This window comes from Streptomyces sp. NPDC007189 (assembly GCF_040703635.1).
In the GTDB taxonomy this organism is placed as follows: domain Bacteria; phylum Actinomycetota; class Actinomycetes; order Streptomycetales; family Streptomycetaceae; genus Streptomyces.
On the sequence record NZ_JBEYEY010000002.1, the window covers coordinates 367,480 to 480,480 of the forward strand.

Consider the following 113,001-nt stretch of genomic DNA (forward strand, 5'->3'; position numbering starts at 1 on the left):
GTGTCCTACGGCGTCGCAGGGCGCCGCGCCCGGAGCCGCGCTACGTGTTGCTGGTGCCCCAGTCGTCCTCGGGCGTGCCGTTCAGGTTCCGGTCCCGCAGGGACCTGACGCGCTGGGCCACGGTCTCGGGGACCCGGTCCCCGACCTTGTGGCTGACCGTGTGGAAGGCCTTGCCCGCGTACTGGCGGCCCTGCTGGGCGGCGGTCTCGGCGGTGTTGCGCACGGCGGGGTTCTGCGCGATCCGCTGAGCGGACTTCTTCAGCTGCTCGTACCGCTCGCGTCCGGCCCTCGTGCCGAGCACGTAACCGAGGGCCAGTCCGGCGACGAACGTGAGCCGGTAGCGCATGGCTGCCACCCTTTCCTTGCCTAGGACTGCGGTGCGACGTGGGCGCCGGGGGAACCGATTGGCGGAGCACCCCCCTGCTTGCGCTAATGTATGTGTCGCAGCGAGCGCCCGCCCCCTGGCGAATACCCAGGTAGCCACGTTCGATGCAGTCGAGGCGATCCTCCGTAGCTCAATTGGCAGAGCAGCCGGCTGTTAACCGGCAGGTTACTGGTTCGAGTCCAGTCGGGGGAGCTTCGGTCCTCCGTAGCTCAATTGGCAGAGCAGCCGGCTGTTAACCGGCAGGTTACTGGTTCGAGTCCAGTCGGGGGAGCGCGGTGAACGAGGACCCCTTGGGGGTCCTTTTTCATGCCCGCGGGAACCGCCGTGCCTGCGCTGTTGTCCTCAAGGTCATGAGCAGCGCGGAAGCCGGTCTTCCGAAGCAGGAGATCGTATGAGCGGCTATGCTGCGGCAGACGGCGCGCACACCTGTACGCGACACGCCGCTATGGGGCGGTAGCTCAGCCGGTTAGAGCAGCGGACTCATAATCCGTCGGCCGTGGGTTCGAGTCCCACCCGCCCCACCAGTAACGTGCCCTGACCTGCCGAAACGTCTCTTCTGGCGGGAGATCGCAAACTCTGGCTCAGCGGAGAGAATCCGCTGCTCAGAGGTTCTGTCCGAGTCGGGGAGTCACAGCGCGGTCGAGCGTGGCAAGGTCCTGAACTGCGGCTTTGCCAGCAGCTCAGGATGCTTCCGATGAGTCCTGTGCCGTGAAGTCGAGATCGAGTGGACGCGCAGTGGACTCGAGGGGCCGCGGCCGGGCGCGTCTCGAGGAGTCGTACGACGAGATGGCGTCGAGGTCTCTTCGCCGACTTCCCCAGGGGCAGGGCCTGTTAGCCCGGAGTGACTGCAATCACAGGCGAGTAGCTCGCCGGCTGCGTCGGTGAGCTACTCGCTTCAGCGTGAGTCTTTCGCCGCGTAGAGGGCCCCTTGTTCCCGGTAGCGGGCCTTCGTATCTGTCGCCGCGGAACGTCAACGTGGGAAGCGTGGTTCTGCGGTCAGGGGTACGCCGCTGGAGGGGATTGGGCCACGTAGGTGGGAGAGTCCTCGCTGCGCTCTGCTTCCAGAGGGATGAGGGCCGCGGCCACCGATCGCTTGGGCGGAGAGTATCCGAACAGGCGGGTGGCGCTGCCGGTAGCCGTCGTCACGCTCGGCGCACGGTTCGCCGCTCTGTGTGGTGGGCGCAGAACGCCGGTCCTGAAGGTCGAGGACGCCTGAGCCTCGGGCTGGTCATGACCCAGGGGGATCGTTCCTCTGAGTGGGACCCGATGCCGGTAGCCTGCGAGCCCCCCAGTCTGCAGAACGGGCGCGACCATCACGAGTGAAGGAATGGTCCGTTTTAACGTGGTATCCGGTAGTAGCCATCCGCGGGCAGGATCAGACGGTAAATGATGCCGTGTTGGTGTCGGATGGCAGTGACCGTGGCGTGAGACGGCTCGTACACCCGCCGGTACAGGCCGGGATTCTCTTCTGGCCCCGGCAGGGTACGGCTGGGGTTGTCCCAGTCGAGGACATGCCCTGCGCGGACCCTGTCTCCGGGCGGGCCGGGGATCAACTCGGTGCCGGTGCCATCGTGCTCATGGGTGAAGGGGATCGGGGACAGCGGCTGGTCGCCCGCGGTGAGAATCGCGTCGACAGTGTCGGAGACGGGCAGTGAGCTCGTGTAGTAGGCGGTCAGCCGCATCCAGCAGCGCACCTTGTAGGTGGGCCATCGTGGATTGAACAGGTCCCAGTCGAGTGTTCCCGGCACGCAGTGGTCGTCGATGGCCAGAAGACGCAGCGTGAGCGGTGTCTCCTCCTCGTACCTGCGGGCGATGGCGCGGAGCCGGGCCTCGGACGCATGGCGGGCCTTCCGCGCTGCTTCGCCGGAGGCGAGCCGATGTGCCTTCCTTCGGCTGGTCGAGAAGATGAGAGACAGTGCTTTCTCGAAAAGGATGTAGGCGAGCAGGAGCAGTGTGCCGACGCCACGCAGGAGGATGATCCTTGCTGGCCGGCGCGTCAAGGCAGTGGGGCTTTCGGCTGTGTGCTGGCGGGCATCAGCATCGCTTGCAGGAGGGAAGCGGCAGCTGTCAGCAGGACGTGGACCGTGAAGCGAAGAGCATTTCCAGTGGTGCTGATGTCCAGATGCTTCAGCATGATGATGAACCAGGTGAAGAAGCCGACGACGACCGCGAGGTGGTTTCCGCGGACCTTGACCAGCCTGAGGCCCGTCCACAAGGCGAGCGGGTAGACGACGATGACTGCTGCGTCGACGGCCCAGTAGTAGGGGACGCCGGCAAGCGGGTTGCGGTCGCTGTCCGCTGCGGTCAGGTGATCGAGCAGTGCATCCAGGGCATCGAGGAGCTTCCAGGATCCGAACGTGACGACCGCGACCACGATGGTGGTTTTCGTGGCACGTATCAGGTAGGCCATGCGTCAATCGTCCTCTGCTGGTGGAGTGGTCTGGTATCCGTACGCGTACTCAAATCCCCGGTTGGGGAGAACCACGTCGGTTCTCCCCCACCGGGCTGAGGCGTATGGGCTGCTTCAGCGGAGGGCGGCCTCGAACGCCTTGGCGTAGTTCGCCGTTCCGGAAATCTTCGGATGGAACGACTTCATCGAAACGGGTTTGGTGTCTGCTTTGGCGTGTCCGGTCAGGACGATGCCGTGGACGGTCTCCGGGTCACCACAGATCGCCTGCCCGGCGAACGCGGACCGGGGGTCAGCGAAGACCGCGTTGGCCTGATTTTGGGCGTCGGCGTCGTCGACCGCTCCCTTCATCTCGGTGGCGACGAGGTCACCCATGTCGTTCAGCCAGGGTGCTTCCTCGGTGCCGATGCCCGTGACGCACTGGCCGTTGTGTTCCAGGAGTCTCGGGTAGCCCATGAGGACGATCTTCGCGTGCGGGGCCTTCTCGTGGAGTGCGTTGAGGGTTTTGACCAGTCGCGGCCGGATCGTGTCGTGCGCCCACGACGGTAGCCAGTCCTTCAATGCCGGCGTGTCGCCTTCGGCCTTTTCCCCGGTGTCCGGGTTGCGGTTCTTGATCGATCCGTTCTGGCACACGTCCGTGATGGACGTGATGCACTTCTTGATGATGTCGGCGAAGGCCATGTCGTTGCCGCCGATGGAGAGAGCGACAAGGGTGGTGTTCTGGTCGAGGTAGCCCTGTTTGATCTGTGGGAGTTCCCCGGCCTGGGGGGTGTTGAGAATGTTGTAGTGGCGGGCGCCAGAGCAGGCGACGAGGTGGTAGTCCATGCGCGCGCTCCAGTTGTCGTCCAGCTCTCCGGTCGACAGCTGTTCGCCGGGCAGGACGGCTCGGCGGGTCCAGGCGTACTTGGAGCGGTGGCAGTCGTCCCGCACCTTGTCTCCGCCCGACTTGCTGACGTAGTCGGACTCCGGGTAATAGTCGTCGCCGCCTGGGTCGGAGGCGCCTTCGCCGGAGGAGTAGGAGTCGCCCATGCCGACGACCATGTGGTTCGGCTTGCCGGGAAGGGGTTGGAAGGCGACCGCGTCCCACGCTACGTCTTCGTCGGCGGTGCCGTCATCGGTGGCGTTGGTGAGGGTGACGGTGGGAGTGCCGGTGAAGTGGAATGCACCTAGGCTGACCCACCGGCTGGCACGCTGTTCCACGATTCGGCCCGGGCTGATGCTGTCCGACCCGCCGATCACATAAAGGGCCTGCCGGGTCTGGGCCCCTGTGTCAGGAAGGTGCACCATCACCCTGGCCCAGGAAACGCTCTTGTCGAGAGTCCAGGTGCCCTTGATGGTCATCAGCCCGCTGTCCCCGCCGAGATGGTGGATGTCGCGGGTGTGGGAGTACCAGTATTGGCCGCCGTGGCCGCCGCCGATCTGGTAAAGGTCCCCCTTGGCCTCGTACTGTCCGAGGCCGGGTCCGGTCGCGGCCGGGTCAGGGTTGAACGCGAACTGGAAGTGGCCGTTGTCGGCCGAGGGTTTGCAGTCGCTGTAGGACTGGGTGTTGTCGGGCGTGGATTCGACGATCAGTGCCCCAGCGGGGGCGGCGTTGCAGTCGGGGCTGCCGTACTGCAACCGGTAACCGCGCCCTGGTGGGGCAATCAGCGTCTCGTACTTGATGTTCTCGTGGCCGCAGTCGGTGTCGCAGAGCTTCTTCCATGTCGCGTTCTGTTCGTGCCACCAGTGGTGCCAGTCGCAGTCGGGGATGTGGTCGACCTCGCAGCGCGGCGGGTTGCTGACCTCGCAGTCGTTGGCGGTGGTGCAGAACTTGTCCAGCGGCGGCTTGACGTTGTTGCGCTCGGCCGGGGATGTCCACCAGGCGGGGCGGAAGCCGGCTGTGGCGTACCCGTCCTCGCCGGGCCAGTCCTGCCGGCCGGAGGTTGCGTAGGAGTAGCCGGTGTCGATGGACCAGGCGGCCCAGCCCATCACCTTCTCCTCATACGGCCAACGCTCGGGATGCGCCGCGTCCGTGGGCACGCTCATGAACGGGTCACGGTCCGGCGGATACAGCGGGTTGGCAGGGTTGTTGTACCAGCCGAGCCCCCATTGTCCGTGATTCTCCGACGCCTTGGACTTCGGGTTGAATCCGAGGTTGTAGTTCCACAGGGCAGCGAACCAGTTCTCTGGCTTGGACGGGTCGTCGTTGTTGACGGTGATGGTCTGCCCTGGCTCGTGGAGTTCGTTCCACTTGTCGGCGAGGATGTACATGGACGCGGCGATGTTGACCGTATGGTCCAGGGCAACAGCACGCTGCTTCTCCGGCGAGAGGGCGGTCTCGCCCTTCTTCTCGTGCCCCTTCATGCGCATGCCGTCGGTGACCTGGCCGACGCCGTAGCCGCAGTCGGAGTTCTCCCAGTGGATCTTCCAGTAGGCCTCCGAGGTATCTCCCTTGTGGCCGTAGAACCCGGCGGTCGCGGCGAGTGGGTTGCCCATCTGGCCGGGGATCGCGCCGGATTCGGCCTGCCACAGGTTCGACTCCTGCGCCAGCACCCCGAGCAACACCTGGGCGGGGATACGTGCGCCGGTCTTGCCGTTCAGCATCGGGGCCGGGAATAAGCCCTGCGGGTCGACGGTCCCCAGGCCCGACTGGTCACGCCAGCCGCCCTGCTTGATCCACTTGGCGCGCAGTTCGCCACGGACCGCCATGTCGACGGCCCACTCCACCTGGTTCGGGGTCGGCTGCAACGCCAAGGATTTGACGTCGTTGCGGGGGACGGAGCACCAGCGGTCGGTGTCGACCGGGTCATGTGCCCTGGGGTCGTCTGCCCGAGGCGTACGGATGGCCGGGCGAGCGGGCGTGGCCAGGGCGGGTGAGAAGAATTCCTTCCCCGTGGGGCTGGTCGTGTCCGTCAGGGATTGGGTGATCTTCTTGCCCGTCGCGGTGGCGGTGCTGGCGACTGTCACCGGGGCGCCGGTCCCGTCGTCTTCGATGGGGGACTGCACGGTGCGCGGCTGGGGTTCGGGCTTCGTGAAGCCCTTGCCGGCGTTGCGGATGTGGGCCAAGCCGGCGCGCATGCCGGGCATGAGGACCGGGTTTACGACGAGACGGCCGAGGGTGGAGATGTCCGCGCTGGCCGGCGCGTTGAGGCGGGTGATTCCGCTGCCGGCGAGGCGGTTGGTTCCGGCGGGGTGGCCGGTGAGGAACACCTGGCCGGAATCGCCTTGTGCGAGGGCGAGGTCGCCGAGCTTGCCCGACGCCACTTCGGTGAGCTGCCCGTCCCCGTGCCACAACCGGGCGCGGGCGGTGCCTCCGTCGTGGTCGAGGAACGCGACCTGGCCACTCCCGGTGGGCCGGATGTCGAACGGTGTGCTGTCAGCTGCGGCGCAAGGTCCTTGACGTTCCTGCCAGAGGAGTCGACATGCACGAGCTGGTGTCCGAGTGCGGCGACCAGACCGTCCTTGACCGGCACTGCGGAGGTCATCTGGCCTATGGTCGTGGCATCGGCGGTTAACTTGCCAGCGGTGGTGACGGTGACCAGATGGGTCTTGTCGTCACGGAACGCCGAGAACACCGCTGTGTGCGTGGCCGAGTTGCAGGACGGGTCGAAGTAGGCGAGTGAGGCGGTGAAGGGCAGTTTCTTCACCGTGCCGGTGGTGAGGTTGACGACCGCAGTGAACGCGCCGCCCTGCATCACATCGGGCTTGTTGACGAAAGTGCGCGGCGCGTAGACGGCGGCGGCGTGATCGTGGTCCATGAGGCAGGCATTGCCGATCCAAGCATCCGCCGGCATGCCGGGCTCTGCGAGGGAGGCGACGGTCCGCCACTGGTAGGCGTCCTTGCTGTCCGCGACGATGATTTTGAAGCCGGAGGTGTCCGGTGCCGTGGCCACAGCCCGGTCTCTGGCGGTCTTCCAGTCCTTTCCCAGCTGCTTCGCCGGATCCGGTACGCGCTCCGGGGGAGCCGACGGTTGTTCACTTCGACCCGGCTTGGGTGGTGGGGTTGGTGCTGCTGTGGCCGGGGCCGCTTGCAGCAGGCCGCCTGTCAGCGCGGCACACGCCACCACGGCGGCCAAGGATATGTGTCGTTTTCTGGATCTCAAGACAGGACTTCCCCCGCTCCTGAGTAATGGGATGTCCCGTGCCCCGGTCGCGGGGCACGGCTTGACCCGCCCCGTGCCCGCAGGGGGCGGGGCGGGAGCTCGAGGAAGAAATAGAAGAGACCGGTCAGTCCCGCTGGACTCCGAGGACCCGAACCCCGTCGAGGGCCTCCAGTTGGTCCCAGGGCATACTGACGCTGCCGGTGTAGCTGTCGTGGGCATCAACGCGTTTGACGACGGTCTTGGTGAAGGCCGCGGGATCGTCGCCGAAACCGAACGTCACGGTGTAGGTGACCGGTCCGGGAGCTGTGTCGTTGTGGATGACGTACTCGGCGACCGCCATCCGGCGTCCGTGGCTCTGGTCGACGCCGTACTGCGTCACCTCGACCTGCGTCCTCTCACGGACAGGCTTGGGGGAGGCGTTGACCTGGGTCTCGATGTACCAGGCTGCCGCGCCGAAGACGACCGCGAACATCGCCAGCAAGCCGATGATGGTTCTTCTGCTGGGCATGAAGGGTCCTCACTAACCGGCGCGCCCCGGGCCCGGGGGAGGTACGCGGGGTCACGCCGGTCGTCTACAGGGGCTGGAACCCCGTTACTGGTTGCCTGACGTGGCGAGAACGGCACGAGCGTTGTCTACCAGCTTGGTGTTGCGGGCCTTCTGCGCCTGGAGCTGTTCCTTGTGGGCGGCGATCTGCTTGGTCTGGTAGGCGACTTCCGCCTTGTACCAGACCGCCACGAGACGGCTGCTCTTCTTGCAGGTGACGTCCACTGTGGCGGTCTGCACCTCTGCCTGTGAGGGCTTGGAAACGGTATGGCCGGCGGCGGCAGCGGGCGGGAAGGCGGCGGGGGCGTCGAGGGGGGAACGCAGGCTGTGTCCCGCCCGGTTCATGCAGGACGACCATGCGGCGAGTGCCTTCGTCACCGGCGCCTGCGTCTTCGTCGCTTCGAACGACTGGGCGGACAGCTCACCGGCCGGGTCGGTGGGGTTGATGATGCCGATCTTCTTGTTCGCCTCGGGGATGCACACTTCGTCGAGGGTCTTGTCCCACGCGTCGGTGCGGTTTTCCGCTTTCTCCTCTGCGTCCGATTCGGCCTGCTCCTGGGAAGGGTCTGTCGCGTCGGGGAGTTGGTAGCCGTGTGTGCGGGCGACCGCGTCGTCGGCGAGGCCGTAGCGGCGTTCCATGTTGGCCTCGTCAAAGCCGACCGGGATGGTGTCGCGGGCGGATGGCGGGTTGAAGGTGAAACCGTGTTGCTGCATGCATGCGGACTCGACCGCTGCGCGGGCGTCCTCGATCTGGGCGGTGTCAGCGTTGGAGAGCATGTAGTCCTCGACCGGCAGCCTCATGCCCTTCACGAGTCCGTGCTGGGGCACCCGCTGTGGCTGTGCGAGACGTGGAGCTGCCTCGGCTCTTGGGCGGCTCGCCGCCGACTGGGCCGTGGTGCGGCCGTTTCCCTGGCCGTTGTGCGTGGCGGCGTAGGCGGCGGTGGCAATGGTGGCGCACGCGGCGGCAGCGGCCGCCACCCGCATGGACTTGGCAAGCACGTCAGTTCCTCCGCTGCGATTCGTTCTTGTTCTTCACGTTGGATGCGAGGTTGTGAGCGATGCCGTCCTTGCGGGGGAAGTATGTCGTGGACCCCGAGTAGTTGGTGCTGGAGTACACGTTGTACGAGTGCGACGGGTCGTCGTTGGAACCGGATGCCGCGTTGTGGTAAATGCCCTGCTTGTAGCCCTTGTCGTCGTCGTAGCAGGCGTTCGAGTGGTAGTCGAAGACGTAGCGGACCACGCTGGCCTGGTTCGGCGAGTAGCCCCACGCGTTCGGAACGGACACGTTGGCCAGGAAGCACGAACCGTGCGACACCCACGTTTGCGACGACCGCGAGTTGAAGTGAAGACGGAAGCAGTACTTGTTGCCGGACGACGAGCAGATGTCGCTTTCGTACGAGGTTCCGGCGTAAGCGGACGACGCCCCCGCGAGAAGCGCGGCGCAGGCAGCGCCGGCGGTCAGGGCGGCGGCGGAGGCTCGTATGCGCCCAAAGGAATTCCCCCTCGTGAAGGTTGAGCGGCACGGGGAGGCGCATGCTGAAGCTGTTGTGCTGTCTTGTCTCCCCCGTGCATGGTCATGTGTATCCGTGCAGCCTGGTCTGGACCTTCGGGATCACACGGGAGCACTGTAGACGCACAGTCACCATCAGCAGCAAGGGTCTGCTGCGAGGTAGACCGAAACCATGTGGCCCGCCTGGAATCCACGCGCATGCATGATGACTGTGTACTTCCTGTGAAACCGGAACGCCGAAGTCGCTCGTGTCGACGCGTCGACGTGACGAAAAACGTGCGCCCGTCGATCACGTGAATTTGGATAACACGTCGCACCGCCCCGCGGTTCCACCCATGGGCGAAGAAGGCGCGGCTGCTGCGCCGGTAAGGCAGTCCGCTGGGATGTAGTTCAACTCCCCTTCTGCCGAAGACCTCGACCTGCGAGAACGGCTTCCCACGCCGCCTGTAGCCGATGTGAGGACCGGCGCCGGTGGACTCCCAGTGGACACGCAGTGGACGGAAGGATTCGGAAGGATCAGGACGGCCGGCGCGGAGCAAGAACCACGAAGAGCCTCTTACCTGCGGTTATCGGAAAGTTGAGGCAAGAGCGAAGACTGATCGGAAGATCAGAAAAGGTCTCATAATCCGTCGGCCGTGGGTTCGAGTCCCACCCGCCCCACCAGGCGCCGCAGGTGCAGAAACGATGTCACCTGCGGGACTGCGAGACGGGGGCCGCCACGCCGAGGCGGCGTTCCTCGTTCACCCTCTCGGACCATGAGCCGGAGGCAGCCGGGCGTGTGCCGCCCGCGCGGCGCATCGACCGCCGTCCGGCGCAGGGGGTGACTCCTCTTCTCCGTCCCCTGTTCGACATGGCTTCAGGCTCCTGGCGGATGGGCGCTCCGGGACCCAACTGGTCGAAGTCGCGCGCGTCGCCGCCGACTTCGAGTGGGTGGAGAGCGCGCACGTCGGGCGTGCCCGGAGCGGTCTCCGTCTCGTGGTCGCTTCGGTCGGTACGCCCCCGGTCGCGGCCCGGCGGCCGTGTTCGCCGAGAGCGGGATGCGGGTGTCTGGTTGACCCGTACATGCTTGAACGGCCCGCGTCCTGGGCACGGACCTCCTACCGGCGTCGATCGCCGGGCCGTTTCGGCAGAGGGAGGGCGTCATGGACCGTCGCATCCGGGTACGCGTCAGCCGGCGCCCCGCCGCCCCGCGCGGGCAGGAGATCGACCGCAGGACTCCGTCCGGACGCATCCTGCCGTACTGAGCGCCCGGCGCGAACCCTCCGGATCCACTCCGTGCCGTCGGTGCGCAGCTCGTCCGGGAAGGCGGGGCCGCCCGGGGTCGCGCCCGTCGTGATCACCTCCGCCACCCGGCGGAGCCTGGTGTGGGAAATGAAGGTCAGACCCGTCAGATTCAGCTCGAGCCGGGTGACGTCCGCCGGGAGCGCGCCCGGGGTCCCGGCGAGGGTGTCCGTGCGTCCGTTCCGGTACGGCTGTGCTCGCCGCGCCCGGTTGCCGTACCGGAGAAGTGAGACGAGCGACATTCGGGGCACACCTTCCTTCGTGTTAGCGGGAGAACAGGGGAGAGGAGCCGGGACTGACGCACGGCCGCGGTGTACGGCCGAAGGTGCGTCCTCCCGGCCGCTCCGCCGCGCCTGCCGCAGCCGTTCCGGTGCGGACGTCCGGGGATCGGGGCGTCGGTGGCATGAGTGAGACGACCGGCGCGTTCGCCGGGGCGGCCGGGCCCTTCGTGCATCCGGCGCTGTTCTACGGCGACGTGGAGGAGTACCTGGCCGGGACCGTGCCCTTCGTGCGCGAGGCGCTGGCGGCCGGCGCGCCCGTCGCGGTCGCCGTGCCGGGGGAGAACCTGCGGCTGATCCGGGACGCGCTCGGGGCCGACGGCGAGGCCGTACGGTTCCTGGACATGCGGGAGGCCGGGCGCAATCCCGGCCGGATCATCCCCGGCGTGCTGCGCGCCTTCGCCGACGCCCAGCCGCCCGGCCGGCGCGTCCACATCATCGGCGAGCCCATCTGGGCCGGCCGCAGCCCCGCCGAGTACCCGGCCTGCGCCCAGCACGAGGCGCTGATCAACGCCGCCTTCCAGGGCCGCGAGGTCACCATCCTGTGCCCGTACGACACCTCCGGTCTGGACGAGCGCGCCCTCGCCGACGCCCACGCCACCCACCCGGTCGTCATCCCCGCGGGCCCCGGCCCGCAGCGGGGCAGCGAGGCCTACGACCCCGAGGACGTCGTCGCCCGGTACAACGCGCCGCTGCCGCCCGCCCCCGGCGCCGGACCGGGCGTGCTCACCGCCGCCTTCGACGAGGACGGCCTGCCCGTCGTACGGCACCTGGTCACCGGGCACGGGGAACGGCTGGGCCTGGCCGGGAGGGCTCTGGAGAACCTGTCATTGATCACCGCGGAGCTGACCACCAACAGCGTGGTCCACGGCGGCGGTTCCGGGGAGGTCACGGTGTGGGCCGAGGCCGGGCATGTGCTGTGCGAGGTCCGTGACCGGGGCAAGCTCGCCGACCCCCTGGCCGGCCGCTGCCCCGCCCCTCCGGACCAGGCGGGCGGGCGGGGACTGCTGCTGGTCAACCTGGTGGCGGACCTGGTCCGGATCCACGCCGGGGACGGCGGGACGACCATCCGGTGCTACGTGGCCCTGTGACCCCGGCTAGGCCGCCAGGGGGTTGAGGACCAGCGGCTCGATGCGGCCCTCCAGCATCGCGCCGAGGCCCTGGGCCGCGCAGACGTCGGGACGCTCGGCGATGTGCACCGGCATGCCGGTGGCCTCCCGCAGCATCTGGTCGAAGCCGGGCAGCAGCGCCGAACCGCCGACCATCATGATCCCCCGGTCGGCGAGGTCGGCGACCAGGTCGGGCGGGCACTCGCGCAGCACCTTGCCGATGCCGTCGAGGACCGCGGTCAGCGGGGTCTGGATCGCGTCGCGCACGGTGGCGGTGTCGACCTGCACGCTGCGCGCGAGCCCGGTGGCCACGTCCCGGCCGTGGATCTCGGTCATCTCCGGGCCCTGCGCGGTCAGCCCGTTGCCCGACAGGGCGACCTGCAGCGGCCGTACCGCCTGGCTGGGCAGCATCAGCTCGTGCTCGTGCCGCAGAAGCTGCACGATCGCGTGGTCGACGGCCTCGCCGCCCACCGGAATCCGCTCGGCGGTGACGATGGAGCCGAGGGAGAGGACGGCCACCTGGGTGGCGGCGGCCCCGCACACCATGATCATGGTGGCCTCGGGGCGCTCCACGGGCAGCCCGCAGCCGACGGCCGCCGCGATCAGCGTGTCCACCAGCTCCACCCGCTTGGCACCCAGCCCCACCAGCGTCTCTATGGTCGCCCGCTGGGCCAGCGGATCGGCGTCGTGCGGGGTGCAGGCCGCCGCGCGCAGCCGGAGATTGCGGCGCAGCTGACGGCGCGTCTTGTCGCCGATCAGCTGCCGCAGCATGCGCTGGGCCATCTCGATGTCCACCACCGTGCCGCCGGAGATGGGCCGTACGACCCGGATGTAGGACGGCGTCCGCCCCGTCATCTGCTCCGCGAACTCGCCCACCGCGATGAGCGCGCCGGTCCGGGTGTTCACGGCGGCGACGGAGGGCTGGTCGACGACGAGCCCGGCGCCCTTCACATACACCCGGGTACGGGCCGCGCCCAGGTCGACGGCGAAGTGGCAGCGGCGCAACTGCTCCAGACTGACGGTCACGGCGGATCCTCCCGAGTGCGCGGGGCGTGGGCGCCCGCCCGGTCGGCGGGTGTCCTCCTCTCCCTGCATCGTGCGCGGGGCCCGGGGGCGGGCGCCTTCTGGAGGGGGCCGGGCGGGGTGCCGCCGAACGGGGGTACTTCGCGGCCCCGGGCGTGTCACAGGCTCTGTGCGGCGCGCAGGAGAGGTAGAAGGCCGGGGCTCGTCAGCCGGTGGGAGCCGAGCGGGCGGAGGTCTTCGGCGACCACGTGCACGAACGGCATGCCGGCCGCCAGCGCCGCCGCCCGTTCGTTGTCGTCGGCGCCGATCATCAGGCACCGGTCCGGCCGGACCCCGAGCCGGCCGGCGGCCCGCTGGAGCCGGTGCGGATCGGGCATCAGCGGGCGGCCGAGGTCGCCGCGTCCGTGCACTCCGCCGATGAGGCAGTCCGTCAGCCGGCGCCGTTCCAGATACGTGGTCACCGCCTCCGTGGCGCAGTCGGTGACCAGGCCCAGGGGCAGTCCCTTGCCGGCCAGCGTGCGCACCAGCAGGTCGGCGTTGGGCACCGGCTCCGCCTCGCGGGCGGCGGCCGTCTCCACCGCCGTCAGCTCGCGGGCGAGTTCGGCGACGGAGTCCTCCCCGGCCCGCTCCCGGAGCAGGTCGAGCGGGGGACGACCGGCGCGTCCGTAGCGCAGGGCCAGGCGCCGGGTGGCCTGCTGCGCGGCCGTCGTCTCTCCCGTGCGCCGGTCGGCGTGGAGCCGGGTCAGCACGCCGTCGAAGCCCAGGAGCACGGCGGTGGCCGAGCGGAGGGCCTCGGCGAGTTCCCCGTCGACCCCCGCGAGGGGCGGGGGCGTCAGGGAGGCGAGGGTCGGGGCGAGGGAGCCCCGCCAGTGGACCGCGTAGCCGGACGGGGCATGCTCGCGCACCTCCGTCTCCAGCCGGCTGCCGGCCTCGGCGGCCAGGCTCGGCGGGTAGAGGGAGGACACCGTGCGCAGGCAGGTGCGCACATGCTCGGCGACGACGGTGGAGGGGAGGCGGCCGGCCAGGGCCGACAGGGCACGGACCGGGTCCTCGATCCGCCAGACCGCCTCTCCGGTGAGGGTGAAGACGGACGTGCCGTTGACCTCCGGACCCGGTTCGTTCAGGGCCAGCCGGCGCTCGGTGCGGTCCACCTCGTAGTAGTACACGTCACCGCTGGGGCGGTCGAGGGTGAACCCGCGGACGTGCGCCGCGAAGACGAGGGTTCTTGTCCGCCGGGTGCCCGGCAGCGTCACCCCGGCGGGCTGGCGGAACGGCCCCTGGACGGGTTCGACGGTGGCGGGGTCCGGTGCGTCCACCAGGACGTACCAGCCGTCGGTGGGCGCCCCGGGAGTCAGCGGCAGCAGCCGCGCGGGCTCGTGGCCGCGCTCGGCCAGTTCGGTGCGGAGCGGGTCGGACACCACGACGACGCCCTGGGCGCCGGACGACTCCAGCCCCCGCGCGCCTTCCCGGCCGTCGCCGTCCTCCTGCCGCCGGAACGTGACCCGCCAGCGCAGTCCGCCCGTCTCGGCCATGCGGTCCGGGAGATCCCGCAGGGCGACGGAGAGCATGCGCAGTCCCGGCTCCCCGTCGGGCAGCAGGACCGTGTACCCGCGCTCCCCGGCCCGCAGCCGGTAGTCGGCCGGGCCCAGTCCGGCGGCCAGCAGCAGCCGCACCACCGCGCGGCCCAGGGCCGGCCGGTCGTCCGGGTCCCCGGCGCCGTCCGCGAGCTCGAAGCGGGCCACGAGCGGGAAGGCCGGAGCCGACGACGTCCCGCGCCTCGCCGCGGGCACGTCCTCATACGGCGGCCCGTCCTCCGCCGCGAACAGGCTCTCCGGGGCGTCGTCCTGCGGCAGGGACCCGTCCTGCGGTGTCTCCTCGGGGCCGTACAGCAGTGAGGGCAGGTCGTCCTCGGTGGGAAAGGAGCCCAGGGGAAGGTCGTCGGGGCCCCGGGTGAAGGCGCCGGACGGGGGGTTCTCGGGGAGCTGTTCCGGGTCCGCCGACCGGGTGTCGTCGGCGTGGTCGCGGCGCAGTTCGTGGCCCAGCGCCAGCAGCACGGGATCGTCGCCGCCGGACTCCTCGTACTCCTCGAACACCTCCAGGGCCTCCTCGGTACGGCCGAGCCGTTGCAGCGCGAGCAGCAGCAGGCGGCGGTAGTCCGCACGGGCCGGGTACGCGTGCAGGAGTTCGCCGAGGTCTCTCGCCACGCGCTCGAACTCCCCCATCTCCAGGTCCAGTTCGGCCCGCTGCCGGTACAGGGCGAGCTCCAGCTGGAGGAGCCGGGTGCGGGCGGTACGGGCGGCCGGGCCCGGCACGCCGGCGACCAGGCCCGGACCGCGCCACAGCCGCAGCGCCTCGTCCAGCCGGTCCCGGGCGGGCTCCAGGCTGCCGCCCTCGGCCAGCTCGGTGGCCTGGCGCCGCAGCTCCTCGGAGCGCAGCAGGTCCACCTGGTCGGCGCTGGTGTGCAGGGCGTAGCCGTCGGGGAGCGTGGCCAGCGCGCCGGGACCCAGGGCCTCGCGCAGCGCCGAGGCCAGCCGGCCCAGCGCCGCCATCGCGTCCCTCGGTTCCTCCGCCGGGCTCCACAGGCCGGCCCGCAGCTCGTCGTGCGTCACCGTGCGGCCGTGCCGGAGCAGCAGCATGGCGAGCAGCGCGCGGGCCGGCGGCGCGAGGTCCGCCGGGCGATCCGGTACGTCGACGGTCACCGGCCCCAGCAGGACGTAGGAGCGCGGGGTGTACGTCACCCGGGCGTGGTGCACCAGTTGCTCGTCCAGAAGGGTGGGCACGCCTGCTTGCCGGAGCGACGTGGACATCAGGAGGGAGAGCGCCTCCGCGTACTGCCGGCGTACCGACTCGGGGAGATGGCGCAGCGGTGTCCGCGCATCGGCCCGCGCGCTGCCGGTGGCCAGGTGCAGCATCATCGCGCCCAGCGCCCGCAGGTCCTCGTCGCGCGGCACGTTCGCGGGCAACCCGGGCTCGAAGAGGGTGAGTTTGACCGTGCCGTCGGGCAGGAGCACCACCCGGGACATGCTGACCGCGCCGTGCCGGACCCAGCGGCGGTGCGCGGCCCGCAGACCGCGCATCAGCTGCGTGCCGACGGACATCGTCAGCGGGGCCGGCAGGTGGTAGCCGTTCGGCGCCGCCAGGGCGTTCAGCGGGATGCCGTCCAGGTGTTCCATCACGACGTACGGGATGTCGTCCGCGATGCCGAAGTCGTGGACGGTGACCACGTTCGGGTGGTCCAGGGCCTTGAGGGCCTCCGTCTCCCGCAGGAAGGCCGCCCGCCGTTCGGGGTCGGTGAGCGGCCGGTGCAGCCGCAGCACCACCCTCCGGCCGGCCTCCTCGTCCTGCGCCAGCCACAGGGAGCCGCTCGGGCTCATCCGCCGCAGCAGCCGGTACCGGCCGCCGAGCCCCGCGGGCATCGGCAGCGGGCCGCTCCCGGTCAGCCGGCGCAGGCTGTCCCGTCGTACCGTGGCGAACGGCTCCCCGTCCGGTGCGGCACCGCCATGGGCGCCCGGCGTGGGGGTCACCGCGCGGAACTCGCCGGGGGCCGCCCCGGCCCGCTCCTCGATCAGCCCGCCGGTGCGGGCGAGCAGGTCGGTCGTGCGGTTGCGGGACGAGCGGGGCAGGCCGCGCAGCAGCAGGTCCCGTACGCCGGGCCGGAAGGCGTAGCTGCCCGGCGGTCCGGGGGCGGTGGTGAGCAGGCCGCTGAGGATGACCTCGGCCAGGTGCTGCGGGCGCGGGTCGGGCTCGACCGCGCGCTGCACCAGCCGCATCACCGGCAGGTCGGGGCGGCCGACGGCCAGATGGCCGGCCAGCCGGACCGCCTCCGGGGAGGACGTGCCGCGGAACCGCAGGACCAGTTCCTCGGCGGAGAGCCGGCCGAGGTCGGTACGGCTGCCGGGGTCCGGGTGGTCGCCCAGCGGCGCCGCCGAGCCGGGGAATCCGCTGCCGCCGGCCGATGCCAGCAGGGCCGCCCAGTTCGCCAGCCAGCGCGGGGCGGCCTCCAGGACGGGCAGCGGGACCGCGCCCGGCCCCGCGAAGCGCGCCGGATCGCCGTCGTACGGCGTGAACGCGAGCGCCGCCGCCGGAGCCGCCGGGAACGGCGCGGTCAGCACGCCCGCCACGGCCGGCAGGGCGGTGTCCCGCCACAGATGCTCGGGCAGCGGCTGTACGACGGCGACGGGCATCCGGCGGCACCAGCGGCGCAGGGTCGCCTCCCACCGGTCGCCCGCCGGACCGGGCCGCCACTGCGGGCCCATGCAGTCGCTGATCACGAGGGTCACGGTGCGTCCGTCGGCCGGGGCGTGCGTGCCCGCCGGATGGACCGTGCCGTCGGGGGTGAGCCGGACCGGGGTCACGGTGCGGAAGACGCCGGACTGGGCGACGGCGGCGTGCAGTTCGCGGACCAGGGGCAGCCAGACGGGCATCGTCGGACCCGTGTCCCGCACCAGGTTCAGGCGCAGCCAGCGCTCCTTGGCGGGGCGCAGCACCGGCAGCCACCACTCGGGGGACGCGCCGAGGCGGGCGATGCGGTCGGCGGTGGCGTGCTCGTCGAGCCGGTGACCCGAGGGCGCGTCGGTGTGCCGTTTGAGCGGGCGCAGCGCGCGTTGCAGGCCCAGCGGGTGGCGCAGCATCGGTGGTGCGGGCGCGAGCAGCGCGGCGTACGGGCCGGGCGGGCCCGGCGCCGGTGCGGGCAGGTGCAGCGGGGTGCGCGGCTCGTCGGCGGGCCCGGCGCGGGCGGGCTCCGGCGGCGGGGGCCGGTGGGCCGCACGGGCCGGCGGCACGGACGGCTGCCGGTGCGGTGGTATTTCCGGCTCCGGCGGTGGCGGTGGGGCGGTCGACGCGGGTGTGGCCGGCTCCTCATCGGGCTCCGGCTCCTCGGCGGGCTGCGGCTCCATCTGCCGTGCCAGCCACAGCACTTCGGCCAGTTCCAGCGGGGTCGGACGCAGGCCGCCCGCCGCCTCGGCCAGGGCGGCGGCCAGGCGGGCGAGCGGGTCCCGGGGACGGTCAGTGGGCATCCGGCTGCCGGCCCTCGCCGAGGTAGGGCATCAGCCGCCGGGCCAGCCCGTCCAGGGAGCCGTCGGGCAGATCGGCGGAACGGGCCAGATAGATCGCGTTGAGCAGCTGGTCGGTGGCCAGGTCGCCGCCGTCCACCCGCGACAGGAAGCGGCTGATCAGCGTCTGCGCGTACGCGTCCGGTTCGCCGTCGAAGTGGGCGCGGACGATGTCCGCGAGCTGCTCCTCGTCCGGCTGCCGCAGCCGCAGCGTCACGCACCGGCGCAGGAACGCGGGCGGGAACTCCCGCTCGCCGTTGCTGGTCAGCACGACGAACGGGAAGGCGCGGCAGCGGACCCGGCCGCGTTCGACCGGGACCCGGTCGTGGGTGCCGTCGACCATCACCCGGGCCTTCGGCACGTGCCGGGCGGCGCGGACCAGTTCGGGGATCTCGTACTGGCCCTCCTCCAGCACGTTCAGCAGGTCGTTGGGCAGGTCCAGGTCGCTCTTGTCGATCTCGTCGACGAGCAGCGCCCGGGGGCGGGCGTAGGGCAGCAGGGCCGTGCCGAGCGGGCCGAGCCGCAGGTGGTCCTCCACGCCGGACTCCGGGGCCGGGCCGGGCGCGCTCTGCCGGGCCGCGTACAGGCGGGACAGGGGGTCGTACTGGTACAGGCCGTCGTGCAGCGTGCTGCGGCTGGTGATGTTCCAGCGCAGCACCGGGCCCAGCCTCAGCTCGCGGGCCACCGCGTAGGCCAGCGAGGACTTGCCGGTGCCGGGCGGGCCGGTGACGAGCAGCGGGCGGCGCAGGTACAGCGCCGCGTTGACCAGTTCGACGGTCTCCGGGGTGGCCCGGTAGGTCTGCGCGCGGTGCGTGCGGTCCGGTGAGGTGGCCGCGGAGTCGGCGGTGTCCTCCGGCGTGTCCAGCGGGGGTCCGCCGTCGAAGGCGCGCCAGGGCGGCGGCGGGGGCAGCTCGGCGATGCCGTCGTGCGGCTCCTTCGTGCCGGTGTACACGGGCCACAGGGGCATGGCAGGCGGTCCTTCTCTCGGTGGCTCAGGCCACGGGGGTGTGCAGGCTGGCGGGGGGCTCGGGGAAGCAGCGCGGGTCGTCCCACAGCAGCTGGACGTCGCGCGCCCAGTGCCGCTCGGCCTCCTCCTCGGCCGCGGCCTCCTCCCGCAACAGCTGGACGTGCCGGGGCAGTTCGGCCGGGGGGACGCCCTGCACGCGCGGGGCGAGGGCGTCCAGGAACGCCGTACCGGCGCACGGCGCGGTGTGCCCACCGGCGCCGGGGCAGCCCTCGCGCGGCCACAGCAGAACGGGCACGGGCATGTTCAGGCCCGCCTCGAAGTGCTCGGGTACGGCGCCGGGCGGGGCGGCGAACCCGGCCAGCCCCGCCTCCTGCTCGCGCAGCCGTTTGCGCAGGCCCAGGGACGGGGTGCCGCAGTCCACGCGGTGCAGGACCGGGGCGCCGCCCGCGGCGAGTTTCTGCCACTTCTTGCCGAGCTGGTGGCGCAGCCGGGCGCTGCGGTGCCGGGAGCGGTCGGTGACGACCACGGGGTGGGCGCAGCCCAGCGGGGTGGGGTCCTCGGCGCTGCACGCCCAGTGCGCCACCGGCAGGTTCAGCAGATCGCGGGGCAGTGTGAAGGTCAGCAACTCGTCCGCGCCGAAGGCGAGTTCCGCGAAGGCCCGGTCGATGCCCCGCTGGATGTACGCCTGCATCCCGGCGCGCGGCAGCCGGGCCGTGCCCACCGGCCGCCGCCGTCCGTCGCGGTACGCCGACACCGCGACCGTGATCTGGTCGGCTCCGGCGCCGCTGTGGTCGACCTCGATCAGGATCGGCGCCCACGCGGCCGGCGCGGACTCGGCGGAGGGCGCGGGCGCGGCCGGTGCGGGCCCGTCCAGCAGTTCCGTGAGCCGGTCCGCGAACCGGGTGAGCGCCTCGGCGGGTTCCGCGACCTCGCACTGCACATAGCCCGCCGCCGCCCGCAGGGAGGGGAAGCCGCCCGGCGGCAGGGGCGGCCCGAAGTCGCCGACGGCGTCCACGAACAGCTGGTCCGCCGAGCACACCAGACCCGTGTCCTCGGCCCTGTCCACCAGGGCGTGCAGCCGCCGTGCCGGATCCCCGGCGCCCGCGCCGTCCGGCAGCAGCTCGGCCAGCGCCGGCCAGTGCCGGGCCAGCACCCCGGTGGGCAGCATCCGCGCGACCAGCACCCCGGGTTCGCCCGCCATCTGGGCGACCATGCCGACCACCCGCCCGTCCGGCAGGGCCGCGGCGGCGCCGCTGAAGCCGTGCGTCAGCGGCTGCCCGTGCCCGGTCACGGCCTCCAGCTGCACCCACTCGCCGGCGATGCGCGTGGCGGACCGGGCGCGGTACCAGGCGAGCTGCCCCTCCTCGTACCCGTCCGGGAAGCCGTACGCCTCCAGCGCCACGCCGGGCAGGGCCCGTTCGGCGTCCACGGGGGCGAAGCGCGCCGGGCTCTGCGGCACCTGCCGGGACAGTTCCAGCACGGCGAGGTCGCCGGGGTCGGTGGCGCCGCCCGCCCAGCCGCCGTGCACGGCCAGGGTCGCGGGCACCGCGGTGACGTCCGGCCGGTTCGGGAACGACACCGTCAGTGTGCCCGGCTCGCTGTGGTGTACGACGTGCGCGCAGGTCAGCACCGTGCGGGGGCCCACCAGGAAACCCGCTCCCGCCACCATGCCCCGGCACTCGATCCGGGCATGCCAGGAAGCGGCCGTCATGAGCGGGTCGTCGGCTCCGGGATGCCGGCCGGTGCTGCGGGCGCGGCCGGCGGTGCGGTGGCCGGGTGCGGCGCCGACCAGGCCAGGCGCACCACCAGCTGGCCCTCGGCCGCGCCCTTGGCGATGACCGCGCCGGCCTCCGCGGTCAGCTTCACCCCGAACTCCAGCTCCACCGAGTCGGGTCGCAGGCTGCCGTCGCGGAACACCCGCAGCGCGGACTGGGCCGCCGAGCGCACCCCGTCCAGGGCGCCCTCGAAGGTGCGGGACGCCTGGGCCGCCGGGCCGCCGTCGCCACGGCCGACCAGGCGGGTCCCGGTCCCGGGCTCCGCGCTCTCCACGACGACCACGGCGCCGTCGTCCGTGGTGAACTCCAGCAGTCTGCCCATGGTGTTCATCGCCCCCGCGCGCTCGGTCCAACAGCAATTCCATTGTGAGGGACGGGCGCTGACGGTGTCTCCGGTATGCACGGCACGGATCACCGGCTCTGGCGGGAAGCCGCCACGGCGCGTTTCCGCCGTGGACGGTCAACACCCCTGCACCAGGCGGCACATGACACTCGTCCCAGCACGCGAGCCACTCGGACAGACACACCCGACGAGAAGAGGCGTGGATGACCAGAGCACCAGCCGGACGCAGCGGGCCGGTCAGACCCGGCTCGGGAGTCGCACGCCGAGCGGCCGGGGTGGTGGCGGTGGGGCTGGTGGGCGCCCTGCTCCCGATCGGACCGGCAGCGGCGGCGACCCCCGCACCGCACTCACCGGCCCCCGCCCCGGCCGCCAGGGCCACCACCGTCACCCTCGTCACCGGCGACAAGGTGACCGTCACCGACCTCGGGCACGGAAAGAAGACGGTCGGCGTGCGGCGGCCCGAGGGGGCCACCGGGGCCGTACGGACCCAGCAGAGCGACGGCCGGATCAGCGTCGTACCGGACGAGGCGCTGCCGTATCTGCGGGCCGGGACGCTGGACCGGCGGCTGTTCGACGTCAGCGGGCTGATCCGGCAGGGGCTCACCGACGCCGAGGCCGGCGCGACCCCGCTGATCGTGACCTACGGCAAGGGCGCGCGGGCCGCCGCCCCGGCCGGTGCTGAACGCACCAGGAGCCTGCCCAGCCTGCGCGGGGCCGCCGTCGAGGCCGGCAAGGGACGCACCTTCTGGCGGTCGTTCACCCACCACGACGGCGTCGCCAAGGTGTGGCTGGACGGCACGGTGAAGGCCGACATGGCCGAGAGCAACGCTCAGATCGGCACCCGGGCGGCCTGGGACGCGGGGCTCACCGGGAAGGGCGTCACGGTCGCCGTCCTCGACACCGGGGTCGACCTGAGCCACCCGGATCTCAAGGACAGGGTCACCACCACCAAGAGCTTCGTCGACGGCGAGGACGTCGCGGACCGCGACGGGCACGGCACCCACGTCACCTCCACCGTCGGCGGCAGCGGAGCCGCCTCCGGCGGCACGGAGAAGGGGGTCGCGCCCGAGGCCGCCCTCGCCGTCGGCAAGGTGCTCGACGACCAGGGCTCGGGCAGCGAGTCCCAGATCATCGCCGGGATGGAGTGGGCGGCACGCGAGGTGCACGCCCGGATCGTCTCGATGAGCCTCGGCTCCTCCGAGCCGAGCGACGGCACCGACCCGATGGCCGAGGCCGTGGACACCCTGTCCAAGGAGACCGGCGCGCTCTTCGTCGTCGCCGCCGGGAACACCGGCGCCCCCTCCTCCATCGGCTCGCCGGGCGCCGCCGACGCGGCCCTCACCGTCGGCGCCGTCGACTCAGCCGACCAGGCGGCCTACTTCACCAGCGCCGGACCCCGCTACGGCGACAACGCCCTCAAGCCCGACCTGTCCGCCCCCGGCGTCGACATCCTCGCCGCCCGCTCCCAGCTCACCGACGGCAGCGGCTATTACACCTCCATGAGCGGCACGTCCATGGCGACCCCGCACGTCGCCGGAGTCGCCGCCCTCCTCGCGCAGCAGCACCCCGACTGGACCGGCGCGCAGCTGAAGGACGCGCTGATGTCCACCTCGAAGCAAGTCGACGCCTCCGTGTACGAGCTGGGCGCGGGCCGGGTGAGCGTCCCGGACGCCGTGCACGCGTCCGTCACCGCCACCGGCTGCGCCGACCTCGGCTTCCACAGCTGGCCCTACGACGCCGACCAGCCCGTCACCCGCACCCTCACCTACACCAACTCCTCCGACACGCCGGTCGAGTTGAAGCTGTCCGTGCGGGGCGCACCGGACGGCGTCGCCACCCTCGCCGCGACCGCCCTCACCGTCCCGGCCCACGGCACCGCCTCCACCACGGTCACCGGCGACGGATCCAAGGCGCCGGTCGGCGAGACCAGCGGGCAGATCGTGGCCGTGGACGCGGCCGGGAACACCGTCGCGCACACCGCGTTCGGGCTGGTCAAGGAGGACGAGCGGTACACGCTCACCGTCCACGTCAAGGACCGCGCGGGCGCGCCGGCACCGGCCGATCTCACCGTGCAGCGGCTCGCGGCGGACGAGGACGCCCAGCAGGCCCACGTCGGCGACTCCGGGACGCTCCGGCTGCGCCTCAAGCCCGGCGCCTACGCCCTCGCCACCTTCCTCGACGTGCACGGCAGCCACGGCGCCGACTCCCTCGGCCTCGGCTTCCTCAGCGCGCCCGGGATCACCCTCGACCACGACCAGGACGTCACCCTCGACGGCCGTACCCTGCGCGAGGTCAGGACCGAGGTGGACCGGCGCACCGAGACCCACCAGCTCCTCATGGAGTACGACCGGCAGGCGAACGGCGCCGACCTCTTCGGCGCGGTCCAGGTGCCCCTCACCTACGACAGCGTCTTCGCCGCGCCCACCGCGCGGGTCACCCGGGGCTCCTTCGAGTACCGCACGGTGTGGCGGCTGGCCGAGCCGGAGCTGGCGGTCGAGGGGATCGGCGAGGCGACCGTGCAGCCGGGCGGCACGCTGATCGAGGGCCGCACCCGGCTGCCGCTGGCCGACGTCGGCGACGGTCCCTTCACCGGGGTCTCGGGCAAGGCGGTGCTCGCCCACCTCGCCGACGGAGCCGACCCGGCCGCGCTCGCCCGGGCCGCGCAGGACGCGGGCGCCCGGGCGCTGTTCGTCACGGACGACGCACCCGGCCGGCTGATGGCCTGGTGGGGCACCGACGACAACGCCGACCGGCCGCTGCAGATCGCCACGGTGAACACCGCCGACGCGGCCCGGCTGCGTGCGATGCGGACGGTCGACATGACCGGCACCGCCGACTCGCCGTACGTGTACGACCTGTCGGAGGGCCACCGGGGCGCGATCCCGGACCGGGACCTCACCTACGCCCCCGGGAAGCGTCAACTGGCCGCCCTGCACGTGAAGTTCCACGCCGGCCGCCCGGCGGACGGCGGCGAGTTCCGCTACTCCCTCACCGACGCCTTCCCGATCGGCCTCGGCTTCCAGGAACGCATCCACCTGCCCGCCGAACGCACCGACTACGTCTCCACCGGGCCCGGCCAGCTCTGGCACGAGTCCGTCGCCGTCGGCGACGGCACCCTGGAGGAACGCAGCGGCCTCGTCCGGTACGAGGGCGGTACGCATCCGGTGCTGAACTGGTTCGGGCCGGTGTGGCACCCCTGGCTCGGCACCGGGCTCGGCTGGGGGCAGCAACGCTCCGGCAACGAGATCCAGCTGAACACCCCCGGCTGGGGCGACTCCGGGCCGGACCACACCGGGTTCGGCGACGTGTGGAGCGCCGACAGCGGCATGACCCAGACCACCGCGGTCTACCTCGACGGCACACTCGTCGACCGGGGCGATGGCTCCGCCGCGTACGTGTGGGACGCGCCGGCCGACGCGCACACCTACAAGGCCGTCACCGATACCGCGCTCGACGCGACACGCTGGCCGCTGGCCACCCGGGGGCACAGCGAGTGGACGTTCCGCTCGGCCGCGACACCACAGGACCGCTGGACCTACCTGCCGCTGATCAACCTCGCGTACGCCCTCGACACCGACCTCTCCGGGGCGGTGCGCGGCGGCTCGCGGATCCCGGTCGGGCTCAGCGCGTCGTACGTGGCCGGGGCGCAGGACACGGGCACGCTGGGCGGGGGCCGGCTGGAGGTGTCGTACGACGACGGCGGCACTTGGACGTCCGTCCCGCTGACCGGCGCCCACGCCTCCTGGCACGGCACGCTGAGGGTGCCGCGCGGCGCGAGTTCGGTTTCGCTGCGGGCCTTCGCCCACGACGACATGGGGGGTTCGGTGACGCAGGAGATCATCCGGGGGGCGGCCGTGCGCTAGCCGGGTGACACCACGCCCCGGATCACTCCCAGCTCCAGCAGGTCCTGCGGCCGGATGCGCAGTTGTTCGGCGGTCGCCTCGACCTCGTCCGCAGGGCGTTTGAGTATGGCGGCCGCCAGTTCCGGGGCGATCACCGAGAAGTAACTGTCCGGCGTGGCCCAGGTGTTGCCCGGTGCGGACAGTGCGAGCGCTCCGCCGGAGCCGCCCTCGCCGATGACGAGCGTGGTGAGCGGGACCCGGGCCGAGGCCACCGCGCGGAACACCTCGGCGATCGCGGCCCCGGCCCCCTGCCGCTCCGCCTCGGCGTCGTTGGCGGCGCCGGGGGTGTCCACCAGCGTCAGCACCGGGATGTCGAGCCGGTCCGCGAGCCGGATCAGCCGGGCGGCCGTGCGGTACCCGGCGGGCCGGGTCGCCGTGCCGGTCTGGGCCGCGTAGGCCACCGTACGGCCGTCCCGCTCGCCGAACCCGCACAGCATGCCGTCGGGGTCCGCACCGCCGCACCGGTCACCGGTGAGCGAGACCGTCCGGCTGAAGTAGGCGTCCAAGTAGGCCTGGGCGCGGGGGCGTTCGGGGGAGCGGGCGCGGCGGACCGCCTCCCACCCGGTGGCGGGCAGGTCCGGGGTGCCGAGGGCGGCCGGTGCGGGGGCCTCCTGGGCCGGGGTGGTGAGCAGCCGCAGCCACCGGCCGAGGGTCTCGCGCAGCTCCCCGGGCGGTACCACCGCGTCCGCCGAGCCCGCCGCCACCTGCGCCTGAGCCGTGTACGCGGCCGGATCCGCGCCGGCCGGCCGGACCCGGGAGCCCGCGAAGCCGACCTGGGCGTCCGGCAGCGCGAGGATCACATCGGCTCCGGCGCCGAGGGTGGCCCAGCCGCCGCCGGTCGTGGGGTCGCGCAGCACCGCGATCTGCGGAAGGCCCGCCTCCCGGGTGAGCGCCGACTCGCGGGCCACCCGCTGGAGCTGGCTGAGGGCGAGCATGCCCTCCTGCATCCGGCTGCCGCCGGTGGCGACCAGCGGCACGACCGGGAGCCGGTGGGCGCGGGCGTGGTGGTACGCCGCCTGCAGCCGGTCGCCGGTGCGCTCGCCCAGGGAGCCGCCGAGGAAGCCGAACTCGAACGCGATCAGTACGGCGCGGGTGCCGTCGACGCGGGCGGTGCCGCAGACGACGGACTCCTCCTCGCCGGTGCGCTCGGCGGCGCGGGCCCGCGAGGCGTCGTAGCCCGGCCAGCCGAGGGGGCCGTCCGGCTTCGGTTCCCTTATGGGGGCGGGGAGTTCGGTGAAGGTCGACTCGTCCGCGACGAGGGCCAGGATCTCCCGGGCGGAGTGCCGCTCAGGCATCGGCGAGCGCCCGCTTCATGATCTTCCCCATGTCGTTGCGGGGCAGGGCGTCCAGGTAGCGGACGACGCGGGGGCGCTTGTGCGGGGCGAGCCGGCGGGCCACGTGGTCCGCCAACTCCTCCGCGGCGGGGGGCGTCTGCGGGTCGGCCGGGACGATCCAGGCCACGATCCGCTCGCCCAGGTCCGCGTCCGGCTCCCCGGTGACCGCCGCCTCCCGCACCCCGGGATGCTCCAGCAGCGCGTTCTCGATCTCACCGGCCCCGATCTTGTACCCGCCGCTCTTGATCAGGTCCGTGGCCTTGCGCCCGACGATCCGGACGTATCCGTCGGGTTCGCGCACGGCCATGTCGCCCGTGCGGAAGAACCCGTCGGCGGTGAAGGCGGCGGCCGTGGCCTCGGGCCGGTTCAGATACCCGGTGAACAGGTTCGGGCCGCGCACCTGGATCTCGCCGACGCTCTCCCCGTCGTACGCCGTGATCGGCGTGCCGTCCTCCTCCACGAGCCGCAGCTCCACACCGGGCAGCGGCACGCCCACGGTGCCCGCGCGGGGCTCGCCGTCGGCCCGCACGCTGGTGTTCATGAGGGTCTCCGTCATGCCGTACCGCTCGATCACCCGGCGCCCGGTCGCCGCCGCGATCCGCTCGTGGTCGTGGACGGGCAGCGCGGCCGAGCCGGAGACCAGCAGCCGGGCCCCCGCCAGCGCCTTGGCCAGCTCCGGGTCCTGCGGCAGCGCCTCGGCGATGCGGTGGTACATCGTCGGCACCCCGAACAGCATGGTCGCGCCCGCGTTCAGCTCCCGCGCCACGCCCTCGGTGGCGAACCGCCCCAGGTGCCGGACGCTGCCGCCGCGCCGCAGCGGCCCGAGCGTGCCCAGCACCAGCCCGTGCACATGGAACAGCGGCAGCCCGTGCACCAGCACGTCGTCCGCCGTCCACCGCCAGGCGTCGGCGAGCGCGTCCAGGGTGGCGGCGACGGCCCGCCGGGGCAGCACCGCGCCCTTGGGCGGGCCGGTGGTGCCGGAGGTGTAGACGACCAGCGCCGGGTCCTCGTCGGACGCGGTGTCCTCGGGTAGGGCGCCGGACGCGGACGCGTCGACGTCCAGCCGCTCCAACTCCCCGACGGCACCGGGGAGTTCGGCGCCCGATGCGGCCAGCACCAGCGCCGGTGCGCTGTCGGAGACGATGTGCGCGAGTTCCTTCCCGCCCGACTTCGGGTTCAGCGGCACCGCGGCCGCGCCGGCGAGCAGCACGCCCGTCACGGCGACGGCGGTCTCCAGCTCGTTCGCGGCCCACACGGCCACGCGGTCGGCGCCGCGCAGCCGGGCGGCGAGCGCAGCGGCGGCCCCGGCCAGCGCGCCGTACGTCAAGGACCGCTCACCGAACCGCAGGGCGATGCGGTCACCAGGACCGTCCGTCAGAGCGGGAAAGAGGGAGGACACGCGGCGCACTCCTAACTGTCGGCACTGTCGGCGGATCCCGGCCGGCACCGGCCCCGTGGACCACCGTAGGCACCGGCCGGCCCCAGGGACCACCGGCATCTTCCTACACCAGGTGTCTCCTCCCGACGACCGTGCTCAAGTCCGCCGCGAGCCGCAGTTCGGTGGCGCGCAGCGCGGGATGCTCCAGCCAGTGCAGCCGGGCCCGGTCCACCTCGCCCCCGTGCCGGGGCGGCCACTCGGCCGCCGGGGTGAAGTCGTCCACCACCACCGTCCCGCCGGGCACGAGCAGCCGCTCGACGTCGGCCGGCGGGTCCCCGGGCGCCTTGCCCTGCCCGCCCCCGTCGAGGACGAGCAGGTCGAAGGGGCCGTACTCCTCGATCCGCCGCCAGTCGCCGTCGAGCACGGTGACCTCGGGCCGCCCCGCGAACACCCGGGCCGCCGCCCGTGCCCGCCCCGGATCCCGCTCCACGCCGACCAGCCGCACTCCCGGCGCCGCGCCCGAGGCCAGCCAGGCGAGTCCCACCCCGAGCCCGGTCCCCGTCTCCCCGATCCGGGCCGTCGCCCCGCCGGCCAAGGCGTGCAGCAGGCGGCCCTGTTCGGGGCGGCAGGAGTGCGGGAAGCGGTGGGCGCGGGCGGCGGCGAGGGCGTCCGCGACGAGCGGCGGGAGCCCGTCGGCGCCGGTGTGGGCGTCCGTGCCGGTCAGTGCCATGGCATGGCATCCTGCCCTGTCTCAGGCGGCCGTCGCCACGACGTCGGCCACCACGCAGCTGACGTTGTCCGGGCCGCCCGCCTCGTTGGCCGCCGTGATGAGCGCCGCCACGGCCTCGCCCGGTGCCGGGGACGCGCCCAGGGCCTGCCGTATCCGCGCCTCCGGCACCGCCTCGGTCAGCCCGTCGGAGCACAGCAGATACCGGTCGCCCTCGCGGACCTCCTGCAACCGCACGTCCGGCACCGGATCCGCCCCGCCGGCCAGCGCCTTGAGCAGCAGCAGCGACTCCGGTTCCACCCGGTGGTCCTGGGTGATCCGGCACAGCTCCCCGTCCCGCAGCAGATACGCCCGGCAGTCCCCGATGTGCACGAGCGCCAGCTTCGCGCCCGTCCACAGCAGCGCGGTCAGCGTGGTGCCGGCCTCGTTGGTGCCCCCGGCCGCCTCGCACACCGCCGCGCCCGCGGAGCGCACCGCGTCCTCCAGCACGGTCAGCACACCGTCCGCGGGCAGTTCCTCCGCCTCGTCCAGGTACCGCAGGGCCCGCACCGCGGCGCTGCTCGCGGGCGCCCCCGCCGGGCCGAAGCCGTCGGCCACGGCGAGCAGCCTGCGGCCCGCGTACACGGTGTCCTGGTTGGCGGGGCGGACGAGCCCCCGGTCGGACTGGGCGCAATGACGCAGTTCCAGCATGATGGCGTGGTCCCTTCTCGACTGGTCGGTCAGCTGGTCGACGAGGAACGCGGCGAGATCCCGCCGGGCGGCCGTCTCCGCCTCGACGCGCGCCCAGTACGCCCGTATCTCCCGCGCGGCGCCGGCCGCGTCCAGGGCGCACACCGCGCGGATCCGGGCCAGCGGCATGCCGAGGCGCCGCAGCCAGGCCACGAGCCGGGCCTGCCCGAGCTGCTCGACGGCGTAGTACCGGTAGCCGGTGTCCGGGTCGACCCGTGCGGGCCGCAGCAACTCCAGCTCGTCGTACAGCCGCAGCGCCTTCGGCGAGAGCCGGCTCGCCCTGGCGAAGGCGCCGATCGTCAGCAGCTCCATGAGCACCTCGCGCTCCTCGTCGTCCGCCACCGATGCTGGGGCTTCACCGAAGGTGAAGGTCAACCGCGCTGTTCCGGTTCCCTCCGCTTGTTAGCCTCGGTGCCGATCGAACCGACGTACGCCAGGGAGGCCGCCGTGCCCCGCATCGCCCTCGCCACCTACGACCCCGGCGCCGAGCCCGGCAAGGACACCGACCTGCCGGAGCTGGTGCGGGCGCTCCGGGACGCCGGGGCCGGGGCGGAGGCCCGGTACTGGGACGACCCGGACGCCGACTGGGGCGCCTACGACCTCGTGGTCATCCGCTCCACCTGGGACTACAGCTGGCGCGCCGCCGAGTTCGCGGCCTGGGTGGACCGGGCCGGCGCGCTGACCCGGCTCGCCAACCCGGCGCCGGTGGTGCGCTGGAACACCGACAAGCGCTACCTCGGCGAACTGGCGGCGGCCGGCGTGCCCACGGTGCCCACGCGCTACATAGCCCCGGGCGAGCCGGCCGACCTGCCCGCCGACCACGAGTACGTCATCAAGCCGACCTCGGGCGCGGGCGCCCGCTTCGCCGCCCGCTACACCCCCGACCGGCACGAGACGGCGGTACGGCACCTCGCCCGCATGCACGCCGAGGGGTTCACGGCGATGGTCCAGCCGTACGTCCGTGGCATCGACGTCAGCGGGGAGCGGGCCCTGCAGTTCTTCGGCGGCCGACTGCTGCACGCCAGCCGCAAGGGAGCGGTCCTGGCGCCGGGGACGCCGTACGACGCGGACAAGGTGGCGCATCCGCATCTGGAGCGGTGGGAGCCGACGGATGCCGAACTCGCCGTCGCGCAGAAGGCGTTGGGTGCGGTGCCGGGTGGTTCCGGGGTGCTGTACGCGCGGGTGGACCTTGTGGACGGGGAGGATGGCCAACCCCGGCTGATGGAGCTGGAGCTGGTGGAGCCGAATCTGTTTCTGTGGCTGCATCCGGGGTCGCTGGAACGGGTGGTGGAGGGGATTCTGCGGGCTGCCGAGTAGCGCCTATCGGACCGTCTCCCGACACGCCTCCGCATACGCCCGCACCAGGGGTCGGTCCCCGTCCTCTCTCCTCCATGCCAGGGCATAGCGGCTGGGTTCGATCCCCCGGACCCGGCGGGTGGTGACCCCGCCCAGGGTGATCAGGGGGGCGTTGCCCTCGGCCACCAGGCAGACGCCGAGGCCTGCGACCAGGGCCTCGTACGTCTCCTCCGTGCCGGAGATCTCCGCGCCGATGCGGGGCGGGCGGCCGGCGCGGGCGTCGAGGGCGAGCCAGTGGTCGCGGAGGCGGCCCGCGCTCTCGGGGAGGGCAAGGAACGGCTCGTCCAGCAGGTCCGCGAAGTCGACCTCGGGGCGGGCGGCGAGGGGATGCGCGTCGGGCAGGGCGAGCAGCCGGGGTTCCTCGGTGATCACCGTCCAGGCGTAGCGCTCCTCGTCGGGCAGCGGGAGCCAGACGAAGGCGACGTCCGCGGTGCCGTCCGCCAGGCCCGCCGTCGGATCGTCCCAGCTCATCTGGCGCAGCCGGACCGTGACCTCGGGGTGGGCGGCGGTGAAGCGGGAGCGGACGGCCGGCAGCAGCCCGCCCCGGCCCGGACTGGTGCTCATGCCCACGACCAGCGTGCTGCGCTGGGCCGCCTTGGCCGCCTCCACGGCCGCCGCGCCCGCCTCCCACGCGGTCAGCACGGTGCGCGCGTGCGGGAGCAGCGCCTCACCCGCCGGCGTCAGCGCCACCCCGTGCTGGTCGCGCCGGAACAGCTCCGCCCCCAACTGCCGCTCCAGTGCCCGGATCTGCTTGCTCAGGGCGGGCTGGGAGACGTACAGCTTCTCGGCGGCGCGCGTGAAGTGCAGTTCCTCGGCGACCGCGACGAAGTAGCGCAGATCGCGGGCGTGGACGTCCTTGGTCATAGCCGATGGTTATCACCGCGGGTCTTGGACGGGCAACGGCATCCGGCGGCAGCCTTGGTCGTGTTGAACGCATCGAGAGGTCCGGGGAGTTGTGATGAACAAGGTGTGGCTGGTGACCGGGGCGGGCAGCGGTTTCGGGCGGGCGATCGCCGAGGCGGCCGTCGCCGCCGGTGATGTGGTGGTCGGCGCGGTCCGGCGGCCCGAGGCCCTGGACGACCTGGTGGCGGCGCATCCCGACCAGGTGGAGGCGCTGCGGCTGGACGTCACGGACGTGGGCGCGGCGCAGGCGGCGGTCCGGGATGTCGTGGACCGGCACGGGCGGATCGACGTGCTGGTCAACAACGCGGGCCGTACCCATGTCGGCGCCGTCGAGGAGACCACGGACGAGGAGCTGCGGGACCTGTTCGACCTGCACTTCTTCGGGCCGGCGGCGCTGGTGCGGGCGGTGCTGCCGCACATGAGGCAGCGGCGCTCGGGCGCGATCGTGCAGATGAGCAGTATGGGCGGCCAGATGTCCTTCGCGGGCTTCGGGGCGTACAGCGCGACGAAGTTCGCCCTGGAGGGCCTGTCGGAGGCGCTCGCCGACGAGGTGCGGGAGTACGGCGTCAAGGTGCTGATCGTGGAGCCGGGCGCGTTCCGGACCTCGCTGTTCGAGGCCGGCCGGGCCGGGGCCAGCTCCGACACCGGCGCGTACGGCAAGGTCGGCGAGACCCGCGGCTTCGTCACCGGCGGCCACGGGAGCCAGCCCGGCGACCCGGTCAAGGCGGCGGCCGTGATCCTGGCCGCGCTGGACGCCGAGGACACCCCGCTGCGGCTGCCGCTCGGCGACGACGGGGTGAGCGCCGTCCTGGGCCACCTCGACCAGGTCCGCGAGGACGTCGCCGCCTGGGAGAAGCGGACCCGGGCGACGGGGTTCGACGACTGAGCTAGGTCAGTACGGCCGTCCGCTGCAGCAGCCCCCAGGTGAACTCCGCGACCACCTCGTGCCGTACGCCGTCCCGGCCGGGCGCGGTGAAGGCGAGCCCCCACCGGGTCGGTGCGGTGCCCTCCAGGGGGCGGGCCGGGGCGAAGGCGCGGGCGGCCTCGTCCACCGTGCAGGACCAGGGGGTCAGATCGTCCAGGGTCCGAAGCGTGGGCGGCGGGGCGCCGGGGGCGCGCACCAGCCACTCGTTCCACACCGCCCCGTCCGGCCCGACCAGCACCTCGAAGCGCAGGTCGGGCCAGAGGGGCAGGGCCCAGCGCCGGGCCTCGCAGTCGACGTCGCCGAGCCGGCGCGGGTGGACGGACTCGGGCGCGCCGAGGACCGAGCGGTACCGGGACGCGGCGGACCGGGCCCTGGGCGAGCGGACCATCGCCTGCCAGCGCTTGTTGGTCTCCCGCATCTCGGCGATCGACACCCCGAGCCGCCGCCGGGCGTCCTCGACCAGCTCCGGGTTGTGGTCGGCCATACGGCGCAGCAGCACCAGCTGGAAGTCGAGATCCATGGCACCCATGGTGCCCGGCGCGACCCGGGTCTCCGGTCCGGCCCATTGCCCGCGCCACGCCGCATGACTAGCCTGTGTTCGTCATGCCGATCGCCTGTTGATATCTCGAACATCCGGGATGCCGGACGGGCGCTTAGACCCAAGGGAGGGGGCCGGACGTGGGACGCCTCGTGCCTGCCGTGACCCGAGCTCTCGACATTCTTGAGCTGTTCCTCGACGGGGACGGGACGCTCTCCGCACCCGACATCGTGCGCAGACTCCAGCTGCCGCGCACCACCGTGCACGAGCTGGTCACCACGCTCGCCGCGCGGTCGTACATCGTGCCCGTGCCCGGACAGCCCGGACGCTACCGGCTCGGGGTGCGCCCGTACCAGCTCGGCAGCCGCTACGCCGAGCAGCTCGACCTCGCCGCCGAGGGCCAGCAGGTGGCCCGCTCGGTTGCCGAGACCTGCGACGAGACCGTCCACGTGGCGATCCTCGAGGGCACCGACGTCATCTACATCGCCAAGGTCGACTCCACGCACGCGGTGCGCATGGTCTCGGCCGCCGGCCGCCGGCTCCCCGCCCACTGCACCTCGGTCGGCAAGATGCTGCTCGCCTCGCTGCCGGAGCAGGAACTCGCGGCCCGCATCCCGGACGACGCCGAGCTGACCGCGATGACCCCGAACAGCATCACCGAACCCGGCGCGCTGCGCGAGGCCCTGGCTCAGATCCGGCAGCGGGGCATCGCCGTGGAGAGCCGTGAGTCGAACCCGGACGTGAGCTGCGTGGCCGCGCCCGTGCGCGACCGCACCGGCCAGGTCGTCGCGGCCCTGTCCATCTCCGTGCCCATGATCCGCTGGAGCGACGAGCGCCGGGCCGAGCTGGAGCAGCTCGCGGCGAAGGGCGCGGCGCAGCTGTCCGAGCGGCTCGGCCACCGGAGCACGGTGTGAGCGCCGGGTACGAGGTCGCCGTACGCGCCGAGGCGGAGCTGGGCGAGGGCCCCACCTGGGACCCGGCGACGGGCCGGCTGATCTGGCTCGACATCCTGAGCATGCGCGTGCAGACGTACGACCCGGCGACGGGCCGGCGCACGCTGCGCACCACCGAGCAGCACGTGGGCGCGGTCAAGCCGCGCGCGGGCGGCGGGCTGGTCCTCAACCTGCGGGACGGCGTGGGCCTGCTGGACCCCGACGACGGCTTCCGCTGGCTGCACCACGAGCCGGTCGCGGGCCGCCGCGCGAACGACGCGGCGGTCGCCCCCGACGGCTCGCTGTGGGCGGGCACCATGCGGTACGACGAGGCGCCGGGCGGCGGCACGCTGACCCGGCTCACCGGCGACGGCACGGCGGAGACGGTGCTGTCCGACGTCACGGTCAGCAACGGCACGGGGTGGAGCCCCGACGGGCGTCTCATGTACTACACCGACACCCCGACCCGCCGGGTGGACGTCTTCGACTACGACGGCGAGCGCGTCCACGGCCGCCGGACGCTGGTGGAGATCGAGCAGGGCGCGGGCTTCCCGGACGGGCTGACGGTCGACGCGGACGGGTGCGTGTGGGTGGCGCTGTGGGACGGGGGAGCGGTGCGGCGCTACACCCCGCACGGTGTCCTGGACCGGGTCGTCAGCCTGCCTGCGCCGCGTACGACGGCCTGCGCGTTCGGCGGTGCGGACCTGACCGACCTGTACGTCACGACCGCGCGCGTGGGTCTGTCGTCACCGCATCCCCTGGCGGGGTCCCTGCTGGTGATCCCGGATGCGGGACAGGGCTTGCCCCAACCGGCGTTCCAGGGCTGACCCGGGGAGGGTGGCGCCCCGTAAGAGGGAACTGCGCGACCAGCCACGACGAACCCGCACCCGGCGACGGACTAGAGCACTCCCGCTGCCTTCCGCTCCTCCGTCGTCAACGGCGGCTCGGTCAGCGCAGGTTTCAGTGGCCCCGCCGCGGCAGCGACAAGCACGCTCGGGGTCAGCAGGACGTGGGCGCCGCGTTCCAGGGAGGTCACGTCCGTCACCCGGCGTGCGATGCGTCCGTTCCCGGTTGCCGTGTGCATCAGCCGCCCGACGTAGGCCGAGACGAGCCTGTCCCGCGTGGTCGGGCCGGAGGCCGTCGCGCCGGGGTAGAACACGTCCTGGCCCAGCGCCAGGTCCCACGCGGCGCGGACCGGGCGGGCGACCGCACGCTGCACCCGGCGCGCCAGTCCGGGCCTGCCCCAGCCGTGCCGTCGTAGCACCTCGCGGAGCAGCAGGGCGCTCTGTGCGGCGGCGGACAGACCGTGGCCGTAGACCGGGTTGAAGACGGCGAGCGCGTCGCCGAGGACGGTGAAGTTCTCGGGCCAGACCGGCATGCGCTCGTAGAAGTGCCGGCGGTTGAGCGTGGCGCGGGTGACCGCCACGTCCGACAGCGGCTCGGCGTGCTCCAGCAGCTCGCCCAGCAGGGGATGGCGCAGCCTGTCGCGGGCGAAGGGGAGGAACTCCTCGTTCACGGCGGAGGGTTCGCCGCCGCGCGTGCCGGCGAGGGTGACGATCCAGCGGCCGTTCTCGATGGGCAGCAGGAAGCCGGAGCGGCCCGGCCCGTCGGCCCGTGGATCGAGCTGCAGGTTGACCACCGGGAAGCCCTCCCGGGCCGCCTCGGGGGCGAGGAAGAGCCGGCTCGCGTAGACCAGGCCCGGGTCGGCCTCGCGGATCCGCGGCCCGGGCAGCCCCAGGTCCGCCAGCCAGCGCGGGGCCCGCGAGCCGCGCCCGGTGGCGTCGACCACCAGGGCGGCCGGCAGGGTGCGCTCGGCGCCGTCCCGGGACCGGATCCGTACGCCGGTCACCGCGGCGCCGGTGCCGGTGAGGCCGAGCGCCTCGGTGCCGTCGAGGAGTTCGATCCGCCGGTCGGCGAGGACCCGCGCGCGGACCGTGGCGTCCAGCAGGTCCCGGCCGGCCAGGATCACATGGTGGGACTCGGGCCAGCGCCGGAACCAGCCCTGCGCGGAGAGGGCGACCACGCCCGTGGTGACGGGGTGCCGGCGCCCGCCCGCCGCCTGAAGCGCCTCGGTGATCCCGGGCAGCAGCTCCTCCACGGCCCGTACGCCGCCCGACCACAGCATGTGGGCGTGCCGCGCCTGCGGCAGCCCTTTGCGGGGCTCGGGGCCCCGGGGCAGGGTGTCACGCTCGACGACGACGACCCGGTCGGCGGATCCGGCCAGCGCGCGCGCCGCGAGCATGCCGGTGTGGGATCCCCCCAGCACGACGGCGGTTCTGGCGGGGGAGGGGGCTTCACTCATGCGCGGGCACGCTCTCTGCCGGGGCGGCCGCGCGGGCGCGCACCGCCGTGATCTCGTCGGTGTGGCGGAGGGCTTGGGACACGGCCTGGATCTCCTGCAGGAGGTAGGCGGTGTCCGGACCGGAGGGGGAGCCGGCGGCCTCCGCGCGGGCCGGCCGCGCGCCGCCCGCCGCGTCCAGCAGGCTCACCGCGGCGGCCAGGGCCCTGGCCCGGCCGGGTGCGAAGCCGAGGGCGAGGGCGGCGTCGTACGCGCGCGTGCGCAGGTTCTCGTCCAGGTGCCGGGAGAGTTGCAGCAGGGCGTCGCGGATGAAGGTCTCGCGGCGGATCAGACGCAGTTCGGCGGGGGCGTGCGGGGCGAACGGCTCGCGCTCGCCGGTGACGGTGCGCATCAGCCGGTACAGGGGGCGGAGCGCGCGGTGGCGCAGCCGGACGTGCCAGCGCTCGTGCAGATACTGGCCGACGTGCGGGACGATGAAGCCCGCCGCGACCAGGCTCGCGGAGACGCAGGCGCCCGCCGGTGCCACATTGGTGCTCAGCCAGTCCAGGTCGTGTCCGGTCCACCGGGCCACGACGGCCGTGAGCTTGGCCGCGTCGAAGCACAGGTTCGTCGCGTAGCCGACGCCCAGCAGCCGGAGTCCCCAGCGCAGCCAGGCGTCCAGACCGTCGGTGCGGATCCAGTTCCAGATCAGCCGGGCCGTGATCGAGCAGGCCACGGTGTGGGCGACGAGGTAGAGCAGGATCTCCTCGCGCATGAACGGCGTGGTGGCGTAGTAGGTGTCCAGGTCCCGCAGCCGCTCCACGGGCACGTCCGCGAGCGCGAACAGCACCCACAGGGCGAGGACCACGCCCGCGTAGACGGACACCACCCAGCGGGTCGTCCGGCGGGTGCGGGCCGCGTCGGAGCGGCCGTTGCGCCAGGCGGTGATCAGCAGCAGCCAGGACGCGCAGAGCGCGGTGAGCAGCGAGTACACCCAGGGCGCCGAGATGTTCGGCACTCCGGTGACCCGGTTGGTCCAGGCGACGGTCCGGGGGGCGGCGAAGACGAACACCGCGCACGCGAACAGCAGCAGACCGCCGACAGCGCGCAGCAGGGGGTCCCGCCACATCCTGACGATGCTGGGCAGCTTGATGACCAGGGCGACGGCCAGGACGGCCGTCGGGATCCAGAAGGACACGGAGATCTCGCCGAGCGGCTCCGGCGGATCGAACGCGAGCATCACCGCGCGGCACCTCTCCTTTTCGACGCCCGGTTCGCCTCGGGGGCGCGCCCCTTCGGCTCACTCGTCTCTTCCGTACGCCCCCGATAGCCGAGGGTCCGCTGCACCGGGCTCAGGGACCGCGGCGCCGGGCCACCAGTGCCGTCGGAGCCGGCGCCGGCGAGGTGGCGCCGGAACCGGGCCGCCAGGCGGTGCCCGAAGTCGTCCGCCTCGGCCTCGTCGGCCTCCCGGGAGCCGTTGCGCGCGGCCACCGTGAGGGGCGTGTCCCGCCAGCCGGGCGCGTCGGCGAGCGCGCGGGCGGCCGCGTCACCGGCGACGCCGGGGTGCCGGTGCCCGGTGTGCACGTGCCACAACTCGTGGCCCAGGATCACCAGTTGCTGCACGGCCTCGGCCCGCTCCTCCACGATGACCAGGTCGAAGTCGGCGAACTCCAGCCACAGCCCGGTGACCTCGATCTCGTCCGGGAACCGCTCGAAGCGCAGGCGCACCGGCCGCCCGCCGCGCCGGGCGCTCATCTCCTCGCACAGCGCCCGGCACAACTCCTCCACCCCGCCGGGTGGTTCCGGCCGGGCGTGGACGGCGGCGGCGAGGCCGGCGGCCAGCGCGCGCATCGCCGAGCCGGGCCGGGAGCGCCGTAGCCGTGCGGTCAGGCGTGCCGTGCGCTCCCGCGCGCCCGCGATGCTCATCGGTCCCCCTTCCGCCGGTCCGAGGGTACGCGGCTGGGCGTGTCCCCGTCATGACATCGCGGCGAGGTTCGCCGGACGGCCGGGCCGAGGAGAAACCCGCCCATGAGCTTGTGTCCGACCCATTGACGCGGCAAGTGCTTCGAATCTACGGTCCCGTTCGAAGTTACGAGCGTCATTCGATATATCGAACGAGCGCTTTTTTGATCCTCGAACCTCGGGACGGTGGGGGCAAGGTATGGGACAACCTGGCCTGAATCGCAGGCAACTCCTGGGCGCCGCGGGAGGGCTGGCGGTGGCCGGCGCCTTCGGCTTCGCCGCACTCGGCACCGGAGCCGACGCGCTCGCCTCCACCGCGCGCACCCGCGTGCGCTACTGGAACCTCTTCAGCGGCGGCGACGGCTCCAACATGATCGCGATGCTGGACGCCTTCCGTGAGAGCCACCCCGGCATCGCGGTGAAGGACGCCACCCTCCAGTGGGGCAGCCCGTACTACACCAAACTCGCCATGGCGGCCGCCGGAAACCGCGCCCCCGACCTCGGCGTCATGCACCTCGGCCGGGTCACGGGCTTCTCCCCGGGCCGCCTGCTCGACCCCTGGGACATGGACCTGCTCGCCAAGTACGGCGTGCGCCAGGAGGACTGGAACCCCGAGCTGTGGCAGCGCGGCGTCATCGACGGCAAGCTCTACGCCCTGCCGCTCGACATCCACGTCCAGCTCTGCTACTACCGCCGGGACGTGCTGAAGAAGGCCGGCCTGCTCGGCGACGACGGCCTGATGATCCCCGTCACCTCCACCGCCGAGTGGTTCGACGTGCTGAAGAAGGCCAGGAAGGTCCAGAAGAAGGGCCTGCAGACCATCGGCCTGTGGACCAACGACCAGAACTTCCAGTGGTGGTTCTTCGTCGCCTTCTACACCCAGCTCGGCGGCAGGTGGTTCAACGACGACAACACCGAGGTCCTCTTCGACACCGACAAGGCCACCGAGGTCCTGGAGTTCTTCCGCCAGCACGTCACCGACGGCTATGTCATCCCCGGCGCCCCCACCGGTGAGCAGTTCGTCAACGGCGCCCCCTTCACCTGGGAGGGCAACTGGTCGGTGCCGGTCTTCTCCGGCGCCAAGCTGGACTACGGCGCCACCCCGCTGCCGCCCGTCTTCGGCAGGCAGGCCACCCACGCCGAGTCGCACTCGTTCGTCCTGCCGCACCAGGCCGGCCGCGGCGGCGCCGCCAACGAGGCCGCGCACCAGCTCGCGGCGTACGTCGTCAAGCACGCCCTGCAGTGGGCGGCCGGCGGCCACATCCCCGCGTACACGCCGACGCTGTCCACGGCCGCGTACCAGAAGCTCACCCCGCAGCACGAGTACGTCTCCGCCATGAACCACCAGGCCACCGAGCCGAAGGTGTGGTTCGCCGGCTCGACCGGCATCCTCGCCCAGGACCTCGGCCCCGTCGTCGTCTCCTCGACGATGGGCTCCGCCAAGCCCGCCGCCGCCGCGCAGCGGATGAAGAAGCAGCTCACCAAGCTCCTCGCGATGAAGAACCCGATGGACGGCAAGACCGCAGCGCAGGGAGGTGCCACCGCATGACGACCAGCGCCGAGACCGTCCTCGTACCGGCGAGGGCGAAGACCGCCACCGCGACCGCCACTGTGCGCCGCAGGCAGGGCCTCCAGCACGGGGGCTGGTTCGTCGCCCCGTTCCTCGCCCTGTTCACCCTGTTCGTGATCTGGCCGCTGCTGCGCGGCCTCTACCTCAGCGTCACCGACGCCAACATCTCCGGCGACCAGGCGCACTTCATCGGCCTCGACAACTACCGCGAGGCCTTGCACGACCCGGCGATGTGGGACGCGCTCGGACACAGCGTGTACTTCACCGTCCTCGTCGTGCCCTGCATCACCGTGCTCGCCTTCCTGCTCGCGATGCTGGCCCACCACATCGAGCGCGGCAAGTGGCTGTGGCGGCTGTGCTTCTTCGCGCCGTTCCTGCTGCCGTCCACCGTCGCGGGCAACCTCTTCCAGTGGCTGTTCACCCAGGGCATCGGCATGTTCAACCATGTCCTCGGCATCGACACGCCCTGGCTGACCGACAAGTCGTACGCGATGCTCGCCATCGTCATCGAGACCCTGTGGTGGACGGTCGGCTTCTCCTTCCTGCTCTACCTCGCCGCGCTCCAGGGCATCCCCGACCACCTCTACGAGGCGGCGAAGCTCGACGGGGCGAACGCCTGGCACCGCATGGTCCACATCACGCTGCCGATGCTGCGGCACATCACCGGACTGGTGATCGCGCTGCAGATCCTCGCCTCGCTCCAGCTCTTCGACCAGGCCGTCGTGATGATGGACTTCGGGCCCGGACCGGAGCTGAGCACCAGGGCGTTCGTGCAGTACACCCTCGAACAGGGCTTCACCAGCTACCGCGTGGGCTACGCCTCCGCGATGTCCATCATCTTCTTCGTGATCATCGCAGTCGTCGCCCTGGCGCGGATGTGGCTGCTGCGCAACCGTGAGGAGGGCGGCCGATGACCAGCACCGCCGCGACGACCGTACGCACCGAGTCCCGCCCGCGCACCAAGGCCAGGAAGCCGTGGACGCCGAGCCAGATCGTCCTCACGCTGATCGGCCTCGCCGTCTCCGCCGTCTTCGTCGCGCCGATCGCGGCGGCCCTGTTCACCTCGCTGAAGTCGGAGACCGAGGCGGCCGAGATCCCGCCGCACTGGCTGCCGAGGCACTGGACCGGCCAGGCCTGGAAGGCCCTGTTCGACACCGGCAACATCACCAACTGGTTCGTGAACTCCCTGGTCGTCTCGATCTGCGTGACCACCGTCGTGCTGCTGGTCAGCGCGCTCGCCGGATACGGCTTCGCCCGCACCGAGTTCCGCGGCAAGAGCGTCCTCATGGGCGTCGTCATGGCGGGCCTGATGGTCTCCCCGGCGGTCCTCGGCGTGCCCCTGTTCACCACGGTCCAGCAGATGGGCATGGTCGACACCTACTGGGGCATGATCCTGCCGCAGTGCGCGCCCGCCGCGATGGTCTACATCCTCTACAAGTTCTTCCAGGGCATCCCGCGGGAACTGGAGGAGGCCGCCTTCATCGACGGCGCGGGCCGCTGGCGGGTGTTCTTCACGATCGTCCTGCCGCTGTCGCGGCCCTCCCTCGCCGCGGTCGGCATCTTCACCTTCATCGCCTCCTGGAACAACTTCCTGTGGCCCTACATGGTCACCAACAACCCCGACCTGATGACCATGCCGAACGGCATCGCGACCGTCATGAACTCCTACGGCATCCAGTGGGCCCAGCTCATGGCGGGCGGCCTGATGGCGGGCCTGCCGCTGATCGTCGTCTTCGTCTTCTTCCAGCGCCAGATCGTGGCGGGCGTCGCCCACACGGGCCTGGCCGGCCAGTAACAGGAGACCGCCGCCTTGAAACCCAGACTCGCCGCACTGCTCGCGGCGGCCGCCCTCGCCCTGCTGCCCACCACCGCGTCGGCGGACGTCGCCTACCCCGACCCGCTGCCGCTCACCGGCCGGCAGATCATCCACGACCCCACCGTCCACCGGCTGAAGAACGGCCAGTACGTCGCCTACTCCACCGGCGGCGTCATCGGCGCCCGCCTGTCCAGCGACCTGCGCGACTGGACCGACGCGGGCAACGCGTTCACCACGCCGCCGAGCTGGTGGTACGACTACAACTCCACGGCCGACCCCTGGGCCCCCGACCTCACCTACCGCGACGGCCGCTACTGGCTGTACTACGCCGTCTCCTCCTGGGGCAGCAACCACTCCGCGATCGGCGTCGCCACGTCCCCCTCCGGCCTGCCCGGCACCTGGACCGACCACGGCAAGGCCTTCAGCTCGGACACGGCCGACACCTGGAACGCCATCGACCCGGCGGTCGTCCGCGCCGGCGGCAGGCTGTGGATGGCCTTCGGCTCCTACTGGACCGGCATCCGCATGGTCGAACTCGACCCGAGGACCGGCAAGGCGATCCCCGGCGCCGAGGTCCACCACCTGGCGACCCGCCCCGACGCCCCGTACGCGGTCGAGGGCGCGTCGATCGTCCACCACGGCCGCTACTACTACCTGTTCGCCTCGTACGACGCCTGCTGCCAGGGCGTGAACTCCACCTACAAGATCCGCGTGGGCCGCTCGACCTCCGTGACCGGCCCGTACACCGACAGCACGGGCAAGCCGATGCTGGAGGGCGGCGGAGACCTGGTCCTGGCGAGCCACGGCCGCTACATCGGCCCCGGCGGCGAGTCCACGTTCCGCACCCACGGCACGACCTGGCTGGCCTACCACTACTACGACGCGGACGACAACGGCACGCCGAAGCTGGGCCTGAACCGACTCGGCTGGCGTTCCGACTGGCCCGTTCCGAAGTGACTCGAGAGGAACCCATGAGCAAGAGCACCGCCCGCTTCACCCTCGACCCCGCTTTCACCATCGGCGAGGTCAACCCCCGCCTCTTCGGCTCCTTCGTCGAACACCTCGGCCGCTGCGTCTACACCGGCATCCACGAACCCGGCCACCCCGCGGCCGACGAAGCCGGACTGCGGACCGACGTCCTGGAGCTGGTCCGGGAACTCGGCGTCACCGCCATCCGCTACCCCGGCGGCAACTTCGTCTCCGGATACAAGTGGGAGGACTCGGTCGGCCCCGTCGAGGACCGCCCCCGCCGCCTCGACCTCGCCTGGCACTCCACCGAGACCAACCGGTTCGGCCTGTCCGAATACATCGCGTTCCTGAAGAAGCTCGGCCCCGAGGCCGAGCCCATGATGGCCGTGAACCTCGGCACCCGCGGCGTCGCCGAAGCCCTCGAACTCCAGGAGTACGCCAACCACCCCTCCGGCACCGCCCTGTCCGAGCTGCGCGGAGCCCACGGCGACAAGGAACCCTTCGGGATCCGGCTGTGGTGCCTCGGCAACGAGATGGACGGCCCCTGGCAGACCGGGCACAAGACGGCCGCCGAGTACGGCCGGCTCGCCGCCGAGACCGCCCGGGCCATGCGCCAGGCCGACCCCGGCGTCGAACTGGTCGCCTGCGGCTCCTCCAGCCAGGCCATGCCCACCTTCGCCGAGTGGGAGGCCACCGTCCTGCAGGAGGCGTACGACCTCGTCGACTACATCTCCCTGCACGCCTACTACGAGCCCGTCGACGGCGACGTGGACTCCTTCCTCGCCTCGGCCGTCGACATGGAGTCCTTCATCGAGAACGTGGTCGCCACGGCCGACCACGTCGGCGCCCGGCTGAAGTCGAAGAAGAAGATCAACCTCTCCTTCGACGAGTGGAACGTCTGGTACCTCTCCAAGTGGGAGGAGCACGCCAGGACCTTCGAGCAGACGGACTGGCCGGAGGCGCCCCGGCTGCTGGAGGACAACTACAGCGTCACCGACGCCGTCGTCCTCGGCTCGCTGCTGATCGCGCTGCTGAGGCACGCCGACCGCGTCACCGTCGCCTGCCTCGCCCAGCTGGTCAACGTCATCGCCCCGATCATGACCGAACCGGGCGGCCCGGCCTGGCGGCAGACCACGTTCTTCCCGTTCGCGCAGGCCTCGAAGTACGGCCGGGGCGAGGTCCTCGACGTGCGCGTGGACTCGCCGACGTACGAGACGAAGAAGTACGGCGAGACCGACCTGCTGCACGCCACGGCCGTCCGCGCGGCCGACGGCATCGTCACCGTGTTCGCGGTCAACCGCAGCCGCACCGACGCCCTGCCGCTCGAAGTCGCCCTCAACGGGCTGGAGCTGACGGCCGTCACCGAGCACAGCGCGCTCGCGGACGCCGACCCCGACGCCCGCAACACCCTGGACGACCCCGAGCGGGTCGTCCCGCACCGGGTCGAGGGCGCCGCCGTGGCGGACGGCACCCTCACCGCCGTACTGGAACCGCTGTCCTGGAACGTGATCAGGCTCGCGTGATCACACCGGGGTGACCGGCAGCCCGCCCGTCGCCCGGCCGAGCAGCGTCAGCCGTACCGACCCGGGGCCCGACAGCGTGGTGAACTCCGACAGGACCGCCAGCGCGAGGGTGTTGGCGCCCCGGGTGCGCAGGATGCCGTTCGGCAGCACGAAGGTGTGCTGCGGGCCCACGTGGTTGATGTACTGGCCCAGGTTCCAGCCGTTGAGGAAGATCTGCGCCCGGTAGGCGCGGTACGGGTCGTCCTGAAGGGTCAGGCCGATCGAGGCGTCGATGTCCGCCGGGACCGACAGGCGGAAGGTGGTCCGGTACCAGGTCACGCCCTGGTACCGGGCCGCGCGCGGGAAGCTCGCCTTCTCCCAGTCGTGGTCCGGGAAGCCCGGCAGGTGCCAGCCCTCCCGCTCGCCGTACAGGCCGCCGTTGTTCATCGGGCCGCGCACCGGATCCGGGGCCGCCGCGCCCTGGATCCGCCAGTTCACCTGCGGCGAGCCGCCCTTGAAGGACGTGGCCGTCAGACCGCGCGCCGCCTTGTGCGTGTCCAGCGCCTTGCCGTCCTCGTCGTGCTGCATGCGCCGCACCAGCACCGACAGCACATGCCGGCCGGGCGAGCGCAGCGCGGCCCGGATCGGGAAGACCGCCGTGTCCGCCCACGTCCCCTTGCGGATCGTGGTGGTCCTGTCCGGCACCGGCATCCGGTGGGTGCCCAGCGGCTCGCCGTCCAGCCAGGCCATCAGCAGGCCCTGCGTGCCGGTGCTGTAGGCGAGCGAGACCTCCTGAAGACCGGTCGCGTCCGTGAAGGAGCCGCGGTACCAGACGTCTCCGTAGTGGAAGCCGTAGTCGTCGGCGAAGAGGACCGGCCGGCCGTCCGGGACCGGCGTGGTGCTGAACGTCGTCGTCCTGTCCGCGACCGTCCAGTGCGAGTCGTCGAAGTCCGGGCCGGCCTCCGGGTTCTCCGTGCGCATCCGCCAGCCGCCCAGCTCGGGCAGCCTCACCTCGGGCACGGCCGGGAGCAGGCCGGTGGTCATCAGGCTGCCGGACAGGGTGACCCGGGTGGGCAGGGTGCGGCCGTTCCACACCAGGGTGTCGGTCCCGCGCGGCCCCCACACCTCGATGCTCGTCGTCTCGGTGACGTCACCCGTCAAGTGCACCTCGCTGCCGCGCACTTCGGCGTGGCGCAGCAGCGCCGGGCCGTACACCAGCAGGGTCCCGGACGGGGTGTCGTACGGGAAGAGGCGTACGGCGGTGGCGTCGTCGGCGAAGAGCAGTAGCAGCGGGGTGTCGGTCTCGCCCTTCTGCACCAGGACACGGGTCAGCCCGCCCTGGCCGAGCGGCACGTTCACGTGCAGCGAGTCGTCGTCGAGGACCCACGCGGCCTCCGGGTCCAGCCGCATGACGTTCGGCCCGACCGGGCACTTCAGCACCAGCTCGGCCATGTCGCCGTTCCGCCCCGAGAACACGGCGATGGCCTGCCGTCCCGCCGTCACGCACATGACCGGCTCGGCGGTGGCGTACTTCAGCGTCCGCCCGCCCAGCTTCAGCCCGGTGGTCAGCAGCCGGGCGTCCTTCGCGGGAACGGTGATCCGCAGCCGGCCGGCGTCGGTGGGCAGATCGGTGGTGACCGCGCCCGCGCCGTCGTTGCGGGCGACGTAGACGTGCGCACCGGTGTCCGGGTTGGCCAGGTGGTAGACCTTCAGGCCCTCGGCGTGCACGTCCGCCGCCCGGTCCAGCTTGGCGAAGTCGGGCACCCGCTGCAGCAGATGGCCGAGCTGGTGCATCGGCGCGATCTTGTCGGTGACGTTGCGCGCCTCGTCGATGGCGGCGCCGTAGTCGTACGACGTGTAGACGACCGGCGCGGGCAGCCAGCCCCAGGAGGTCCCGCCGAAGGTCATGTAGACGTTGTGCAGGGTGAGCCCGTTGGCGAGGTTGGTGAGGTAGAAGCGCCGCTCGTAGGCCGCGTCCCGGGTGCGCCGCGCCTCGGCGTACCCCTTGCCGTCGAACCAGGCCCCGCCCCACGGGTCGAACCAGCCGCCGCCGAACTCGGGCACGAACCCGGGCGTGGACGGCGAGGCACTGGCCCCGCCCCTCGCCCCGCCCGGCCCGAACGTCCCCCAGTCCGGCGGGGTCTGCGACGGCGACGGATACCCGTCGAAGCCGTACAGCCAGCCGCCCTTCTCACCGCCGGTGTCGAAGGAACCGGGCGTCCAGTACCCGTTCCGGCCCTTGTCGTTGTGGAACAGCGGGACGTCGATGCCGTCCGCCCGCACCTTCTTGTACAGGTGCGACATGTAGGCCCGGCCGGTGGCGTCGCCGGCGTGCGCGTCGTACTCGTTCTCGATCTGGTACAGCAGGACCGTGCCGGTGCCCTGGGTGAACTGGTGCCGGCGGGCGATCCGGTTCACCTGGGTCAGCCACTCGTCGACGTGTGCCAGATAGGCGGGGTCGTCGGTGCGGGCCGTGCCCTTCGTCGCCGTCAGCCAGCCGGGGAAGCCGCCGCCGTCCACCTCGGCGTTGATGTACGGGCCGGGCCGCAGGATGACGTACAGACCGGTCTCGGCCGCCGTCCGCAGGAACAGGTCCAGGTCGCGGACGCCGGTGAAGTCGTACGTCCCCGGCGCGGGGGAGTGGTAGTTCCAGGCCACGTAGATGCTCACCGCGTTGAACCCGTGCGCCCGCATCTTCTGCAGCACGTCCCGCCACAGGGAGGGGCTCGGCAGCCGGAAGGGGTGCATCTCGCCGGACCACACGACCAGCCGTCTGCCGTCCACCAGCAGCGAGTAGCGGTCGTAGCCGATGGTGTGCGGCCGGCCGTCGGCGCTCGGCGGGGCGGGCGCCGGGCCGGTGGGCACGCTGCGCGCCGCGTACGCCGAGGGCGCCCCGGGGCCGCCGCTGCCGCCCAGGGCGAGCCCGAGCGCGGCCGAGCCGGTCAGGGCACTGAAAGTACGTCTGCTGAAGCCCAAGGTGGATCCTCCCGGGCGATCTTACGGGGGGCGGGTGCGGCCATTCTCCACGCGGGGACGCCCCACAATGGACTCATGAGGATCTCGGCTCGGGCGGACTACGCGGTACGGGCGGTACTGGAGCTGGCCGTACGGCAGGGTAACGGCCCGGTGAAGGCGGAGGAAATCGCCGCCGCCCAGGGCATCCCGCACAAGTTCCTGGAGGGGATCCTCGGCGACCTCAGGCGGGCCGGGATCGTCGGCAGCCGGCGCGGCGGGGGCGGCGGCTACCGGCTCGCGCGGGACGCCGGCGAGGTCACGGTCGCCGATGTGATCCGCGCGGTGGACGGCCCGATCGTCTCGGTGCGCGGCGAACGCCCGACCGGCCTCGCCTACACCGGCACGGCCCGCCCGCTGCTCCCGCTGTGGATCGCGCTGCGCGCCAACGTCCGCCGGATCCTGGAGGGCGTCACGCTCGCCGACCTCGCGGCGGACGTGCTGCCGGAGCCCGTCCGGGCGCTCGCGGCGGAACCGGCGGCCTGGGAGAACCCGTAGGCGACCGGCGCGCGTGCCGGGGCTCACGGGCGGTGTGAACGGCCCGTTGTGAATGGCCGGAGTCGACCCTCCCGGTGGTGAGCGGGGGTTCCTACGATGCGGAACGCTTCACCGCTTCACAGGTCCCACACAGGCCCCCCACATCCGACCTCGGGAGAAAACATGGCTGGTGGACTGCTCCTGGGCGGCGCCGTCGCGGCGCTGCTCACCACCGCGCTACCCGCTCACGCGCCCTCCTCGGGCGTGTTCGACAACCCGCCCCCGGACAGAATCGTCATCGACGTGGCGACGGTGAACGGCTCCGGCTGCCCCGCGGGCACCGCGGCGGTCGCCGTCTCGCCGGACAACACCGCCTTCACGGTGACCTACAGCTCCTACCTCGCCCAGGCCGGCGGCGGCTCCGACCCGACGGCCTTCCGCAAGAACTGCCAGCTCAACCTGGTGGTCCACGTCCCCCAGGGCTTCACCTACGCGATCGCCGAGGCCGACTACCGCGGCTTCCTCTCGCTCCAGCCCGGCGCGAGCGCCACGCAGAAGGCCTCGTACTACTTCCAGGGCTCCTCGCAGACCGTCCCCAGAAGCCACCCCTTCTCCGGCGCCTACAACGACAACTGGGAGGCCACCGACACCACGGACTGGGCGCAACTGGTCTGGGCCCCCTGCGGGGTGCAGCGCAACTTCAACATCAACACCGAGCTGCGGGTCAGCGCGGGCACCACGTCCGCCGACAAGGTCAGCTTCATGACGATGGACTCGACGGACGGGGACATCAGCACGGTCTACCACCTGGCATGGAAGGACTGCCCGAGCACATAAGCGCGGCCGGCGTCCGACCGGGGACCGGCGTCGCAGCGGCGCCGGTCTCTCGGACCGACTCCTGCGGCGAGTAGGCGTCTAGGCCCCCGCCGCGTCGGGCCAGCTCTGCGCGTTGGGCCAGCCCGTCGCCGGTGCCGGGGTCAAGCCGGCCGCAGGCGCCGGCGCCGTCATGCCGCGTACCTGGGCCGCCGTGAGGCCGCCGCGGGCCGGGACGCCGGGCGGGGTGGGCGCCGCCACGGCCGCGGGCGCCATCGGCTGCGGGGCCGGAGCCGGCATCGGCTGCTGAGCCGCCGCGGGCACCGGCTGCGGCGCCGTCGGCAGGGGCGTGGGTACGGGCGTCGGCTGAGGCGGCGCGGGCGCGGGCGGTACGGCGGCCGGGAGCGGCATACCGGTGCCGGCCGCCGGGGCGGGAGCCGCCGGGGTGGGCGGCATGGACTGGGCCTGTGCGGCCAGGCCCCGTACGCCGGAGCCGTTGGTCTCGCTGACCAGGCGGTCCACCGCCGCCGTACCCGAGCTGTAGCTGGTCCCGGTGCCCAGCTCGGGTACGGCGGCTCCCCTCCTGGACCCGTAGAGCACCTGCTCCAGGCCGGACACCAGGCGACGCACGTCGACCTGGGGGCGCACCACGAGTCTCAGGAAGCGGCTGGAGGAACCGATCTTGTTGCCGCACTCGCGGACCAGGATCCGGTGCTCGGTGAGCATCCGGTCCCGGACCACCGTGCCCTCGGCGCCGACGGGCAGGCGGACGAACAGGAAGTTCCCCTGCGAGGGGTACACCGTCAGGCCGGGCAGTGCGGACAGGTGGCTGGCCATCTCCAGGCGGTCGCGGCGGATCTGCAGCAGGCTCTGCGCGTACTCGGCGCCGTGCTCCTTCAGCATGAACACCACGTGCTCGGCGAAGGAGTTGAGGTTCCACTTCGGGAGCATCGAGCGGATCCTGCCCGCCAGCGCCGGGTTGGCGACCAGGTAGCCGAAGCGGATGCCGTGCAGGCCGAAGTTCTTGCCGAGGCTGCGCAGGACGATGACGTTCGGGCGGAGCACGGCCTCCTGGACGACGCTCGGCTCGGCCTCCGCGTCGGCGAACTCCAGGAAGGACTCGTCCACCACCACCAGGTCCAGGTCGGCCATGGCGTCCAGGAACTGGACCACCTGCTGCTTGCGCAGATAGCCGCCGTCGGGGTTGTTGGGGTTGCAGATCACCGCCGCCCGGGTCCCGCGCTTGTGGATGAACGCGGCGTACTGCGCCAGGTCCAGGGCGAAGCCGCTCGCCTCCTGCAGCGGGAACATGTCGACCCGCTTGCCGGTCTCCATCGGCTGGTCGGTCCAGCGGCCGAAGGTGGGGACCGGTACCGCCAGCGACTCGCGGACCAGGAGGTGGTCGATCCAGGTGATGAGCTCCGTCGAGCCGTTGCCCATCGCCACGCAGCTCGGCGGCAGCTGCAGCAGGCTGCACAGTTCACTGGTGATGGTGTCGGCGCTGCTCGGGTAGTACGTGATGATCTCGCGGAGCCGGGCCGCCAGCTCCTCGTACATGGCCGGGGTGGGGAAGTACGGGTTGCACGGGATGCAGAAGTCGACCGGGCCGGTTCCGTCGCCGCCCTCGCGCGTCAGCGACGCCATCGAGGGGCTGTGCGCGGCGGTGCCGCGGAACAACGAGGTGACGTTGCCGGTCAAGGGGACCTCCGTTTCAGGGTGGCCCGTGCGGGGGAGCACGGGCCGCCCTTCAGTACGGAGACGGATGTGTCACCGTTCAACTGGGGTGACGTGAACGACGTTTCAGACGCCGAACCGGTGAATCGTGGTCGTGCGGTAGGTCTGGCCGGGCCTGAGCACCGTCGACGGGAACGACGGCTCGTTCGGCGAGTCCGGGAAGTGCTGGGTCTCCAGGGCCAGGCCGTCGCCCTGCCGGTAGGTGTGGCCGGACTGGCCGACGAGGGTGCCGTCGAGGAAGTTGCCCGAGTAGAACTGCACACCGGGCTGGTCGGTGTGGATCTTCAGGGTGCGGCCGGAGCCGGGGTCGCGCAGGGTCACCACGTGCTCGGGCTGCGCGGTCACGCCCTTGTCCAGCACGAAGTTGTGGTCGTAGCCCTTGGCGGTGACCAGCTGCGGGTGGCCGACGCGGATGTCCCGGCCGATCGGCTTGGCGTGCGTGAAGTCGAACGGGGTGCCCTTGACCTTAGCCAGCTCGCCGGTGGGGATCAGGCCCGTGTCGGTGGGGGTGTACCGGCTCGCGGCCAGCCAGAGTTCGTGGTCGTAGACGCCGCCGCTGCCCTCGCCCGCGAGGTTGTAGTACGTGTGGTTGGTGAGGTTGACGATCGTCGGCTTGTCGGTGGTCGCCTCGTAGTCGATCCGCCAGTCGCCGTGCCGGTCCAGTGTGAAGGTGACCTTGGTCTTCAGCGTGCCGGGGTAGCCCATCTCGCCGTCGACGCTCGTGTAGTACAGGTGCAGGCCGACGTCGGAGCCGGAGGCGAAGGGATCGATGTCCCAGATCCTGGTGTTGAAGCCCTTGGCGCCGCCGTGCAGGCTGTTGACCCCGTCGTTGACGGACAGCTGGTACTTCTTGCCGTCCAGGGTGAACTGGCCCTTGGCGATGCGGTTGCCGTAGCGGCCGATGGTGGCGCCGAAGTACGTCGTGCCCTTCACGTACGAGTCGAGGTCGTCGTAGCCGAGGGAGACGTTGGCGTACCGGCCGTGCCGGTCGGGGATCTCCAGGGACTGGACGATGCCGCCGTAGGAGAGGACCTTCAGCCGGGTGCCGCCGTTCTCCAGCGACCAGCGGTGGACCTTGGTGCCGTCGGCGAGCGTGCCGAACAGTTCCTTCACCGGCTTGCGGCCGCCCGGCGAGCCGGCGGCGGCCTGGGCGCTGCCCGGGCCGAGGGTGGTGGCGGCGATCCCGGCCGCCGCGGCGCCTGCGATGACCGTGCGTCTGTTCAGTTCCATGTGCGGCTCCCGAAAGAGGAGGGGCCCCGCCCGAAGAGGCGGGGCCCGAGCTGACTTACGAACCGGACTTGCGCTTGTTCCACACGTCGAACCCGACCGCCGCCAACAGGGCCAGGCCCTTGATGACCTGCTGCCAGTCGGTGCCGACGCTGAGGAGGTTCATGCCGTTGTTCAGCACGCCGAGGACGAGACCGCCGATGATGGCGCCGAGGACGGTACCGACTCCGCCGCTCATGGAGGCGCCGCCGATGAACGAGGAGGCGATCGCCTCCAGTTCGAAGCCGTCGCCCGCCTTCGGCGAGGCCGCGTTCAGACGGGCGGCGACCACCAGACCCGCCAGGGCCGCGAGCACGCCCATGTTCAGGAACACCTGGAAGGTGATGCGCTTGTCCTTGACGCCGGACAGCTTGGCCGCCGGCAGGTTGCCGCCGATGGCGTAGATGTGCCGGCCGAAGACCGAGTTGCGCATCACGTAGCCGTAGCCGCCCACCAGCGCGCCGAGGATGATCAGCACGATCGGCGCGCCGTCGTAGCTGGCGAGCAGCATCGTGAGGGCGACGATCGCCGCGACCAGCGCGACGAGCTTCAGCAGGAAGAGGTTCCTCGGCACCACGTCGAGGGCGAACTCCTGCTGGCGGCGCCGGTCGCGGGCCTCCTGCCACACGACGGTGGCGATCAGGACGATGCCGAGGAGCAGGGTGAGGTTGTGGTAGTTGGTGTTCGGGCCGACCTCGGGCAGGAAGCCGTTGCCGATCTTCTGCAGGCCGTTCGGGAACGGGCCGAGGGTCTGGCCCTTGAGGAAGATCTCGGTCAGGCCGCGGAAGAGCAGCATCCCGGCGAGGGTGACGATGAACGACGGTATGCCCAAGTAGGCGATCAGGAAGCCCTGCACGGACCCCGCCACCGCGCCCACCAGCAGGCACAGCACCAGGGCGACGGGCCAGGCCACATGGTGCTGCACGGTCAGCACGGCCGCGAAGGCGCCGACGAACGCCGTGATCGAGCCGACCGACAGGTCGATGTGCCCGGCGATGATCACCAGCATCATGCCGATCGCGAGGATCAGGATGTAGCTGTTCTGCAGCACCAGGTTGGAGACGTTGCGCGGCAGCAGCAGGTCGCCGCCGGTCCAGATCTGGAAGAGGACGACGATCAGGCCGAGCGCGATCAGCATGCCGTACTGGCGCATGTTGCGGCGCAGGCCGCCCAGTATCAGCTGCAGCAGACCCTCGCCGGCGCCCGGGCCGGACCTGCCCGGCGGCGCGGCGGCCGGGCTCTTGTCGGTGACGTCCGTGCTCATCGCGTTACCTCTTTGTCCTTCGTCATCTGGCGCATCAGCACTTCCTGCGTGGCCTCGGCCCGCGGCACCTCACCGGTCAGCCGCCCGGCGGCCATCGTGTAGATGCGGTCGCACATGCCGAGCAGTTCGGGCAGTTCGGAGGAGATGAAGACGACCGCCTTGCCCTGGGCGGCGAGCTGGTCGATGACCGTGTAGATCTCGTACTTGGCGCCCACGTCGATGCCGCGGGTCGGCTCGTCCAGGATCAGCACATCGGGACCGGCGAAGATCCACTTGCTGAGGACGACCTTCTGCTGGTTGCCGCCGGACAGCTTGCCCACCGGCTCGAACACCGTCGGCGCCTTGATGTTCATCGACGTGCGGAAGCCCTCGGAGACCTGCCGCTCGGCCTGCTCGTCCACCACGCCCCGCCTGGCGACCTTCCTCAGGGCGGTCAGCGAGATGTTCCGGTTGATGGTGTCGATGAGGTTCAGGCCGTAGTGCTTGCGGTCCTCGGTGACGTACGCGATGCCGTGCTCCACCGCCTCCGCGACGGTCTTGGTGCGGATCTCGGCGCCGTCCTTGAGGACCGTGCCGCCCGCGTAGCGGCCGTAGGTGCGGCCGAAGACGCTCATCGCGAGTTCGGTGCGGCCGGCGCCCATCAGGCCCGCGATGCCGACGATCTCGCCGCGCCGGACGTGGAGCGAGACATCGTCCACGACCCTGCGCTGCTGGTCGATCGGGTGCAGCACGGTCCAGTTGCGGATCTCCAGCGCGGGCGCCGCGCCCTCCTCCGGCCGGTGCGGGGTGCGCTCGGGGAACCGGTGGTCCAGGTCGCGGCCCACCATGCCGCTGATGATCCGGTCCTCGGTCGTCTCCGGCGCCTTCACGTCGAGGGTCTCGATCGACCGCCCGTCGCGGATGATCGTCACCGAGTCGGCGACCTTGCGGATCTCGTTCAGCTTGTGGGAGATGATGATCGAGGTGATGCCCTGGTTCTTCAGCTCCAGGATGAGGTCGAGGAGTTTGCCGCTGTCCTCGTCGTTCAGGGCCGCCGTCGGCTCGTCGAGGATGAGCAGCTTCACCTCCTTCGACAGCGCCTTGGCGATCTCCACGAGCTGCTGCTTGCCCACGCCGATGTCGGCGACGCGGGTCTCCGGGTGCTCGTCGAGGCCGACGCGGCGCAGCAGTTCGGTGGCGTGGCGCAGGGTCTCGCGCCAGTTGATGAGCCCGCGCGTGGCGTGTTCGTTGCCGAGGAAGATGTTCTCCGCGATGGAGAGGTACGGCACCAGCGCCAGCTCCTGGTGGATGATGACGATGCCGCGCTGCTCGCTCGCCCGGATGTCCTTGAAGCGGCAGACCTCCGACTCGAAGAGGATCTCGCCCTCGTAGGTACCGTGCGGATGGACGCCGGAGAGCACCTTCATCAGGGTCGACTTGCCGGCGCCGTTCTCCCCGCAGATGGCGTGGACCTCGCCCTGCCGGACGGTCAGGGTGACGTCCGACAGCGCCTTGACACCGGGAAAGGTCTTGACGATCGAGCGCATTTCCAGGACGGGTCCCGCCATGGTCGTGCCTTCCAATCCGTAGGGGGCGGGACTTACTTGAGCTCGGACTCGGTGTAGTAGCCGCCGTCGACCAGGACCTGCTGGTAGTTGGACTTGTCGACGCTGACCGGCTGCAGCAGGTAGGCGGGCACGACCTTGCTGCCGTTGTTGTACGTCTTGGTGTCGTTGACCTGCGGCTTCTCGCCCTTCAGGGCGTCGTCGACCATGGTCGAGGCGACCTTGGCGAGCTGCCGGGTGTCCTTGTAGACGGTCTGCGTCTGCTGCCCGGCGATGATCGACTTCACCGAGGCCAGCTCGGCGTCCTGGCCGGTGATGACCGGCAGCGGCTTGCTGCCCGAGCCGTAGCCGTCGGACTTCAGCGCGGACAGGATGCCGATGGAGATGCCGTCGTACGGCGAGAGCACCGCGTCGACCCGGCCGCTCTTGTAGGAGGAGGTGAGCAGGTCCTCCATGCGCTTCTGGGCGGTGGTGCCGTCCCAGCGCAGGGTGGTGACCTGGTTGAGCTTGGTCTGCCCGGACTTGACCACCAGCTGCTTCTTGTCGATGTACGGCTGGAGCACGCTCATCGCGCCGCTGAAGAAGTACTTGGTGTTGTTGTCGTCGTTGGAGCCCGCGAACAGCTCGATGTTGAACGGGCCCTTCTTGCCGGCGTCCAGGCCGAGCTTGTGCACGATGTAGGTGCCCTGCAGAACGCCGACCTTCTCGTTGTCGAAGGAGGCGTAGTAGTCGACGTTCGGGGTGCCGAGGATCAGCCGGTCGTAGGCGATCACCGGGATGTGCGCGGAGTGGGCCTCCTGGAGCACGTTGTTCAGCGACTTGTTGTCGATCGCCGCGACGATCAGGCCCTTCACGCCCTGCGTGATCAGGTTCTCGATCTGCGAGACCTGGGTGCTGGGGTCGTCCTCGCCGTAGACCAGCTTGGTCTTGTAGCCCTTGGCCTTGAGGTTCTTGACGACGTTGTTGCCGTCGGCGATCCAGCGCTCGGAGGACTTGGTCGGCATGGCGATGCCGATGGTGGCCCCCTTGACGTCACCCGTCTTCTCCTTGCTGCCGCCCGAGCCGCTCTGGCCGCAGGCGGTCAGGGTCAGGGCGAGCGAGGCGGCTCCGGCTATGGCGGTGAGTGCGGCTCTGCGGTTGCGCATGGTGTGTCCGTCCTTGGTCGTCTCGTCGTTGAGGGGTCACGCGTTGCTGGGGAAGCGGTTCAGCGGGCCGGGGAGGCGGGAGCCGAGCGGTGCCATGTCGCCGTCCGCGCCGTGCCGGGCGAGCAGGTCGAGGGCGAGCCGGCCGCGCCGCACCCGCTCCCGGGCGGTGTCCAGGGTCACGTCGCGCAGGTGGGTGCCCCACGGGTAGATGCCGGGCGCCTTGGACAGGCCGAACTTCAGGTAGAGCGGTGCGCCGCGCCGGATCAGCTCGGCGACCTCGTACATCCGCACATAGCCGCCGAGGTCGTCGGGTGCCTCGATGTACATGTCCATCGGGGCGCGGGACACCCGCCGGATCTCGGTGAGGTGGTCCAGCGTCAGATCGCTGGGCACGTTGACGGAGTCGGCGCCGAGCCGCTCGAAGACGGCGTACGAGGCCGGGTTGACGGGGCCGATGAGCGCCGAGACCTTCAGCGTGGTGTCGGCCGGGATGATGCCGTTCTCGCGCGCCCGGTGCAGCGTCCACAGCACGCCCTCGTCGGCGACCAGCAGGCACTTGACGCCCAGTTCGGTGGCCCGTACGGCGTCCTCGACGCAGCCGGCGACGGCGTCGTGGCCCCGTGCGCGCAGTCCGGCCCCCCGCGAGTCGGAGCGCACCGAGCCGCCGATGTCCCAGGTGCCGCGCGGGCCGGTGAACAGGCAGAGTTCGATGTCGCGCGCGGCGGTGGCCTCGACCATCTCGGTGATCTCGGCGTCGGTGAGCATCCACACCCCGCTGCCCTGGCTGATCCGGTGGATCGGCACGTCGAGGCGCGAGGACTCCTTCAGGACGACCGCCAGCGCTTCGGGACCCTCGCACGAGGGGATCTCGGTGCGCCAGCGGCCACCGCCGGGAAAGCTGTGGGCGGAGGCGTCGGCGGGGTCGAGGGCGGGCGCGCCCAGGCCGAGAGAGGTGAGCGCCTGCTCACCGGGTCGGCGGGCCGCCGGGGCGGAAGCGTCGGTCGTCACAAGCTGTCCTTCGTGGTGTTCGGTATGTCGGACGAGGTTCGCGGCTCTGGGTGTGAAAAAAGGCGCTGCCGCCTTGGTGGTACGCCGGTCAGGGCGCCGTCAGGTCACGCCCTGCCCGGCGTACGTCTCTAGGGGCGGAGCAGCACCTTGCCCACCTTCGGATCGCCGGCCCCGGCCAACTCGATGGCCTCCGGGAACTCGGTCAGCGGCAGCTCGTGCGTGACCAGCGGCAGCGGGTCGAGCAGTCCGGCGCCGAAGACCCGCACGGCGTGCGCCCAGGCGTCCGGCGGCGCCCCGAAGACGGTGTGCACCTCCAGCTGCCGTACGACGAGGTCCGTCGGGTCGAGCCCGTCCGCGCCCGGCGCCGGGATCCCGGTCAGGACCAGGCGCCCGCCGCGCCGGAGCAGCGAGGCGGCGGTGCGCGCGGCCGACGCGGACCCGGCGGTCTCGATCACGACGTCGAAGTCGTCGGGGAGCTGCTGGTCCTTGAGCCGGAAGTCGCCCGCCCCGAACTGCCGGGACAGCGCCTCCCGGGCGTTCGACGTTCCCACGACGAGCAGCTGAGCCGGGGAGACCGCCCGCAGGAACTGCACGGCGAACATCCCGAGCGTGCCGGTGCCGACCACCGCGACCCGTTCGCCCGGCCGGGCGTTCGCCTTCAGGGCCGCCGCGGCGACGCAGGCGGCCGGCTCCAGCAGGGCGGCGGCGGTGAGGTCGGCGTCGTCCGGCAGGACGTGCAGCAGCCGGGCCGGCAGGGTGAGCGTGGCGGCCATGGCGCCGGGCTGGGTGAACCCGGTCTCCTCGTACCCGGCCGTGCACAGCGTGGTCTCGCCCGCGTGGCAGCGGTCGCACACCTGGCAGTTGCGGAAGCCCTCACCGACCACCCTGCGGCCGACGAGTCCCTCCGGCACCCCGGGGCCCACCCGCGACACCGTCCCCGACCACTCGTGGCCGGGGGTCAGCGGGTAACGGACGTACCCCTCGGGCCGGTTGCCCTGGTACACCTCGCGGTCGCTGCCGCAGATGCCGACCGCGTGCACGGCCACCAGGGCCTCGCCCGGCCCGGGCTCGCGCGGCGTGTGCGGCTCGACCCGGTGCTCGCCGGGCGCCCGGACGACGACCTGCGAGCTCACTGGCCGTCCTTCGGGTTGCGCTTCTCCCAGCCCTCGGCCCACAGGTCGAAGTGGGCCCGCTGCTGCGGGAACTCGGCCGCCGCGTCGACGTCCAGCTCGACCCCGAGGCCCGGCGCGTCGGAGAGGTGGAAGCAGCCGTCCTCCGGGTTCACCTGCGGCGCGCCCTTGACCACCTTCTTGATCTCCGCGTCCGCGAAGTCGTTGAAGTGCTCGAGGATCTTGAAGTTCGGCGAGGTGAAGCCGACCTGGAGGGAGGCGGCGGTGAGCACCGAGCCGCCCACGTTGTGCGGCGCGACCAGCATGTAGTGGGTCTCTGCGGTGGCGGCGAGCTTGCGGGTCTCCCAGATGCCGCCGAGGTGGCCGACGTCGGGCTGGACGATGTCCACCGCCTGGCTGTCGAACAGCTCGCGGAACTCGATCCGGTCGTGGATCCGCTCACCGGTGGCGACCGGGATGTCCACCTTGTCGGCCACCTTCCGCAGCGCCTTGAGGTTCTCCGGCGGCACCGGCTCCTCCAGCCAGGCCGGCCGATACGGAGCCATCTCCTTGGCCAGCCGGACGGCGGTGGCGGGGGAGAAGCGGCCGTGCATCTCCAGCATCAGCTCGGCGTCCGGGCCGATCGCGTCCCGCACGGCCTCGATCAGCGACACGGCGTACAGGGTCTCCTGGTGGTCCAGCTCGAAGTGTCCGGTGCCGAACGGGTCGATCTTCAGCGCCCTGTACCCGCGCTCCATGACCCCCTGGGCGGCCTTGTGGTATGCCTCCGGCGTTCGCTCGGTCGTGTACCACCCGTTGGCGTACGCCTTGACCTTGTCGGTCACCTTGCCGCCGAGCAGCTGCCACACCGGCACGCCGAGCGCCTTGCCCTTGATGTCCCAGCACGCCATCTCGACGACCGCGATGCCGGACATGACGATCTCGCCCGCGCGGCCGTAGTCGCCGTACTTCATCCGGCGCACCAGGTCTTCGACCGCGAACGGATCGGAGCCGAGAATGTGATTGGCCTCGGCCTCGCGCAGATAGCCGATCAGCGCGTCGGTGTGACCGAGCATCCGGGTCTCGCCGACTCCCGTGATCCCCTCGTCGGTGTGCACCTGGACGTAGGTCAGGTTGCGCCATGGCGTGCCGACCACGTGTGTGCTGATTCCGGTGATGCGCACGGCAGTTGCCCCTCGGTTGTTCGAGATTTCGTCACACGTTCGAAATGCTGGCGTGACAGTAAGGACGGTGCGGTAGGGGTGTCAATGGGTCGAACAGGTAACGGTTTCGGCAAGCCTTTCGAGAATTGTTTCGCTACTCCACCAAACCTTCACAATCGTGCCTAGGAACCGGACCGATCGGGAATCTAGTCTTCCGGCGTCATGGACTACTGCCACCCGTGCCAACGGCACCTGAACGGCGCCCTGGCATGCCCCGGGTGCGGAACTCCCGTACGCGCCGCCGCGGACGCGGCGGCCGCGCACGCGCGCGCGGGCACGGGTGGAACACCGGGCTACGGCGGCCAGGGTCCCGCCGAGGCCGCCTACGGCCCCCCTGGCGGCCGGCCGCCCGCCGAGGCCGGCTACGGCACTCCTCCGCAGGGGTACGGCCCGTACGACGCGCACGTCCCCGCGCAGCGCCACGGCTCCCCCCAGGAGTGGTACGCGCCCTCCACGCCCGCCGCGCCCTCCGGCCCTTCTGAGGCCCACGCCGGCTCCGGGCCCGCGAGCGGCCTCGGCCATGCGGCCGGACCCGACTCCGAGCCGTATGCCGAGGCGGACCCCGGGCCGGAAGCGGAGCCCGATCCCGCTGCCGATCCGGACACCCCCGAGCCCGGTGGCCGCGCCGCCCGGCGCCGGGCACGCGGCGCCGCCGCGGTGAGCCCCGCCGACGCCGACTCCAGCCGCCGCGACCGCAAGGCCGCCGCACACCGGCGCCGGCGCCGCCGTGCCGTGCTGATCACCGCGGGATTCGTGCTGGCCGCGGGCAGCCTGGGCCTTGCCGAACTCGGCACGGACGCGCCCTTCTCGCCTTTCTCCAGCGGACAGTCCGACGGCGCCGAGGGCGCCGCCGCCGACGGCGGCACGTCCTCCGCGTCCCCCGGCGCCACGGCCGACCCGGCCGCGGATGTCTCCGGCACGTCCCCGGGCGCGGGCGGCTCCGCCTCCCCGGACGCCTCGGCCTCCGCGTCCGCCTCCAAGTCCCCCAAGGACAAAGCCTCCAAGACGCCCGGCGCCAAGGACACCGGCTCGCCGCGGCAGACCGCCGGGACGGGCTCCGGCGCCACCTCCGCGGCCCCGGCGCCCCCCGCGACGTCCGCTCCGGCCGCCACTCCGTCCAGCGCCCCCACGGCGTCCCACCCGGCCCCGGCACCCGCGCCGAGCAAGACCTGCACCCGTTTCCTGTGGTGGTGCACCTGAGCCGCACCGGCTTCCGGGGAGCGGCCGGGCCCGGCCGCGCAGCGGTGCGCCACCCCTCGCCATCCGCCATCCGGGGCAGCGATGACACCCCTGGGCGCGCTGGGCGGTTGAGTCGAACGGGCACATCGCGCCGTACCGGTCTCGGGAACGTCCGCAGCGGGAACGGGCGTTGTGCGAGGGGGAGCAGCGAGCAGCGGCTCAGTTGAGGAGAGCGGATGACGCAGCAGATCACCGTCCACGGCACGGTCGCCGAGGGCTTCGAGGCGGTGCGCGAGGAGTTCGCCGCCTTCGTCGCCGCCGAACGCGACGACTACGAGGGCCAGTTGTGCGCGTACGTGCACGGTCGGCGGGTCGTCGACCTGTGGGCGGGCGGCGAGGCGGACTCGCTGTACGGCGTGTTCTCGTCCACCAAGGGGGCCGCGCATCTGGTGGTGGCCCTCCTGGTGCAGGACGGCACGCTGGAGCTCGACCGCAAAGTGACCTACTACTGGCCCGAGTTCGGCGCCGAGGGCAAGGGCGCGGTGACCCTGCGGGAGCTGGTGACGCACCGGGCGGGCCTGGTCGGGATCGACGCCGGGTTCTCCGCCGAGGAACTGGCCGACGACCGGGCGATGGCCGAACGGCTCGCCGACCAGAAGCCGTTCTGGCGCCCGGGGACGGCCTTCGGCTACCACGCGCTCGTGATCGGCGCGCTCACCGGCGAGGTGGTCCGCCGGGCCACGGGCCACACGCTCCAGGAGGTCTACGAGGAGCGGGTGCGCGCGCCGTACGGCATGGACTTCTTCCTGGGGCTGCCCGAGTCCCAGGAGCCCCGCTTCCGCCCGGTTCGGCCGATGGCCCCGACCCCCGAGCAGCAGGCCCTGCTGGACGCCCAGCCGACCGGCCCGCACTCGCTGGCCTCGATCGCCTTCAACGCGCACGCGCCGGAGCCGGTCACCCTGGAGGAGTACGCCAACTCCCGTCTCGTCCGCGCCAAGGGACCGGCGTCGGCGGGCGGCGTCGCCTCCGCGCGCGGGCTCGCGACGATGTACGCGGCGGCGATCAGCGAACTGGACGACCGCCCGCCGCTGCTCAAGCCCGACACGGTCGCCGAGGTGGGCCAGATCCACTCCGTCGGCTACGACCTGGTGGCCCGCGCCCACAAGTCGTACGGCCTAGGCTTCCAGGCCACCGCCGACGTGTGGCACCCGGTCCTGGGCGCCGGCGCCTTCGGCCACAGCGGCGCGGGCGGCTCCCAGGCCTTCGCGGACCCCCGCAGCGGCCTCGCCTACGGCTACACGCGCAGGCGGATGGCGTTTCCGGGGGGTGCGGCACCGGAGAACGAACGCTTCGTGCGCGTGCTGCACCGGGCGGCGCTGACTCCCTAGGGGCGCGGGGAACTGCGCGACCAGCCACGAGGCACCCGCACCCGAAAACGCACAGCACCCGGCAGACGCCCCCCGCCGAAAAGAAGACCGCACCCCACGTCCAAGGGTGCGGTCTCCGCAGTACGCAACGACGGCCGTCAGACCAGCGTCACGCTGATGTTCCCTCGCGTCGCCTTCGAGTAGGGGCACACCTGGTGCGCCTTCTCGACCAGTTCCCGGGCCTTCGCGGCGTCGACGTTCGGAATGCTCGCCGAGATCTCCACGATGATCCCGAACCCGTCGTCGTTCTTGCCGATCCCGACCTTCGCGGTGACGGTCGAGCCGGAGACGTCGGCCCCCTCCTGCCGGGCGACGACGCCCAGCGCGCCCTGGAAGCAGGCGGAGTATCCCGCGGCGAACAGCTGCTCCGGGTTGGTCCCGGCGCCGCTGCCGCCCATCTCCTTCGGCGGGTTGACGACGACGTCGAGTCGGCCGTCGTCCGTGGCGACCCGGCCGTCCCGGCCGTTCTCGGCGGTGGCGACGGCGGTGTACAGGACGTCGGACTGCGTGATGGGCATGCGGTTGTCCTCCTCCTCGGTCCGCCGCGACTCGCGCCCACGATCGACGGCGGATTTCGGAAAGAAGTTACCGCATACCGGAAACTCCAGGGAAGCTTCCCGGGCCTTGGAGCGTGCCTCAGAGCTTGACGATCATCTTCCCGGTGTTGTCGCCGCGCAGGACGCCGAGGAAGGCCTCCAGGTTGTTCTCGATGCCCTGGACGACCGTCTCGCGGTACTTCAGCCGCCCCGAGGCGACCCACGGTCCGACCTCCCGCACGAACTGCGGCTGCAGGTCGTAGTGGTCGCCGACCAGGAAGCCCTCGATGCGGCCCCGGGTCTGGATCAGGCGGGCGAGGTTCCTGGGGCCCGGCGCGGGCTCGGTGTTGTTGTAGACCGAGATCATGCCGCAGACGGCGATCCGGCCGCGCTCGCGCAGGGAGCCGACGGCCGCCTCCAGGTGGTCCCCGCCGACGTTGTCGAAGTACACGTCGATGCCGTCCGGCGCGGCCTGCCGCAGCTGCTCGCTCACCGGCCCGTTCTTGTAGTTGAACGCGGCGTCGAAGCCGTACTCCTCCCGCAGCAGCCGGACCTTCTCGTCGGACCCGGCCGAGCCGATGACCCGCGAGGCCCCCTTGAGCTTGGCGATCTGCCCGACCTGGCTGCCCACGGCGCCCGCGGCGCCGGACACGAAGACGATGTCCCCCTCCGTGAAGGAGGCGGTGCGCAGCAGGCCCGCGTAGGCCGTCAGGCCGGTCATGCCGAGGACGCCGAGGTACGTCGACAGGGGGGCGGCCTCCGGGTCGACCTTCACGGCGTGCTTGCCGTCCATGACCGCGTACTCCCGCCAGCCGAAGAAGTGCAGGACGTGGTCGCCGGGCGTGATGCCCTCGGCGTCGGAGGCGATCACCTCGCCGACCGCGCCGCCCTGCATGGCCTTGCCCAGCTCGTACGGCGCGGCGTACGACTTCGCGGCACTCATTCGGCCCCGCATGTACGGGTCGACGGAGAGGTACTTGTTGCGCACCAGCACCTGGCCCTCACCCGGGGTCGGCACCGGGGTCTCGACGAGCGCGAAGTCCTCGGGCTTCGGCCAGCCCACGGGACGGCTGAGCAGATGCCACTCGCGGTTGATCATGAAGGGGCCTTTCTCACCTGGTGCAAATACTTCAGAACCTGAAACAACCATGCTCCTGAATATTTCACGATGTCAAGTAACCGGGTATCCTCGAGACCATGTCCACCCCATCGAAGACCCGCCGCCCCGACGCCCTCACCATGGAGGTCGTCGAACTGATCGGTGACGTCGTCGCCCGTTTCTACGCGGACTACGAGAAGGCGGCGGGCGAGCACGCGCTGACCGGACCCCAGGCCCGGCTGCTCAGCCTGCTCTCGCTGGAGCCGCTGCCCATGCGGAAGCTGGCGCAGAAGCTCAAGTGCGAGCCGTCCAACGTCACCGGGATCGTGGACCGCCTGGAGTCCCGGGGCCTGGTCGAGCGGCGCCCGGACCCCGCCGACCGCCGGGTGAAGCTGGCCGCCGCCACCGACGAGGGCGTCCGCCTCGCCACCGACCTGCGTGAGGGCCTGCGCTTCGCCCGCGAGCCGCTCGCCGGCCTGTCGGAGGAGGAGCGCCGCTCCCTGCGCGACCTGCTCCGCCGGATGCTGGACGCCTGAGCCCCGCCGGTAAAGTCTGCGGCATGCGTGATCTTGGGGTGGGATTCGGTCATCTTCTGAAGGGCCAGCGCTGGATGGCCCGGCACGGCCGCTCGTACGGCTTCGGGCTGCTGCCCGGCCTGATCACGCTGGTCCTCTACGCGGCGGCGCTGGTCGCGCTCGCCGTGTGGGGCGAGGACGCGGTCGGCTGGGTGACGCCGTTCGCGGACGACTGGTCCAGCCCCTGGCAGGGCCTGTTCCGCGGCTTTCTGACGGCCGTGCTCTTCACCCTCGGCCTGCTGCTCGCCGTGCTGACCTTCACCGCGGTCACCCTCCTGGTCGGCCAGCCCTTCTACGAGAACCTGTCGGAGAAGGTCGACGCCGATGTCTCGCCCGACGGCACCGCCCCGCGCTCGGAACTGCCGCTGTGGCGCGAGCTGTGGATATCGGCCCGGGACAGCGTGCGCGTCCTGGTGCGGGCCGCCCTGTGGGGCGTCCTGCTGTTCGCGCTCGGCTTCCTTCCCGTCGTCGGCCAGACGGTCGTCCCCGTGATCGGCTTCTTCGTCACCGGCTTCTTCCTCACCGAGGAACTCACCGCCGTCGCCCTCCAGCGCCGCGGCGTCGAACTGCGCGCCCGCCTCGCCCTGCTCCGCTCCCGCAGAACCCTGGTCTGGGGCTTCGGCACCCCCCTCGGCCTCGCCTTCCTGGTCCCGTTCGTCGCGGTGTTCCTGATGCCGGGCGCGGTCGCGGGCGCGACCCTGCTCGCCCGCGAACTGCTGGGGGAGGACGGCGAGGAGGCCGCCCCCGCCGACTCCGGCCCGGCCGCCCCCGCTCACCGGGCCGACTGAGAACCGGTGGCCGCCGTGCCGCCCGGCAGGTGATACTGCGCCGCATGCAGACAGCGAAGGCCGCGAACCTGGGCGTTCTCTTCCTCGTGGAGCTGGGCGTCCTGGCCGGCGCGGCCTACTGGGGACTGGCCCGGGACTCCTCGCTCGGCTGGGCGGCCGGCCTGGCGGCCCTCACCGTGATGACGGCCGCCTGGGCGCTCTTCGGTTCCCCGCGGGCCAGGTTCAAGGCGCGGGGCGCGGGCCGGGCCGGCTTCGAGGTGCTCTGGTTCGGAGCGGGGGTCGCGGCCCTGTACGCGGCCGGTGCCGTCGGGTGGGCGCTGGCCCTGGCCGTCGCCTGCGCGGTGAGCAAGAGCCTCGCCGCCGTCTGGGGTCAGTAGCCCCTCAGCCGGCCGGCTCCCCCAGCAGCCGCAGGAAGTCCCGGAACGCGCCCGGCATGTCCACCGACTCCGGGTCCAGGAGCCACTGGTACTGCAGGCCGTCCATCACGGCGATCAGGAGCGGGGCGGTCCGTTCGGGGGTGAGGCCGTTCGGGAGCCGGTCGCCGTACTCCGCGCGCAGCACCGCCGCCATGGACTGCCGCACGCGCGTGTACCGCTCGGTGAAGTACGACCGCGCCGGATGCCCCTCCGTCACGCTCTCGCCCAGCAGCGCCGAGAAGGTCTGGACGATCGCCGGCCGCATCGCGTTGTACTCCACCAGCGAGGCCAGCAGGTCCACCCGCCACTGGCTGTCGGGTACCGCGTCCCACCGGTCCCGCTCCTGGAGCACGGCCACCAGGAGGGCCTCCTTGGTGGGGAAGTGGTGCAGCAGGCCCTGCTGGGTGAGGCCCACGCGCTCGGCCACCGCCGCCAGGCTCGCCCCCCGGTAACCGCGCTCGGCGATCACCTCCAGGGCCGCCCCCACGATCTCCGCGCGCCGCTCCTCGCTCCTGACCCTCGCGTTCATGACGTCACGGTACGGCATCTAGATTACTCGAAAATAACGGCAAGGTAACGAAACCTACCATGTTACAGGCTGCCGGTGCACGATGGAGGCGCCCTGCACGGACGCACCCCATTCAGGAGGCACCGCGATGGCGGGATCCCAGCGCACACCGGCCGACACGGCCCGCGAGGCGGTCGTCGAGGCCGCTCTCGGCAAACTCGGCCTGGACGCCAAGACGCGGCTGCTGGCCGGGCAGGACATGTGGACGCTGCCGGCCCTGCCGGAGATCGGCCTGAAGTCCCTCGTCATGTCCGACGGCCCGATCGGCGTCCGGGGAGTGCGCTGGAGCGCCGACGACCCCTCCGTCGCGCTGCCCTCCCCGACCGCGCTGGCCGCGACCTGGGACCCCGCACTCGCCCGCCGCGCCGGCCTGCTGCTCGCCCAGGAGGCCCGCCGCAAGGGCGTCCACGTGCTGCTCGCCCCCACCGTCAACCTGCACCGCTCCCCGCTCGGCGGCCGGCACTTCGAGTGCTACAGCGAGGACCCGTACCTCACCGGCGTCATCGGCAGCGGCTATGTGACCGGCGTCCAGTCCGGCGGAGTCGGCACCACCGTCAAGCACTTCGTCGCCAACGACGCCGAGACCGACCGCCTCACCGTGAACAACCTGGTCCCCGCACGCGCCCTGCGCGAGCTGTACCTGGCCCCCTTCGAGGCCATCGTCGAAAACGCCCGCCCCTGGGGCGTCATGACCGCCTACAACTCGGTCAATGGCACGACGATGACCGAGCACCACCACCTGGTCCAGGAAGTCCTGCGCGGCGAGTGGGGCTTCGACGGCGTCAACGTCTCCGACTGGACGGCCGCCCGGGACACGGCCGGCGCGGTCAACGGCGGGCTGGACGTGGCCATGCCCGGCCCGCAGACCGTCTACGGCGAGGCCCTCGCGCAGGCCGTGCGGGACGGCAGGGTCGCCGAGGCCGCCGTCGACGCCGCCGTACGGCGGGTGCTCCTCCTCGCCGCCCGCGTCGGCATCCTTCAGAGCGCCGAACCCGTCGTCGCCGAGCCGCCCGAAGCCGTCGACGGCATCGAGCTCGCCCGCGAGATCGCCCGCCGCTCCTTCGTCCTCGTGCGCAACGAACGGGACGTGCTCCCGCTGAAGGGCGGCACCGTCGCGCTGATCGGCGCCGCCGCCCGCGACGCCCGCGTCCTCGGCGGCGGCTCCGCCACCGTCTTCCCGGCCCGGATCGTCTCGCCGCTCGACGGCCTCGCCGCCGCCCTCCCCGAGGGCGCCCTGAGCTACGCCGTCGGCGCCGACCCGGCCACCGAACTCGCCGCCGCCGACCAGGGATTCCGCCTCACCGCCCTGTGCCGCGACGCCGACGGCACCCTCATCGGCACCCGCTCGGCCCCGGGCGGCCTGATCCAGTGGATGGGTTCCGACCTCCCCGACGGCGTCACCCACGACACGCTGCACACCGTCGAGCTGACCGGCACCTTCATCCCGCGCACCACCGGACCGCACACCTTCGGCATCAAGGGCATGGGCGCCTTCACCCTCACCATCGACGGCACGACGTACTACGACGACGTCCAGCGCCCCGGCAAGGACGACCCCTTCGAGGCCTTCTTCGGCGCCCCCGTCCCCCGCGCCCAGGTCGAACTCACCGCCGGCGAACCGGTCGACGTCTCCCTCACCCACGTCGTCCAGCTCCCCGATGACATCCCGATGAAGGTCGTCACCTTCACCCTCGCCCACTGTGAGCCGCAGCGCGAACCCGACGAGCTGATCGCCGAGGCCGTCGAGGCGGCCCGGAACGCCGATACGGCCGTCGTCATGGTCGCCACCACCGACCGTGTCGAGTCCGAGGGCTTCGACCGCACGGACCTCAGGCTCCCCGGCCGCCAGGACGAACTGGTCCGCGCGGTCGCCGCCGCCAACCCGAACACCGTGGTCGTGGTCAACTCCGGCTCCCCGGTGGAACTGCCCTGGCGCGAGGACGTCGCCGCCGTGCTGCTCGGCTGGTTCCCCGGCCAGGAAGGCGGCGCCGCCCTCGCGGACGTCCTCACCGGCGCCCACGAACCCGGCGGCCGGCTCCCCACCACCTGGGGCTCCCTCACCGACGCCCCGGTCACCCAGGTCACCCCGACCGACGGCGAACTGCCGTACACCGAGGGCGTGTTCATCGGCTACCGGGCCTGGGAGCGGGCCGGCCGCACCCCGGCGTACCCCTTCGGGCACGGCCTCGGCTACACCGACTGGACCTACGAGTCCCTGGAGGTCTTCCCGGGCGCCGACGGCCCCGCCGCCCGCGTCCGCCTCCGCAACACCGGCGAGCGGCCCGGCCGCGAGGTCGTCCAGGTCTACCTCGCCCCGGCCGAGCCCGACCCCGGGCGCCCGTCCCGCTGGCTCGCCGGCTTCGCCTCCGCCGAGGCCGGTCCCGGCGAGAGCGCCGAGGTGACCGTCGCCCTGCCGCGCCGCGCCTTCGAGATCTGGGACGAGGCGTCGAACGCGTGGTCGTTTGTGAAGGGTTCGTACGAGATCGCCGCCGGACGCTCGATCGCGGACCGCAGGCTCACCGCGCCGATTAACGTCTGATCCGGGACAAGTCCCCCACGAGCAGCCCCGGTCCGGGACCTGACCCCTGGACCGGGGCGAGGTGCTCGCGCCGTTCCCCGCGCCCCTTCTGGGCGCCGCAGCGGGGCGGAACGTCAGCGGACCCCGAAGCCGTACACCGTCTCCGACCGGAACACCTCGCCCGGCCTGAGCACCGTGCTCGGGAAGCCGGGCTGGTTCGGGGAGTCCGGGAAGTGCTGGGTCTCCAGGGCGATGCCGTCGCACGGGGCGAACGGCTCGCCCAGGTGGTCGGCGGTGTAGAGCTGGAGGCCCGGTTCGGTCGTCGACACGGTCAGGGTGCGGCCGGAGGCCGGGTCGTGCAGCTCGGCGACCTGCTCCGGGGCGGCGGTCACGCCCTTGTCCAGCACGAAGTTGTGGTCGTAGCCGGAGCCGACCTTGCGGGCCGTACGGAAGTCGAACCGGGAGCCGGTCACGTCCTCCAGGGCGCCCGTCGGGATCAGGCCCGCGCCGGCCGGGGTGATGCGGGACGCGGCGAGCCGCAGCTCGTGCCCGCCCGCGTGGCCCGCGCCGGCCAGGTTGAAGTAGCTGTGATTGGTCAGGTTGACCACGGTCGGCGCGTCCGTGACCGCCTCGTACGCGAGATGCAGCGCGCCCGACGCGTCCAGGGTGTACGTCGCCGACACCTCGAGCCGGCCCGGGAAGCCCTGCTCGCCGTGCGGACTCACCCGGGACAGCCGCACCCCGTGCTCGACGGGCTCGGCGTCCCACACCCGCTTGTCGAAGCCGCGCGCGCCGCCGTGCAGGCAGTTCGCGCCCTCGTTCGGCTCCAGGGCGTAGACCGCGCCGTCCAGAGGGAAGCGTGCGTGCGCGATCCGGTTGGCGTACCGGCCGATCAGGGCGCCGAGGAACGGCTCCGGATGGGCGAGATAGCCGTCCAGGCCGGGGAAGCCCAGCACCACGTTCGCCGTCCGGCCCTCCCGGTCCGGCACCTCGACCGACCGCACGATCCCGCCGTACGTCAGGACCTCCACCCGTGTCCCGGCGCGCTCCAGGGTCCAGCGGTGGACCGGCGTGCCGTCGGAAACCGTGCCGAAAAGTTCGCTCATGTGGAAAACAGTAGGCGATAGGTGTCCTAGCCAACCGGATCGGCCGCGGTGACCGTCCGGTACGCGATCGCCGCGAGCCGCGCCTGGCCGTCCCTGCTGGGGTGGAACCAGTCCCAGCGGCTGAGCTGGCCGGTGCCGAACCGGTAGTCGTAGACCGCGTTGTCGTCGAAGCGGCAGCGGCGGTCCTGGGCGCAGACCTCCTTCAGCACCTCGTTGTACTCCACCACCCGCTGCTGCACCCGGTCCCGGCGCAGCATGGCCGCGCTGGTCAGGTCGTCCGCGTCCGACAGCATCGACGGGCAGATGCCGAGCTTCCACACCTCCTTGCCCAGCGGACTGGTCCGGCCCTCCGACCACAGCCGCTTCAGGTTCGGCACGCTCGCCACGTACACCTGCGACTTCGGCGACGCGGCGCGCAGGGTGTGCAGGGCCTCCTCGAGGTCGGCGCGGAAGTCGGCCACCGGGGTCATGGCCCGCGCCGAGGACCGGCAGGCGTCGTTGGCGCCCACCATCACCGTCACCAGCCCGGGGCTGTGCTCCGCCGCCTGCGCCATCTGCTCGGGCAGGTCCGCCATCCGGGCGCCGGTCACCGCGTAGTTCCAGCTGCGCCGGGCCGCCCCCGCGGGGCCGAGCAGCCGCACCGCCAGGCTGTCCACCTCGGTGTCGCTGCCCGTCGCCCAGGACACCTCGGGGCAGTCCGACAGCACCGTGCACGCGTCGAAGCCGCGGGTGATGGAGTCGCCGACCGCGGCGACCGAGTCCGGGCTGCGGTTCCACACCGGCCCCGCCGCGCGCGCCCTGGTGCCCTGCGGCGCGGGCGAACTCCCGCCCGCGCTGTCGCATCCGGCGAGGCCCAGCACCGCGGCCGCCACGACGGCGAGAGCGGCTCGCGTACGGCTGCTCGGCTTGCGCATCCTGCTGGTCCCCTCGTCGCCGGACCCGGTCCTCCGGGTGAACGTGTGTGCTTCCCCCCATAACAACGTGCGAGGGTTCCCGAACCGGCGCCCTGGAACGGAGCACCCCCGTACAAGCGTCCCCCTGGGTGAATGGCGGAGGTTTCCTGGCACCGGGACCGACGGTACGTCACACTCCTTGCACCGCCGCAGGGTAGCCTCGCCATCAACGCGGCCGTCGTGCCACTGCCGCCAGCCAGTCCGCAAGATGTCCCGCTCTGCCCGGAGGTTCCGGTGACGACACGTGGAGTTCTGTACGTGCACTCCGCGCCGCGCGCGCTGTGCCCGCACGTCGAGTGGGCCGTCGCCGGGGTGCTCGGCACGCGCGTCAGCCTCGACTGGATCCGGCAGCCCGCCGCCCCCGGAACCTGGCGCTCGGAGTTCTCCTGGCAGGGCGAGGCCGGTACGGCCTCCAAGCTGGCCTCCGCGCTGCGCGGCTGGCACCTGCTGCGCTTCGAGGTCACCGCCGAGCCCTGCCCGACGGCCGAGGGCGAGCGCTACAGCTGCACCCCCGACCTCGGCATCTTCCACGCCGTCACCGGCATCCACGGCGACATCCTCATCCCCGAGGACCGCCTCCGCGCGGCGCTGATCCGCTCCCAGCGCGGCGAGACCGACCTGGAGGCCGAGATCGCCAAGCTGCTGGGCAAGCCGTGGGACGACGAACTGGAGCCCTTCCGGTACGCCGGCGAGGGCGCACCGGTGCGCTGGCTGCACCAGGTGGTCTGAGGTTCCGTTCCGCCTGACCGGGCCCCTGTGATCGGGCACCCGTGACCGGGCAAGAGAAGCAAGCGAAAGGGCCCCTGCCGCTCGGCAGGGGCCCTCACGCACGTTCTCAGAGCGTCCGGAACGCCAGCACCACGTTGTGCCCGCCGAAGCCGAACGAGTCGTTCAGCGCGGCGATGCGGCCCTCGGGCAGCTGACGCGCCTCGCCGCGCACGATGTCCGCGTTGACGTCGGGGTCGAGGTCGTCGACGTTGATCGTCGGCGGAGCCGTGCGGTTGACCAGCGCCAGGATCGACGCGACGGTCTCGATGCCGCCGGCGCCGCCCAGCAGGTGACCGGTCATCGACTTGGTCGCGGAGATCGCCATGTGGTCGACGTCGTCGCCGAACACCTTGCGCAGCGCCTTGATCTCGGCGACGTCGCCCTGCGGCGTCGACGTGGCGTGCGCGTTCACGTGCACGACCTCGGCCGGCTTCAGGTCCGTGCTGTCCAGCAGGTTCTGCAGCGCGTGCGCGATGCCGTTGCCGGACGGCTCCGGCTGCGTGATGTGGTGGGCGTCGGCGGAGATGCCCTGGCCGACCGCCTCGGCGTAGATCCGGGCGCCGCGGGCCTTCGCGTGCTCCTCGGACTCCAGGACGATCACGCCGGCGCCCTCGCCGAGCACGAAGCCGTCACGGCCGGCGTCGAAGGGACGGGAGGCGCCCTGCGGGTCGTCGTTGTTCTTGGACATCGCCATCATGTTGCCGAACGCGGCGATCGGCAGCGGGTGGATGGCGGCCTCGGTACCACCGGCCACGACCACGTCCGCACGCCCGGTGCGGATCATCTCGATCGCGTACCCGATGGCCTCCGCGCCCGAGGCGCAGGCCGAGACGGGGGTGTGCACACCGGCGCGGGCGCCCAGCTCGATGCCGACGTTGGCCGCCGGGGAGTTGGGCATCAGCATCGGCACGGTGTGCGGGGAGACGCGGCGCACGCCCCGCTCCTTGAGGATGTCGTACTGGTCCAGGAGCGTCGTCACGCCGCCGATGCCGGAGGCGATGACCGCACCGAGGCGGTCGGGGTTCACGGACGCGTCCTCACCGGCCCTGGCGGCGAACCCGGCGTCCTTCCAGGCCTCCTGAGCGGCGATCAGCGCGAACTGCGCCGAGCGGTCCAGCTTGCGGGCCTGGGGCCGGGGGATGATCTCGCCGGGATCCACGGCGATCTGCGCGGCGATGCGGACCGGCAGGTCGGCAGCCCACTCCTGCTCCAGAAGGCTGACGCCGGACGTGCCGGCGACCAGGGCCTCCCAGAACGAAGCTACGTCGCCACCCAGCGGTGTGGTTGCGCCGATACCGGTGACGACCACGGTGCGATTGGTCGGGCTCACGGGAATTCTTTCTCCAACGGATGCGGGAATCAACGGCGCCACCGCCGGGTGGCGGGGCCTTGGGCCCTGGGCCTAAGAGGTGTCCTTAGGCCTGGTGCTTGAGGATGTAGTCGGTCGCGTCGCCGACGGTCTTGAGGTTCTTGACGTCCTCGTCCGGGATCTTCACGTCGAAGCGCTCCTCGGCGGCGACGACGACCTCGACCATGGACAGCGAGTCGACGTCCAGGTCGTCGGTGAAGGACTTGTCCAGCTGGACGTCCTCAACGGGGATCCCGGCGATCTCGTTCACGATCTCGGCGAGACCGGCGACGATCTCTTCCTGAGTGGCGGCCATGTCAGGCGCTCCTTCTTCGATGTTCCAGACGGTTTGTGGCGATTTCTGCCGTGTCCCGATCACATGATCGGGCACGCAGTGCCTAGGGGAGGGTAACGACCGTGGCGGCGTAGACGAGACCCGCCCCGAATCCGATGACGAGCGCGGTGTCGCCGCTCTTCGCCTCCCCGGTCGCCAGGAGCCGCTCCATCGCGAGCGGAATCGAGGCGGCCGAGGTGTTGCCGGTGGTGCGGATGTCACGGGCGACCGTGACGTGCTCCGGCAGTTTGAGGGTCTTCACCATCGAGTCGATGATCCGCACGTTGGCCTGGTGCGGGATGAAGACGTCCAGCTCCTCCGAGCTGATCCCGGCCGCGTCCAGCGCCTGCTGGGCGACCTTCGCCATCTCGAACACGGCCCAGCGGAACACCGCCTGGCCCTCCTGCGTGATGGCGGGGAACTTGATGTTGCCCTCGCTGTCCAGGGGCAGCTGCGACACGTCGCCGATCCGGAAGCGGTCCCAGGGGACGGTCTGCTTGATCGTCTCGGCCTTGTCGCCCTCGGAGCCCCACACGGTCGGGCCGATGGCCGGCTCCTGGGAGGGGCCGACGACGACCGCGCCGGCGCCGTCGCCGAACAGGAAGGCGGTGGCCCGGTCCTCCAGGTCGGTCAGGTCGCTGAGCCGCTCCACGCCGATGACGAGCACGTACTCGGCGGAACCTTCCACCACCATGCCCTTGGCGAGGGTCAGGCCGTAGCCGAAGCCCGCGCAGCCCGCCGAGATGTCGAAGGCGGCGGCCTTGTCCGTGCCCAGCTTGTCGGCGATCTCGGTGGCGACGGCCGGGGTCTGGCTGAAGTGCGAGACCGTCGAGACGACCACGGCGCCGATCTGCTCGGCGGCGATGCCGGCGTTGGCGATCGCCTTGCCGGCGGCCTCGACGGACATCGCGGCCACGGTCTCCTCGGGACCGGCCCAGTGCCGGGTCTCGATGCCGGAGCGGGACCGGATCCACTCGTCGGAGGAGTCGATCCGCTCCAGGATCACCTCGTTGGGCACCACCCGGGTCGGCCGGTAGCCGCCGACACCGAGGATGCGCGCATACGGGGCACCCTTGCTGGGCTTGATCTTCGCCATGTACGGCTCCTTAGGCGCCGGCGTGCTCGGCGAGGAGCGCGCGGGCCGCGTCGAGGTCGTCGGGGGTCTTCAGGGCCAGCGTCGTGACGCCGGGCAGCGCGCGCTTGGCCAGTCCGGTCAGCGTGCCGCCCGGGCACACCTCGATGAGCGCGGTGACGCCCAGCTCCTTGAAGGTCTCCATGCACAGATCCCAGCGCACGGGGCTGGCGACCTGGCCGACCAGCCGCTCGAGCACCTCGGCGCCGCTCGCGACCGCCTTGCCGTCCCTGTTGGAGACGTAGGTCACCTTGGGGTCGGCCGGGTCGAGCTCCGCGGCGGCCTTGGCCAGCGTCTCGACGGCGGGAGCCATGTGGTGGGTGTGGAAGGCGCCGGCGACCTTCAGCGGGATCACCTTGCGGACGCCCTCGGGCTTGTCCTCGTTCAGCGCGGCCAGCTGCTCCAGCGTGCCCGCGGCGACGATCTGGCCCGCCCCGTTGATGTTCGCCGGGGTCAGGCCCAGCTTCTCCAGGTGCGCCACGGAGGTCTCGGGGTCGCCGCCGAGCAGCGCCGACATGCCCGTCTCGGTGACCGCGGCGGCGTCGGCCATCGCCAGACCCCGCTTGCGGACCAGGCCCAGCGCGGCGGTGTCGTCCAGCACGCCCGCGAAGGCGGCGGCGGTGATCTCACCGACGCTGTGCCCGGCGACCGCGCCAGGGGCGGTCTCGGAGATGGCACCGAGTGCCGCGGCGGACAGGATCCCGGCGGCGACCAGCAGCGGCTGGGCCACCGCGGTGTCGCGGATGGCGTCGGCGTCGGCCTGGGTGCCGTAGTGCACCAGGTCCAGGCCGAGGGCGTCCGACCAGGCGGCGACGCGGTCGGCGGCACCGGGCAGTTCGAGCCAGGGAGTCAGGAAGCCGGGCGTCTGGGCGCCCTGGCCGGGAGCGACGAGTACGAGCACTCTCACACTCTCTCTTGGGGACGGCCGGGGCCGCCCGTGGGGACTAGGACGAAGAACACGAAGGGCTTTTGTGGACCTCCCACAAAACCTTATGCCGGGGGTTCGCCGTCGGCCAGACGCCCCAGGATGAGCGCAATCCGCAGTGTGAACGCGGATCGTACATCCGACGGCGACCAACCGGTGACGTCTGTCACACGTCTGAGCCGGTAGCGGACGGTATTCGGGTGAACGAAGAGCATCCGGGCCGCGCCTTCCAGGCTGCTCGCCTGCTCCAGATAGACACTCAAGGTTTCCAGCAGCGCCGAACCGGCCTCTTCCAGAGGTCTGTAGATCTCCTCCACCAACTGCTCGCGGGCGCTCGGATCGCCCGCGATCGCGCGCTCCGGGAGGAGATCGTCCGCCAGCACCGGCCGCGGCGCGTCCTGCCAGGCCGAACACGCCTTCAGCCCCGCGGCGGCGGCCTGCGCGGACCGCGTGGCGGCCAGCAGATCGGGCACCACGGGCCCCGCGACGACCGGGCCCGCGGCGAAGGGCCCGATCAGCGACTTGGCGACGGCGAGCGGGTTGTTGCTGCCGCCGGCGATGACGACGAGCCGGTCGCCCAGCACCCCGGTGAGCACCTGCAGTTTGGCGTGCCGGGCGGCCCGCCGGATGGCTTCGACGGTCAGCTCGCTGTCCCCGTCCGGCGCCGTGCCCAGCACCACGCACACGTGCTCCGGCGAGTTCCACCCGAGCGCGGCGGCCCGGCTGACGGCCCCCTCGTCGGCCTCCCCGCTCAGCACGGCGTTGACCACCAGCGACTCCAGCCGCGCGTCCCAGGCACCGCGTGCCTCCGCGGCCTGGGCGTACACCTGCGCGGTGGCGAAGGCGATCTCGCGGGCGTACACGAGCAGCGCCTCGCGCAGCACGCTCTCGTCCCCGGGCGCCGCGACCTCGTCGATCGCGCTCTCCATGACCTCGATGGTGGTGCGCACCATCTCCACGGTCTGCCGCAGCGTGATGGCCCGGGTCAGCTCGCGCGGCGCAGTGCCGAACACGTCCGTGGAGATCGCCTGGGGCGCGTCCGGGTGCCGGAACCACTCGGTGAAGGCCGCGATGCCCGCCTGGGCGACCAGCCCGATCCACGAGCGGTTCTCCGGGGGCATGGCCCGATACCACGGCAGGGTCTCGTCCATGCGCGCGATGGCCTGAGCGGCGAGCGACCCTGAGGACTTCTCCAGCCGCTTGAGGGTCGCGGCGTGCGGGTGGACGTCGTGCATGTGGGGATCGGCGTGCGGATCGCTGCTGCGGGATTCGGGTTCGGGCACGGGACAAGACTGCCTTATCGGGCCGGGCCGGTGTGCCGCCGGGGTTGGGCTGGACCGGCGTCGGCCGGTCCGAGCCCGGCTACCGTGGTGCGCGTGATGGACGTACGGCGCTCCGGCGAGCGCTACCCCGGGGGCGATCCCGAGGCCGGGATCGAGTCGTGGCACGCCTTCTCCTTCGGCCCGCACTACGACCCCGGCAACCTCCGGTTCGGCGCGGTCATCGCCTGCAACGAGGAACGGCTCGCGCCCGGTGCCGGGTTCGACGAACACCCGCACAGCCACACCGAGATCGTCACCTGGGTCGCCGAGGGCGAGCTGACCCACCGCGACTCCACCGGCCACGAGACGAAGGTCCGCCCCGGCGACGTCCAGCGGCTCAGCGCGGCGGCGGGCGTCCGCCACGTCGAGCGCAACGACGGCCCGGCGCCCCTCACCTTCATCCAGATGTGGCTGGCCCCCCGGCAACCGGGCGGCGAGCCCTCGTACGAGATCGTGCCGGGCATCGCCGACGCCACCCCGTACGCCGTCCCCGAGGCCGGCGCGATGCTCCACGTGCGCCGTCTGGCACCGGCCGAGCGCACGGCCGTCCCCGACGCGGCGCACGTCTACGTCCACGTGGTCCGCGGCGCCGTCCGGCTGGGGGAGGAGCACCTCGACGCCGGCGACTCGGCGCGGATCACGGGGGCGGCCGGGGTGGAGGCGGTGGCCGTCACGCCGGCCGAGGTGCTGATGTGGGAGATGTCATAGCGGCGGCGGTCGCAGCCGGTGTCAGCCCCGCAGCTCCGTCAGTACGGCGTCCGTGAACACCGGCCACGCCTCGATCGCCCAGGGGCCGAACGCCCGGTCCGTCAGCGCCACCCCGGCGACCTGCGCGTCCGGGTCGATCCACAGGAACGTACCCGACTGCCCGAAATGCCCGAAGGTGCGCGGTGACGAGGAACTCCCGGTCCAGTGCGGGGACTTGGAGTCGCGGATCTCGAAGCCCAGCCCCCAGTCGTTGGGGTTCTGGTGCCCGTACCCCGGCAGCACCCCCTTCGTCCCCGGGTACTGCACGCTCATCGCCTCCGCGACCGTCCGCGGGTCCAGCAGCCGCGGCGCCTGCACCTCCGCCGCGAACCGCAGCAGGTCCGAGACCGTGGACACGCCGTCCTTCGCCGGGGAGCCAGCCAGCGACGTCGACGTCATGCCCAGCGGCTCCAGCACCGCCTGCCGCAGATAGTCGGCGAACGGGATCTCCGTCGCCTTGGCGATGTGGTCGCCGAGCTGCTCGAACCCGGCGTTGGAGTACAGCCGCCGCTCGCCGGGGGGCGCCGTCACCCGGTGCTCGTCGAAGGCCAGCCCGGAGGTGTGTGCGAGAAGGTGGCGGACGGTCGCCCCGGGCGGTCCGGCCGGCTCGTCCAGCTCGATCGCGCCCTCCTCGTACGCGACGAGCGCGGCGTACGCGGCCAGCGGCTTGGTGACCGAGGCCAGCGCAAACCGGTGTCCGACGGGACCGTGCGTCCCGACGACGGTCCCGTCGGCTCGTACGACGCCCGCCGCGGCGGTGGGGACGGGCCAGTTCTCGATCAGCGCCAGGCTCTGCAACGACATGCCGGCGAGCCTATGCGGCTCACAGGGCCAGCCGCATCGAGGGGTCGGGCTTGCGCACGAAACCGAGGGACGCGTACAGCGGTTCGGCCTGCGCGGACGCGTTCAGGTCGACCTGCCCGGCGCCCCGCTCCCGGAACCACTGCAGCAGCTCCTCCATGCACGCGCGCGCGTACCCGCGCCGCCGGGCGTCCGGGTCGGTGGCGACGCTGAAGACGTGCCCGACCCGCCCGTGCGGGTTCCCGGCGCGGCCGATGCGGTACTCCAGCGCCCCGCACACCAGCGCGGCCAGCGCCCCCGGCCGGTCCGGGTGGTCGACGACGAACGCCGCGAAGTCCCCGTCCGCGTCGGCCAGCCTCTCCCGCAGCACCGGCAGGGACTCCGCGTGCCAGTCGGTCGGACCGCCCCCGGCCTCGAACATGGAATCGATCATGACCTGGCGCAGTCGCAGCACTTCCGCGGCATCCTCGGGCACGGCCCGGCGTACAAGACTCATGAGCCGCACGCTAGCGACGCGTCCCGGCCCGCGTCCTGGGGATTTCTTACCGGATCCGCTTGCTTGGAGTGCACTCCAACCCCATAGCGTGGAGGCCATGACGGTGATGCAGACGACGCCAGCGGACACCGCACGAACGGCCCCCGCCGACATCTGCTCCGCCCCGCCCAGACGCCATCCGCGCCCCGACGGCCAGGACCGCTACACGATCAGCGAGGTCGTGGCGTTCACCGGCCTGACCGCGCACACCCTGCGCTGGTACGAGCGGATCGGCCTGATGCCGAACGTCGACCGCTCGCACACCGGCCAGCGGCGCTACAGCAACCGCGACCTGGACTGGCTGGACTTCGTGACCAAGCTGCGGCTGACCGGCATGCCGGTCGCGGACATGGTCCGGTACGCGGAGCTGGTCCGGGAGGGCGAGAGCACCTACGCCGAACGGCGGGAACTGCTGGAGTCGACCCGCAGGGACGTGCTGAACCGGATCGCCGAGCTGCGCGACACGCTCGCCGTACTCGACCGCAAGATCAGTTTCTACGCGATGGAGGGGACCACGCGATGACCGACGCCAGGATTCCGACGGTGAGGCTCGGCGAGGGCGGACCCGAGGTGGGCGTCCAGGGCCTCGGCTGCATGGGCATGAGCTTCGCGTACGGCCCCACGGACGCCGGCCAGGCGCGCGCCGCGCTGGAGCGGGCGCTGGAGCTGGGCGTGACGCTGTACGACACGGCCGACGCCTACGGCGCGGGGGAGAACGAGCGCTTCCTCGCGCCCTTCTTCGCGGCGCACCGGGACGAGGTGGTGATCGCCACCAAGTTCGCGCTGTCGATCCCCGAGGACGACCCGACCAAGCGGATCATCCGCAACGACGCCCCGTACATCCGCCAGGCCGTCGAGGCCAGCCTCAAGCGGCTCGGCGTCGACGTGATCGACCTCTACTACATGCACCGGCGCGATGTGAACGTCCCCATCGAGGAGACCGTCGGCACGATGGCGGACCTGGTCCGCGAGGGCAAGGTCAAGCACCTCGGGCTGAGCGAGGTCACCGCCGACGAGCTGCGCGCCGCACACGCCGTGCACCCGATCGCGGCCGTGCAGTCGGAGTGGTCGCTGTTCAGCCGGGACATCGAGGCGAAGGTCGTGCCGGCCGCGCGGGACCTGGGCGTCGCCCTCGTGCCGTACTCGCCGCTCGGCCGCGGCTTCCTCACCGGCTCCTTCACCGACGCCGAACAGGAGCTGACCGCCGACGACTTCCGCCGTCAGCAGCCCCGCTTCACCGGCGCCAACGCGACCGCCAACGCCGCCCTGCTGGAGCCGGTCCGCGCCGTCGCCGAGGCCCACGGCGCCACCCTCGGCCAGGTCGCCCTGGCCTGGGTGCAGCAGCGGGCGGCGGTCGACGCCCTCCCGGTGGTGCCCATCCCGGGCACCCGCAAGCCGCAGCGGGTGGAGGAGAACGTGGCGGCGACGGCCCTCACCCTGACCGACGAGGAACTGGCCCGGCTCGAGCCGATCGCCGGCAAGGTGGCGGGTGAGCGCTACGCGGACATGACGTTCGCGTCCGCGGGCCGCGAATAGCTCACAGCTCCGCCAGCAACTCCGCCTTCTTGGAGGAGAATTCCTCGTCGGTGACCAGCCCGGCCTGATGCAGCTCGCCGAGGTGCCGGATCCGCTCGGCGATGTCGGCGGGGTCGCGCCGTGACGGGGCCGGTGCCACGGGCACCGGCCCCCGCGTGCGTACGGCGGCGAGGACGGCCGCCGCGAACGGCAGCGACTCGTGCACCGGCCCGTATCCCAGCCCGAACACCACCGCGGCCGGATCCTGGTCGGCCGGCACGGGCGCCGCCGCGTCGGCCGCCCTGCGCAGCAGGCGCAGATGACCCTCGAACACCTCCGGCGAGCGCCACTCCACCCCGTTCAGCTCCGTGACCGGAAAACTCTGGTCGCCCGCCTTCCACTTCGCCGACGACGCGCCCGTCCACGACCAGCGGAACTGCACCGCCGTCCCGTCGAAGCTCGCCTTCCCGTCGTACGCCTTGAAGGACAGCGGCACGTCGGGCGCGGCCACCAGGTGGTGCTCCACGGGGCCGGACTCGGTCAACAGCCCCTTCAGCTCGTCCGCGTAGTACTCGGCGAGCGTCTCCCGCTCGGCCGGCAGCACCAGCCGGTACGGATCGGAGCCCTCCTTCAGCTGCCCGGCCGCCGCCTCCATCAGCGGATCGGCGCCGGCCCGCGGCAGCAGCCGCAGGACGACCGTGCCGCGCTTGCCCGGGCTGATCGTCACGCCCTCGACCGCGGACAGCGGAACGCGCCGCTCCCCGAGCGCCTGGAACAGCTTCGGTGTCCGAATCCCCCGTTCGTAGCGGATGAGCACGGAGTCGGACTCGAACTCCCAGACGGCATGAAATCCCGCCAGTACGTCACCCATGCGGCTCATCGTATGCGGCACGTCCTCCTCCGTCGCCACCCGCGCAGACCGCACTTCCTGCTGTTTCTACGCGCGTCCGGCGGGAGACGCGCCGGACAGACCGGCTCGGCACGCGTCGTTGTCGTGGGCGCACGTGACCTCGTCGTACGCCCCGACCGCCACGGCGGCCAGGTTGCGCAGACTGTCGGTGCCCGGCTGGAAATAGCCGGCGTGACCTCGCGCGTCCCGCGCCGACAGCACCCGCGCGCCGAACGCGGACGACACCGGATCGGCGCCGTGCCCGAGCCCGCCGAGCTCCAGATACGGCACGTCCTGGATCCAGTCGCTCGCGTCGCGCATCGCCCACACCCGCGCCCCGGTGCCCAGGTGCGAGGCGCTGGAGACACGCATGCCGGGGCTCGCCGCCACCGCTATGTCGGTGACCCGGCGGGGCATCCCGTGCGCCGCGACCCCGCAGACCACCGAGCCGTAGCTGTGGCACACCATCGCCACCGGGGCCCGTCCGGGCAGGGCGTCCAGCAGGGCGTCCAGCCGTACGGCGCCCTCCGCGGCGCGCCCTCCGGTGGCCGCGTCCATGCCGAGCCCGTCGGGGGCGGTGTAGTCGGCCCAGGCGATCACGGCCGTACGGACCGCGGGGCTCTGGGCGCGCTCCGCCGCGTACAGCGCCTTGGCCATGCCGACCGGGGCCGTGTACGGCCGGCCCGTCTTCTGGAAGGTGAGCAGATCGGTGTCGACGCCGGGGACGACGACGGAGATCCGCTCGGCCTTGTCGAGGCTTCCGAACACCTCCGCGATCCGGCCCGAGCCCTCGGGGTCGAAGGCCAGGATGTGCCGGCCGTGGGTCAGCAGCGACTCGTAGCGGTGCATGCGAAGGCCCGCGTCCTGCTGGCCGGCCGCACTGAGCCGGGTGTCGTGCATGCGTTTGCGCTCGACCGTGCGCTGCTGTTCCAGCGCGAGGTGGTTGGCGCGGTAGCGCAGGGTCACGGGCGCGCCGTTCATGTTGCCGACCGCGAGCGGGTAGCGGCGGGCGAGACGGCGCTGGTCCTCCGGCGCGAGGGAGGCGAAGAAGCGGCTGAGCACGGCCGGTGCGGCATGCGGGTCCGGCAGATGGAGGCCGTGGATGCTGCCCTGCTCCCACTCGGCGAGCGAGGCCTGCAGTGCGGTCGACTCCCGGTGGCTGCGCAGGGCGGTCCAGCCGGTGGTCGCGAGCATCACGAACACCACGGCCAGCGCCAGCAGCGCGCGCCAGACGTTCAGTTGCGGGGAGGTGTCGAAGGAAGTCACTGGGAGGACACACTAGGAGAACGAGAGGGTCTCGGGGTAACCGAGTGACCGGTATCACGTTTCGCCAGGCATCGAACGGGTCGTCAACGATCTTCTGACGTGCGCCAGTTCCCGGTGAGCGCCGAGGCCACCTGATCGAGGTAGGACGCGGTGAGTTGACGCATGGCGTCCGGGCCGGAGTCGTCGCCCGTGGACCACTGCCGTTCCGTGACCCTTATCACCCCGCCGAACACGGCCACGGCCAGCCTCGGCCGCGGGTCGGCGTCCACGTCCACGCCCTCCCGCTCGGCCAGCAGCCGGGCGATCGTCTCCTCGGTCGCCGCCGAGCGGCGCAGGTGCGCGGCGAGCAGCGCGGGCGTCGACTCGATCGTGCGGTACATGCGCAGATACAGCTCGACCGGGACGCACGTCTCCACCGTCTCCCGGATCGAGTCCCACCCTTCCAGGACCGCCTGCCGCAGCGCCTGAAGCGGCGCCTCGTGCGGCGGACGCGCGCGTACGGCGTCGACGAAGCGCGCCTCCGTCATCTCCTGGACCGCGAACGCCACGTCCTCCTTGCCGGCGAAGTAGCGGAAGAAGGTGCGCTGCGAGACGTCGACGGCCTCGGCGATCTCGTCGACGGTCGTGTGCTCGTACCCCTGGGTCGTGAACAGTTCGAGGGCGGCCCGCAGCAGCGCTTCCCGGGTGCGCTGTTTCTTGCGTTCGCGCAGTGTTTCCATATCTGTCAGTTACTGACGGATGAAATCGTTTGTCAATTGTCAGAGGCTGTCACTAGCCTCGGCGGTATGACTAGTCAGACCACCATCGATGCGACGGGGCCGGAGGGCGCGGCGCCGAAGGCCCCGCTCGAGTCGCCTCCGGCCGCGGGGCTGCGCGGCCATCCCTGGCTCACCCTGATCACCGTCGCCGTCGGCGTCATGATGGTGGCCCTCGACGGCACCATCGTGGCCATCGCCAACCCGGCGATCCAGAAGGACCTGGGGGCCACGTTCGCCCAGGTGCAGTGGATCACCAACGGCTACTTCCTCGCCCTCGCGGTCTCCCTGATCACCGCGGGCAAGCTCGGCGACCGCTTCGGCCACCGGCAGACCTTCCTCATCGGCGTCACCGGCTTCGCCGCCGCCTCCGGCGCCATCGGCCTGTCCCACAGCATCGCCGCGGTCGTCACGTTCCGCGTCTTCCAGGGCCTGTTCGGCGCCCTGCTGATGCCGGCGGCGCTCGGCCTGCTGCGGGCCACCTTCCCGGCCGAGAAGCTCAACATGGCCATCGGCATCTGGGGCATGGTGATCGGCGCGTCCACCGCGGGCGGCCCGATCCTCGGCGGCGTCCTCGTCGAGCACGTCAACTGGCAGTCGGTGTTCTTCATCAACGTGCCGGTGGGAGCGCTCGCCCTGGTCCTGGGCGTGCTGATCCTGCTCGACCACCGCGCGCAGAACGCCCCGCGCTCCTTCGACCTGCTCGGCATCGCGCTGCTCTCCGGCGCGATGTTCTGCCTGGTCTGGGCCCTGATCAAGGCCCCGACCTGGGGCTGGGGCGACGGCAAGACGTGGCTGTTCATCGGCGTGTCCGCGGTGCTCTTCGCCGTGTTCTCCTTCTGGGAGACCAAGGTCAAGGAGCCGCTGATCCCGCTGGGCCTCTTCCGCTCGGTCCCGCTCTCGGCCGGTGTCGTCCTCATGGTCCTGATGGCCATCGCGTTCATGGGCGGCCTGTTCTTCGTCACCTTCTACCTGCAGAACGTGCACGGCATGAGCCCCATCGACGCGGGCCTGCACCTGCTGCCGCTCACCGGCATGATGATCGTCGGCTCGCCGCTCGCCGGCGCCGCGATCACCAAGCTCGGCCCGCGCATCCCGCTGGCCGGCGGCATGGCCGCGACCGCCGTCGCCATGTACGGCATGTCGACGCTCGAGGCCGACACCGGCAGCGGTGTGATGTCCGTCTGGTTCGCGCTCCTCGGCCTCGGCCTCGCGCCGGTCATGGTCGGTGCGACGGAGGTCATCGTCGGCAACGCGCCCATGGAACTGTCCGGTGTCGCCGGCGGCCTCCAGCAGGCGGCCATGCAGATCGGCGGCAGCCTCGGTACGGCCGTGCTGGGCGCCGTGATGGCCTCCAAGGTGGACAGCGACCTGCCGGGCAACTGGACGGGCGCGGGCCTGCCGAAGCTGACACCGGACCAGCTGGACAAGGCCTCCGAGGCCGTCCAGGTCGGTGTCGCCCCGGTGCCGAAGGGCGTGCCGGAGCAGATCGCCGCGAAGATCACCGAGGTCGCCCACCACACCTTCATCTCCGGCATGAGCCTCGCCTCCCTGGTCGCGGCGGGCGTGGCGGCGGTCGCCGTTCTGGTCGCGCTGCTCACCAAGCGGGGCGCGAACGCGGACGCCGGCGCGGGCGTGGGCCACATCTGAGCCTGCTTCATCTCCGGATCCCCGCGCGGAGTTCGCCTATCAGGGTGACTCCGCTCAAGATCGCTCGCACCGGCGCGCGCCGCGGGTCACAGTGGGTCAAGTCCTCCGCAGGGCATGGGAGGACGCCGGGCCGTGGCGCGCGCTGCTGGGAGGGGGGCAGCGCGCGCAGGTCTGCGCAGGTCTGCCGACGGCGAACCGGGGTACCCGCACATCGAAGCCGAACTGTCCATACGGCCTCAGGGAGTTGATGATGGCAGGCTTCGGGCACGGAACGCGCGGGTACCCCCGGTCACGTGGCCGCACGTGGCACCGGACCGGGCCGGACCGTGCGACGCTCGGCATCATCGGCACGATCTGTGCCGTGGCCGGTTTCTTCGCCCTGGGCATCGTCCTCGGTCCGGTGGCGGTGTTCTGCGGCTGGCAGTCCATGGGCCGCACCTGGTCCAACGACCGCAACATCCCGGCCCTGGTGGCGCTGGTCCTGGGCGCGATCGACACGCTCCTGGCCATCGTCGCCCTGGCAGGCGCGGCGACTTGGGGCCACGGGCTGCTTTAGGCGGCGGTTCCTGGTTGCGGGGGTGAGGGTCGCTTGCCGAGAGCGCCGGCACCTTGCCGGCGCCAGTAAGCGACTCACCCTCCGCCCAGCCGCAGCCCCGGGCCACCAGTCAACTCCGTTGCTGCTCCCGCTCCTCCACCAACCGAGCCACTTCCGCCCGCAGCAACCGCACCTCTTCCGCCAGTTCGCCGATGGCACGCGTCTGCCGCCGCTCCTCCGCGTCGTCCTTCTCGAAGCGCGAGATGAACCACGCCGCGATGTTCGCGGTGACCACACCCAGCAGCGCGATCCCGGACAGCATCAGCCCGACGGCGATCATCCGCCCGAGCCCGGTCGTCGGCGCGTGATCCCCGTACCCCACGGTCGTCATCGTCGTGAACGACCACCACACCGCGTCACCCAGCGTCCGGATGTTCCCGTGCGGCGCGTCCCGCTCCACGGACAGCACGGCGAGCGACCCGAACATCAGCAGCCCGATCACCGCCCCGCCGACGTACGTCGTCAGCCGGATCTGCGAGGCCATCCGCGCCCGCCGCCCCACCAGCAGCAGCGTCGACACCATCCGCAGCAACCGCAGCGGCTGCAGCAGCGGCAGCACCACCGCGCACAGGTCCATCCAGTGCGTGCGGACGAACTCCCTCCGCCGCGGGGTGAGCGCCAGACGCATCAGGTAGTCCACCGCGAACGCGGCCCACACCACCCACTCCGTGGCGGTGCACACGACCGTCACGGAGCGGCGCGCGGGGCTGTCCACGATCGGCACGGCATAGGCGACGGCGAACGCCACCGCCAGCGCGAGCAACGGCCGCTGAGTACGCCGCTCCCAACGCGCCTGCGCCGAATGACCGTTCATAAACGCATAGTAAAAGGCGCGCCCCCTAAGGGGCGCGGGGAACTGCGCGACCAGCCCCCACGCGCCCGCACCCGGCAACGAACCAGCAGGCCCTCCCCGGTCGCCACCCGGCTAAGGCCGAGCGCAGCGGCTACGCGTCTCCGCCCGCCGCCCCCGGATCCGCCGCCGACACGTCCAGCAGCTGGTACCGGTCGATGGCCTGCTTCAGCACCGAGCGGTCCACCTTGCCCTCACGGGCCAGCTCGGTCAGCACCGCGACCACGATCGACTGGGCGTCGATGTGGAAGAAGCGGCGCGCCGCACCGCGCGTGTCGGCGAAGCCGAAGCCGTCCGCGCCGAGCGACTGGTAGGTGCCCGGCACCCAGCGCGCGATCTGGTCCGGAACCGAGCGCATCCAGTCGGACACGGCCACGAACGGACCCTCGGCGCCGCTGAGCTTGCGCGTCACGTACGGCACCCGCTGCTCCTCCTCCGGGTGCAGCAGATTGTGCTCCTCGCACGCCACCGCCTCGCGGCGCAGCTCGTTCCAGGAGGTGGCCGACCAGACGTCGGCGCGCACGTTCCAGTCCGCGGCGAGGATCCGCTGCGCCTCCAGCGCCCACGGCACCGCCACGCCCGAGGCCATGATCTGCGCCGGGACGGAGCCGCTGGTGCCGTCGCTCAGCTTGTGGACGCCCTTGAGGATGCCCTCGACGTCCACGTTCGCCGGCTCGGCCGGGTGCTGGATGGGCTCGTTGTAGACGGTCAGGTAGTAGAAGACGTCCTCGCCGTGCGGGTGCTCGGCGTCGCCGCCGTACATGCGGCGCAGGCCGTCCTTGACGATGTGCGCGATCTCGTACGCGTACGCCGGGTCGTACGCCACGCACGCCGGGTTGGTGGAGGCCAGCAGCTGGGAGTGGCCGTCTGCGTGCTGCAGACCCTCGCCGGTCAGGGTCGTACGGCCGGCGGTCGCGCCCAGGACGAAACCGCGCGCCAGCTGGTCGGCCATCTGCCAGAACTGGTCGCCGGTGCGCTGGAAACCGAACATCGAGTAGAAGACGTAGACCGGGATCAGCGGCTCGCCGTGCGTGGCGTAGGCCGAGCCGGCCGCGATCAGGGAGGCCGTGCAGCCTGCCTCGGAGATGCCGTCGTGCAGCATCTGGCCGGTCGGCGACTCCTTGTAGGCGAGCAGCAGATCCCGGTCGACCGCCTCGTACTGCTGGCCGAGCGGGTTGTAGATCTTCGCGCTCGGGAAGAAGGAGTCCATGCCGAACGTGCGGTACTCGTCCGGCGCGATCAGCACGAACCGCTTGCCGATCTCCTTGTCCCGCATCAGGTCCTTCAGGAGCCGGACGAACGCCATCGTCGTGGCGATGGACTGCTGGCCCGTGCCCTTCTTCACCGTCGCGTACGCCTTGTCGTCCGGCAGCGCGAGCGGCTGGGAGCGCACGACGCGCGTGGGGACGTACCCGCCGCACGCCTTGCGCATGTCGTGCATGTACTGGATCTCTTCGGTGCCGCGGCCCGGGTGGTAGTACGGCGGCGCGCCGGACTCCAGCTCCTTGTCGGAGATCGGCAGGTGCAGCCGGTCCCGGAAGCGCTTCAGGTCGTCGACCGTGAGCTTCTTCATCTGGTGCGTGGCGTTGCGGCCCTCGAAGTTCGGGCCCAGCGTCCAGCCCTTGACCGTCTTGGCCAGGATGACCGTCGGCTGGCCCTTGTGCTCCAGGGCCGCCTTGTACGCGGCGTAGATCTTCCGGTGGTCGTGACCGCCGCGGCCCAGCATCAGGATCTGGTGGTCGGTCATGTTCTCGACCATCGCGCGCAGCCGTACGTCGTCGCCGAAGAAGTGCTCGCGGATGTACGCGCCGGACTCGGTGGCGTACGTCTGGAACTGGCCGTCCGGCGTGGTGTTCATCTTGTTGACCAGCACGCCGTCGCGGTCCTGCGCGAGCAGCGGGTCCCAGGTGCGGTCCCAGATCAGCTTGATCACGTTCCAGCCGGCGCCGCGGAAGATCGACTCCAGCTCCTGGATGATCTTGCCGTTGCCGCGCACCGGGCCGTCGAGCCGCTGCAGGTTGCAGTTGACCACGAAGGTCAGGTTGTCCAGGCCCTCGCGGGCGGCGATGGACAGCTGGCCGAGCGACTCCGGCTCGTCCATCTCGCCGTCGCCGAGGAAGGCCCACACATGGGACTTGGAGGTGTCGGCGATCCCGCGCGCGTGCATGTAGCGGTTCATCCGCGCCTGGAAGATCGCGCCGAGCGGGCCGAGGCCCATGGAGACCGTCGGGAACTCCCAGAAGTCCGGCATGGAGCGCGGGTGCGGGTAGCTGGACAGGCCGTTGGGGTACTTGGACTTCTCCTGGCGGAAGCCGTCCAGCTGGTTCTCGGTGAGCCGGTCGAGCAGGTACGCGCGCGCGTAGATGCCGGGGGAGGCGTGGCCCTGGAAGAAGACCTGGTCGCCGCCGTCGCCCTCGTCCTTGCCGCGGAAGAAGTGGTTGAACCCGACGTCGTACAGCGAGGCGGAGGAGGCGAAGGTGGCGATGTGGCCGCCGACGCCGATGCCGGGGCGCTGGGCGCGCGAGACCATCACCGCGGCGTTCCAGCGGGTGGCGTTGAGGATCTTGCGCTCGATCTCCTCGTTGCCCGGGAAGAACGGCTCGTCCTTGGTGGCGATGGTGTTGACGTAGTCCGTGCTGCGCATCTCGGGCACGGCGACGCGTCGCTCGCGGGCGCGCTCGATCAGCCGCAGCATGAGGTAGCGGGCCCGCTCCCGGCCGCGCTCGTCGACGGCGGCGTCCAGGGAGTCGAGCCACTCCTGGGTTTCCTCGGGATCGAAGTCAGGAACCTGACTCGGAAGGCCGCCAATGATGATCGGATTGCGATCGGGTCCGGAAGCCACGCTGTTCCTTACCTGTCAGAGGGCCGATTTTTTACTCGTGCCTGCACCGTTCCCCATCGTGTACCTCGGGACGGCGTACGTCATCTCCTCGGTGTCCCGGCGCTGTCTCCAGCAGTCAAAACGCAACGATACGCCCGGGGTGTGACGTGTTTGGCAAAGTTGTTCGAGGGGCGTATCACCGGATGATTCCGAGAGGATTCCGAACAGGACAAAGCGGGCACATCGGTGTGATGTGGGTCGCTGATAATCGGGATACGGTGCCAGGAGTTGCGTCGACACGGCCGGGATCGTCACCGTTTCGGCGGTCCGGAGGGCCGGGTACTTGCGCGATCCGCCCCGCCCGTGTGGACTACGGCCAATGCTTCGCGCACGCGCGTGGCTGAGATACTCACCAAGACATGATCAGGAGGCAACCCGTGAGCGCGACCGCGGACCACGCGGAGGAGCGGACGAACCCTGCCGCCAGGCTGGGGTTCCAGCCCGGGCAGGTGGTCCAGGAGATCGGCTACGACGACGACGTCGATCAGGAGCTCCGCGAGGCCATTGAGGAAGCCATCGAGGGCGACCTCATGGACGAGGACTTCGACGACGTGGCCGACGCCGTTGTGCTGTGGTTCCGTGACGACGACGGCGACCTGACGGATGCGCTGGTGGATGCCACCACGTACATCGAAGAGGGCGGCGCGATCCTGCTTCTCACGCCGAAGACCGGCCGTGCGGGGTATGTGGAGCCGAGCGACATCCAGGACGCCGCCACGACGGCCGGCCTGACGGCGTCGAAGAGCGTCAGCGTGGGCAAGGACTGGAGCGGAAGCCGCCTGGCCACGCCGAAGGCCGCCAAGTCCAAGAGGTGATCTTCGCTGTGTGAGCGGACGGGCCGGTTTTCGCCCCGGCCCGTCCCCGGCTCCCCGGTGATCGCTGCGTAGGGTGGACCCGAGCGTTTGCTGTGCGCTCACCCCAACAGCCCACCGAAGGGATGCACGACGATGGCGATCCAGGTCGGCGACAAGGCGCCCGACTTCGAGCTCAAGGACAACCACGGCCGCACCGTGAAGCTCTCGGACTTCCGCGGCGAGAAGAACGTGGTCCTGCTCTTCTACCCCTTCGCCTTCACCGGTGTGTGCACCGGTGAGCTGTGCGAGCTGCGCGACAACCTGCCGAAGTTCTCCGACCGCGGGACGCAGGTGCTCGCCGTCTCCAACGACTCCATCCACACCCTGCGCGTCTTCGCCGAGCAGGAGGGCCTGGAGTACCCGCTGCTCAGCGACTTCTGGCCGCACGGCAACGTCTCGCGCGCGTACGGCGTCTTCGACGAGGACAAGGGATGCGCCGTCCGGGGCACCTTCATCATCGACAAGGAGGGCGTCGTGCGGTGGACCGTGGTCAACGGCCTGCCGGACGCGCGCGACCTGAACGACTACGTGAAGGCGCTCGACACCCTGTAGGCCGACCGTGGCCGACATCCGCGCTGCCGCGGGTCCAGGGCCTGCGGGGGGCGGGAACCCGTCACTAGGATCGGTTCGTTGATCCCCTATCCGAAGCACGACGGGGCTCCCCGCCCCTGGACACCACATGGAGGACCCGTGGGAGTCAGCCTCAGCAAGGGCGGCAACGTATCGCTGACGAAGGAGGCCCCGGGCCTGACCGCCGTCATCGTCGGTCTGGGCTGGGACGTGCGCACCACGACCGGCACGGACTTCGACCTCGACGCCAGCGCGCTGCTGCTGAACAACTCCGGCAAGGTCGCCAGCGACCAGCACTTCGTCTTCTTCAACAACCTCAAGAGCCCCGACGGCTCCGTCGAGCACACCGGCGACAACATCACCGGTGAGGGCGAGGGCGACGACGAACAGATCAAGATCAATCTGGCCGGCGTCCCGGCCGACATCGAGAAGATCGTCTTCCCGGTGTCGATCTACGACGCGGAGAACCGCCAGCAGTCCTTCGGCCAGGTCCGCAACGCCTTCATCCGCGTCGTGAACCAGGCCAACCAGCAGGAGATCGCCCGCTACGACCTGAGCGAGGACGCCTCCACCGAGACCGCCATGGTCTTCGGCGAGCTGTACCGCAACGGCGCGGAGTGGAAGTTCCGCGCCATCGGCCAGGGGTACGCCTCGGGCCTGCGCGGCATCGCCCAGGACTTCGGCGTCAACGTCTGATCCCGGCAGGGATCCGGCACCTGTACCGTCCGGCGCCGCACCGTTTACGGGCGGCGCCGGACGCGCAGGACAACCAGGGAAGCACCACTAGGGGAGGACCAGCATCATGGGCGTCACGCTCGCCAAGGGAGGCAACGTCTCCCTCTCCAAAGCCGCACCGAACCTCACCAACGTCATGATCGGGCTCGGCTGGGACGCGCGTTCCACCACCGGCGCCCCCTTCGACCTGGACGCGAGCGCGCTGCTGTGCGGCGTGAACAACCGGGTGCTGGGCGACGAGTGGTTCGTCTTCTACAACCAGCTCAAGAGCCCCGAGGGTTCGGTGGAGCACACCGGTGACAACCTCACCGGTGAGGGCGAGGGCGACGACGAGTCGATCCTGGTCGACCTCGCCAAGGTGCCCCCGCAGTGCGAGAAGATCGTCTTCCCGGTCTCCATCCACATGGCCGACGAGCGCGGCCAGACCTTCGGCCAGGTCTCCAACGCCTTCATCCGGGTCGTCAACCAGGCCGACGGCCAGGAGCTGGCCCGCTACGACCTGAGCGAGGACGCCTCCACCGAGACCGCCATGATCTTCGGCGAGCTCTACCGCTACCAGGGCGAATGGAAGTTCCGCGCCGTCGGCCAGGGCTATGCGTCGGGCCTGCGCGGCATCGCCCTGGACTTCGGGGTGAACGTTTCGTAGCCGCCGGTACCGCCGGTAGGGTGCACGTCTAGACTCGGGGTCAACGTTTCGCAAAGCCGAGTGCGGCGTGGGGGAGACCCTTCCTCGGATTTCCGCGGGGGAGGTACGCCCCCATCACACGATTGGGTAGCCAGTGCTTCTGAAAACCTTCGGCTGGTCGTTCGCGGTCACCGCGCTCGGCCTGGTCGCCGCGGTCTTCTACGGGGGGTGGGAGGCCTTCGGCGTCGTCGCCATCCTGGCCGTCCTCGAGATCTCCCTGTCGTTCGACAACGCCGTGGTCAACGCCGGCATCCTGAAGAAGATGAGCGCCTTCTGGCAGAAGATCTTCCTCACGGTCGGCGTTCTGATCGCGGTCTTCGGCATGCGGCTGGTCTTCCCCGTCGTCATCGTCGCCCTCACCGCCAAGCTCAACCCGTACGACGCGGTCCACCTCGCCCTCACCGACAAGGACCGCTACCAGCAGCTGGTCACGGACGCCCACCCGGCCATCGCCGCCTTCGGCGGCATGTTCCTGCTGATGATCTTCCTGGACTTCATCTTCGAGGACCGGGACATCCAGTGGCTGCGCTGGATCGAGCGGCCCCTGGCCAAGCTCGGCAAGGTCGACATGCTGTCGGTCTGCATCTCGCTGATCGTCCTGCTGATCACCTCCTTCACCTTCGCCACCCACGCCCACCAGCACGGCGGCGCGCATGCGGACAAGGCCCAGACGGTCCTGATCGCCGGCATCGCCGGCCTGATCACCTACATGGTCGTCGGCGGTCTCTCGGGCTACTTCGAGGACCGGCTGGAGGAAGAGGAGGAGCGCGAGCACGAGCAGGAGGAAGAGGCCGCCCGCACCGGCAAGAAGCGCTCGCCGGTCGTCCTGGCCGGCCAGGCCGCGTTCTTCATGTTCCTCTACCTGGAGGTACTGGACGCGTCCTTCTCCTTCGACGGTGTGATCGGCGCCTTCGCCATCACCAACGACATCGTGATGATGGCCCTCGGCCTCGGCATCGGCGCCATGTACGTCAGGTCCCTCACCGTCTACCTGGTCCGCCAGGGCACCCTCGACGACTACGTCTACCTGGAGCACGGCGCCCACTACGCCATCGGCGCCCTGGCCGTGATCCTCATGGTCACCATCCAGTACGAGATCAACGAGGTCATCACCGGTCTCGTCGGCGTCGTCCTGATCGCCTGGTCCTTCTGGTCCTCCGTCCGCCGCAACCGCGCCCTGGCGGCCGCCGGCGACGGCAGCGGCGAGAAGGCCGAGGTCTCCTCAGGGGTGTGATGCCCCGTCCCTTACGGGACAGATCCGGGCGGTGACGGGGTGTGGCACCGCGCCCGGTGAGGGAACGCTCTGAATCGGGGCGGCCGACGCGGTCGGCCGCCCCGAGCGTCATGGACGACGAGCACACGAACACCTGGGGCGGGAATGGGTCTCTTCGACGGGCTGCGCGGCGCCGGCGCCGCCGACTTCGACGCGGGCAACTCGGCGAACGGCATCGAACTCACCAAGCGGCACCAGACGGTGTCCCTCACCAAGCAGGGCGCGGCCACCGGCCATCTGCGCGTCAACCTCACCTGGCGGATGCGCACCTCCGACTTCGACGCGGGCCGGCGCCCCAGCCTGCTGCGGCACCCCTTCAAGGCCCTCAGGCCGCCGGAGGTCCTCGGTCACGGCCAGAGCATGGTCAACGTCGACCTCGACCTGGGCTGCCTGTACGAACTGTCCGACGGCACGAAGGGCGTCGTCCAGCCGCTGGGCGGCTACCTCGGCGACGTCAACGCCCCGCCGTACATCAAACTCAGCGGCGACGACCGGTTCGGCTCGGCGTCCGGCGAGACGATGTACGTCAACCTCGACCACCGCGACGCCATCAAGCGCCTGCTGGTCTTCGTCTACATCTACGACCAGACCCCGGCCTTCGACCGCACCCACGCCATCGTCACCCTCTACCCGAGCAACGGCCCCCACATCGAGATAGGCCTCGACGAACGCCACCCCCAGGCCCGCTCCTGCGCCGTCGTGATGATCGAGAACGTCAAGGGCGAACTGGTCGTCCGCCGCGAGGTGAAGTTCGTCTACGGCTTCCAGGGCGAACTGGACCGGCTGTACGGGTGGGGGTTGCAGTGGGGCAGGGGCTACAAGACGAAGGTGGAGCGGTGACCTAGGCGCCCTCACCGCCCGATGAACTGCGGCCCCTGCGGAGGCAGCCGGAAGCTGGGGTCCACCGGCCCCGCAGCCGGCACCGGCGCCGGCTGCGGGTAGCCGTACGCCGGCGGAGCCGAGACCGGCTGCGGATAGCCGTACGCGGGCGGCTGCTGCGGCACGGCCGACGTCGGCTGCTCGGGCGCGACCGCTGGGCCCTCGCCCTCGGACTCGTCCACCGAGATGCCGAAGTCCGTGGCCAGCCCCTTCAGCCCGTTCGAATACCCCTCGCCCAGCGCGCGGAACTTCCAGCCCTCCCCGCGCCGGTACAGCTCACCGCAGATCAGCGCCGTCTCCGCGCCCGTCTCCGGCTTGATCTCGAACACGGCCAGCGGTTCGGCGTCGGCGACCGCCGCGTCGTACAGCAGGATGCACAGCGACGGCACCCGGTCGAAGGTGACACCGTCCGCGGACGCGACCAGCAGGATCCGGCCGACGTCCGGCTCGACACCGGGCAGATCGGCCTGGACCGTGTCGGTCAGGCCCTCGGCGACCCGCTTCTTGCCCAGCCGCCACACCTTCCCGGAAGGGTGCCGGGGCTGGTTGTAGAAGACGAAGTCCTCGTCGGAGCGCACACGGCCGTCGGGGCCCAGCAGCAGCGCCGACGCGTCCACGTCCGGGACCGACTGCCCCGGCGTCCAGCGCAGCACGGCACGGACCGTGTCGGCTTCCAGAGGGACGTTCGACCCCTTCAGCATCGCGTGCGTCATGCGGTCATCCTGCCTTCTCGGTCCTGGCCACGACAATGCGGGGGGTAGTGTCCACAGCGGCGCGGACACGGGCGAGTTACCGGAAATTCATGCCCGCGGGGAACCTCCGACATGGGTCCCTACGTACTATTACCGGCCACCCTTTACCGAACACAGAGATTCGGGCTCATCGCCCTGGGGGAGTTCTATGCGTCATTTCGGGCACATCGCCCCCGAGGTGCGGCGGCGCCTCTTCCACCGGGAGCCGTGCGCGTTCACCGCGGACGCCCCGGCCCGGCTGCTCGCCGCCGCCCTCGGCGCCACCCTGTACAGCCCGGCCACCCGGCCGCGGCTCGCCGACGACATCGTCAAGCAGGCCGGGAACGGCGTGGTCTCGATGGTGCTGTGCCTGGAGGACTCGATCGACGACGCGGACGTGGTGGCCGGCGAGGAGAACCTCGTCCGGCAGTTCGCCGACCTGGCCGCCCGGCCCGGCTTCGAGCCGCCGCTGCTCTTCATCCGCGTGCGCACCCCCGGGCAGATCCCCGACCTGGCACGCCGGCTCGGCGCGTCCGTGCGGCTGCTGTCCGGGTTCGTGCTGCCCAAGTTCACCGAGGAGCGCGGCATTCCCTTCCTGGAGGCCCTGACCGTCGCCGAGGCGGAGTGCGGGCGCCGGCTGTTCGCCATGCCCGTCCTGGAGTCCCCCGAGCTGCTGTACCGCGAGTCCCGCGTGGACACCCTGGAGGGCATCTTCCGCGCGGTCGACAAGTACCGGGACCGGGTGCTCGCACTGCGCCTCGGCGTGACCGACTTCTGCTCCTCCTACGGCCTGCGCCGCGCCCCCGACATGACCGCCTACGACGTGCAGATCGTCGCCTCGGTGATCGCCGACGTCGTGAACATGCTGGGCCGGGCCGACGGCACCGGATTCACCGTCACCGGGCCCGTCTGGGAGTACTTCCGGCTCTCCGAGCGCATGTTCAAACCGCAGCTGAGGCAGAGCCCCTTCCTGGAGGTGCAGGCCGTCGAGCTGCGCGAGAAGCTGATCGAGCACGCCCTGGACGGGCTGCTGCGGGAGATCTCCCTCGACCAGGCCAACGGCCTGCTGGGCAAGACCTGCATCCATCCCGCCCATGTGCTGCCGGTGCACGCGCTGTCCGTGGTCAGCCACGAGGAGTACAGCGACGCCCAGGACATCCTGCGGCCGGAACGCGGCGGCGGGGGTGTACTCCGGTCGGCCTACACGAACAAGATGAACGAGGTGAAGCCGCACCGCGCCTGGGCCGAACGGACCCTGCTGCGCGCCGAGGTCTTCGGGGTCGCCCACGAGGACGTCGGCTTCGTGGAGCTGCTCGCCGCGGGAATGAACGCATGAGGAACGCAGTGCACGACGCCGTCTGGTCCGGCAGCTGGGTCGCCGAGCGGCTCGGGGTCGAACTCGTGGGGGACGACGCCCTGCGGTCCCTGCTGGGGCTCGCCCTGCGCCGCAACCCCAAGCGCGCCCACCTCCTGGTGTCGAACGTCCTCGGCAAGCATGTGCCGCAGTCGCCTTCGGTGGTCTACGGCCACGGATTCCGGCTCGGCCGCAAGGTCGCCGGGCTGCTCTCCCCGGCCGAGGCGCGCGCCGCGGTGGTCCTGGGCTACGCGGAGACCGCGACCGGCCTGGGCCACGCGGTCGCCGACGGGCTCGGCACGGCGCCGTACCTGCACTCCACGCGCCGGCCGGTGGACGGCGTCGCCCCCGCGGGCGGCTTCGAGGAGTCGCACTCGCACGCCACGTCGCATCTGCTGCTGCCCGAAGACCCCGCTCTGCTGGCCGGCGACGGTCCGCTGGTGCTCGTCGACGACGAGTTCTCCACCGGCAACACCGTGCTGAACACCATCCGCGACCTGCACGGACGGTATCCGCGCGCCCGGTATGTGGTGGTCGCCCTGGTCGACATGCGCTCGGCCGAGGACGTCGCGCGGATGGAGCGGTTCGCCGAGGAGACCGGGGCCCGGCTGGATCTGGTCGCCGCCGCCTCCGGGGCCGTACGGCTGCCGGAGGACGTGCTGATCAAGGGGCAGCAACTGGTGGCCGCCCACGAGACACAGCCCGGCGCTTCTGAAGGGCCGCATCGGCCGGCGCCCGTCGTCCGCGTCGACCTGCGCTGGCCCCACCGCCTCCCCGACGGCGGCCGCCACGGCTTCACCCCCGCCCACCGGGCCCGCCTGGAGGCCGCGCTGCCCGAGATGGCGGCCCGAATAAACGACGCCCTGCCCGCCGGCGCCCGCCGCGTCCTCGTGCTCGGCTTCGAGGAGCTGATGTACGCCCCGCTGCGCCTCGCCCGTGAGCTGGAGCAGGTCGCGGACGCGGAGGTGCGCTTCTCGACCACCACCCGCTCGCCCGTCCTCGCCGTGGACCACCCGGGGTACGCCATCCGCACCCGGCTGGTCTTCCCCGCGCACGACGACCCGGCCGACGGCCCCGGCGAGCGCTACGCCTACAACGTCGCGGGCGGAGGCTTCGACGCCGTCGTCGCCGTGGTGGACTCCGTCGCCGACACCCCCGCCCTGCACGCGCCCGACGGCCTGCTGGCCCGGCTCGGCGCGCACACCCCGCACGTCCTGCTCGCGGTCGTCCCGTCGTACGCACCGCACGCTCCCGAAAGGCCGGCCATGCTGCCCGAGCCCCTCCGCGGCCCCGCATTCTCCAGTTACCCGCCCGAGGAGGTCGGCTGGCTGCTCCAGGACCTCTCCGACGTCACGCTGGAGGCGCCGACCGAGGAGCGGGAGGAGGCCATCCAGAGCGGCGGCGCGCACTACGCCGAGTCGCTGCCGGTGGAGTACCAGCCCAGCGAGCAGTACCAGGAGCTGTTCCACGCGGCCCTCGCCACTTCCGCCGCCCGGATCGCGCAGGCCGTCGGCGTGGTGACCGAGACGGTCGTCGCCGAGCGGTCGCCGCGCCCGGTGCTGGTCTCGCTGGCCCGCGCGGGCACACCGGTCGGCATCCTGATGCGCCGCTGGGCCCGGTTCCGGCACGGCCTCGACCTGCCGCACTACGCGGTGTCGATCGTGCGCGGCCGGGGCATCGACGCCAACGCGCTGCGCTGGCTCGCCGCCCACCACGACCCGCGCGACGTCGTGTTCGTCGACGGCTGGACCGGCAAGGGCGCCATCACCCGCGAACTCGCCCAGGCCGTCGAGGAGTTCGAGGAGAAGGAGGGCATCACCGGCTTCGACCCGGAGATCGCCGTGCTCGCCGACCCGGGCTCCTGCGTGCGCACCTACGGCACCCGCGAGGACTTCCTCATACCCTCCGCGTGCCTCAACTCCACCGTCTCCGGTCTGATCTCGCGCACCGTGCTGCGCGCCGACCTGGTCGGCCCGGACGACTTCCACGGCGCGAAGTTCTACCGCGAACTCGCCGGCGCCGACGTCTCCGTCGCCTTCCTGGACGCCGTCGCCGCCCGCTTCCCCGAGGTCGCCGACGCCGTCGGCACCGCGGTGAAGGAGCTGATGGCCGAGGACCGCACCCCGACCTGGGCCGGCTGGCGGGCGGTGGAGCGCATCAGCGAGGAGTACGGCATCCACGACGTGAACCTCGTCAAGCCCGGCGTCGGCGAGACCACCCGGGTGCTGCTGCGCCGCGTGCCGTGGAAGATCCTCGCGCGCGCCGGAGCCGGCGCCGACCTCGACCACGTCCGGCTGCTCGCCGAGCAGCGCGGAGTCCCCGTCGAGGAGGTCGGCGAACTGCCGTACAGCTGCGTCGGGTTGATCCACCCCAAGTACACGCGCGGCGCCACCGGCGCCGACGGCAGGGCGGTGAGCGTCTGATGCCGGTGCTGGTGGCGAGCGACCTCGACCGCACGCTGATCTACTCCTCGGCGGCCCTCGCCCTGACCATGCCGGACGCCCGGGCGCCGCGGCTGCTGTGCGTGGAGGTGCACGAGAGCAAGCCGCTGTCGTACATGACGGAGACGGCGGCCCAGCTGCTGACCGATCTCGGCGACGCGGCCGTCTTCGTGCCGACGACGACCCGGACGCGCAAGCAGTACCAGCGGATCAACCTGCCGGGGCCGCCGCCGAAGTACGCGATCTGCGCCAACGGCGGCCATCTGCTCGTCGACGGGGTCACCGACGCCGACTGGCACGCGGGCGTGCAGGCCCGCCTCGCCGCCGAGTGCGCGCCGCTGGCCGAGGTCGGCGAGCACCTGATGCGTTCGGCCGACCCCGCCTGGGTGCGCAAGCACCGGGTCGCCGAGGACCTGTTCGCCTATCTCGTCGTCGAGCGCGAGCTGCTGCCCGAGGAGTGGGTGAAGGAGCTGGCGGTGTGGGCGGAGAACCGCGGCTGGACGGTCTCGCTGCAGGGCCGCAAGATCTACGCCGTGCCGCAGCCGCTCACCAAGAGCGCGGCCGTGCGCGAGATCGCCCGCCGCACCGGCGCCAATCTCACCCTGGCGGCCGGGGACTCCCTCCTGGACGCCGACCTCCTCCTCGCCGCCGACCGCGGCTGGCGCCCGGGGCATGGCGAGCTGGCGGACACGGGCTGGGCGGTGCCGGAGGTCGCGGCACTTCCCGAGCGGGGGGTGCTGGCGGGGGAGCGGATCGTACGGGAGTTTCTGAGGGCGACGCGCACGGCAACCCCCTAGGGGAGCGGGGGCTGTGCGGCAGCCCGGTGGGCGACTACCCGCAGCAGCCACCGCCGCAGCAGCCACCGCCGCCGCCCCCGGCCGGCGCCTGGGCGGCCGCTCCTGCCCTGCCGCCCACCGCCACGGTGGACAGCAGCTTCACCGTGTCGTCATGCCCCGCAGGGCAGGACGCGGGAGCGGCCGACTCGGCCATCGGACGGTTCAGTTCGAAGGTGTCGCCGCAGGTACGGCACCGGTACTCGTAGCGAGGCATGCGCACAGATTAACCGGCGCCGCGGGACCCCGGCTCTTCCTTCCCCTTGCCGGGCAGCGGCATCGTCATCGGCGGCGTGCCGGTCTCGTGCTCACGCCCCGGCGGCTCGGTGCGCGGATCGGGATGGCGGGCCCGCCAGTACGGGTTGTCGTGCGGCAGGCTCGAGCCGACCCGGCCGTACATGCCGAAGGTCATCAGCAGCAGGCCCACGATGAAGCTGAAGAACACGTTCGGGATCCTGAACGCCAGGAAGTTGTAGTCCGAGTCCAGCAGGCCCAGGAACAGGAATCCGTTCAGCAGGAACAGCACGCCGAACACCATGTTCAGCGTCGACGCCACGTTCCCGCCGACCACCATGCCGGTCAGCAGGATCGCCCCGACGACGATCGACAGCACGCTCAGCGTGCCGTTGGTGTTCAGCCCGGCGACGCTGTCACCGCTGAGGCTGAAGAAGCCGATGTGGTTGATCAGGCCCAGGACGCCGAAGACGACGAGGAACGCGCCGATCAGCCCCGCGCCGATCCGGTAGACCGTGTTCAGCTTGTGGTCGACGGGCAGGTGCTCGTCGAACGAGATCCGCCGCCGCGGCCTCGCGTGCACTGGTGCGTGTGTGGCCATATCCGCCTCCCTCGGGCGCTAGCGGAGGCCATCCGTCCATCCAATATCCGCCTGCCCGACCACACCCGGCAACACACACGCCCGCCGCACACCTCCGCGGCGGCCCCTCAGTGCCCCCCGCGCTCCTCCCGGATCCGGGTCACCACCTGGGCCGCCGTCTGCCGGACGGCGTCCGTCTCGGTCAGGAAGTGCCAGTAGTCGGGGTGGCGTCCCTCCAGCGAGCCGATCGCCCGCTCCAGCCGCTCCACCGCCTCGTCCAGCGGCCGGGCGTGCCGGGGGTCGGGGGTCGTACGGCCCGTCATGGCCAGCCGCTGGGCGTCGCGGATCGCGAACCGGGTCCGCTGGATCTCCGCCTGCGGATCCTTCTGCACCTCGTTCAGCCGCCGCAGCCGGTCACCCGCGGCCGACACGGCCTCGTCGGTGGTGTTCAGCAGGGCCCGTACCGTCGACAGCAGCGACGTGGCGTCCGGCCAGCGCTGGGCCTCCCGCGCCGCCTGCGCCTCGCGGAGCTTCAGCTCGGCCTGCCGTACGTTCTCCGCGGCCTGCTCGGGCACGTGCTGCAGGTCCTGCCAGCAGGTGGCGGCGAACCGGCGCCGCAGCTCGCTCAGCACCGGGTCCATCTGCCCGGCCCTGGTGGTGAGCGCCTGCGCGCGGGTGCGCAGGCTGACCAGCCGGTGGTCGATCTCGGCGGCCTTCTGCGGCAGCCGCTCGGCCTCGGCGCGGATCGCCCCGGCCTCCCGCTGCACCCGCTCGGCCCGCTCCAGGGTCTGCTGCGCCCCGTGCTGCCCGGCGCCCTGGTTCAGCTTGGTCAGCTCCGGCGACAGGGCGGCGAGCCGGGCGGCGAGGTCGTCGGCGCGCAGGCCCTTGGCCCGTACGGCGTCCAGGGCGTTGCTCGCGCCCAGCAGCGCCTGCCGGGCCCGCTCCACGGCGGGCGCCAGCCGGGCCAGCTGGGTCTCGGCCTTGCCGAGCAGCGGCCCGAGCGAGCTGCCGAAACGGTCCAGCTCCTGCTTGGCCCGGATCAGCTCGTCCTTCGCGGACGTCAGCTCCGAGCGCGCCCGCGCCGCCGCCGCGGCCTCCAGGTCGTCCCGGTCCAGGTCATGGGCGTCGACGGCCTGGATGTAGCGCTGGCTGACCTCGTCGATGCGCTGCCCGAGCGCCGCGAAGTCGGCGGCGGCGCGCCGGGCGGCGGGGGAGTCGTCCACGGCCGTGATGGTCTCGACGGAGATCCGCAGGTCGCGCTGGGCGGTGTCGAGTTCGTAGAACGCGGCCGCCGCGGCGTCCTTCGCGGCCTGCGCCTCGGCGCGCTGACTCTCGGCCCGGCCGCCGAACCAGCGCCGGGTGCCGCCGCCGGCGAACGCGGCGGGCAGGGCGAGCGCGGCCAGCACCGGCAGGCCGATCAAGGTGAGGGTGTCGCGCAGGGCCGCGGACCCGGACCGGGCCCGTACGGCGGTCGACGGCGGGTACGACCGCGTCGCTGGCGTGCCCGGTGTCCCCGTCACATCCCTCTCCCGTGCTGTGGTCCGCCGTGGGTGGTGTCATTCTCCCACCCGTTGTAGACGAACACACGGGCCGGTCAGTTCGCGGTTCCGGCCGGTCAGTTCGCGGTGCGGACCGTGATCCTGCCGTTGGAGGTATCGGCCGTCACCGAGTGCGGGCTGTGGTCGGAGCGCGGCACGGACACCGCGACCTTGCCGTTGTCCGAGTCGGCGTGGACGCGGTAGTCGGCGCGGGGCACGGTGATCGTCACGGCTCCGTTGCTGCTGTGGGCGCGCACGCTGTCGGGTACGCCGCTCAGGTCGAGGTCCACCGAGCCGTTGCTCGTCTCGGCCCGCACCTGCCGGGAGCCGCCGCGGGCCGTCACCGCGCCGTTGCCGGAGCGCAGCCGGAGCGGCCCGGTGGAGTCGGTGACGTGTACCGCGCCGTTGCTGGTGCGGATGCCCACCGGATCGGCGAATCCCCGGGCCCGCACGCTGCCGTTGCTGTCGATCACGTCCAGGGCGATGCCGCGCGGCACCTCGATCCGGTACGCGGCCGAGCAGTCGGCGATGAACCCGTTGCAGTGCATGCGCAGCGTCAGCCGGTCGTCGTGGAAGGACCAGCTGACCTTCGGGTCGCCGCCCACGACGACCCTGCCCTTGAACCACCGGGTGACCTGGACCGTCCCCGCCCTGTTCCCCTGCGCGGCGACGATCTGCAGTGCCGCGTCGTCGGAGTCGACGGTGAGGGTGCGGCCGTGCAGGGTGAAGGCGCGGTGGTCGGGGTGCTTGTCGTCGGCGGCGGAGGAGCCGCAGGCGGTGACCGCGGCGGCGAGCACCCCGGTGACGACGGCCATGGCGGCGGCGCGGATCGAAGCGGTACGGGCCATGCGGCTTCCCCCCTGGAACCGGCCCGCCGGGACCCGGCGGACCGGAGAAACTCGGTCTGCGCCGACCCTAGGCGAGCACCGGCCCGGCCCCGATCCGGCAGCCTCCCGGACCCGGGGTGGGGTTAACCCCCGTACACGGCCCCTGGCCCGGCGTTACGGGTTTGCCGCGCACCGGTGCGGGCAAGGTAGGCTGTCGACTCGTCCTGGGCGCGTGCCCGGGTGTCCGGGTGCGTAGCTCAGGGGTAGAGCGCCTGCCTTACAAGCAGGATGTCGGCGGTTCGAAACCGTCCGCGCCCACCAGCGAGCCCCCGGCCCATGCGGCCGGGGGCTTTCGTGATCGCGCCGTCATTCCTCCTCGTCGGGCTGTTCGTGGGCGTGCTTCAGCTTGGAGCGGGCGTCCATGCGGTCGGCTGCCGCGACCTCGGCCCAGAAGCGGTGCGTGGTGATGAACACCGCGAGTTCGTGCTCGCGGCGGCGCAGCTTCTCCACCTCGGCCTGTTCGTCCGCCGTCCAGCCCGGGGACGCGGGACGCTCCACCTTGCGCCAGCCGGTGTCGTCGCTGAAGCCGTCCATCGGCTCGACCGACCAGGGCAGGCGCTTGAGCAGGGCCGACAGCTCGGCCCGGACCTGATGCAGCTCCTCCTGACCGGCGAGGAGGTCACTGGGGAATTCATAGGTCGTAGCCACACGCCAATGCTACGCCTGTTCGATTTAGGGGAGCGAGGTCGTTCGCGAGGTCCGCGGCAGGTTCAGCCGAACGGGTGGCCCGGCGGGCAGGAGGCCCCGCCCGCCGGTGCCGTCGCGGTCTCGTCCCGCGGTCAGTGGCCGGCGGCCCGCAGCTCGCCCACCAGGCGGGCCGTCACCGGCGCCGCCACCCCGTGCCGGCCGGCCGCGCGGAGCAACGCCCCGCCGATGGCGTCGAGTTCGAGCGGCCGGCCCGCCTCGGCGTCGCGCTGCATGGAGGACTTGGCGCCGGGCGGGAAGGCGTCGTACCGGGCCATCGCCTGGGCCGGGTCGGCCGGTCCGGCGCAGGCGCGGCTGACCGCGGCGGCCTCGGCGACCAGCGCCTGAAGCTCCTCGCGGTGCCGCGTGCGGGCCTCGCCGAGGGGGAGGCCGTACCGGGTGGTGAGCAGGGCGAAGGGGGCGAGGAACGCCATCTTGGCCCACAGGGCCGCCGTTTCGTCCCCGACCGCGCGGGCGGTCGTGCCGGCGGACGTGAGGGCGGCCGCCAACTCCTCGAGGCGGGGCCGGGGTACGGCGTCCCCGGCCAGGTCGATCTCCGTGAACGGGCTGCCGTGTTCGATCACGCCGGGGCCGACGCGGGTGGACTCCACGCGGATCACCGCGGGGGCGACCCGGTCGGGGCGGTACCGGGCGCGCAGGGCCGCGGGGTGTTCGACGCCGTTCAGGAGCGGTACGACGAGGGCGTCGCCCAGCGCGGCGGGCGGCACCCGGGTCAGGGCGGCGTCCAGCGCGGTGTGCTTGACGGCGATCAGGCAGGCGTCCACCGGTTCGCGCAGCTCGGTGTCCGCCTCGACGGGGGCGGTGAACACGCCGAACTGCGGGCTGCGGACCGTGATGCCGCTGCGGCGCAGGGCTTCGGCGGTGCCGTCCTGGGCCAGGCAGATCACGCGGTGCCCGGCGCGGGACAGCAGGGCGGCGAGGAGGCCGCCGGTGCCGCCGGGGCCGAGCACGGCCACAGTGTTCTTTTTCGCCACGGCGTTCGCCATGAGGCTCTTCCCTTCGACGGTCGGCCCCGGGGATCGGTGGCCGCCTTCGGCGGGATCATCGCACCGCGCCGCCGGCTGCGTGAGACTGGGGGCATGTGCCGGAGCATCAAGACGCTGCGTCCGCCCGTGCTGCCTGGTGAGGCCACGGAAGAGGACATCCACGCCGCCGCCCTGCAGTACGTACGGAAGATCTCGGGCTTCCGGGCCCCCGCCGCGCACAACCGCGAGGTCTTCGACCGCGCGGTGGCGGCGGTGGCCGAGGCCACGGCGGAGTTGCTCGGGGGGCTGGAGGTGCGCGGGCAGTCGGCCAGGAGCGCCCCGTAGCGCCCCGGTGACGTGTCATCAGGACAACTGCGCCGGGCATCGGCGCAGTTGACGGCTCTGCCATGCCCTCGTGCGGTCATCCGCGCGCTCGTGCGGTCATCGGCGCCGCGCGGCCGATGCGTGCGGCTCACCCATGGCCAAATGTTGAACTTGCAAGCACTGCTTAGGTACCCCTAACCTGGGTGCACCATTCGGTACCGCCGCCCCCACGACCGGCCCTTCTCCCGTCCCCGGCCGGCCCGACCGACACCGAAGAGGAGCACCCCGCTCATGACCGCACGCCTCCATACCGCTCAGCCCTATGTCCTCGGGCTCTTCCGCATCGTCGTAGGCCTGCTCTTCACCGTGCACGGCGCCGCGTCCCTCTTCGGCGTCCTCGGCGGCGCCGTCGGCACCCACGGCGGCACGATCCCGGCCGGCACCTGGCCCGGCTGGTACGCGGCCGTGATCCAGCTGGTCGCCGGCGCCCTGGTGCTCCTCGGCCTCGGCACCCGCGGGGCCGCGCTGATCGCCTCGGGCTCGATGGCGTACGCCTACTTCGACGTGCACCAGCAGGCCGCGCTGTGGCCCATCCAGAACGGCGGCGAACTGCCCGTGCTGTTCTGCTGGTCCTTCTTCCTGCTGGTCTTCACCGGGTCCGGCGCCTTCGGGCTCGACCGGCTCGTCGCCCGCCGCACCGCCGCGGACGCCCGGGCCGCCACCGAGCGGGCCCCGATAGCCGCCTGACACGGCCGACGGCGCCCTTCCCCGCCACGAGGGGGGAAGGGCGCCGTCCTGTTTCCCGTGGCCGTCCCCGCTTACGACGCGCTGCGGAACGGCACGGTGACACAGGCCACGCGGGCGCCCTTCATGCCGGGCTCGTTGTGGATCAGCACCGAGCCGGCCTGTCCCTTGCGGAAGGTCCAGGCGTGCTTGGCGCTCGCGCTGCCGATCCCGTTCGCGTTGGACTTGAAGTCCAGCCAGATCTCGTTGTCCTTGGTCATGTGGGCGGCGTCCGTGCCGGGCTTGTTCTGGTAGTGCTTGCCGGCGGCGGCGGGGTCGGCGCCGCAGGCCTTCTGATGGACGTGGACCCCGAAGAGATGGTTGGGCTTGACGCCGGCCACCCGCAGCTCGACGGTCGTGGCGCCGTTCGCCGCCGTCTTCTGGTGGACCAGGATCAGGGCCCCGGACGGGACGAGTTTCTTGTCGTACGTCACCGCCATCGGCTTCGCGGACCCGGCCGGCGCGGAGAACACGCCGTAGGTCTCCATCGAGTAGCCATGGGCGGTGCTCGGCGTCCCGGTCGCGAAGAGGGCCGCGGCGAGGGCGCCCGCGTAAACGGCTGCCACCATGATGTGCACCTTTTTCTGCGCTTGACGCGCCGTCTTTCGTTCGGAGTGTGTGCCTGAAGTCCGTACAGGTCTGTCTCCATTGCTACGGACACGGCACGACCGCGCCGCACAGCGGGCACCGTTCGGGTGACAGCGCGCGGCCACCGCATCCACGCTCCGTAGCATCTGTGGCCCCCTCTGGCCCTGGTGTCACACCAGCGGCGTACGCTGTACGGCTGTCAACGGGGGAGCAACGGGAGTCGTCGTGTTCGAGAGTGTGGGGTCACTGGCCGCCGGGCCATGGATCTATGCCGCGGTGGTCATGTCCGTGCTGCTCGACGTGTTCGTGCCGGTGCTGCCCAGCGGGGTGCTCGTCATCACGGCGGGTACGGCCGCGGCCGCCGGGTCGGGCGCGGCGGCCGGGCAGGTCCCGCACAACGTGCCGGACCTGCTGGTCCTGATTCTCTCCGCGGCGACCGCCTCGGTCCTCGGCGATCTGGTGGCGTACCGCCTGGCCTGGCGGGGCGGCGAGCGGCTGGACCGGGCCATAGCGCGCTCCCGGCGGCTGACCACCGCGCAGGAACGTCTCGGCGACGCCCTGGCCCGGGGCGGCGGCGCGCTGGTCGTCCTCGCCCGCTTCGCCCCCGCCGGCCGCTCGGTCGTCTCCTTCTGCGCGGGCGCCGCCCACCGCCGCGCCCGCGACTTCCTGCCCTGGTCCGCCCTGGCCGGCCTCTCCTGGGCCGCGTACAGCGTGGCCCTCGGCTACTACGGCGCCCAGTGGCTCGGCGCGACCTGGCTGGCCACGGCCGTCTCCTTCGCGGCGCTGTTCGCGGCGGGCGCGGCGGCGGGGTACCTGATGCGCCGCCGCCCGGCTTCCTGACGGCCCCGCGCCGGAAGGGGCGCGGGGCCGTGTCCTTCCGGTGTGCGGCCGGCTCAGCAGCTCGCCAGGTAGTTCGTCAGCGCGCTCTTCTCCGCGGAGTCGACCGAGAGGTCGTAGTAGTACTTCACCTGCACCCAGGCCCGGACGTAGGTGCACACGTACGCGGAGCGGGACGGCACCCAGGTCGCCGGGTCCTGGTCGCCCTTGGCCTGGTTGACGTTGTCGGTGACGGCGAGGAGCTGGGGGCGGGTGACGTCGTTGGCGAACGCCTGCCGCTGCGCGGTGGTCCACTTGCTCGCGCCGGAGTCCCAGGCCTCGGCCAGCGGCACGAGGTGGTCGATGTCGACGTCGGAGGGGGAGGTCCAGGTGGCGCCGTCGTACGGCGAGTACCAGCTGCCGCTGGTGGCGGTGCAGGCGGAGTCGGTGACGACGTTCGTGCCGTCCCGCTTGAGGATCCACTCGCGGGTGTTGCAGGTGCCGGAGATGGTGATCCAGGTCGGGAACTTGTCGCGGCTGTAGCCGGTGCGGTTCTCGGTGGCGACGGTGAGCTGGGAGAGGTAGCTGCGCGCGGTGGCGGCGCTGACCGGGGTCGGCAGGGCGGCGGAGGCGCTGGGGGAGTCGAACAGGGCGGCGGAGGCTATGAGCCCGGTGAGCACGGCGAGTATGCTCAGCCGTCGACGCGCGTAGAACCTGGGCATGCGAACTCCCTTGTGGGGTCAAGGATTTGGGTGCGAGCGAGGGAATGCTCGCGGGGCCGCGTGGCCGGTGGGTGAGCGCTCGGTAAGAAGTTAGTGACGCGTTCATGTCACGACAAGGGTCCGGCGGGGTTCGCGGCCGAACCTTCACATCCCGTACGATGGGCGGCGCAGAAGGGGAGTAGCTCTTCGCCGGACCGTCGACATACTGCTCAGCCAGCCTGAGCCGGCGCCCGGAGGCGGACCCTCGAGGCCCTCCAGGACCTTGAGGACCGCCAGCGAGACCTTCGGCAAGCAGTGCACGCCCGTGTCCCCGCGACACGGGCGCCGAGTGTGCTGCCGTGCCGAGGTGTCATCGCATGACGTACCGCACTCTCGGCGGGGCAGCCCCGACCGATTGAGGAACCTTGATCAGCATCACCGTGACGGCGCTCGTCTTCGGCGTCATCTTCCTCGCCGAACTGCCGGACAAGACCGCGCTCGCCGGCCTCGTCCTCGGCACCCGCTACCGCGCGAGCCACGTCTTCGCCGGAGTCGCCGCCGCCTTCCTGCTGCACGTCGTGATCGCCGTCGCGGCCGGCAGCGCGCTGACCCTGCTGCCCCAGCGGATCGTGCACGCCGTCACCGGCGTCCTGTTCCTCGGTGGCGCGGCGATGCTGCTGCTGCAGAAGGGCGAGGACGAGGAGGAGATCAAGAAGCCCGCCGACCAGTCCTTCTGGAAGGTCGCCGGCACCGGCTTCATGCTGATCCTCGTCGCCGAGTTCGGCGATCTCACCCAGATCATGACCGCCAACCTCGCCGCCCGCTACGACGACCCGATTTCCGTCGGCCTCGGCGCGGTGCTCGGCCTGTGGGCCGTCGCCGGACTCGGCATCGTCGGCGGGAAGGCCCTGATGAAGAGGGTGCCGCTACGGCTGATCACGCAGATCGCGGCGCTGCTGATGCTGGGGCTCGGCGTGTGGAGCCTGTACGAGGCGGCGGCGGGCTGAGCCCGGCCGAGCTGAACGCCCGGTGAACCCTTCGCGGGGGCGGTGGCGGGATCCGCCCCTGTTTTGTACCGTAGAGAAACAAAGTGGCTCCCGCCCGTTTTCCCTGACCGGCGGGCGGGGTCCTTTGTCCCTTCGGGGCTTGTCCCACCCTTCGGGGCCTTCTTCGTTCCTGGAGCTGCCGATGACGGCCACCGCCACGCCCACCGTCCTCACCGCCCGCGCCCTCCTGCTCGACATGGACGGCACGCTCGTCAACTCGGACGCCGTCGTGGAGCGCATCTGGCGCCGCTGGGCCGAGCGGCACGGGCTGGACGGCGACGAGGTGATGAAGGTCGTGCACGGACGGCAGGGGCACGCCTCCATGGCCGTACTGCTGCCCGACCGGCCCATGGAGCACAACCTCGCCGACAACGCGCGCATGCTCGCCGAGGAGACCGCCGACACCGAGGGCGTCGTCGAGATCCCCGGCGCCTCGGCCTTCCTCGCTTCCCTGCGCGGACTGCCGCACGCGCTGGTGACCTCCGCCGACGTGCCGCTGTCCACCGCGCGCATGAACGCCGCCGGGCTGCCGCTGCCTGACGTCCGCATCACCGCCGAGTCGGTCGGCGCGAGCAAGCCCGACCCCGAGGGCTTCCTGAAGGGCGCGGCCGAGCTGGGCGTCGATCCGGCGGACTGCGTGGTCTTCGAGGACTCGGGGGCCGGGATCGCGGCGGGGCGCTCCGCGGGGATGACCGTGGTGGGCGTCGGCCCGCGCGCCGGGCTGCACGGGCCGGACGTGGTGGTGCGGGACCTCACGCAGGTGCGGGTGGAGGCTGCGGGGGGCGGGGCGATGCGGGTGCACATCGGCTGACGCCCGCCGGCGCGCCGGCCGGGTGCTGGCCGCCGCCCAGGAGGCGGGCGTCCCGGCGCGCCAGCGCCGCGCGCGGCAGCCGCCCGCGCCCGACGGGTGAGTACGGAGAGTCGGGCAGGCGCCGGTCCGTCCGCCCGGCATGTGTTCGCGGACGGCACCGAGGTGTCGCTGCCGAACGCCTCGCGCGCGGGTGTGGTCGCGGCCCTGGGGGTGCGTGTCGGTCGGCGTGGGGTTTTCGCCGCGTGCCGGTGCGGGTGCCGTGCTGGAGGGGTCGCCCCCGCCGCCCCACAAAACGCCGGACGGGCTGCTCTACGGCTCGGAAGTCTCCGCCTCCAGGCTCTTCCGTGTCGCTGGCCCGTATGCCCCCAGGGTGTCGCCGTGGACGCCGCGCGCCAGTTGGTAGGTGCGTACGGCGTCCTCCACGGGGCGGGTGAAGACGCCGGTGATCTGGTCGCCGTAGAGGTTCAACTGGCGTAGGCGCTGCTGGAGTTCGGTCACCTCCGGGCCCCGGTCGCCGAGGTGCAGCGCCGGGGTCGCGGCGGGGGTGGTCCGCGTGGTGGCGGGGGCGGTGGGGGAGGCCGGGCGGGTCGTAGCGGCGCCGGATCCGGTCGGGGACGGCGACGCGGACGGTCTCGCCGACGGGCTCGCCGGGCGGGGCGCGGGGGACTGCGCCGTCGGCACAGCGGAGTACGGCGGTGCGGGCGAGGAGGGCGCCGTCGGTGACGCCGGGGTCGAGCCGGGCGCGTCCGGCACGCTCTCCCTCACCTCCCGCGCCGCCCGGTCCCGGGTCGGCGGGTGGTACGACAGCAGCCCGCTCGCCAGCCCGGCCGCGGCCACGACGGCCGCACCGGCACCGGCGACCGACACCAGCACGGCACGACGGGCACTCCGCGGGCGCGGGCGCGGCCCGGCGCCGTCCGGCTGCGGCTGCGGCTCCGTCGCGTCCGGTGGCGGTGGGCCCTCGGCATGCGGCTGCACCTCCATCCTGGCCGTTCGATCCACCGCGTCCTCTGCCCGGCCCCCCGCGGGCTCCTCGAAGTCCACGTACGGGCGTATGCGCAGGGGGTCGAAGTCCTCCGCTGCCGCTGCCTCGGCCGTGCGGGTCTCGTGGAGGGCCTCGGCGGCGCGGGCGGTGCAGTCGCAGGACGGGCCGCGGTCCGGGCGTCTGGGCGCACCGCACTCCGGGCAGGCGTGGCCCAGGGGGCCCTCGGAATCAGTCATGTGTTCGCCCTCCCCTCACGAACCACCGACCTTATGCGCACCTTCTTCGCATGCGCCGCCGGAAACGCGGGACTCAACAGGCCATGAAAGGTGACACCGACCACGATGGAAGAGGTGCACCCGAGCCCCGGGAGGTCTCCATGGCCCTGGACACACACGGCACGGAGAAGGAGGCGCAGGCCGCCGAGCACGTCACCGGCAACGTGTTCGTCTCGATCGGCGCCCTGCTCCTGGGCCTGCTGCTCGCCGCGCTCGACCAGACGATCGTGTCGACCGCGCTGCCCACCATCGTCAGTGATCTGGGCGGACTGGAGCACCTGTCCTGGGTCGTCACCGCCTACCTGCTCGCCTCGACCGCCGCGACCCCGCTGTGGGGCAAGCTCGGCGACCAGTACGGCCGCAAAAGGCTCTTCCAGACCGCGATCGTCATCTTCCTGATCGGCTCCGCGCTGTGCGGCATGGCGCAGAACATGCCCCAGCTGATCGCGTTCCGCGCGCTGCAGGGACTCGGCGGCGGCGGGCTGATGGTGCTGTCCATGGCGATCGTCGGCGACATCGTGCCACCGCGCGAACGCGGCCGCTACCAAGGGCTGTTCGGGGCCGTGTTCGGGGCGACCAGCGTGCTCGGGCCGCTGCTCGGCGGGCTGTTCACCCAGCATCTGAGCTGGCGCTGGGTGTTCTACGTCAATCTGCCCGTCGGCGCCGTCGCCCTCGCCGTGATCGCCACCGCCCTGCACATCCCGCGCCGCACCGCCCGCCACGTCATCGACTACCTCGGCACCCTCCTGATCGCCTCCGTCGCCACCTGCCTCGTCCTGGTGGCCTCCCTCGGCGGCACCACCTGGCCCTGGGCCTCGCCGCAGATCATCGGGCTGGCCGTGCTGGGCGTGCTGCTCGCCGTGGCGTTCGTCGCCGTCGAGCGGCGGGCTGCCGAACCCGTGCTGCCGCTGAAGCTGTTCGGCATCCGCACGTTCACGCTCGCCGCCGTCATCAGCTTCATCGTCGGCTTCGCCATGTTCGGCGCGATGACCTATCTGCCGACGTTCCTGCAGGTCGTGCACGGCATCTCGCCGACCCTGTCGGGCGTGCACATGCTGCCCATGGTCGTCGGCCTGCTGCTGTCGTCCACGATTTCCGGGCAGATCGTCAGCCGCACCGGACGCTGGAAGGTCTTCCCGGTCACCGGCACCGCCGTCACCGCCATCGGCCTGCTCCTGCTGCACCGGCTCGACGAGCACAGCCCGACCGCCGAGATGAGCGCCTACTTCTTCGTCTTCGGCCTCGGACTCGGCCTGGTCATGCAGGTGCTCGTCCTCGTCGTGCAGAACGCGGTGTCGTACGAGGACCTGGGCGTCGCCACCTCCGGCGCGACCTTCTTCCGCTCCATCGGCGCCTCCTTCGGCGTGGCGATCTTCGGAACGGTGTTCGCGAGCCGGCTCGGCGACAAGCTCACCGCCGCCTTCCGCGGCGCCCATCTGCCGCCCGGCGCCTCCGCGAACACGCTCAAGTCCGACCCGCGCGGCATCGCCGCCCTGCCGCCCGCCCTGCGCCCGGCGGCCCTGCACGCCTACGCGTCCGCCATCACCGACGTCTTCCTCTACGCCGCTCCCGTCGCCGTCCTCGGCTTCCTGCTGGCCTGGTTCCTGAAGGAGGACCGGCTGCGCGGCTCGGTCACCGCGCCGGACGCCTCCGAGACCATCCCGCCCAACCCGGTCGAGCGGTCCTCCTACGACGAGTGCGCGCGGGCCCTGTCCCTGCTCGGCACCCGCGAGGGCCGCCGCGCGATCTACCGCACGATCACCGAACGTGCCGGGTACGACCTGCTGCCCGCCGCCAGCTGGATGCTGCTGCGCATCCGCAAGTACGGCTCCGTCGAACCGGCCCTGCTCGCCGAGCGCAGCCCCGTCCCGCTCGACGCCGTCATGGCCGCCGCCCGCCAGGTCGAGGAACGGCGCCTCGCCGAACGCCGTGGCCTGGACCTGTACTTGACCGCGTCCGGCCGGGTGACCGCCGAACGGCTCGCCAAGGCCCGCGAGGAGTCCCTCGTGGAACTCCTCGGCGACTGGTGGACGACCGGCCGTTCCACCGACCTGACCCAGCTCGTCAGGGAACTCACCGCCGAACTGTGCGGCACCGACCGCGAACGCCCCCACGAGGAGGCGAGGGTCAAGGCCCGCTGACCGCCAGCTCCTTGCGGAACCAGTGCTCCGCGTACACGTCGTCGTTGTGCGGGGCGGTCTCGGTGTAGCCGAGGCGGGCGTACAGGGCGCGGGCCTCGACCAGGTCGTCGCGGGTGTCCAGGAGCAGCCGCCGGGCACCCAGCGCGCGGGCCGCCTCCTCGGCGGCGGCCACGAGGAGCGGGGCGCCGCCCCTGCCGCGCAGGTGCGGGTGCACGAACACCCGGGTCAGCTCCGCCGTGCCCGGCGCCAGCAGCCGTACCCCCGCCGAACCGCCCGGCTCGCCGCCGTACCAGCCCACGAGCAACCGCCCGGTCGGCGGGGCGAGTTCGGCGCCGCTCCGGGCCGCGATCTCCCGCTCCAGCTCGTCCGGGTCGGTGCGCCGGCCCTCGTGCAGCAGGTACCAGCGGTCGCTGACCTCGGTGTAGTACGCCCGCCACAGCGCGGCGGCGACCGGGGAGTCGTACGGCTCCGGGCTGATCGTCCACGTCATGCCGCCCATTCTCGGCGGCCGTGAGGACACCGCCGAGCGATTTTCCGGCGGGCGCCGGATGCGGGCCGCCGTTTGTGACGGTCCTTGCGGGTGACCCGGATGGAGAGCCGGCCAAGGGGGCCGGCGTGATCGAAAGGCAACCATGTCCACAGGCCTGATCGTGTTGATGGTGATCGTCGCGGTCCTGGTCGTCGGCGCGGCCGTCGCCCTGGCCCGGTTCCGCCGCGGGCGGGTCGGCGGGGCCGGCCTGAAGCGCCGCTTCGGACCCGAGTACGAGCGGACCGTCGCCCGGCACGGCGGTGACACCAAGGCCGCCGAACAGGAACTGGCCGAGCGTCTCGAGCGCCACGGCGACCTGCGGGAACGGCCGCTGGACCCGGCCGGGCGGGAGCAGTTCGCGACCCGCTGGACGGCCGTACAGGAACACTTCGTCGACGCGCCGCGGCAGGCGGTGGCCGAGGCCGACCGGCTGCTCGCCGAAGTCGCCGCCGCGCGCGGCTACCCGGACGGCGGGCGGTACGACGAGCAGTTCGCCGCGCTGTCCGTGCACCACGCCGACCACGTCGACGCCTATCGGCGGGTGCACCAGGTGGCCCAGACCGGGCCGAGTCACGGGCTGACCGAGGCCGGCTCCGGCACCGAGGAGATGCGCACCGCGCTCGTCGGCGCCCGCGCCCTCTTCGACGACCTGACCCACCCGGCCCGGGAGACCGGCCGCCATCGCGCGACCCACGCGCCGCGGGTGCTCGCCCGGAGCCATCCGAAGGAGAGCTGAGCGCCATGACGGACAGGACGAGCGGTCCCGGCGGTTCCGGCGACGAGCGCGACACGCGTCGCGCCGGCCGCGTTCCGCAGCCGCTGCCGGACGAGGACTGGACCCCCGAGGACGCGCCGCTGCACCACCACACCCCGAGGCACCTGCCGGACGCGGAGGAACGCCTCCCCGGCGAACCCGCACCGTCCCGCCTCCCCGGCTCGGCCGGCCCCGGCAGAAACGGCCTCACAGCCGACGACCGCACCCCCGGGATACCGGGTGAGGGGCTGACTCCGGGCGAGGGCCGGATGCCTCCGGCTGGGACGCCTGGTGAGGGCCGGATGTCGGGTGAGACCGGGATGCCTGGTGAGGGC

The 113,001-nt window shown here is 71.9% G+C and carries 100 protein-coding genes and 4 tRNA genes; 45 read left to right on the forward strand and 59 right to left on the reverse strand.

What is annotated here, in order from left to right; all coding sequences use genetic code 11:
- Positions 1-40: 40 nt before the first annotated feature.
- Positions 41-346 (reverse strand): YtxH domain-containing protein, encoded by a 306-nt coding sequence (locus AB0950_RS04750; RefSeq protein WP_360144138.1) that lies wholly within the window; start codon positions 344-346, stop codon positions 41-43.
- Between the two features lie 158 nt (positions 347-504).
- On the opposite strand from AB0950_RS04750, the gene AB0950_RS04755 reads away from it, so the two are divergent.
- From AB0950_RS04755 to AB0950_RS04765, 3 genes are all read left to right on the forward strand, one after another.
- Positions 505-577: transfer RNA gene (locus AB0950_RS04755), tRNA-Asn, on the forward strand.
- Between the two features lie 6 nt (positions 578-583).
- Positions 584-656 (forward strand) — tRNA-Asn (locus tag AB0950_RS04760).
- Positions 657-832: 176 nt separating this feature from the next.
- Positions 833-909, forward strand: a tRNA-Ile gene (locus AB0950_RS04765).
- An 813-nt stretch (positions 910-1,722) separates the two neighbouring features.
- Here AB0950_RS04765 and AB0950_RS04770 read toward each other — a convergent pair.
- The 7 genes from AB0950_RS04770 to AB0950_RS04800 all read right to left on the reverse strand — a co-directional run bounded on the left by AB0950_RS04770 (position 1,723) and on the right by AB0950_RS04800 (position 8,703).
- Positions 1,723-2,385, reverse strand: a complete 663-nt coding sequence (locus AB0950_RS04770) for a hypothetical protein (protein ID WP_366777795.1) — start codon at positions 2,383-2,385, stop codon at positions 1,723-1,725.
- Positions 2,382-2,795, reverse strand: coding sequence for a hypothetical protein (locus AB0950_RS04775; protein ID WP_366777796.1), 414 nt, complete (start codon positions 2,793-2,795; stop codon positions 2,382-2,384). The genes AB0950_RS04770 and AB0950_RS04775 overlap by 4 nt, the downstream gene beginning before the upstream one ends.
- Positions 2,796-2,909: 114 nt before the next feature.
- The gene (locus AB0950_RS04780; protein WP_366777798.1) at positions 2,910-5,981 is read right to left on the reverse strand and encodes an SGNH/GDSL hydrolase family protein; all 3,072 of its coding nucleotides are present in this window, start codon (positions 5,979-5,981) and stop codon (positions 2,910-2,912) included.
- Complete coding sequence (locus AB0950_RS04785) at positions 5,870-6,664, reverse strand: hypothetical protein (protein WP_366777799.1); 795 nt, start codon at positions 6,662-6,664, stop codon at positions 5,870-5,872. Before AB0950_RS04785 ends, AB0950_RS04780 begins: the two co-directional genes overlap by 112 nt.
- A 334-nt stretch (positions 6,665-6,998) precedes the next feature.
- Entirely contained in the window at positions 6,999-7,382 is a 384-nt protein-coding gene (locus AB0950_RS04790; RefSeq protein WP_366777800.1) for a hypothetical protein, read from the reverse strand.
- Between the two features lie 84 nt (positions 7,383-7,466).
- A complete protein-coding gene (locus AB0950_RS04795; RefSeq protein ID WP_366777801.1) occupies positions 7,467-8,417 on the reverse strand; it encodes a hypothetical protein in 951 nt (316 codons plus the stop codon).
- Between the two features lies 1 nt (position 8,418).
- Positions 8,419-8,703 (reverse strand): hypothetical protein, encoded by a 285-nt coding sequence (locus AB0950_RS04800; RefSeq protein ID WP_366777802.1) that lies wholly within the window; start codon positions 8,701-8,703, stop codon positions 8,419-8,421.
- A gap of 1,909 nt (positions 8,704-10,612) precedes the next feature.
- Here AB0950_RS04800 and AB0950_RS04805 point away from each other — a divergent pair.
- On the forward strand, positions 10,613-11,578 hold the full coding sequence (locus tag AB0950_RS04805) for an anti-sigma factor RsbA family regulatory protein (RefSeq protein WP_360144117.1): 966 nt from the start codon (positions 10,613-10,615) through the stop codon (positions 11,576-11,578).
- Positions 11,579-11,584: 6 nt separating this feature from the next.
- Here AB0950_RS04805 and AB0950_RS04810 read toward each other — a convergent pair whose 3' ends face one another.
- From AB0950_RS04810 to AB0950_RS04830, 5 genes are all read right to left on the reverse strand, one after another.
- Positions 11,585-12,622: a rod shape-determining protein gene (locus AB0950_RS04810; RefSeq protein WP_360144114.1), complete on the reverse strand. Its 1,038-nt coding sequence runs from the start codon at positions 12,620-12,622 to the stop codon at positions 11,585-11,587.
- Positions 12,623-12,777: 155 nt separating this feature from the next.
- Positions 12,778-17,634 (reverse strand): SAV_2336 N-terminal domain-related protein, encoded by a 4,857-nt coding sequence (locus AB0950_RS04815; protein ID WP_366777803.1) that lies wholly within the window; start codon positions 17,632-17,634, stop codon positions 12,778-12,780.
- Positions 17,624-18,637, reverse strand: a complete 1,014-nt coding sequence (locus tag AB0950_RS04820) for a MoxR family ATPase (RefSeq protein ID WP_360570962.1) — start codon at positions 18,635-18,637, stop codon at positions 17,624-17,626. The genes AB0950_RS04815 and AB0950_RS04820 overlap by 11 nt, the downstream gene beginning before the upstream one ends.
- Before the next feature lie 25 nt (positions 18,638-18,662).
- On the reverse strand, positions 18,663-20,348 hold the full coding sequence (locus AB0950_RS04825) for a trypsin-like peptidase domain-containing protein (protein WP_366777804.1): 1,686 nt from the start codon (positions 20,346-20,348) through the stop codon (positions 18,663-18,665).
- Positions 20,345-20,734 carry a CU044_2847 family protein gene (locus tag AB0950_RS04830; RefSeq protein ID WP_360144102.1) on the reverse strand — a complete coding sequence of 130 codons (390 nt, stop codon included), beginning with the start codon at positions 20,732-20,734 and terminating at the stop codon, positions 20,345-20,347. The genes AB0950_RS04825 and AB0950_RS04830 overlap by 4 nt, the downstream gene beginning before the upstream one ends.
- A gap of 224 nt (positions 20,735-20,958) precedes the next feature.
- Between AB0950_RS04830 and AB0950_RS04835 the strand changes: the two genes are divergently transcribed.
- The gene (locus tag AB0950_RS04835; protein WP_366777805.1) at positions 20,959-24,618 is read left to right on the forward strand and encodes a S8 family serine peptidase; all 3,660 of its coding nucleotides are present in this window, start codon (positions 20,959-20,961) and stop codon (positions 24,616-24,618) included.
- Here the strand turns inward: AB0950_RS04835 and AB0950_RS04840 are convergent.
- The 4 genes from AB0950_RS04840 to AB0950_RS04855 all read right to left on the reverse strand — a co-directional run bounded on the left by AB0950_RS04840 (position 24,615) and on the right by AB0950_RS04855 (position 29,137).
- Positions 24,615-25,952 (reverse strand): carboxyl transferase domain-containing protein, encoded by a 1,338-nt coding sequence (locus AB0950_RS04840; RefSeq protein WP_360570966.1) that lies wholly within the window; start codon positions 25,950-25,952, stop codon positions 24,615-24,617. The genes AB0950_RS04835 and AB0950_RS04840 overlap by 4 nt on opposite strands.
- Positions 25,945-27,390 carry an acyl-CoA synthetase gene (locus AB0950_RS04845; protein WP_366777806.1) on the reverse strand — a complete coding sequence of 482 codons (1,446 nt, stop codon included), beginning with the start codon at positions 27,388-27,390 and terminating at the stop codon, positions 25,945-25,947. The genes AB0950_RS04840 and AB0950_RS04845 overlap by 8 nt, the downstream gene beginning before the upstream one ends.
- Before the next feature lie 103 nt (positions 27,391-27,493).
- The gene (locus AB0950_RS04850; protein WP_366777807.1) at positions 27,494-28,099 is read right to left on the reverse strand and encodes a class I SAM-dependent methyltransferase; all 606 of its coding nucleotides are present in this window, start codon (positions 28,097-28,099) and stop codon (positions 27,494-27,496) included.
- A 21-nt stretch (positions 28,100-28,120) separates the two neighbouring features.
- Positions 28,121-29,137: a MerR family transcriptional regulator gene (locus tag AB0950_RS04855; RefSeq protein ID WP_366777928.1), complete on the reverse strand. Its 1,017-nt coding sequence runs from the start codon at positions 29,135-29,137 to the stop codon at positions 28,121-28,123.
- 135 nt (positions 29,138-29,272) lie between these two features.
- On the opposite strand from AB0950_RS04855, the gene AB0950_RS04860 reads away from it, so the two are divergent.
- Positions 29,273-30,142, forward strand: a complete 870-nt coding sequence (locus AB0950_RS04860) for a hypothetical protein (protein ID WP_360144087.1) — start codon at positions 29,273-29,275, stop codon at positions 30,140-30,142.
- 3 nt (positions 30,143-30,145) lie between these two features.
- Here AB0950_RS04860 and AB0950_RS04865 read toward each other — a convergent pair whose 3' ends face one another.
- A complete protein-coding gene (locus AB0950_RS04865) occupies positions 30,146-31,045 on the reverse strand; it encodes a LysR family transcriptional regulator (RefSeq protein WP_366777808.1) in 900 nt (299 codons plus the stop codon).
- Between the two features lie 94 nt (positions 31,046-31,139).
- On the opposite strand from AB0950_RS04865, the gene AB0950_RS04870 reads away from it, so the two are divergent.
- On the forward strand, positions 31,140-31,970 hold the full coding sequence (locus tag AB0950_RS04870; RefSeq protein WP_360570974.1) for an oxidoreductase: 831 nt from the start codon (positions 31,140-31,142) through the stop codon (positions 31,968-31,970).
- 1 nt (position 31,971) lies between these two features.
- On the opposite strand, the gene AB0950_RS04875 is transcribed toward AB0950_RS04870, so the two are convergent.
- Positions 31,972-32,529 carry a hypothetical protein gene (locus tag AB0950_RS04875; protein WP_360144078.1) on the reverse strand — a complete coding sequence of 186 codons (558 nt, stop codon included), beginning with the start codon at positions 32,527-32,529 and terminating at the stop codon, positions 31,972-31,974.
- 158 nt (positions 32,530-32,687) lie between these two features.
- Here AB0950_RS04875 and AB0950_RS04880 point away from each other — a divergent pair, with 158 nt between their 5' ends.
- Together AB0950_RS04880 and AB0950_RS04885 are read left to right on the forward strand one after the other, a co-directional pair.
- Complete coding sequence (locus AB0950_RS04880) at positions 32,688-33,461, forward strand: IclR family transcriptional regulator (protein WP_360144075.1); 774 nt, start codon at positions 32,688-32,690, stop codon at positions 33,459-33,461.
- Positions 33,458-34,306: an SMP-30/gluconolactonase/LRE family protein gene (locus AB0950_RS04885; protein WP_360144072.1), complete on the forward strand. Its 849-nt coding sequence runs from the start codon at positions 33,458-33,460 to the stop codon at positions 34,304-34,306. The genes AB0950_RS04880 and AB0950_RS04885 overlap by 4 nt, the downstream gene beginning before the upstream one ends.
- 71 nt (positions 34,307-34,377) lie before the next feature.
- Here the strand turns inward: AB0950_RS04885 and AB0950_RS04890 are convergent, their stop codons facing one another.
- From AB0950_RS04890 to AB0950_RS04900, 3 genes are read right to left on the reverse strand one after another with little or no spacing between them, the layout of a single operon-like run.
- Complete coding sequence (locus tag AB0950_RS04890; RefSeq protein ID WP_360144069.1) at positions 34,378-35,781, reverse strand: FAD-dependent oxidoreductase; 1,404 nt, start codon at positions 35,779-35,781, stop codon at positions 34,378-34,380.
- Positions 35,774-36,997 carry an MAB_1171c family putative transporter gene (locus AB0950_RS04895; RefSeq protein WP_360144066.1) on the reverse strand — a complete coding sequence of 408 codons (1,224 nt, stop codon included), beginning with the start codon at positions 36,995-36,997 and terminating at the stop codon, positions 35,774-35,776. Before AB0950_RS04895 ends, AB0950_RS04890 begins: the two co-directional genes overlap by 8 nt.
- Complete coding sequence (locus AB0950_RS04900; RefSeq protein ID WP_366777809.1) at positions 36,997-37,683, reverse strand: toxin-antitoxin system, toxin component family protein; 687 nt, start codon at positions 37,681-37,683, stop codon at positions 36,997-36,999. Before AB0950_RS04900 ends, AB0950_RS04895 begins: the two co-directional genes overlap by 1 nt.
- Positions 37,684-37,918: 235 nt before the next feature.
- Here AB0950_RS04900 and AB0950_RS04905 point away from each other — a divergent pair, with 235 nt between their 5' ends.
- Genes AB0950_RS04905 through AB0950_RS04925 form a run of 5 tightly spaced genes read left to right on the forward strand, consistent with a single transcriptional unit; the run spans position 37,919 to position 43,597 of the window.
- Complete coding sequence (locus AB0950_RS04905) at positions 37,919-39,268, forward strand: extracellular solute-binding protein (RefSeq protein WP_366777810.1); 1,350 nt, start codon at positions 37,919-37,921, stop codon at positions 39,266-39,268.
- Positions 39,265-40,203: a sugar ABC transporter permease gene (locus tag AB0950_RS04910; protein ID WP_366777811.1), complete on the forward strand. Its 939-nt coding sequence runs from the start codon at positions 39,265-39,267 to the stop codon at positions 40,201-40,203. The genes AB0950_RS04905 and AB0950_RS04910 overlap by 4 nt, the downstream gene beginning before the upstream one ends.
- A complete protein-coding gene (locus AB0950_RS04915; protein ID WP_360570983.1) occupies positions 40,200-41,084 on the forward strand; it encodes a carbohydrate ABC transporter permease in 885 nt (294 codons plus the stop codon). Before AB0950_RS04910 ends, AB0950_RS04915 begins: the two co-directional genes overlap by 4 nt.
- Positions 41,085-41,099: 15 nt before the next feature.
- Positions 41,100-42,062 (forward strand): arabinan endo-1,5-alpha-L-arabinosidase, encoded by a 963-nt coding sequence (locus AB0950_RS04920; RefSeq protein ID WP_360570985.1) that lies wholly within the window; start codon positions 41,100-41,102, stop codon positions 42,060-42,062.
- 14 nt (positions 42,063-42,076) lie between these two features.
- Positions 42,077-43,597 (forward strand): alpha-N-arabinofuranosidase, encoded by a 1,521-nt coding sequence (locus AB0950_RS04925; RefSeq protein ID WP_360144048.1) that lies wholly within the window; start codon positions 42,077-42,079, stop codon positions 43,595-43,597.
- Here AB0950_RS04925 and AB0950_RS04930 read toward each other — a convergent pair whose 3' ends face one another.
- Positions 43,598-46,552: a beta-galactosidase gene (locus AB0950_RS04930; protein ID WP_366777814.1), complete on the reverse strand. Its 2,955-nt coding sequence runs from the start codon at positions 46,550-46,552 to the stop codon at positions 43,598-43,600.
- A 75-nt stretch (positions 46,553-46,627) separates the two neighbouring features.
- Between AB0950_RS04930 and AB0950_RS04935 the strand changes: the two genes are divergently transcribed.
- Positions 46,628-47,086, forward strand: coding sequence for an Rrf2 family transcriptional regulator (locus AB0950_RS04935; RefSeq protein WP_360144042.1), 459 nt, complete (start codon positions 46,628-46,630; stop codon positions 47,084-47,086).
- A gap of 162 nt (positions 47,087-47,248) precedes the next feature.
- Positions 47,249-47,902: a DUF4360 domain-containing protein gene (locus tag AB0950_RS04940; RefSeq protein ID WP_360144039.1), complete on the forward strand. Its 654-nt coding sequence runs from the start codon at positions 47,249-47,251 to the stop codon at positions 47,900-47,902.
- A gap of 78 nt (positions 47,903-47,980) precedes the next feature.
- Here AB0950_RS04940 and AB0950_RS04945 read toward each other — a convergent pair whose 3' ends face one another.
- The 8 genes from AB0950_RS04945 to AB0950_RS04980 all read right to left on the reverse strand — a co-directional run bounded on the left by AB0950_RS04945 (position 47,981) and on the right by AB0950_RS04980 (position 58,132).
- Positions 47,981-49,576 (reverse strand): histidinol-phosphate transaminase, encoded by a 1,596-nt coding sequence (locus AB0950_RS04945; RefSeq protein WP_360144036.1) that lies wholly within the window; start codon positions 49,574-49,576, stop codon positions 47,981-47,983.
- Positions 49,577-49,678: 102 nt separating this feature from the next.
- Positions 49,679-50,842 (reverse strand): aldose epimerase family protein, encoded by a 1,164-nt coding sequence (locus tag AB0950_RS04950; RefSeq protein WP_366777815.1) that lies wholly within the window; start codon positions 50,840-50,842, stop codon positions 49,679-49,681.
- A gap of 55 nt (positions 50,843-50,897) precedes the next feature.
- On the reverse strand, positions 50,898-52,142 hold the full coding sequence (mmsB, locus tag AB0950_RS04955; protein ID WP_360144030.1) for a multiple monosaccharide ABC transporter permease: 1,245 nt from the start codon (positions 52,140-52,142) through the stop codon (positions 50,898-50,900).
- Positions 52,139-53,689 carry a multiple monosaccharide ABC transporter ATP-binding protein gene (gene mmsA, locus AB0950_RS04960; protein WP_360144027.1) on the reverse strand — a complete coding sequence of 517 codons (1,551 nt, stop codon included), beginning with the start codon at positions 53,687-53,689 and terminating at the stop codon, positions 52,139-52,141. The genes mmsB and mmsA overlap by 4 nt, the downstream gene beginning before the upstream one ends.
- A 32-nt stretch (positions 53,690-53,721) precedes the next feature.
- Positions 53,722-54,831, reverse strand: a complete 1,110-nt coding sequence (gene chvE, locus AB0950_RS04965; protein WP_360570992.1) for a multiple monosaccharide ABC transporter substrate-binding protein — start codon at positions 54,829-54,831, stop codon at positions 53,722-53,724.
- A 36-nt stretch (positions 54,832-54,867) separates the two neighbouring features.
- Positions 54,868-55,839: a hypothetical protein gene (locus AB0950_RS04970; RefSeq protein WP_360144022.1), complete on the reverse strand. Its 972-nt coding sequence runs from the start codon at positions 55,837-55,839 to the stop codon at positions 54,868-54,870.
- Between the two features lie 128 nt (positions 55,840-55,967).
- Positions 55,968-56,972: an alcohol dehydrogenase catalytic domain-containing protein gene (locus tag AB0950_RS04975; protein ID WP_360144019.1), complete on the reverse strand. Its 1,005-nt coding sequence runs from the start codon at positions 56,970-56,972 to the stop codon at positions 55,968-55,970.
- Positions 56,969-58,132, reverse strand: coding sequence for a mandelate racemase/muconate lactonizing enzyme family protein (locus tag AB0950_RS04980; RefSeq protein ID WP_366777817.1), 1,164 nt, complete (start codon positions 58,130-58,132; stop codon positions 56,969-56,971). The genes AB0950_RS04975 and AB0950_RS04980 overlap by 4 nt, the downstream gene beginning before the upstream one ends.
- A 201-nt stretch (positions 58,133-58,333) precedes the next feature.
- On the opposite strand from AB0950_RS04980, the gene AB0950_RS04985 reads away from it, so the two are divergent.
- Both AB0950_RS04985 and AB0950_RS04990 read left to right on the forward strand, forming a co-directional pair.
- Positions 58,334-59,371, forward strand: coding sequence for a hypothetical protein (locus AB0950_RS04985; RefSeq protein ID WP_366777818.1), 1,038 nt, complete (start codon positions 58,334-58,336; stop codon positions 59,369-59,371).
- A gap of 215 nt (positions 59,372-59,586) precedes the next feature.
- Entirely contained in the window at positions 59,587-60,738 is a 1,152-nt protein-coding gene (locus AB0950_RS04990) for a serine hydrolase domain-containing protein (protein WP_366777819.1), read from the forward strand.
- Between the two features lie 137 nt (positions 60,739-60,875).
- Here AB0950_RS04990 and AB0950_RS04995 read toward each other — a convergent pair whose 3' ends face one another.
- Both AB0950_RS04995 and AB0950_RS05000 read right to left on the reverse strand, forming a co-directional pair.
- On the reverse strand, positions 60,876-61,295 hold the full coding sequence (locus AB0950_RS04995; RefSeq protein ID WP_360144007.1) for an organic hydroperoxide resistance protein: 420 nt from the start codon (positions 61,293-61,295) through the stop codon (positions 60,876-60,878).
- 118 nt (positions 61,296-61,413) lie between these two features.
- Positions 61,414-62,412, reverse strand: coding sequence for an NADP-dependent oxidoreductase (locus AB0950_RS05000; RefSeq protein ID WP_360144004.1), 999 nt, complete (start codon positions 62,410-62,412; stop codon positions 61,414-61,416).
- 98 nt (positions 62,413-62,510) lie between these two features.
- On the opposite strand from AB0950_RS05000, the gene AB0950_RS05005 reads away from it, so the two are divergent.
- Genes AB0950_RS05005 through AB0950_RS05015 form a run of 3 tightly spaced genes read left to right on the forward strand, consistent with a single transcriptional unit; the run spans position 62,511 to position 64,152 of the window.
- Positions 62,511-62,948 carry a MarR family transcriptional regulator gene (locus AB0950_RS05005; RefSeq protein WP_360144001.1) on the forward strand — a complete coding sequence of 146 codons (438 nt, stop codon included), beginning with the start codon at positions 62,511-62,513 and terminating at the stop codon, positions 62,946-62,948.
- Positions 62,949-62,971: 23 nt separating this feature from the next.
- Positions 62,972-63,775, forward strand: coding sequence for an EI24 domain-containing protein (locus AB0950_RS05010; protein WP_366777820.1), 804 nt, complete (start codon positions 62,972-62,974; stop codon positions 63,773-63,775).
- A 44-nt stretch (positions 63,776-63,819) separates the two neighbouring features.
- Complete coding sequence (locus tag AB0950_RS05015; protein WP_360571000.1) at positions 63,820-64,152, forward strand: YrdB family protein; 333 nt, start codon at positions 63,820-63,822, stop codon at positions 64,150-64,152.
- Between the two features lie 4 nt (positions 64,153-64,156).
- Here AB0950_RS05015 and AB0950_RS05020 read toward each other — a convergent pair whose 3' ends face one another.
- Complete coding sequence (locus tag AB0950_RS05020) at positions 64,157-64,738, reverse strand: TetR/AcrR family transcriptional regulator (RefSeq protein ID WP_360571002.1); 582 nt, start codon at positions 64,736-64,738, stop codon at positions 64,157-64,159.
- A gap of 109 nt (positions 64,739-64,847) precedes the next feature.
- On the opposite strand from AB0950_RS05020, the gene AB0950_RS05025 reads away from it, so the two are divergent.
- The gene (locus tag AB0950_RS05025) at positions 64,848-67,298 is read left to right on the forward strand and encodes a glycoside hydrolase family 3 C-terminal domain-containing protein (RefSeq protein WP_366777821.1); all 2,451 of its coding nucleotides are present in this window, start codon (positions 64,848-64,850) and stop codon (positions 67,296-67,298) included.
- Between the two features lie 113 nt (positions 67,299-67,411).
- Here AB0950_RS05025 and AB0950_RS05030 read toward each other — a convergent pair whose 3' ends face one another.
- Positions 67,412-68,383, reverse strand: coding sequence for an aldose epimerase family protein (locus tag AB0950_RS05030; RefSeq protein WP_366777822.1), 972 nt, complete (start codon positions 68,381-68,383; stop codon positions 67,412-67,414).
- Between the two features lie 26 nt (positions 68,384-68,409).
- Positions 68,410-69,297: an SGNH/GDSL hydrolase family protein gene (locus tag AB0950_RS05035; RefSeq protein WP_360143983.1), complete on the reverse strand. Its 888-nt coding sequence runs from the start codon at positions 69,295-69,297 to the stop codon at positions 68,410-68,412.
- Positions 69,298-69,570: 273 nt separating this feature from the next.
- On the opposite strand from AB0950_RS05035, the gene AB0950_RS05040 reads away from it, so the two are divergent.
- On the forward strand, positions 69,571-70,065 hold the full coding sequence (locus tag AB0950_RS05040) for a DUF3145 domain-containing protein (protein ID WP_360143980.1): 495 nt from the start codon (positions 69,571-69,573) through the stop codon (positions 70,063-70,065).
- Between the two features lie 106 nt (positions 70,066-70,171).
- Here AB0950_RS05040 and fabF read toward each other — a convergent pair whose 3' ends face one another.
- From fabF to fasR, 5 genes are all read right to left on the reverse strand, one after another.
- Positions 70,172-71,434 (reverse strand): beta-ketoacyl-ACP synthase II, encoded by a 1,263-nt coding sequence (gene fabF, locus AB0950_RS05045; protein ID WP_360143977.1) that lies wholly within the window; start codon positions 71,432-71,434, stop codon positions 70,172-70,174.
- Positions 71,435-71,519: 85 nt separating this feature from the next.
- On the reverse strand, positions 71,520-71,768 hold the full coding sequence (locus AB0950_RS05050) for an acyl carrier protein (protein ID WP_030341284.1): 249 nt from the start codon (positions 71,766-71,768) through the stop codon (positions 71,520-71,522).
- Between the two features lie 82 nt (positions 71,769-71,850).
- Positions 71,851-72,882: a ketoacyl-ACP synthase III gene (locus tag AB0950_RS05055; RefSeq protein ID WP_360571008.1), complete on the reverse strand. Its 1,032-nt coding sequence runs from the start codon at positions 72,880-72,882 to the stop codon at positions 71,851-71,853.
- 10 nt (positions 72,883-72,892) lie between these two features.
- Entirely contained in the window at positions 72,893-73,819 is a 927-nt protein-coding gene (locus AB0950_RS05060) for an ACP S-malonyltransferase (RefSeq protein ID WP_366777824.1), read from the reverse strand.
- Between the two features lie 89 nt (positions 73,820-73,908).
- Positions 73,909-75,078: a fatty acid biosynthesis transcriptional regulator FasR gene (fasR, locus tag AB0950_RS05065; protein ID WP_330342944.1), complete on the reverse strand. Its 1,170-nt coding sequence runs from the start codon at positions 75,076-75,078 to the stop codon at positions 73,909-73,911.
- 144 nt (positions 75,079-75,222) lie between these two features.
- Here fasR and AB0950_RS05070 point away from each other — a divergent pair, with 144 nt between their 5' ends.
- Complete coding sequence (locus tag AB0950_RS05070) at positions 75,223-75,873, forward strand: pirin family protein (RefSeq protein WP_360145452.1); 651 nt, start codon at positions 75,223-75,225, stop codon at positions 75,871-75,873.
- A 21-nt stretch (positions 75,874-75,894) separates the two neighbouring features.
- On the opposite strand, the gene AB0950_RS05075 is transcribed toward AB0950_RS05070, so the two are convergent.
- On the reverse strand, positions 75,895-76,716 hold the full coding sequence (locus AB0950_RS05075; RefSeq protein ID WP_360143966.1) for a serine hydrolase domain-containing protein: 822 nt from the start codon (positions 76,714-76,716) through the stop codon (positions 75,895-75,897).
- 19 nt (positions 76,717-76,735) lie between these two features.
- Positions 76,736-77,209: an N-acetyltransferase gene (locus AB0950_RS05080; RefSeq protein ID WP_366777826.1), complete on the reverse strand. Its 474-nt coding sequence runs from the start codon at positions 77,207-77,209 to the stop codon at positions 76,736-76,738.
- 97 nt (positions 77,210-77,306) lie between these two features.
- Here AB0950_RS05080 and AB0950_RS05085 point away from each other — a divergent pair, with 97 nt between their 5' ends.
- Both AB0950_RS05085 and AB0950_RS05090 read left to right on the forward strand, forming a co-directional pair.
- Positions 77,307-77,771: a MerR family transcriptional regulator gene (locus AB0950_RS05085; protein WP_360143960.1), complete on the forward strand. Its 465-nt coding sequence runs from the start codon at positions 77,307-77,309 to the stop codon at positions 77,769-77,771.
- Entirely contained in the window at positions 77,768-78,784 is a 1,017-nt protein-coding gene (locus AB0950_RS05090; protein ID WP_361983800.1) for an aldo/keto reductase, read from the forward strand. The genes AB0950_RS05085 and AB0950_RS05090 overlap by 4 nt, the downstream gene beginning before the upstream one ends.
- A 1-nt stretch (position 78,785) precedes the next feature.
- Here AB0950_RS05090 and AB0950_RS05095 read toward each other — a convergent pair whose 3' ends face one another.
- The 3 genes from AB0950_RS05095 to AB0950_RS05105 form a co-directional block, all read right to left on the reverse strand.
- On the reverse strand, positions 78,786-79,634 hold the full coding sequence (locus AB0950_RS05095) for a DUF4429 domain-containing protein (RefSeq protein WP_360571014.1): 849 nt from the start codon (positions 79,632-79,634) through the stop codon (positions 78,786-78,788).
- 66 nt (positions 79,635-79,700) lie between these two features.
- Complete coding sequence (locus AB0950_RS05100) at positions 79,701-80,918, reverse strand: alpha/beta hydrolase (RefSeq protein WP_360143951.1); 1,218 nt, start codon at positions 80,916-80,918, stop codon at positions 79,701-79,703.
- Between the two features lie 83 nt (positions 80,919-81,001).
- Positions 81,002-81,637, reverse strand: a complete 636-nt coding sequence (locus AB0950_RS05105) for a TetR family transcriptional regulator (RefSeq protein ID WP_360143948.1) — start codon at positions 81,635-81,637, stop codon at positions 81,002-81,004.
- 66 nt (positions 81,638-81,703) lie between these two features.
- Between AB0950_RS05105 and AB0950_RS05110 the strand changes: the two genes are divergently transcribed.
- Positions 81,704-83,323, forward strand: coding sequence for an MFS transporter (locus tag AB0950_RS05110; RefSeq protein ID WP_360143945.1), 1,620 nt, complete (start codon positions 81,704-81,706; stop codon positions 83,321-83,323).
- A gap of 250 nt (positions 83,324-83,573) precedes the next feature.
- Positions 83,574-83,879: a small hydrophobic protein gene (locus AB0950_RS05115; RefSeq protein WP_360143942.1), complete on the forward strand. Its 306-nt coding sequence runs from the start codon at positions 83,574-83,576 to the stop codon at positions 83,877-83,879.
- A gap of 109 nt (positions 83,880-83,988) precedes the next feature.
- Here AB0950_RS05115 and AB0950_RS05120 read toward each other — a convergent pair whose 3' ends face one another.
- Positions 83,989-84,732 carry a potassium channel family protein gene (locus AB0950_RS05120; RefSeq protein ID WP_360143939.1) on the reverse strand — a complete coding sequence of 248 codons (744 nt, stop codon included), beginning with the start codon at positions 84,730-84,732 and terminating at the stop codon, positions 83,989-83,991.
- A 130-nt stretch (positions 84,733-84,862) separates the two neighbouring features.
- Entirely contained in the window at positions 84,863-87,610 is a 2,748-nt protein-coding gene (aceE, locus tag AB0950_RS05125; RefSeq protein WP_360143936.1) for a pyruvate dehydrogenase (acetyl-transferring), homodimeric type, read from the reverse strand.
- A 416-nt stretch (positions 87,611-88,026) separates the two neighbouring features.
- On the opposite strand from aceE, the gene AB0950_RS05130 reads away from it, so the two are divergent.
- From AB0950_RS05130 to AB0950_RS05155, 6 genes are all read left to right on the forward strand, one after another.
- The gene (locus tag AB0950_RS05130) at positions 88,027-88,464 is read left to right on the forward strand and encodes a DUF3052 domain-containing protein (protein ID WP_330340350.1); all 438 of its coding nucleotides are present in this window, start codon (positions 88,027-88,029) and stop codon (positions 88,462-88,464) included.
- 132 nt (positions 88,465-88,596) lie between these two features.
- Positions 88,597-89,055, forward strand: coding sequence for a peroxiredoxin (locus tag AB0950_RS05135; RefSeq protein ID WP_330340351.1), 459 nt, complete (start codon positions 88,597-88,599; stop codon positions 89,053-89,055).
- Between the two features lie 138 nt (positions 89,056-89,193).
- Complete coding sequence (locus AB0950_RS05140) at positions 89,194-89,769, forward strand: calcium homeostasis/redox stress adaptation protein (RefSeq protein WP_360143932.1); 576 nt, start codon at positions 89,194-89,196, stop codon at positions 89,767-89,769.
- 106 nt (positions 89,770-89,875) lie between these two features.
- Positions 89,876-90,454: a TerD family protein gene (locus AB0950_RS05145; RefSeq protein ID WP_360143929.1), complete on the forward strand. Its 579-nt coding sequence runs from the start codon at positions 89,876-89,878 to the stop codon at positions 90,452-90,454.
- 133 nt (positions 90,455-90,587) lie between these two features.
- A complete protein-coding gene (locus AB0950_RS05150; protein ID WP_360143926.1) occupies positions 90,588-91,727 on the forward strand; it encodes a DUF475 domain-containing protein in 1,140 nt (379 codons plus the stop codon).
- A 144-nt stretch (positions 91,728-91,871) separates the two neighbouring features.
- Positions 91,872-92,606, forward strand: coding sequence for a Tellurium resistance (locus AB0950_RS05155; protein ID WP_360143923.1), 735 nt, complete (start codon positions 91,872-91,874; stop codon positions 92,604-92,606).
- An 11-nt stretch (positions 92,607-92,617) separates the two neighbouring features.
- Here AB0950_RS05155 and AB0950_RS05160 read toward each other — a convergent pair whose 3' ends face one another.
- A complete protein-coding gene (locus AB0950_RS05160; RefSeq protein ID WP_366777827.1) occupies positions 92,618-93,358 on the reverse strand; it encodes a TerD family protein in 741 nt (246 codons plus the stop codon).
- Positions 93,359-93,545: 187 nt separating this feature from the next.
- Between AB0950_RS05160 and AB0950_RS05165 the strand changes: the two genes are divergently transcribed.
- From AB0950_RS05165 to AB0950_RS05175, 3 genes are read left to right on the forward strand one after another with little or no spacing between them, the layout of a single operon-like run.
- Entirely contained in the window at positions 93,546-94,712 is a 1,167-nt protein-coding gene (locus AB0950_RS05165; RefSeq protein WP_366777828.1) for an HpcH/HpaI aldolase/citrate lyase family protein, read from the forward strand.
- Positions 94,709-97,153, forward strand: coding sequence for a phosphoribosyltransferase (locus AB0950_RS05170; protein WP_366777829.1), 2,445 nt, complete (start codon positions 94,709-94,711; stop codon positions 97,151-97,153). Before AB0950_RS05165 ends, AB0950_RS05170 begins: the two co-directional genes overlap by 4 nt.
- Positions 97,153-97,968: an HAD family hydrolase gene (locus tag AB0950_RS05175; protein WP_366777830.1), complete on the forward strand. Its 816-nt coding sequence runs from the start codon at positions 97,153-97,155 to the stop codon at positions 97,966-97,968. Before AB0950_RS05170 ends, AB0950_RS05175 begins: the two co-directional genes overlap by 1 nt.
- Before the next feature lie 34 nt (positions 97,969-98,002).
- Here the strand turns inward: AB0950_RS05175 and AB0950_RS05180 are convergent, their stop codons facing one another.
- From AB0950_RS05180 to AB0950_RS05195, 4 genes are all read right to left on the reverse strand, one after another.
- Positions 98,003-98,221 (reverse strand): zinc ribbon domain-containing protein, encoded by a 219-nt coding sequence (locus AB0950_RS05180; RefSeq protein ID WP_360143908.1) that lies wholly within the window; start codon positions 98,219-98,221, stop codon positions 98,003-98,005.
- Positions 98,222-98,230: 9 nt separating this feature from the next.
- Positions 98,231-98,839, reverse strand: a complete 609-nt coding sequence (locus AB0950_RS05185; RefSeq protein ID WP_360143905.1) for a DUF4383 domain-containing protein — start codon at positions 98,837-98,839, stop codon at positions 98,231-98,233.
- A 107-nt stretch (positions 98,840-98,946) separates the two neighbouring features.
- Positions 98,947-100,338, reverse strand: coding sequence for a hypothetical protein (locus AB0950_RS05190; RefSeq protein WP_366777831.1), 1,392 nt, complete (start codon positions 100,336-100,338; stop codon positions 98,947-98,949).
- Positions 100,339-100,433: 95 nt separating this feature from the next.
- Positions 100,434-101,204 (reverse strand): DUF4097 family beta strand repeat-containing protein, encoded by a 771-nt coding sequence (locus AB0950_RS05195; protein WP_366777832.1) that lies wholly within the window; start codon positions 101,202-101,204, stop codon positions 100,434-100,436.
- Between the two features lie 225 nt (positions 101,205-101,429).
- Here AB0950_RS05195 and AB0950_RS05200 point away from each other — a divergent pair.
- Positions 101,430-101,504 (forward strand) — tRNA-Val (locus AB0950_RS05200).
- 45 nt (positions 101,505-101,549) lie between these two features.
- Here AB0950_RS05200 and AB0950_RS05205 read toward each other — a convergent pair.
- Both AB0950_RS05205 and AB0950_RS05210 read right to left on the reverse strand, forming a co-directional pair.
- A complete protein-coding gene (locus tag AB0950_RS05205) occupies positions 101,550-101,891 on the reverse strand; it encodes a hypothetical protein (protein WP_360143896.1) in 342 nt (113 codons plus the stop codon).
- A 131-nt stretch (positions 101,892-102,022) separates the two neighbouring features.
- A complete protein-coding gene (locus AB0950_RS05210; RefSeq protein WP_360143893.1) occupies positions 102,023-102,934 on the reverse strand; it encodes a 2-dehydropantoate 2-reductase in 912 nt (303 codons plus the stop codon).
- 93 nt (positions 102,935-103,027) lie between these two features.
- Here AB0950_RS05210 and AB0950_RS05215 point away from each other — a divergent pair, with 93 nt between their 5' ends.
- A complete protein-coding gene (locus tag AB0950_RS05215; RefSeq protein ID WP_153534558.1) occupies positions 103,028-103,258 on the forward strand; it encodes a DUF2277 domain-containing protein in 231 nt (76 codons plus the stop codon).
- A 270-nt stretch (positions 103,259-103,528) separates the two neighbouring features.
- Positions 103,529-103,984, forward strand: coding sequence for a DoxX family protein (locus AB0950_RS05220; RefSeq protein WP_360143888.1), 456 nt, complete (start codon positions 103,529-103,531; stop codon positions 103,982-103,984).
- 71 nt (positions 103,985-104,055) lie between these two features.
- On the opposite strand, the gene AB0950_RS05225 is transcribed toward AB0950_RS05220, so the two are convergent.
- A complete protein-coding gene (locus AB0950_RS05225; RefSeq protein ID WP_360143885.1) occupies positions 104,056-104,589 on the reverse strand; it encodes a superoxide dismutase family protein in 534 nt (177 codons plus the stop codon).
- 244 nt (positions 104,590-104,833) lie between these two features.
- Between AB0950_RS05225 and AB0950_RS05230 the strand changes: the two genes are divergently transcribed.
- Positions 104,834-105,448 carry a VTT domain-containing protein gene (locus AB0950_RS05230; RefSeq protein WP_360571024.1) on the forward strand — a complete coding sequence of 205 codons (615 nt, stop codon included), beginning with the start codon at positions 104,834-104,836 and terminating at the stop codon, positions 105,446-105,448.
- Between the two features lie 53 nt (positions 105,449-105,501).
- On the opposite strand, the gene AB0950_RS05235 is transcribed toward AB0950_RS05230, so the two are convergent.
- Complete coding sequence (locus AB0950_RS05235; RefSeq protein WP_360143879.1) at positions 105,502-106,146, reverse strand: HNH endonuclease family protein; 645 nt, start codon at positions 106,144-106,146, stop codon at positions 105,502-105,504.
- A gap of 404 nt (positions 106,147-106,550) precedes the next feature.
- Between AB0950_RS05235 and AB0950_RS05240 the strand changes: the two genes are divergently transcribed.
- Positions 106,551-107,132, forward strand: a complete 582-nt coding sequence (locus AB0950_RS05240; protein WP_366777833.1) for a TMEM165/GDT1 family protein — start codon at positions 106,551-106,553, stop codon at positions 107,130-107,132.
- Positions 107,133-107,313: 181 nt separating this feature from the next.
- A complete protein-coding gene (locus tag AB0950_RS05245) occupies positions 107,314-107,982 on the forward strand; it encodes an HAD family hydrolase (protein ID WP_366777834.1) in 669 nt (222 codons plus the stop codon).
- A gap of 309 nt (positions 107,983-108,291) precedes the next feature.
- On the opposite strand, the gene AB0950_RS05250 is transcribed toward AB0950_RS05245, so the two are convergent.
- On the reverse strand, positions 108,292-109,203 hold the full coding sequence (locus tag AB0950_RS05250; protein WP_366777835.1) for a peptidoglycan-binding domain-containing protein: 912 nt from the start codon (positions 109,201-109,203) through the stop codon (positions 108,292-108,294).
- Between the two features lie 140 nt (positions 109,204-109,343).
- Here AB0950_RS05250 and AB0950_RS05255 point away from each other — a divergent pair, with 140 nt between their 5' ends.
- On the forward strand, positions 109,344-111,383 hold the full coding sequence (locus AB0950_RS05255; protein ID WP_366777836.1) for an MDR family MFS transporter: 2,040 nt from the start codon (positions 109,344-109,346) through the stop codon (positions 111,381-111,383).
- Here AB0950_RS05255 and AB0950_RS05260 read toward each other — a convergent pair.
- Positions 111,370-111,873 (reverse strand): GNAT family N-acetyltransferase, encoded by a 504-nt coding sequence (locus tag AB0950_RS05260; protein ID WP_360143864.1) that lies wholly within the window; start codon positions 111,871-111,873, stop codon positions 111,370-111,372. The genes AB0950_RS05255 and AB0950_RS05260 overlap by 14 nt on opposite strands.
- Before the next feature lie 142 nt (positions 111,874-112,015).
- Between AB0950_RS05260 and AB0950_RS05265 the strand changes: the two genes are divergently transcribed.
- A complete protein-coding gene (locus tag AB0950_RS05265; protein ID WP_366777837.1) occupies positions 112,016-112,648 on the forward strand; it encodes a hypothetical protein in 633 nt (210 codons plus the stop codon).
- Positions 112,649-113,001 lie beyond the last annotated feature (353 nt).

Coding starts and splice junctions, on each gene's coding strand:
- AB0950_RS04915 (WP_360570983.1), top strand. CDS start 40,200: ATGACCAGCACCGCCGCGACGACCGTACGCACCGAGTCCCGCCCGCGC.
- AB0950_RS05030 (WP_366777822.1), bottom strand. CDS start 68,383: ATGAGCGAACTTTTCGGCACGGTTTCCGACGGCACGCCGGTCCACCGC.
- AB0950_RS05165 (WP_366777828.1), top strand. CDS start 93,546: ATGCGTCATTTCGGGCACATCGCCCCCGAGGTGCGGCGGCGCCTCTTC.
- AB0950_RS04985 (WP_366777818.1), top strand. CDS start 58,334: ATGGACTACTGCCACCCGTGCCAACGGCACCTGAACGGCGCCCTGGCA.
- AB0950_RS05160 (WP_366777827.1), bottom strand. CDS start 93,358: ATGACGCACGCGATGCTGAAGGGGTCGAACGTCCCTCTGGAAGCCGAC.
- AB0950_RS05155 (WP_360143923.1), top strand. CDS start 91,872: ATGGGTCTCTTCGACGGGCTGCGCGGCGCCGGCGCCGCCGACTTCGAC.
- AB0950_RS05110 (WP_360143945.1), top strand. CDS start 81,704: ATGACTAGTCAGACCACCATCGATGCGACGGGGCCGGAGGGCGCGGCG.
- AB0950_RS05085 (WP_360143960.1), top strand. CDS start 77,307: ATGACGGTGATGCAGACGACGCCAGCGGACACCGCACGAACGGCCCCC.
- AB0950_RS05210 (WP_360143893.1), bottom strand. CDS start 102,934: ATGGCGAACGCCGTGGCGAAAAAGAACACTGTGGCCGTGCTCGGCCCC.
- AB0950_RS05010 (WP_366777820.1), top strand. CDS start 62,972: ATGCGTGATCTTGGGGTGGGATTCGGTCATCTTCTGAAGGGCCAGCGC.
- AB0950_RS04910 (WP_366777811.1), top strand. CDS start 39,265: ATGACGACCAGCGCCGAGACCGTCCTCGTACCGGCGAGGGCGAAGACC.
- AB0950_RS05260 (WP_360143864.1), bottom strand. CDS start 111,873: ATGACGTGGACGATCAGCCCGGAGCCGTACGACTCCCCGGTCGCCGCC.
- AB0950_RS05255 (WP_366777836.1), top strand. CDS start 109,344: ATGGCCCTGGACACACACGGCACGGAGAAGGAGGCGCAGGCCGCCGAG.
- AB0950_RS04835 (WP_366777805.1), top strand. CDS start 20,959: ATGACCAGAGCACCAGCCGGACGCAGCGGGCCGGTCAGACCCGGCTCG.
- AB0950_RS05070 (WP_360145452.1), top strand. CDS start 75,223: ATGGACGTACGGCGCTCCGGCGAGCGCTACCCCGGGGGCGATCCCGAG.
- AB0950_RS05120 (WP_360143939.1), bottom strand. CDS start 84,732: ATGAACGGTCATTCGGCGCAGGCGCGTTGGGAGCGGCGTACTCAGCGG.
- AB0950_RS05075 (WP_360143966.1), bottom strand. CDS start 76,716: ATGTCGTTGCAGAGCCTGGCGCTGATCGAGAACTGGCCCGTCCCCACC.
- AB0950_RS05195 (WP_366777832.1), bottom strand. CDS start 101,204: ATGGCCCGTACCGCTTCGATCCGCGCCGCCGCCATGGCCGTCGTCACC.
- mmsA (WP_360144027.1), bottom strand. CDS start 53,689: ATGGCGGGACCCGTCCTGGAAATGCGCTCGATCGTCAAGACCTTTCCC.
- AB0950_RS04830 (WP_360144102.1), bottom strand. CDS start 20,734: ATGGGCAGACTGCTGGAGTTCACCACGGACGACGGCGCCGTGGTCGTC.
- AB0950_RS04990 (WP_366777819.1), top strand. CDS start 59,587: ATGACGCAGCAGATCACCGTCCACGGCACGGTCGCCGAGGGCTTCGAG.
- AB0950_RS05090 (WP_361983800.1), top strand. CDS start 77,768: ATGACCGACGCCAGGATTCCGACGGTGAGGCTCGGCGAGGGCGGACCC.
- mmsB (WP_360144030.1), bottom strand. CDS start 52,142: ATGAGCACGGACGTCACCGACAAGAGCCCGGCCGCCGCGCCGCCGGGC.
- AB0950_RS05135 (WP_330340351.1), top strand. CDS start 88,597: ATGGCGATCCAGGTCGGCGACAAGGCGCCCGACTTCGAGCTCAAGGAC.
- chvE (WP_360570992.1), bottom strand. CDS start 54,831: ATGCGCAACCGCAGAGCCGCACTCACCGCCATAGCCGGAGCCGCCTCG.
- AB0950_RS05105 (WP_360143948.1), bottom strand. CDS start 81,637: ATGGAAACACTGCGCGAACGCAAGAAACAGCGCACCCGGGAAGCGCTG.
- AB0950_RS05000 (WP_360144004.1), bottom strand. CDS start 62,412: ATGATCAACCGCGAGTGGCATCTGCTCAGCCGTCCCGTGGGCTGGCCG.
- AB0950_RS04865 (WP_366777808.1), bottom strand. CDS start 31,045: ATGACCAAGGACGTCCACGCCCGCGATCTGCGCTACTTCGTCGCGGTC.
- AB0950_RS05005 (WP_360144001.1), top strand. CDS start 62,511: ATGTCCACCCCATCGAAGACCCGCCGCCCCGACGCCCTCACCATGGAG.
- AB0950_RS04855 (WP_366777928.1), bottom strand. CDS start 29,137: ATGGAGCTGCTGACGATCGGCGCCTTCGCCAGGGCGAGCCGGCTCTCG.
- AB0950_RS04840 (WP_360570966.1), bottom strand. CDS start 25,952: ATGCCTGAGCGGCACTCCGCCCGGGAGATCCTGGCCCTCGTCGCGGAC.
- AB0950_RS05055 (WP_360571008.1), bottom strand. CDS start 72,882: ATGGCGAAGATCAAGCCCAGCAAGGGTGCCCCGTATGCGCGCATCCTC.
- fasR (WP_330342944.1), bottom strand. CDS start 75,078: ATGCACGACGTCCACCCGCACGCCGCGACCCTCAAGCGGCTGGAGAAG.
- AB0950_RS05050 (WP_030341284.1), bottom strand. CDS start 71,768: ATGGCCGCCACTCAGGAAGAGATCGTCGCCGGTCTCGCCGAGATCGTG.
- AB0950_RS04875 (WP_360144078.1), bottom strand. CDS start 32,529: ATGGATCTCGACTTCCAGCTGGTGCTGCTGCGCCGTATGGCCGACCAC.
- AB0950_RS04815 (WP_366777803.1), bottom strand. CDS start 17,634: ATGCCCACTGACCGTCCCCGGGACCCGCTCGCCCGCCTGGCCGCCGCC.
- AB0950_RS04825 (WP_366777804.1), bottom strand. CDS start 20,348: ATGACGGCCGCTTCCTGGCATGCCCGGATCGAGTGCCGGGGCATGGTG.
- AB0950_RS04905 (WP_366777810.1), top strand. CDS start 37,919: ATGGGACAACCTGGCCTGAATCGCAGGCAACTCCTGGGCGCCGCGGGA.
- AB0950_RS04870 (WP_360570974.1), top strand. CDS start 31,140: ATGAACAAGGTGTGGCTGGTGACCGGGGCGGGCAGCGGTTTCGGGCGG.
- AB0950_RS04890 (WP_360144069.1), bottom strand. CDS start 35,781: ATGAGTGAAGCCCCCTCCCCCGCCAGAACCGCCGTCGTGCTGGGGGGA.
- AB0950_RS05015 (WP_360571000.1), top strand. CDS start 63,820: ATGCAGACAGCGAAGGCCGCGAACCTGGGCGTTCTCTTCCTCGTGGAG.
- AB0950_RS04950 (WP_366777815.1), bottom strand. CDS start 50,842: ATGGAACTGAACAGACGCACGGTCATCGCAGGCGCCGCGGCGGCCGGG.
- AB0950_RS04790 (WP_366777800.1), bottom strand. CDS start 7,382: ATGCCCAGCAGAAGAACCATCATCGGCTTGCTGGCGATGTTCGCGGTC.
- AB0950_RS05225 (WP_360143885.1), bottom strand. CDS start 104,589: ATGGTGGCAGCCGTTTACGCGGGCGCCCTCGCCGCGGCCCTCTTCGCG.
- AB0950_RS04995 (WP_360144007.1), bottom strand. CDS start 61,295: ATGCCCATCACGCAGTCCGACGTCCTGTACACCGCCGTCGCCACCGCC.
- AB0950_RS05145 (WP_360143929.1), top strand. CDS start 89,876: ATGGGCGTCACGCTCGCCAAGGGAGGCAACGTCTCCCTCTCCAAAGCC.
- AB0950_RS05185 (WP_360143905.1), bottom strand. CDS start 98,839: ATGGCCACACACGCACCAGTGCACGCGAGGCCGCGGCGGCGGATCTCG.
- AB0950_RS04925 (WP_360144048.1), top strand. CDS start 42,077: ATGAGCAAGAGCACCGCCCGCTTCACCCTCGACCCCGCTTTCACCATC.
- AB0950_RS05250 (WP_366777835.1), bottom strand. CDS start 109,203: ATGACTGATTCCGAGGGCCCCCTGGGCCACGCCTGCCCGGAGTGCGGT.
- AB0950_RS05220 (WP_360143888.1), top strand. CDS start 103,529: ATGACCGCACGCCTCCATACCGCTCAGCCCTATGTCCTCGGGCTCTTC.
- AB0950_RS05170 (WP_366777829.1), top strand. CDS start 94,709: ATGAGGAACGCAGTGCACGACGCCGTCTGGTCCGGCAGCTGGGTCGCC.
- AB0950_RS05180 (WP_360143908.1), bottom strand. CDS start 98,221: ATGCCTCGCTACGAGTACCGGTGCCGTACCTGCGGCGACACCTTCGAA.
- AB0950_RS05245 (WP_366777834.1), top strand. CDS start 107,314: ATGACGGCCACCGCCACGCCCACCGTCCTCACCGCCCGCGCCCTCCTG.
- AB0950_RS04935 (WP_360144042.1), top strand. CDS start 46,628: ATGAGGATCTCGGCTCGGGCGGACTACGCGGTACGGGCGGTACTGGAG.
- AB0950_RS05025 (WP_366777821.1), top strand. CDS start 64,848: ATGGCGGGATCCCAGCGCACACCGGCCGACACGGCCCGCGAGGCGGTC.
- AB0950_RS04900 (WP_366777809.1), bottom strand. CDS start 37,683: ATGAGCATCGCGGGCGCGCGGGAGCGCACGGCACGCCTGACCGCACGG.
- AB0950_RS05080 (WP_366777826.1), bottom strand. CDS start 77,209: ATGAGTCTTGTACGCCGGGCCGTGCCCGAGGATGCCGCGGAAGTGCTG.
- AB0950_RS05175 (WP_366777830.1), top strand. CDS start 97,153: ATGCCGGTGCTGGTGGCGAGCGACCTCGACCGCACGCTGATCTACTCC.
- AB0950_RS05035 (WP_360143983.1), bottom strand. CDS start 69,297: ATGCGCAAGCCGAGCAGCCGTACGCGAGCCGCTCTCGCCGTCGTGGCG.
- AB0950_RS04820 (WP_360570962.1), bottom strand. CDS start 18,637: ATGCCCCTGTGGCCCGTGTACACCGGCACGAAGGAGCCGCACGACGGC.
- AB0950_RS05235 (WP_360143879.1), bottom strand. CDS start 106,146: ATGCCCAGGTTCTACGCGCGTCGACGGCTGAGCATACTCGCCGTGCTC.
- AB0950_RS05215 (WP_153534558.1), top strand. CDS start 103,028: ATGTGCCGGAGCATCAAGACGCTGCGTCCGCCCGTGCTGCCTGGTGAG.
- AB0950_RS05095 (WP_360571014.1), bottom strand. CDS start 79,634: ATGGGTGACGTACTGGCGGGATTTCATGCCGTCTGGGAGTTCGAGTCC.
- AB0950_RS04750 (WP_360144138.1), bottom strand. CDS start 346: ATGCGCTACCGGCTCACGTTCGTCGCCGGACTGGCCCTCGGTTACGTG.
- AB0950_RS04850 (WP_366777807.1), bottom strand. CDS start 28,099: ATGGCACTGACCGGCACGGACGCCCACACCGGCGCCGACGGGCTCCCG.
- AB0950_RS04805 (WP_360144117.1), top strand. CDS start 10,613: ATGAGTGAGACGACCGGCGCGTTCGCCGGGGCGGCCGGGCCCTTCGTG.
- AB0950_RS04940 (WP_360144039.1), top strand. CDS start 47,249: ATGGCTGGTGGACTGCTCCTGGGCGGCGCCGTCGCGGCGCTGCTCACC.
- AB0950_RS04775 (WP_366777796.1), bottom strand. CDS start 2,795: ATGGCCTACCTGATACGTGCCACGAAAACCACCATCGTGGTCGCGGTC.
- AB0950_RS05265 (WP_366777837.1), top strand. CDS start 112,016: ATGTCCACAGGCCTGATCGTGTTGATGGTGATCGTCGCGGTCCTGGTC.
- AB0950_RS05115 (WP_360143942.1), top strand. CDS start 83,574: ATGGCAGGCTTCGGGCACGGAACGCGCGGGTACCCCCGGTCACGTGGC.
- AB0950_RS05020 (WP_360571002.1), bottom strand. CDS start 64,738: ATGCCGTACCGTGACGTCATGAACGCGAGGGTCAGGAGCGAGGAGCGG.
- AB0950_RS04895 (WP_360144066.1), bottom strand. CDS start 36,997: ATGCTCGCGTTCGATCCGCCGGAGCCGCTCGGCGAGATCTCCGTGTCC.